Below are 115,343 nucleotides of genomic sequence, written 5' to 3' on the forward strand. Positions count from 1 at the left end.
ACCCAATAGCGGCCTGCCTCGCGCAGCGACGGCAGGATCGGACTCGCGCCGCTGAGCGCGCGCCAGCGCGGCGTGAGGTGATGTTGTAGCGCCGCGAGCGCTGCGGCGTCGCTGTCCGAGGCGAGCAGCGCGTCGAATAGCGCATGCCATGTGGGGCCCAGCAAGGCGCGCGCGTCGACGATCACGTCCTGAATCGCGCAAAGATCGACGCCGAACAAAGCCTGTGCGGCATCGGCTTCAAAACAGATCATGCCCACGCGGCCGCCGTTGCGCGCCCAGCATGTGCTGGGCTGGGAATGACTGCCTGAGAGCACGACAGCCGCGTTGAACGGCGTCCATAGGGGGCTTTCACCTTCCCCGCTCTGCTCGATGCGACCCGCATCGACGTCATGGAACCAGCTCAGACTCACCATCGGCGAAGCGGGGAAGTGCGTCAGACGTTGGGCGTCGCTCAACTCGAACCCGCGCGTATCGTGGCAAAGCACGGCAACCACCGCGCCTTGCAGGCCGGGCGGCGCGAGATGCAGGCGCGAGTACGGTTGCCGTTCGTCCTGCGATACCAGCGGCGCGCGCGCGAGCGGATCGGGGTAGCTCGAAAGGGTTGGCATCGGAGTCATGAGCGCGCAGTATAGGCAGGCTGAGTGAGGCTGTCGATGTCGTTTGCGTTCAAGAAAACGTGCGCTTGCCGGTCCAGAATCCGGTCCATGATCACCAGGACTCGTGAAGCCATGAATATGCCCTCTGAGCATCAATGCCCGTTTCATCGAAGCTCGCCGCCGGACGCCGCGCCGGCGGATTCCCGGCAAAGCTGGCCACCCGGTCCGAAGACGGGTCTTACCGGCTGGCGTCATTTGATCGCCATGTCGCGCGATTTACCCGGTACGCTTGCCGCGTGGCAACAGACCTATGGCGATATCGTGCATCTGCGTATCTGGCCCGAGCACGAGGTCGTGGTCGCCGATCCGCAACTCGCGCGCGAACTGCTCGTGACGCATCACGACGCATTGATACGCTGGGAGCGCGGCATCCGCGTATTCTCGCAGGTGCACGGGCATAGCGTGCTGACCGCCGAAGGCGAAGCCTGGCGCAGTCGCCGTCACGCACTGGTTCCGGGTTTTTCGCCCAAGGCCGTGCAAGGCTTTTCGCCGACGATCGTGACTGCCGCCACGCAGGCGTTCGCGCAGTGGCCTGGCGAAGACGCCAACTGGTCCATCGAAAGTGCGCTCACGATGCTGACTATGGACGTGATCCTCCAGATGGTCTTTTCGAGCCACATCGGCGAGGACGTGCGTGTGGCCGAGCAGGCCATCCGCGTGACGAGCGCGGCTGCCAACGCGGAATTCTACTGGCCGGCGAGCATGCCGGACTGGATGCCGTGGAAGCGAAAGAAGCGCAAGGCGCTAAGGACTCTGAAGGATTTGATCGAGCGGCATTTGCAGAACCGCCTGAAGCTGGCGCGCGAAGCATGGCCCGACGATCTGCTGACCCGGCTCCTGCAATCGCGCGATGATGGATCGGCTCTATCGATGCAGAACGTGCGCGACGAATGCATGACGATCTTCCTCGCAGGACACGAAACCACTGCGGCGACGCTGGTGTGGTGGACGTGGTGCATGGCGTCGAATCCCGATGCGCAACGCAGTGCGCGCGATGAGGTCCAGCGCGTGCTGCAAGGCCGGGCGCCGGGCGCCGAAACCCTGCCGGAACTGGTTTATCTGGCGCAGTCGATCAAGGAGACCTTGCGGCTCTATCCCGTGGCGCCGCTGCTCATTAGCCGCCGCGCCACGCGCGCGGTGCAACTGGGCGAGTGGACCTTGCCCGCGCGTACGCTTTTCATGATCCCCGTGCATCTGATGCATCACGATCCGCGGTGGTTTCCCGATCCCGAAGCGTTCCGGCCCGAGCGCTTCGCAAGTAATCCGGCCGGGATGCCCGATGTGCCACGAGGCGCGTATATCCCATTTGGCGCAGGACCGCGCGTGTGCCTGGGGCAGCATCTGGCGATGAACGAGATGACGGTGATTGCCGCCATGTTGCTGCAACGATTTACGCTGTCCGTGCCGGATGGTGCAGCGCCGCCGCGCCCGGTGCTCAATGTGACGCTACGGCCCGAACTGCCGATGCATCTGGCGATCGTGCAGCGACGATGATTGCGCCTTGGCTGTCCATACGCATTGCGCAACCATGATGGCCTACGCGGCAAACGCGCTGGCGTGGCGGCGATGGGGTGCATGGCCGATGAGGGGGAGCTGGGGAGGCTAGACGTAGGGTCTTCGCGCGAGCAATTCGCGGACCTATTAGCGCAGCGCGTTCTCGCTCGCACGCTACAATCGTCCGACGCCTGCACGAACCTTTGCAGACGCCAGCCGCCTCCACATCCTTTCAAAAAGCATGACCCGTTTCTCCCTCCACAATGCGAGATTGACTGCCGGACTTACCCGGTTCGCAACATGGGGCCCGGGATTGCTCGTCATGCTGGCGGATTGCGATGCCGGCAACGTCGTGACTGCCGCGCAGGCAGGCGCGCAAACGGGCCTGCGCCTGTTGCCGGTACTGCTGGCGCTTGTGCCGCTGCTTTACATGGTTCAGGAACTCACCGTGCGGCTGGGCATATTTACCGGTCGCGGTTTCGGTGAACTGGTGCGCGCGCGATTCGGGCCGCTATGTGCGGGCCTGGCCGCAGCCGGGTTGATCGTGGCCGTGCTCGGCTCGCTCGTGACCGAATTCACGGGCGTGGCCGGCGTCGGGGAAATGTTCGGTGTTTCGCGCGTCGTTTCGCTGCCGCTTGCGGTGGTGGCGCTGTTTGGCATCGTGCTGACGGGTTCGCATCGGCGCGTCGACCGTATCGCGATTGCCATCGGCGTTTTCGATCTCGCGTTCTTTGCCGTCGCGTGGAGCGCGCGCCCGCAATTCCATCTCATGGTGCGGGAAATGACGCATTTGCCGATTGGCGATCGAGAATTCGGCTATCTGGCGGCGGCGCTGATTGGCGCAACGTTCAATCCGTGGATGGTGTTCTATCAACAGGCGGCGGTGGCGGATACGGCGGGCGGGGCTGCGTCCGGCGCGAAGAATCTCGCATCGGCAAGAATTGAAACCGCAGTGGGCGCCGTGCTGACGCAATTGCTGACTGGCGCGGTGCTGCTCGCCGCTGCAGCGACGTTGTCGGCGCATGGGCAGCCGCGCTCGCTGGGCAGCATCGGCGAAATCGGCAATGCGCTGGTGGCTGAACTCGGCCCTTTCGCAGGGCGCCTTTTGTTTGGCGCGGGCGTGCTGGGTGCGGCGCTGGTGGCCGCCATCGTGAGCTCACTGGCGCTTGCCTGGGGGCTTGGCGAGGTATTCGGCTACAAGACCTCGCTCGAAGCGCGCCCAACGCGTGCGCCATGGTTTTACGCGGCCTATGCGCTGTCCGTTGCGGGGAGCGCCTGTTTCGTGTGGCTTTCGCCGGATCTGGTGTCGCTGAACGTGGCGGCGCAGGTGGTCAATGCGTTGATGTTGCCGTTCGTGGTGGTGATGCTGGTTGCGCTCAGCATGACGGTATTGCCGAAGGCGCATCGGCCGCAAGGGCTTTATTTGTGGCTCGTCATTGTCGTGGGCTCGATTGTGAGCGCGGCGGGCGTCTGGGGTGCGATTCGCGGATGGCGGCCCTTATAGATTGAGGGCCTAACGCTAGCACTTGTCTTTGGCATTCGAAATCGTCATGAAAGCGCGCGGCATTTTTTGAATGCCGCGCTTTGCCGGTTCATGCCAATAGGTCTTTTTGGCCTTTTTACACGGCGTGCTCCATCAATTGCCGAAATACGTCGGCTTCATTCCAGGCGCACCGGTGTGCGCGGGTTGCGCGGGCTGTACTGGGGCGCCGGACGCATCGGAACCCGACATCACGCCGCCGTATCCGCTGCTGGCCTGCGGCGTGTATTCGCCGCTAGTCACTTCGCGCACCTGTTCATGACCCACTCGCGCTTCGGCCGCCTGCACCTGGCGCGGATACGAGGCCTGATCGCCCACGGAAGTGTCGTAACCCGAATGCTCCAGGCGTGCCTGATCCTGTTTGACCTGCGCGCGCGTGAGCGCGTCGTTGCCCGCGAGACCGGGCTCGACAATTGGCGTCTGGGCCTGCGCAAGCGCGGCGAGCGGAACGGCAAAGAGTGCCGCGACCGCGGCAAGGTGCTTGATCGACTTCATCATCGTTCTCCCATGGAGTGGCGAAGGGTACGCTCACTAGCGCATGTGCTGTGCCACGAAGGCGACAATCGACAAAATCGACAAAATCGACGAAATGCACCGGCGCGAAGATTCGATGCGCGCGCTACGAAATAGGGACGCAATTGCTGGCGGAGACAGGCCAATCCACGGATCACCGGATTGATTGACACGATCCGCGTGCACCATAAAAAACGCCCGCAGCGCTGGAAGCGTTGCGGGCATCCTTTCACGTTGCGGCTGGATTAACCCGGTCGCACGTTCGAGGCTTCGCTTAGAAGCGGTGACGCAGGCCCAGGTTCACGAGGGTCTGCGAGCCCGTGCCGGCGTAGCCATACGAGCCGATCGATGCTTGCGCCGAGGTCACGAGGCCCGTGTCCGCGTCACGCGTCGTGCCGCTTGCGTGCTGGTAAGCCGCCGTCATGTAGACATCGGTACGCTTCGACAGGTTGTAGTCGCCGCCCAGCGAGAACTGGTGGTAGTTCGCCGAGGTGTCGCCGCTTGCGTGCGTGTAGCTGTAGCCAGCGCCAACCAGCAGGGCCGGGGTTGCCTGGTACGCGAGGAAACCTTGTGCCGTGTTGTACTTCTGCTTGCTGTCGAATGCAGAGTTCGCGTCCGCAGCGTATTGCGCGTTGCTGTAGCCAGCGCCGAGGATGAACGAGCCAACCGTGTACTGAGCGGCCACGCGTGCGATCTGCAGCGAGTGAGCCGTTGCGTAGCCGTTGTTGATCGGGCCGTCGAACGTGCCGTCCGAGGTGCTCGACCACGTGGTGCGGTCGCCTGCGCTGTTGGCAGCGTAGTAGTAGCCAGCAGCAACAGCCAGCGGGCCGTTGTTGTAGGCGAGTGCTGCCGAGTACGACTGCTTCGAACCCGTCGAGCCAGCCACGCCGCCGAACGAGTACATGACTTCAGCCTGCAGGCCGCGATAGATCGGCGATGCGTACTTGACTGCGTTGTTCACGCGGAAGCTGTTGTCGTAGTTGTCGACGTCGCCAGCCGTGGCGAACACCGAGCCGAAGTAGTTGTCGGCGGTGATGCCCTGGATCAGGTCGACCAGCGGGTCATATTGACGGCCCAGCGTGACCGTACCGAACTGGTCGCTGGCAAGACCGACGAACGACTGACGGCCGAACAGCGCGCCGCCTTGGCCCGATGCGCCCGTCGACGGGTTGAAGCCGCTTTCGAGCTGGAAGATTGCCTTCAGGCCGCCGCCCAGGTCTTCCGAACCCTTCACGCCCCAGCGCGAACCGGCCAGGTTGCCGTAGCTGCTGTTGCCCAGCGCCCAGAGGTTCTTGCTGCCGCTTGCGTGGCTGACGTAGGTGAGCGACGTATCGACAACACCGTAGAGCGTGACGCTCGATTGTGCATGGGCGACACCGGCGATGCCGAACGCGGCAAACGCTGCGAGAGTAAGGGCGCGTGATTTCATCTGTAACTCCGATTTGTTGTGGAACTGCTTTTGATTCAAGGCCCGAAGGCTATATTGCGTATTGGCATCTGTGCAAGACCCAATAAAAAATCCGTAGCAAAATTGTGACACCGCTGATAATCAAGATCGATTGACCTGATGATGTTGCGGGCGCAATTAGTTTTATCGAATCAATGACTTGAGCGTGGAAATTGTGCTCGCAGCGGCAAAATATTACGCGTTGGGAAGATTTAAGATCGACACGCAAGCATTGCGGAAGGCGAGAGCCAATTGGGTTGGCGCTTGCGGATGTGCAGAACTTGAACTGGCGGTGAAAAACGCCTGAAACGAGGGCAAAGTGCGACGAATGCGCGCAATGAAAAAAGCCCCGCTACAGGAGCGGGGCTATAAAGCGTGGATAACTGTCTGAAACAAAAACAGTTGGGCGCATTGTATGGCAAGCGAATCTGCGTATAAATTCACTTTCCGCAATAAGCTGGTGACAAAATTGCGGTGGCGCCCATTGGCGAATTGTGCGTGCCAGAGTGGAGCGTGAGCGTTCTGTCAATATGGTATGACATCGTCGCGTCATTCACTCGCTCTGTGCGTTTGCTAGAAAATGCGCTCAGGTTTGGTGGGTTTCACCGCTTCCAGCCAGGGCTTGCCCGTCGCAATTTCACTGCCGATCCGAACGATCACGGCGGGCACCGCAATGATTGCGTGAATCACCATGGCCAGCATCACATAAGCGCCAAACTCTACGCCGCGCAATAAGCCGGGTGCGTGTCCTTCCTTGTCGCCGAGAAAGTCGCCGCGCAATGACGCCAGGCTCGCCCATCTCGCGTTGTCGATGGCCTCGCGCGTCTGGCGGCTATAGAGATTGCGGCTTCGGCATCCCAGCGAAAATGCTCGCCACATTCTGCGCGGCTGCAATATCCATCCGGTAGAAAGCGCAATCAGATTCATGATGCCGAGCAGCGGTGAAGCCAGCATTGAGCCCGTACCCAGTTCCCACGCGCTGACTTCGCCTTCGCCGATCCGGCCCACACTAAAGCCGGTCATCATGTGATGCAGGTCGTGATACTTGAGGTAGCGGTGGCGGGTTTCGATGTTGGGCAAGGGCACGAGCAGGCAGCCCGTGAATACCGGCACGGTGCGCGGGTGAGGTCCCCTGGAGGGGGCAAAGCCACATCGGCTATAGAAATCGTTCAACTCGTCCTGTAGCGTCATGACTTGCCACTCCTAATCGTCGTGTTCTTATTCATTGTGAGTATGGCGCTTGCCGTAGCGGTTTTCTGGCGTGATTTGCGTCATTGTCATCGATCTGGATGGCAGTGTCGAACACGATAGAGGCAGCAAATGCGTTGCGGGTAACGGTTTAATATCGTCGCAGCTTTCGGCTATAGTGAGCCCGCCATAGGCGTTCAACGAACGCCGGTCGTGCGGAGGGCGATTGCGGAAGTTTCGCGCCGCCGCATAATGTCACTGCAGAACATTCACCCCTTCCACGTAGGCCCAAACCGTGTCGCGCGCAATTCACAAAGATCCTGCTGGGCCCGTATTCCACAAGCGGCGCCGCGCCTGGCCGAAGATCGTGCTGGTTGTCGTCATCGTCGTTTTGATGGCGGTCGTTCAGGCTGGCTGGCTGATATTGCGCGCCAGCCTGCCGGAACTGGACGGCACCCAGCCCGCACCGCTTTCCGCAACGGTGACAATTCAACGCGACGCGCTGGGCGTGCCGACGATCGAAGGCCTCACGCGCGATGACGTTGCCTATGCGAGCGGTTTTCTTCATGCGCAGGACCGCTTTTTCCAGATGGATCTGCTGCGGCGGGTGGCGGCCGGCGAGATGAGCGCGCTCATCGGCGCGGCGGCGCTCCCTCTGGATCGACGCGATCGGCCCTTGCGGTTTCGGGCGCATGCGCAGGCCGCGCTGGCTGCCTTGCCTGCGGATCAGCGGCAACTGATCGAACGCTACACGGCGGGCGTCAATGATGGCCTCCGATCCCTTCGCGCGCGGCCGTTCGAATACTGGCTGCTGCGCACGCAGCCGACGCCCTGGCGCGCCGAGGATACGCTGCTTGTCGTGTACGCGATGTACTTCGACCTGCAATACGAGCAGGTGAGGCGTGTGCTATCGCGCGCGGCATTGCGCGAGCGCGTGCCTGCCGATCTGCTCGCGTTTCTGTTGCCGCGGACCAGCCACTGGGATGCGCCACTCGACGGTCAGAGCGGTGACGGCGGCAGCGCCGCATCCGCCGCATCCGCTGTTACCGTGCCCCCATCGCCACCGTGGCTGCGCGTGGCGCAGTCCGCTGCGCAAGCCGAACCCGACGCCGCAGCGCAGGCTTCCACACTGCTGGCGGGCGTGCCAGGTTTCGTCGGCGCGGGCGCGGTGAGTTCGATGATCGGCAGCAACAGCTTTGCGGTCGACGGCGCGCACGGTACGCAAGGCGGTGCGCTGATCGCCAGCGACATGCATCTGGGCCTGTCGTTGCCGAACATCTGGTATAGGGTCTCGCTGGTTTATCCCGCGCCCGATGGCGGTACGCGGCGCATCACGGGCGTGAGCCTGCCTGGGGCGCCGCTCGTGGTGGCGGGCAGCAACGGGCATATCGCATGGGCGTTCACGAACAGCTATGGCCGTTTCGTCGATCTGGTCGATTTGCAGCGGGACCCCGCCAATCCGCAGCGCTACCGCGCGCCTGGCGGCGCGTGGGAGAGCGCTCAGGTGATCCACGAACGCCTCGATGTGAAGGGCGGTGCGAGCATCGATTTGCCGGTTATGCAGACGCGCTGGGGGCCGCAACTCGTAGTCGGCAAGCACGTGTATGCGCTGCATTGGGTCGCGCAGGACCCGCAGGCGGTCAATCTGAATCTCGTCAGTCTCGAAGGCATCGAGAACATGGCCGACGCCTTGCATGCCGCGTCAACCTTCGGAGTGCCGACGCAGAATTTCACGGTGGCCGACGCGCAAGGTCATATCGGCTGGACGCTGGCTGGGCCGCTGCCGCACTTTGTCGATTCCAATGCGAGTGCGGCGGCGTTCGATGGAATGCCATTTAGTTCGGATACCTATGCAGGGTGGCAGGGCTATCTGTCCGGCGACGCCTATCCCGTGCGTGTGAATCCGTCCATCGGCCGTCTCTGGACCGCTAACAACCGCACGCTGCCACTGTCCGAGGTGACGCGCATTGGCGATGCCGGCACTGACCTTGGCGCGCGTGCCACGCAGATCCGCAACGATCTGCTTGCGCTGCCGCACGCCAGCGAACGCGACATGCTGGCGGTGCAGACCGACGATCGCGCCTTCTGGATCGAATACTGGCGCCGGGTCGTGCTTGATGCGCTGGACACACACGCGCTGGATGGGCATCCGGAACGTGCGGAATTCCGGCGGCTGGTCGAAGCCTGGAATGGCCGCGCGGATGTCGACGCCGTGGGCTACCGGCTGGTGCGAGCGTTCTATTTTTCGCTTTACGAGGCATGGTTCGGCGCACTCGACAAGGATCTGGGTACGGTCGCGCCAGAACTCAGCTATCGCGCGGCCAACACGCGCAACGGCGCGACGATGGAAATACTCGCCGACCATCATGCGTGGATACCCGCCGGCTTTGCGGACTGGCGCGCTTTCATGCTCGATCGCATCGATCACGCAATCGCCCAGTTGCCGAAAGACACGAAGCTCGCGGATGCGCGCTGGGGCGAGCACAATCGATCGGCTATTGCGCATCCTTTCGCGCGCCTGCTGCCGACATGGCTGCCCTGGGTACGCGGCTGGCTCAGCACGCCGCCCGATCCGCTGCCCGGCGACATCAATATGCCGCGCGTGCAGTTGCCGGCGTTTGGTGCATCGGAGCGTTTCGTGGTGTCGCCGGGACGTGAGCGGGAGGGTATCTTCGAAATGCCGGGCGGGCAGTCGGGGCATCCCATGTCGCCATACTTCATCGCGGGACATGAAGCGTGGGTGCAGGGCAATGCCACGCCCTTCCTGCCCGGCCCGACGGTCCATACGCTGACGCTGCGCGCCGAATAAGCGCAATGCAGCGCTGAACCTGCCGGATCACATCACCCGAACGCCACAGTCGCCAACCAGCGCGACCGCCTGATCGACGGACAGTATCGTGCCTTTGAGATGCTGCAGCACGTCGGTCAGGCGCAAACCGCTTAGGTCTACCGAGCGTAGATCCGCGCCATCAAAACGGCTGTTGCGCAGCAGGGCATTTCGCAGGCTGCCGCCTTCGAAAACCGCATCGCGGAAGTCACAGTCGGACAGATCGGCATCGGAGAAATTCAATCCTTCGAGCGTCTGTTTGCGAAACGAAAGTCCCCTCAGATCGGCTCCGACCAGCAGCGAATCGTGAAAGATCAGCCCGAGCGTGCGGGTGTCGACAAAACGCGCGCCCGTGAGTTTCACGCCAGTAAAAGTCGCCGATGCGAGTTTCGCGCCGGTCCAGTCGGTATTGTTCAGATCGCTCTGGCAAAAGCGCGCGTCGCTCGCATTCGTATAGCGCAAGCGGGCTCCCGCGCCTTTGCACGCCAGCCAGCGGGTTCTCGATAGATCGCAATGTTCGAGGAGGGTTTGCGCGAAGCTGCAGCGCGTGAATCGCGCGCCCCGGAAGTCGAGCCTGGAGAGGTCTTCGCCGCTGAAATCGCATTGCTCGAAGGTCGGCGCGTCGCCGCATTCGCGAAGCAGGCGGGCGAGGCTGTCGCGCTCGAAGGTCAGTTCGGTGAACAGCTTTCCTTCTACGGCGGCCGGTTCTGTGGTGTTGCTGCGCATCGGTACAGACTCCTCATGGCGAGGGGTGCGCGGCGTCATATCCACAGCGCGTCCCCTCAACTTGGTCAAAGTAAGGTTGACGCCGCGGCGTAATAAGAACCCAGCAAGATCACTTGCAATTGGGCGCAGGAGATACCAACCTGCCACTCTATTTTCGGCGGAGAGGATTTTATCGTTATCGACTCGCGGGCGACAAGAGCGGAAGTCATTCCAATGCCGCCGCAAAAGGCTATGCTGCGGGTTGGCTCAGGAGAAAGAGATGGCAGAAAACTGGCAATTCCAGATCCGGATTACGGTCACGCCCGAACTGGCGGAAGCACTTCGTTCGAGCGCGGCAAGCACGCAGCGCGATGTCATCGGCGCTGTCCTGCGCGAAGGCAACGCGACGCTGAAGTGCCAGTACGATGCATTCGCCGATTATGTGGCCGAGGCGGAACACGCAGACCGTGAGCACTATCCACTCTATCAGTGGACCAAAGAGACGATCGAAAATCCGGAGAAAAAGGCCAGATATCTGAACTCGTTCACGGTGTATGTCGATGGTCACGAAGTCTACGACAAGGACAGCGCCGACTGGCTGCAGGTGCGGCTCTCTGCGCTCGCCGAGGAGGGCGCAGTGGGCATCGAAAGCGTCAGCCGCTACGACACGAACCCGGCCAATAATCCTCAACCGCCCGCCCGCAAGTGATGCAGGTAGCGGCGAATTCTGCTGCATCGCATCATTGCCACGGTCTCGCCGGCTTTCGATAGAATCGGTTTTCGTCGGCGCAAAACAGAAAGCATATCTGCAGGGTTGACGCCGTATCGATACGCGCGATACGGCGGCCCACAATGTTCATCCCATATCGGAGGCGAGCGTGCCAGGTTTACTTCCCAATGTCGATCGCGAGGGGCTCCTCGAATATTCAGTGGTCTACACCGACCGCTCGATCAATCATATGTCGCAGCTCTTTCAGGGCGTCATGCGCGACCTGTCCGCTTCACTGAAGAAAGTCTATAACGCAAAGGCCGTCGCCATTGTGCCGGGCAGCGGGACCTTCGGCATGGAAGCGGTAGCGCGGCAGTTTGCGACCAACAAGAAGTGTCTGGTCATCCGCAATGGCTGGTTCAGCTTCCGCTGGACGCAGATCTTCGAAATGGGCAGCATCCCGTCCGAATCGATCGTGCTGAAGGCGCGTCCCGTCGAAGCGGGCAGGCAGGCCGCCTATGCACCGCCGCCCATCGACGAAGTGGTCGCGGCCATCAAGGAAAACAAGCCGGATCTGGTGTTTGCGCCGCACGTCGAAACCGCATCCGGCATGCTGCTGCCCGACGCGTATCTGCGCGCGGTGGCCGATGCCGTGCACGCGGTTGGCGGCATGTTCGTACTCGATTGCATCGCCTCCGGCGCGATCTGGGTGGATATGGAAGCCACTGGCGTCGATATCCTGATCAGCGCGCCGCAGAAGGGCTGGAGTGCTTCGCCGTGCTGCGGGCTCGTGATGTTCAGCCCGCTCGCGCGCGAACGAATCGATTCGACCACGAGCACCAGTTTCGCCTGCGATCTGCGCAAATGGCTGCAGATCATGGAAGCCTACGAGGGCGGCGGCTTTGCCTATCACGCCACGATGCCCACGGACAGCCTCGCAACGCTGCGCGACGTGATGAAGGAAACCGAAGCCTACGGCTTCGAAAAGGTGCGAGCGGAGCAACTCGAACTTGGCAAGCGCATTCGTGCGCTGCTCACCGAAAAGGGCTTCAGAAGCGTGGCCGCGGACGGTTATCAGGCGCCTGGTGTGGTGGTCAGCTATACCGACGACGACGGCATCCGCTCCGGCAAGAAGTTCGCTGACGCAGGTTTGCAGATCGCGGCAGGCGTTCCCTTGCAATGCGATGAACCGGCGGACTTCAAGACCTTCCGCATTGGGCTTTTCGGGCTGGACAAACTGCACGACGTTGAAGGCGCAGTCGCGCGATTCGCCAAGGCCCTGAACAGTTTCGATTGAATCGATCAGGTCGCGGTATCCTGGCGCGTGCGGGTTAGCCGTCGAACGGCAACTCGCACTGCGTCGGCACTTTCGCGGGCGTCTCGCCCGTTGCCGGTTCGAGAGAACCGATGCGCACGCCGATAAGGCGAATACGCCGATCCAGCGCAACCCGCTTCAGACACTCTCCCACCGCGCGCCGGATAGACGCCGCATCCGCGACCGGCTCCGGTAGCGAAAGATCGCGCGTAACGATCTTGAAGTCCGCAAACTTGATTTTCAGGCCCACCGTGCGGCCACGATAACCCTTGCGCTGAAGGTCTTCGGTGACGCGTTCGCATAGCCGCGTGAGCGCCGGCGTGAGCGTCGCGCGGTCGCGGGTGACGTGCATATCGCGCTCGAAGGTGGTTTCGCGGCTCATCGATTTGGGTTCCGACGACACCACCACCTCACGCTCATCGAGCCCGCGCGCGACGCTGGCCAGCCACGCCGCGTAAGTGCGCCCGAAATGCTCCTGCAACAGCCCGAGGTCTGCCGCAGCCAGATCGCCGATGGTGCCGATGCCGATGCTCGCCAGCCGGTCGCTCGCACGCGGCCCAATGCCATTGACCTTTTTCGCGGCCAGCGGCCAGATTCGCGACTCCAGATCGGCCATTGAAAGAATTGTGAGCCCGTCTGGCTTGTCCAGTTCGGAACCGATCTTGGCAAGCAGTTTGTTGGGCGCAATCGCTATCGAGCAGGTCAGGCCGGTTGCTTCGCGCACCGCATTCTTGATGCGTTGGCCAAGCTCCTGCGATTCGCCTTCGACGTGAGTGAGATCGACGTAGATTTCGTCGATGCCGCGATCTTCGATCTGATCGGTGAAAGTGTGTACCGCGTCTTTGAAGAGGCGCGAATAGCGCCGGTACGAATCGAAGTCGGTCGGTAAAAGAATGGCATCTGGCGCGAGTTGGGCGGCTTTCATCATGCCCATCGCGGAGAACACGCCGAACGCTCGCGCTTCGTAGGTGGATGTCGTCACGACGCCGCGCCCGGCGTAGTCGCGCAGCCTGGCGAAGCGGCGCGTGCCGTCGGCCAGCAGTTCCGGCGCGGCATTGCGGCCCCCGCCGATCACGACGGGCTGGCCGCGCAGTTCAGGGTAGCGGAGCAGTTCTACGGAAGCGTAGAAAGCGTCCATGTCGACATGCGCGATGCGACGAGACGGTGGGGTGCTCACGTCGGCTGTCTGCCTGAAGTCATGACGAAGCAAGGTGCTGTATATTTATACAGTATCTTACTGACAGCGTGAGGATTACGCAAGGTGCGCGAAGGTGGCGGCTCCCGTGGGAGCCCGCCGTTTTGGCACGATTTAAGCGCTATTTCAACGCGCCTCGGTTGCCGTCAAATAACGGTCGCGAAAGCGTTCGTCGACTCGTTCTCCCATCAGCTTCGAAAACAGCAGCATGGCGTCAAGCGGACGATGATTGATAACCACGGAATCCGCCTCGCCCTGTTCGTTCAGATGCGCCACCACCACGGTTTCGATCGGCACGCCCTGAATCTGCGAGCGATAGGACTCCAGATACAGACCAGGGCTCACCACGCCTTTGTAGCTGTGCTGCTGGAATTCATAAAGCGAAATCGCGTGTTGGATCACCGCGAGAATATCGGCTTTGCCTTCGATCGGACGTTTGAGCACGGTGGCTTCCAGCGTCGCGTTGTCCGCCAGTTTCGCCAGCCAGAGCGGTGCGCCCGGCGTGGGCGCGAGCATGGGCGCGGTATCGTTGAATTTCATGGCAGCGCCTCCCGTTACGACTCGTTGATGGAAGCGAGCGCGGCTTCCAGCGTGATTCGCGCTTTCTCGCGGCGTCGGCGTGCAAGTCGCGCGGCGCCCGCATCGCGTTCGGCTTCGCCGGCCAGCAGCGCGTGAATATCGGGCAGGGTCCAGATGGCGCCGCGCGTGCCCCACGTGCCGTCCGGGATTTCGGTTGGGAAAACCCAGACGCGTGGCGCGACTTCATCGAAGGGCTTGTTTTCCGCGCGTGCTACTGCTTCCGTGACGTTTCGGACCAGCGCGCGGCGGGTTTCGTCGGTGTATTGGCCTTCCGGTGCGGATGGAATGATCCGGTAGCGCATCACCTCCGCGCGCTGGCCGCCGACAAAGATCGCGGCAGGGCGATGCAGATGAAAAACGGTCACGCGTTGCGCGACGGGATTGGCGGGATCATAGCCTTCGGCGGCGATCAGGATGTCGGTCAGTTCCTTGACGAGGCGCGCTTCCGCCTCGGGAGACAAAGCGTTTTCGGGCCACAGTGCGTCGATCATCGGCATGGTGTTTCTCCTGCATTCGGGTGATTGGGTCCGGCCATGATCGGGATTTACTCGCCCTGCTGGAAGTGGCAGTATCGCCATTGTTAGAGGAATTTCAGACGAAAAAGCAGGGGTGGAAACGATGGCTATCATCCGCATCTGGGTGTACGACGGGATACTTGCTTCGGGCGTTGCGGGACCGGTTGACGTATTTAATGCGGCCAATCATTTTCGTGCGCGCGCGGCGGCAGCGCAGAGTGGTTCGCTATCAGCGCCGCCTTTGTCCTGGCGCGTGGAATCGCTCGATGGCCAGCCGGTTACAGCGGCATCGGGGCAGACCATCAACGTCGACGGCAAGATCGATCCGCGCAAGCGCACGGATGCAGTGCTGCTCACCGCGCCATTCTTTTCCAATATCGACGAGTTCATTGGTCAACGTGAACAACTGAACGCGCTGTCGTCGGCGCTGCGGCGTCTGCGCAAGGCCGGGGCCGTGCTGGCGGCTTACTGTACGGCGAACTATCTGCTGGCCGAGGCGGGCTTGCTGGACAGCCGCGCCGCCACCACGCACTGGGCCAGAGCCGCTGATTTCGCCCGGCGTTACCCGCGCGTGGAACTGCGTTCGCGCGAGCTGCTGATCGCGCAGGAAGGCATCATCTCCGGCGGCTCCGTCACGTCGTATCTCAATCTTGCGGTGCAACTGGTCGAAACCTTCGCGGGCGAAGCGCTGGCGACAAAGACCGCAAAGTCGCTACTGATCGACATGAATCGCACTTCGCAGGCTTCGTATGCCACGCTGCTCGACGAACATGGGCATACGGATACGCTGGTGGCGCGCGCCCAGAAGCAGATGGAAGACAGCTTGCAGCAGGGCTTTCAGCTCGGCGAACTGGCGGCGTCGCTGGCGGTTAGCGAACGCACGCTCAATCGGCGTTTCAAGGAGGCGGTGGGCCTTGCGCCGTTGGCTTATTTGCAGAACCTGCGCATCGAGGTCGCAAAACGCTTGCTGGAAAGCCGGCCGATTGCACTTGAAGCGGTGAGCCAGCGGGTGGGCTATAACGATATCAGCACGTTCCGGCAGTTATTCCGGCGCAAAACGGGCATGTCGCCTGGTGAATATCGAACGCGTTTCGCACGAGCTTCCGCCGCAACCGAATCAGAGGGCTCCGCGCTCAGTCGCGCTATCGCCGACGATTGATAACAAGCGCGCGCGTCTCCCAACGCCCTTTTTGTATCCCACTGTATCTGTGACAGACGACGATACATGTGCATACGCACAGATGAATTCCGGAAACGATAGAGATACGTCCGTGCGCTCAAATGCGTCCGTCGCCCAACGCCTCGTCGTTATTCCCTGAAGGAGTCTGTCATGAAAGTCGTCAAAGCCGCCGCAGTCCAGATCAGTCCCGTTCTCTACAGCCGTGAAGGCACGGTCGCCAAGGTCGTGCAGAAGATCCACGAACTCGGCCAGAAGGGCGTGCAGTTCGCCACGTTCCCGGAAACCGTCGTACCGTATTACCCGTATTTTTCGGCGGTCCAGACCGGTATCGAACTGCTCTCGGGCATCGAACATCTGCGCCTGCTAGAACAGGCCGTGACGGTGCCGTCCGCGGCCACCGACGCCATCGGTGAAGCCGCGCGCAAGGCCGGCATGGTGGTGTCGATCGGCGTGAACGAGCGCGATGGCGGCACGCTGTACAACACGCAGTTGCTATTCGACGCAGACGGTACGTTGATCCAGCGCCGCCGCAAGATCACTCCCACGCATTTCGAACGCATGATCTGGGGGCAGGGCGACGGCTCGGGCCTGCGCGCCGTCGATAGCGCCGTGGGGCGAATCGGCCAGCTCGCGTGCTTCGAGCACAACAATCCGCTCGCACGTTACGCGATGATCGCCGATGGCGAGCAGATCCACTCGGCCATGTATCCGGGTTCTGCATTCGGAGAAGGCTTTGCGCAACGCATGGAAATCAATATTCGCCAGCACGCGCTGGAATCCGGCGCATTTGTTGTCAACGCAACGGCATGGCTGGATGCGGATCAGCAGGCGCAAATCATGAAGGATACCGGCTGCGGTATCGGCCCGATCTCGGGTGGCTGCTTCACCACCATCGTTTCGCCCGACGGCATGTTGATGGCCGAACCGCTTCGTTCGGGTGAAGGCGAGGTGATCGTCGATCTCGACTTCACGCAGATCGACCGCCGCAAGATGCTGATGGATTCGGCCGGTCACTATAACCGCCCTGAACTGCTCAGCCTGATGATCGACCGCACGCCCACCGCTCATGTGCATGAACGCGCTTCGCATCCGGTGAGCGTGAGTGCGCAGGGCGCGGATGAGCAGTCCACGCACGCAGCCCCGTCAGCGTAAGCCTCCGAACTTCGATTGACCTTCTATCGATGGAGGAATGGTTGTGAAAACATCGTTCAAGACCCGCGTGGCCGGCATCCTGCTCGCGGGGCTCACGGCGGCTGTCGCGTCCGGCTATGCGCAGGCAACGCAAACGCCTGATGCGGCGCACGCGCGCCCGCATGCGGGCGCGAGCATCGACGTCTCGGACGCCGCGCTGGTGAAGTCGCTGCCCGGTTTCAGGAATGGCTATGCGACCGTCAACGGCGTGCGCCTGCACTACGTGACGGGAGGCAAGGGAGAGCCGCTCGTGCTGCTGCCCGGCTGGCCCGAAACGTGGTGGACGTTCCATAAGATCATGCCGGCGCTTGCTGAGCACTACACCGTGATCGTGGTGGATCTGCGCGGCATGGGCACATCGTCGAAACCCGCCGACGGCTACGACAAGAAAACGATGGCGGCCGATATCCATGCACTGGTGCAATCGCTCGGCTACGACAAGGCGGCGATTGCTGGACACGATATCGGCTCGGCGGTGGCGTTTGCGTATGCGCAGAACTACCCGGACGCCACCGACAAGCTCGTGATGATGGAGTTTCCGCACCCGGACGACAGCCTGCAGACCTTGCCGCTTCTGCCCGCGCAAGCCTCATACGGCGACCGGCTGGGATCGGCGCGACCCAACTTGTGGTGGTTCGCCTTCAACCAGGTTCATGGGCTGCCGGAGCAGTTGCTGGCGGGTCGATTCCGCATCGAAGAGGACTGGCTCTTCCACTACTTTCTTGTGAACGAGGATGCGGTGGACGCACGCGACCGCGCCGTCTATGAGCATGCCTATAACCGTGCGGATGCGATTCGCGCAGGCAACGCGTGGTATCAGGCCTTCCCGCAGGACGTGATCGATAACCGCAGTTACGGCCAGTTGCAAATGCCGGTTCTCGTGATGGGCGGCCCGGCATTCAACTGGATGAAGAAAGTAGTGGGCCAGAAGGCCGCCAATCTGAGCGCGGTCGACATCGAGAACAGCGGGCATTTCATTCAGGAGGAACAGCCCGAGCGCGTCACGCAGACGATGCTCGGCTTTCTCCAGGGCGAACACGAGTAACGATCCAGTGTTGTTGTGCTAGTGACTGTATTCACACCAAACATTCAGCTTAACTAAGTGTATGTGCGGGTAAATAAATGGAGTTCCACACCATGTCCAACGAAATACCTCAATCCTCATCGCGCCGTAACTTTGTCGGTATGGCGGCTGCCGCGCTCGCGGCCGGGTCGCTGAGCCGCTTCGCTTTCGCCGATACGACATCAGCCGTCGGCCAGATCACTGAAGCCGCGAATGGCGACAAGACCGCGATACGCCCATTCCGCGTTCATGTGCAGGAGTCGCAGCTCGTCGATATGCGGCGTCGTATCAAGGCCACGCGCTGGCCGGACCGCGAGACGGTGCCCGACGAATCGCAGGGCATTCAGCTCGCGATGATTCAGGGCCTCGCGCAATACTGGGCAACCGGTTACGACTGGCGCAAGTGTGAAGCTCGGCTCAATGCGTATCCGCAATTCGTGACCGAAATCGACGGGCTCGATATTCACTTCATCCATGTGCGTTCGAAGCACGAAAACGCCATGCCCTTGATCGTGACGCACGGCTGGCCCGGCTCGGTCGTCGAGCAGTTCAAGATTATCGATCCGCTCGTGAATCCCACCGCGTATGGTGCGTCGGCGTCGGATGCATTCGATCTCGTGATTCCGTCATTGCCGGGCTATGGCTTCTCCGCGCGCCCGACGACGACGGGCTGGGGGCCGGAGCGCACGGCGCGCGCGTGGGTGACGTTGATGAAGCGTCTGGGCTATCAGCGCTTCGCTTCGCAAGGCGGCGATCTGGGCGGCATCATCACGAACATCATGGCGAAGCAGGCGCCGCCGGAATTGATCGGCATTCACGTTAATTTTCCGGCCAGCGTGCCGCCCGATATCCTGAAGTCGCTGACGGCGGGCGATCCGATGCCGGCGGGTCTATCGGATGAGGAGAAGCACGCGTATGAACAACTGAGCGCCAACTTCAAGAGGAAGCGCGGCTACGCTTTCGAAATGGGTACGCGTCCGCAGACCTTGTATGGGCTGGCCGATTCGCCCATCGCGCTGGCTTCGTGGATGCTCGATCACGGCGACGGTTATGGTCAGCCCGCCGCGGCGTTGAGCGCGGCCGTGCTTGGTCATCCGGTGAACGGGCATTCGTCGGGCGCGCTAACGCGAGACGACGTGCTCGACGACATCACGCTCTATTGGCTGACCAATACGGGTGTGTCGGCAGCGCGCTTCTACTGGGAATCGCACGCGAACTTCTTCCTCGCAGCGGACGTCAACGTGCCTGCCGCAATCAGCGCATTTCCGGGCGAGAACTATCAGGCGCCGAAGAGCTGGACGGAAAAGGCCTATCACAACCTGATTTTCTTCAACAAGCCCGAAACGGGCGGCCATTTCCCGGCATGGGAGGTGCCGACGATTCTGGCCAATGACGTGCGTGCGGGCCTGAGGTCGTTGCGTACCTGAGCGTCAGCCTGTAGCGGCGTATAGCACGCTACAGCACTTCGAAAATGCTATAGACCGGGCCATCCGGGAAACGATGGCCCGTGCCAATTGCGATCACCCGGTTAAGCCATTCGTACGCACCCGAAGGCGCTTCGAACACGGGGTTGATGCGAAAGTAGTAGCTGGCGGAATCGACGGGCTCGCCGCGGTCGAGGCGCTGGAGAATGCCGGCCTCGCCGTGGCGCACGCCGCGATAGGACATCAGCAGCCGGGTGCCGTCGTCGGTGCGCAAAAGCAGGCGGACATCGAGCGTCGTGCTGCCGTCGCTGCGCACGGTCTGCCAGTCGCTGCCGCCGTCGAGCACGACGCCATTCAGGCGCTCGCCAGCAAACGAACCCGAAGGCACGATGCCGACCCGGCGCAGCGCCCCCGCTGTCTGGCCGACGACTTCGATAGGCTTGACGTCCAGCCGCATGACGAACAGCGGGCGAAACTGCAGTTCTTTGAGAGCAGGCGGTAATGCATCGAAGCGCGGTGCGGACATGGAAGCTCCCTGGGTGGGTATTGGCACGTATGCAGCAGCATTCATGCGGCCGTGCGGCCGCCGTTCACGCGCAGGACTTCCCCCGTCATGAAACTCGCCTGATCGGAGCCGACGAAGCGGACCGCATCGGCGATTTCCTCGGGCGTACCCGCGCGCTTGAGCGGCACGCCCGCGAGCGAGGCCGCTTTGCGCCCGGGGTCGGGCATGAAGCGGTCCAGCATGGCGGTCTGAATCGGCCCCGGTGCGACCGCATTCACCCGCACGCCGAACGGCGCGGCTTCGAGCGCGGCGGATCGGGTGAGACCTTCCACGGCGTGTTTGGATGCCACGTAAAGCGAGGCGTTGGGCGCGCCGCGCGTGCCCATCGTCGATGAAATATTGACGATGCTGCCGCTGCCTTGCGCCGTCATCACGCGCAGTTCGTGCTTCATCGCGAGCAGCGTGCCAAGGACGTTCGCGTCGAACACGGCGGCGTAGCGTTCGGGCGTCACTTCGGTGACCGGGCCGCCTTCGCCTTCCGTGCCCGCGGCATTGACAGCGATGTCGAGGCGGCCAAAGCGGTCGATCGTGCGCTCGACCAGCGTGCGCACATCCTCCTCCTTGCTGACGTCGGCGTGCACGAACTCGGCCTGCGCGCCGAGTTCGCGCAATTCGTCCGCCAAAGCGCGACCGGCTTCGTCGCGTCGGCCAGAGATCACGACGCGCGCTTTTTCGTGTGCGTAGGCGAGGGCAATGGCACGGCCAATGCCGGTCAGCGCCCCCGTAATTAAAACGACAGGTTGATGACTCACGATGTCACTCCGGTGAATATTGGGCGAACGCGTGCAGATACGTTAGACCATAAGCGCTCAAACAGTCGGCAATCGGTCCAGTCTCACGCGCGCGAATGGGTTGAGTTCGGGATCCTCAGAGTTTTGATCCGCCGTCCACGCGCAGCGTGTCGCCAGTGATCCAGCGGGCGTCGTCGGAGGCGAGGAAGGCGACTGCATCGGCAATATCCTCGGCGCCAGCCACGCGTTTCAGCGCCTGCAGGCCGAGCGTGAAGTCGCGTCCCGCGTCGGTGCGCGCAAACGCCGACATGTCGGTCGCGACGACGCCCGGCGCCACGGCATTCACGCGGATGCCGCGCTCGCCCAGCGCCGCAGCGAAATGCAGCACAAGCGTATCGATTGCGCCTTTGGTGGCGGCGTAGGCGCTCAACTGTCCCACGGAAGCATGCGCGGCCAGCGAGGAGAGCAACACGACGCTGCTGCCCGCGCCCAGCACGGGAAGCAATTGCTGCACGAGGAAATAGGGCGCGCGAACGTTGACCGCGAAAAGCTCGTCGAAGTCGGCCACCGTGGTGTCCTGGATGCTCAGCTCCTTCGCGATACCCGCGTTGGCGACCAGTACGTCGAGCCGTTCGCCCACGATGTCCCGTACGCGCTCGGCGAGCGTATGCGGCCCGTCGGCGGCGGCCATGTCGGCCTGCACCTTGTCGGCGCGGCCACCGGCGGCGCGGATCGCATCGACGACTTCATCGGCGGCTGCCGCGCCGTGGTTGTAGTGCACCAGCACATGCGCGCCACGCTGCGCGAGTGAGAGCGCACTGGCGCGTCCAATGCCGCGCGAAGCGCCGGTGACGAGGGCGGTTTTGCCGGAAAGCTGTGACATGACGATTCTCCTGATCAATCGATAAGGCCATACCCGTGAGCGATGGCTTGCGGGTGCTGGCTGCCATGTGACGTACTCTAGAGTGCGCTTGCGCGGCGGAAAAAGACTTTGTAGGCTTGCCGGCATGCCTGCGAGGCATGGGCTGAAAGGATGGCGGGAGCGATCGATGGAACTACGGCATCTGCGATATTTCGTGGCGGTGGCGGAAACCGGCAGCCTGACGGTGGCGGCGGAGCAGCGGCTGTTTACTTCGCAGCCGTCGCTGAGCCGGCAGATCCGCGATCTGGAAGAACAGGTCGGCGTCGAACTCTTTAGCCGCAGTGCGCGCGGCGTGGCGTTGACCTCGGCCGGCAAGGCGTTTCTCGATCATGCGCGGCTGGCGCTCGCGCAGGTGGACGCCGCCGCAGAAGCCGCGCGGCGCGCGGCGCTGCCCGAACGCAAGATGTTCGCGCTGGGTTTCCTGACGGGCGAGGAGATGACCTGGTTGCCGCGCGCGATGTGCGTGTTGCGCGACGAATTGCCCAGCATCGACGTGACGGTGTCGAGCTACTACTCGCCGGATGTCGCCGATGCGCTCGCACGCGGCAAGCTCGATCTAGGCTTCCTGCGCGCCGAGCCGGGTTTCGACCTCGAATATCGCGTGGTGGACCGCGAACGGCTCGTCGTGCTGATGCCGGCCGATCACCGGCTTGCTGAACAACGCGCTATCGACCCGCAGGACATTGCAGGCGAGCCGTTCGTCATGGCCTCGAACAAGGCGCGCGTGCTGCATGAGGTGATCGCGGGCTATCTGCGCGCGCACGAAATTGAGGTGAGCACCGTGCATGGTGTGGACAACCTTGCGATGGCCATGTCGCTGGTGGCGTCCACGCGTGGCCTCGCGCTGATGCCGGAGTATGCAAACAACCTGCTGCCGGGCTCCGTCGTGAGCCGGCCGCTCAGGGGCGAGGCGCCTGCGATCGATCTGGTGGTGGGATACAACCGCGCGAATAACTCGGCTACCTTGCAGCTATTTCTTTCGCGGATCGGCCAGCTTGTGGTCCCGTCGACATAGGGCGGATCACAACATCGGCGAATGCAGATGATCGGGATGATCGAGCATATCCGCCACGAGATGCAGCGAGTCCTCCATCGCCAGCACATCGCCCGGGCCGCCCAGACAGATCCGCACGGCGTTGGGCGGATTGCCGTCGGTGCTGAACGCGGCGCCCGACACCACGCCAATCTGCTTGGTGCGCAGATGCGAAGCCAGTTCGGAAGCACTCCAGCCTGTTTCCGTCGGCACCGTCAGCCAGAGGTGGAAGCAATCCTTCGACGCCTCGATTTCGCGTCCGGCGAAGACTTGCGCGGCAATATGCTGGCGCACCGCACATTCGGCGCGAATGGCTTCCAGCATCTGTTGCGCAAAGCCGCTTTCGATCCAGCGCGCAGCGAGAAACGACATATACGGGCTCGCCATCACCGTGGTGGCGCGCAGCGCCCCTGACAACCGCTCCGCGTGGCGGGCGCTGGGCGCGACCACATAGGCGACGCGCAACCCTGCGCCAAAGCACTTCGACATGCCGGTCACGTAGTAGGTCAGCTCAGGCGCGAGGGTGGCGAGCGACACAGGCGGCGTTTCGCACAGCATGCCGTAGGCGTCGTCTTCGATGATCGGCACGTCGTAGCGCAAGGCGATATCGGCGATATGCTCGCGGCGGTTCTGCGAAAGCGTGCGTGTGGTGGGGTTTTGCAGCGTGGGGTTGCAGTAGAGCACACCTGGCTTGCGCGTCTTGCACAGCGCCTCGAAAGCATTGGCGTCAAGGCCTTCGTCGTCGCGCGGCAGCGGCGCGAGCGGCATGCCCAACTGGTTGGCGATCACCTTGAGCCCCGGATATGCCAGGCAGTCCACACAAATAACCGTGCCCGGCTTCACCAGGCGCAGCAGCAGCGCCACCAGCGCGTTATGAATGCCGGGGCAGACCAGCACGGCATCGGCGCGATGTGACGGCACGGTATGCCGCAACCACTGACTGGCGATGCCGCGCTCGAATTGCGAACCGCCAAAGTCCTGATAACGCAATAGCGACCACGCGTCGGCCGTGCCGATGATCTGACCTGCCGATTGCGCAAGCAGTTCGCTCATCTCCGGCGGCTCGGGCGGCATGTTCATGGTCATTTCCAGCGCCGTGCCCGCACTGAGCGGCAGGGCGGGCGGCCGCCCGCGCACATACGAGCCGCTGCCCGCGCGCGAATCGATCAGGCCGCGTTTGCGCGCTTCGGCGTAGCCGCGCGCGAGCGTGGTGTAGTTGATCTTGAGGGCGTCCGAAAGATCGCGCAGCGCGGGCAAGCGGTCACGCGGTCGTAGACGCCCGCTCGCCACGTCCTCTTCGATGAGATCGGGGATGGTCTGATAAACCGGCTTGTCGCTTTCCGAAAGCCGTTTGAGCCAATGCGCGGTGACGTTCGACATGAGATTGGACGGGTGAGTGTGCGTGAGACCGCGAGTAAGCAGGAGCGAGCGCCTTCAGATTCGCTCATTCATTCTAGTGAGCAAGCGCGCGAAAAAATAAATCAATTGATCGCGCCATATCGCATTGAATGATCCGATTTGATGCATGCGCGCACTGCATCGGTCAGGCCTTGCCCCACGACAGGGCGTACGCGAAAGCCGGTTTTGTCGCTCGCCTGGCGGTGCGCTCGACGTGACGGGCATCGCAGAAAAAATCATTGCGTGGATCATTCCCGCCACGCCGGATTGATTGGAACTTGATTGCATGCAGCGTGCCATTTGATGGCATGAGCGTTGCAAAAAGGAGGATGCCGGCCACCGGTCGGACACGGTCCCCAATCCCTCAACGGAGTCATGCAATGCCCGCCATCACCCTGCCTGCTCACAAGACCGGCGATTTCCTCGTCGATTACGAAGAAAAGGTGTTCGAGGACATCAAGGCGGAACCCGGCGAGAAAGCCCTCGTCACGTTCCATACGGTTGCGTTCGAAGGTTCCATCGGCTTCGTCAATATGCTTCAGGCCACGCGTTTGCAACGCAAGGGCTTCGAGACCTCGATCCTGCTCTACGGCCCGGGCGTGATGCTGGGCGTGCAGCGCGGCTTTCCGACGCTGGGCGCGGAAGCCTTTCCGGGGCATCTGAACTTCAACAACCAGCTGATGAAATTCATGGCCGAAGGCGGCAAAGTCTACGCGTGCCGCTTCGCGTTGCAGGCGCTTTACGGTCAGACCGAAGCGGCGCTGATCGAAGGCGTGCGCGCCATCAATCCGCTCGACGTGCTGGATCTCAAACTGCTGCATCGCAAGTCGAATGCGCTCGTGATCGACACCTGGACCGTCTGAGCGCGAGCGCCATGTCCACGTCATCCACTTCATCGGCTAAACGTATCGTGCGGGCGGCGGCGGTGCAGATTGCGCCCGATCTCGAATCGGGCATGGGCACGCTCGCGCGCGTGGGCGATGCGATCGTCGCCGCCGCGCGCGAGGGCGTGCAGCTAGCCGTGTTCCCCGAAACCTTTCTGCCGTACTACCCGTATTTTTCGTTCGTGCTGCCGCCTGTGCAATCGGGCGCGGCGCATCTGCGGCTCTACGAGGAAGCGGTGACGATACCGGGGCCCGTGACTGAAACGGTGGCCGCGCTCGCACGCGAATACGGCATGGTGATCGTGCTGGGCGTCAACGAGCGCGATCACGGCAGCCTGTACAACACGCAGCTGATTTTCGACGCCGATGGCCAGCTCAGGCTCAAGCGCCGCAAGATTACGCCCACCTTCCACGAACGCATGATCTGGGGGCAGGGCGACGCCGCTGGCCTCAAGGTCGTGCAGACGGCGGTGGGCCGCGTGGGCGCGCTGGCGTGCTGGGAGCATTACAACCCGCTGGCCCGCTATGCGCTGATGACCCAGCACGAAGAGATCCATTGCAGCCAGTTTCCCGGCTCGCTGGTGGGGCCAATCTTTGCCGAGCAGATCGAAGTGACGATCCGCCATCACGCGCTCGAATCGGGCTGTTTCGTTGTGAACGCAACGGGCTGGCTCAGCGACACGCAGATCGAATCCATCACCAGCGATCCGAAGTTGCAAAAAGCGCTGCGCGGCGGCTGCAACGCGGCCATCGTCTCGCCCGAGGGCCAGCATCTGGCCGCACCGTTGCGAGAGGGCGAGGGCATGGTGATCGCCGATCTCGACATGGCGTTGATCACCAAGCGCAAACGCATGATGGATTCGGTGGGGCACTATGCGCGGCCCGAACTGCTGAGTCTCGCCATCAACGAGCGCCCTGCCACGCCCGTATTTTCCTTCGACCAGGCGGGCACGGTCCCGTCATGGAGTGTGAACGATGAATGCCAGCGTCAACCTGCCGGAATCGAAACTGCAGCTTTTGACTGAGCTTCAGTCGAGCGGCCTGCGGCTTGCCGCGCCGCAAGCGGATGGGCTTTCCCGCCGCGGCGGCGCGGGTCCGTCCGATCACAAGGCGGTCGTGATCGACGGCGTCACGCTGATGGTGCCGGTGCATACGCACGGCGCGCATCAATCGGCGTTCGTCGCCAATGAGCCCGATGCGCAGGGCCTGAGCGTGCTCACGCGCGGCAGCATTCCAATCGCGCAGATCGCCTTTGCGAAGACGCCGCGCTTTTACAAGCTGCAAACGCTCGACGGCGTGCCGTACTCGCACATCGCCACGTTGCACGGCACCGATGTGCTCGCCACCACGGTCCTGCAAACCTGCATTCGCTACGAGAGCCGCAAAAAAGCCTGCAAGTTCTGCGCGATCGGCCAGTCGCTGGCCGCGGGGCGCACGGTCGCTCACAAGACGCCCGAGCAACTGGCCGAAGTCGCGCGCGCGGCCGTGCTGCTCGATCACGTCAAGCATATGGTATTGACGACCGGCACACCGCCCACGCCCGATCGCGGCGCCGCGGTGTTGATCGATAGCGCCCGCGCGATCCGCCGCGCGGTCGACCTGCCGATCCAGGCGCAATGCGAGCCGCCCGACGACGATGCCTGGTTCGCCCGCATGCGCGAGGCGGGCGTGGATACGCTGGGCATGCATCTGGAAGTGCTGGGCGAGGCCGAACGCGCGCAACTGATGCCGGGCAAGGCGACGGTGCCGGTGAGCCGCTACATGCAGGCGTTTGACGCGGCGGTGCGGGTATTCGGGCGCGGCCAGGTGAGCACCTATATTCTCGCGGGCCTGGGCGACCCACCGCAGCGCATTCTGGACACCGCGCGCCAGCTCGTGGAAATCGGCGTCTATCCCTTCGTCGTGCCGTTCGTGCCGATCTCGGGAACACCCCTCGAAGATCATGCGCCACCCACGCCCGAATTCATGCGTTCGATCCTCGCGCCGCTTGGTGCGATGGTGCGCGAAGCCGGTCTGCGCGCGACCGATATCAAGGCCGGTTGCGGCAAATGTGGCGCGTGTTCGTCCTTGCAGGCGTTCGAAAAGGTGGCGGCATGATGACCGGCGATACGCAGGACATCGTGGTGCGCTGGGCGCACGAGGCATGGGAGATCGAAGGTGCATTGGCGTTGCGGCGCAAGGTGTTCTGCGACGAGCAGGGCATTTTCGAGCACGACGATCGCGACGCCATCGACACGCATGCGCAATTGCTTGTTGCCGTCTGTGCGGAGAACGTGGTCGGCACCGTGCGCATCCATCGTCGCGATGCAGAAGATCATGGCGGCACCTGGTACGGCTCGCGGCTCGCTGTGAGCGCAGCGTACCGGCGGCATGGTGGGATCGGCGCGACGTTGATCCGCCTGGCGGTGAGCAGCGCGCACGCGCTGGGTTGCCAGGTGTTTCTCGCTCACGTACAGGCACAGAACGCGCCGCTGTTTCAACGGCTTCATTGGCGCACGCTCGAAGAGACGACGGTGTTCGGGCGGGCGCATCATCTGATGCAGGCGGATCTCGAACACTACCCGCCATGCGCGACGCCGTACCAGGGTTTCGTGGTCGACGCGCAGCGGAGGGCCGCATGACGCTTGATGAAATCGTGGCGAGCGTGCGTGCAAGCCGCGGCGTGGCGCACAAGACCGACATCGCGCCTTTGCTCGCGGCGCTTTCGCGTGACGACCCCACGCGCAGCGACGAAGCAGCGGTCATGGGCGCGGGCGACGATTGCGCCGCGCTGCCCGATGGCGACGGCTGGTTGCTGTTTGCAGCCGAGGGCATGGTGAGCGACCTGATCGAAGCGATGCCCTGGTTCGCGGGGTATTGCTCGGTGCTCGTGAACGTGAGCGATGTGTGCGCGATGGGAGGCCGCCCGCTCGCAGTCGTCGACGTCATCTGGAGCAAGGGCCTCGCGCCCGCCGCGCCGGTGCTGGAAGGCATGGCGGCTGCGGCGCGGCAACTCGGCGTACCGATTGTCGGCGGCCATAGCAATGCGCGCAGCGAGCGTACGCAGCTTGCGGTGGCTATCCTGGGCCGCGCCAAACGGCTGCTCTCCAGCTTCGCGGCGCGCCCCGGCGACCGGCTGATGATGGCCGTCGATCTGCGCGGCGCGTTCGTCGAACCCTATCCGTACTGGAACGCCGCCACCGAAGCGCCGGCTGAGCGTATTCGCGGCGATCTTGCTCTGCTGGCCCAGATCGCCGAGGAAGGGTTGTGCGAGTCCGCGAAGGACATCAGCATGGCCGGCATCGCGGGCACGGCGATGATGCTCGCGGAATGCTCGCGAGTGGGCGTGCGTATCGATCTCGAACGCGTGCCGCGTCCCGCTGACGTGGACCTGTCGCGCTGGATGCAGATCTTTCCGAGCTTCGGCTATCTGCTGAGCGTAGCGCCGCGCAACGTGGATGCGGTGCGCGCGCGCTTCGAAGTCCGGGGCATTGCATGCGACGAAATCGGTGAGATTCACGCGGAGCCGACCATCGACTTGAGCTTGAGCGGGGAGATTCGCACGGCCTGGCGGCTCGACGAGCAAGCGTTCATCGTGCCCGCGGATCGGCGGTCCACACGCGCGCTCGACGTGTCATCAACTTGAATTCATCAGGAGAACGATATGCCTGTCACGCATTTCGTCGTGCGCTGGCCGGACGGCGAGGAAGAGCGCTGCTATTCGCCTTCGTCGATTGTGCGCGAGTATCTGCGTCCCGGCGACTATCCGCTGGACGTCTTTCTCGATCGTACGCGCGATGCCCTGGCTGCTGCTTCGGAGCGTGTGCGTGAGAAGTTCGGTTATGCGTGCTCGTCGGCGCTCGATCAATGGGCGGCGATTGAGCGCCGCGCCGAGCCATTTCGGGCTAAAGGTGCGCAGGACGAGCAGGACGCACGAGTCACAGTCGTGCGTGTCGATTGAAATTCACAAGGAGAATCGCATGTCTGCTGGTCTGCATGAGGGTGCGCGCCAGGCGCAATCGTCCCGGTTGCCCGCCACCGATGAGCATTTCAGCGTCGTCATTGTAGGCGGGGGGCAAGCCGGGCTGTCGATGAGTTATTGCCTCAAACAGCGCGGCATCGACCACGTCGTGCTGGAAAAGCACACGGTGACGCATACCTGGCGTGAGCAGCGCTGGGACGCGTTTTGCCTCGTCACACCGAACTGGCAATGCGCGCTGCCCGATTACCCGTATCGCGGCGACGATCCGCACGGCTTTATGAAGAAGGACGAAATCATCGCGTGGCTGGACGGGTTTGTGCGCCACGTCGATGCCCCCGTGCGCGAGGGCGTGGCGGTCACGCGTCTGGCGCGGCATCCGCAGGGCGGCTTCGTGGTGCAGACGAACCAGGGGACGTTGAGCGCCGATCAGGTGGTGGTTGCTTCAGGCGGCTATCACACGCCCATCGTGCCGCGCATGGCCGAGCGCCTGCCCGCGTCCATCGCGCAGATACAGTCGTCCGAATATCGCAATGCTGCGGCTCTACCCGAAGGCGCGGTGCTGGTGGTGGGCTCGGGGCAGTCGGGAGCGCAGATCGCAGAGGATCTGCATCTGGCGGGCCGGAAGGTGATGCTCGCGGTGGGTGAAGCGCCGCGTTGCGCGCGCTTTTATCGTGGCCGCGATGTGGTCGACTGGCTCGCGGAGATGAAGTACTACGATATGCCGGTGGAGGAGCATCCCTTGCGCGAGGGCGTGCGCGACAACACCAACCACTATGTCACGGGCCGCGACGGCGGGCGCGATATCGATCTGCGCCGCTTTGCGTGCGAGGGGATGGAACTCTACGGTGCGCTTGAGGATTTCGTGGATGGTGCGCTGCGCTTCAAACCGAATCTGCGCGCCAACCTCGATAGCGCCGACGACACTTATAACCGGATCAACGCGTCAATCGACAAATTCATCGCGCAGAAGGGAATCGAAGCGCCTGCAGGGCAGGCGTATCAGCCGGTGTGGACGCCGCCGCATGAGCGCACTGCGCTCGATCTCGCTTCCAGCGGCATCGGCAGCATCCTATGGTGTATCGGCTTTCATCCCGACTTCAGCTGGATCGATCTGCCGATCTTCAATGGACGCGGCTATCCGGGGCACAAGCGCGGCGTCACCACGCAGGAAAACCTCTATTTTCTGGGCTTGCCGTGGCTGCACACCTGGGGATCGGGCCGTTTCTCGGGTGTTGCGCGCGACGCCGCCTATCTGGCCGATCGTATCGTTGCTAGCGCAACGGTCGATGCGCCCGCAGCGTGATTTGCTTATCCCACGCGAATCAGCAAGGTCATCACTACCGAAAGCGAAACGATCGCGCCCAGGGTCGAAAACAGGATCACGCGTGAAGTGATGCTTGCCTCGCGCCGGTAATACTCAGCCAACATGAACGGGCCCGTACCGGTCGGCAGCGCGGCGAGCAGGATCGTCACGTTGACGAGCGTGGTCGGCAGCGAGAATACGCGCGTTGCGAACCACCAGGCGATCAGCGGCTGCGCGATCAGCTTGATGAGCGTGAGCAATACCGCGTCGCGCAGCACCGCGCCGCCCACCTGTTCCTCAACCGGCTTTTTCTTCGCGAGAAACAGGCCAAGGCTCACCAGCGCGCACGGGCTTGCCGCGCCGCCCAGCAGCTTGAGGAAGGTCTCCACGCTTTCCGGCACCGTGATGTGCGCCGCCGAGGCCAGCGCGCCGACGATGGGCGCCACGATCAGCGGATTGCGTGCGAGCGCGAGTAGCACCTTGCCCGCGAGCTTGTGGGGCGCGCGTTCGACCTGCAGGCCGACCTCGATCAGCACGATCGCCACCGCGAAAAGCACACAGGCGACGAGGATGGTGGCGATGGTCGTCGGCGTGAGCGAGGACTGGCCGAACAGCAGCAGGCACAGCGGAAAGCCGATGTAACCGGTGTTGGGATACGAGGCGGCAATCGCATCAATGCTGGCGTCGGCGAGCTTGCGACGCGCCAGCAGACGGCCCGCGAGCGTCACCAGGAACGGCGCGGCGCTCGCAATCGAAAACACGGCGATAAAGCCCGGCTGGTCGAGCTGCTGCCAAGTCGAGTGCGACATGATGTTGAACAGCAGCGCGGGCAGGCCAAGCCAGACGACGAACTTGTTGAGTTCGGACGCGGCCGTCGGCCCCAGCACACCGCGCTTCGCACATACGAAGCCAGCCAGGATGAGCCCAAAAATGGGCAGAAGGATCGAGAACGTGGAAAGCATGGTAACGGGGCTGAATCGGAACCGCGCACTATAACGAAGGCGATCGATACAATCCAATGCTATTATCGGCGAGGAACAATACTTTTTTTGCATTGATTCATTTCGCCTCACCATGCTCGATATCAAGCCGTTGCGCTACTTCGTCGTGCTCGCGGAAACGCGGCATTTCGGTAAGGCCGCGCAGGCGCTGCATCTCTCGCAGCCACCTTTGAGCCGCCAGATCGCGGCGCTCGAAGAGTCGCTTGGCGTGCGCCTGTTCGAGCGCAGTTCGCGTCATGTGGAACTCACCGCCGCGGGCCGCCAGTTCTACGCCGACGCCAAGGCGCTGCTCGCTTCCACCAGCGCCGCTGCGCGTAACGCCGTGGCGGCGGGGCATGGCAGCATCGGCAAGCTCACGCTTGGGTTCACGATGTGCGCCGCATATGGCGTGGTGCCGCGCTTCGTCACCGCGTTCGGCAACGCGTTTCCCGAGGTGACGCTGTCACTGCGCGAAGTCGTTTCCGAGGATCTCGCCCCGCGAGTGCGCGCCGGAGAAATGGATGCGGCTATCCTGATCCCCGGCGCGGCGGAACTGGGCCTTGAACGCCGCACCGTGATTTCGGAGCCGCTGTGCGTCGCGCTGCATCGCAGCCACCCGCTCGCTCGCGCGCGCCGCATCGCCGTCAAGCGTCTGGCCGAGGAAGCCTTTGTCGTGGCGATTCCCGATGTCGCGCCGGCGCTGCGCAATGCCATCGTCGATCACTGCCTGGCTGCGGGCTTTTTCCCTTCGATCCGCTTTGAAGTGCAGCTTCAGCAAACGATCCTGAGTCTCGTCAACGAAGGCGCGGGCATTGCGCTCGTGCCGCTTTCGATGACGAAGGCGGCGTTCGACCAGGTGGTGTTCCGTCCGCTGGTGGACGCACCGCATATCGATCAGGTGCTGGTCTGGCGCGCAGGCAATCCGAATCCCTGCTTACGCCATTTTCTCGATCTGACGCTGAGCGCAGCGTAGTGCGTGGCGGCTAGGCCGCTGCGCGGGTTGCGCGGCGGATCACTTGCGGCGGCTGTCCGAATGCGCGCAAAAACGCGCGCCGCATACGGTCGGGATCGCCAAAGCCTACATCGCGCGCGATGGTCTCCATCGTGTGCCGCCCCGACTCCAGCATGATTCGCGCCGATTCCGTTCGCAGATGCTCGATGGCCTTGGCGGGCGTATGTCCGGTTTCCTCGTGAAAGGCGCGGCTGAATTGTCGCGGACTCAGATTCGCGGCATTCGCCAGGTCTTCGACAGAAAGACTCGTATGCAGATGTTGCTTCGCGTAGGTGAGCGCCTTCTGGATGCGATCCGAGCGAGGCAATATGTCAAGGAGTGCAGAGTGTTGTGTCTGACCGCCGGTGCGACGGTGGTAGACCACCAGCTTTTTGGCGACGAGCCGCGCAAGATCGGTGCTCACGTCCTGCTCCACGAAGGCTAGCGCCAGATCGATGCAGGCGGTTGCGCCTGCCGAGGTCCAGATCGCGCCGTCGTTGACGAAGATGCGATCCTCTTCGACATGCACTTCCGGGTAGTCCTTGCGCAGCTTCGATGCGAAGAACCAGTGCGTGGTTGCGCGCCTGCCATCCAGCAGACCTGCCTGCGCCAGATAGAACGCGCCCGTGCAGGTCGAGCACACCCGTCGCGAGCGCGTCGAGACGACTTGCAGGAATTCCACCAATGCCGGTGCGGGCACAAGCGCGTCGTTGTCGCCAACGATGATGACCGTGTCGAACCCTTCTTCCTGAAGGGTCGCGGTATTCACTTCGACGCCCGATGAAGAAGCGATCAGCCCGCCCGGTTCCGAGAGCAGCACGACTTCGTACAGCGGCGAACCATGACTGATATTGGCGAATTCGAATACCGAAACGACACCCAGATTGATCAGTGAAAAGCCCGGATAAAGTACGACGCCGATTCGCTGCATGCTGGCCCTCGATGGCTTAAAAGGACGGAAGTTCGACTCTCTGGAGTATGATTGTACGCCTAAAATTTGTCCCGTGCCCGGCGATCACGCCGGCTTTCTACGGAGATGAATATGAACAATGCAGTCACGCTGGGAACCGCCCTGATTACCGGGGCATCGTCGGGAATCGGCGCAATTTACGCGGACCGTCTTGCGCGTCGCGGCTACGATCTGGTGCTGGTCGCGCGTCACGAGGCGCGCCTCAATGAAGTGGCCACGCGTGTGCGTGAGCAAACCGGCCGCGAAGTGAAAACCGTGGTCGCCGATCTGCTGAACGCGGCTGATCTGCATCGCGTCGAGGCGCTGATCCGCAATGACGCCGGGCTGACGATGCTCGTGAACAACGCGGGCGTGGGCAGTGCGGCGCCGCTGCTTCAGGCCGATGTCGATGCGATGGAAGCGATGATCGATCTGAACGTGACGGCGCTCACGCGCCTGACTTACGCGATCGCGCCTGCATTCGTGGCGCGCGGTGCGGGCACGATCATCAATATCTCGTCGGGCGTGGCGATCGCACCGGAGTTTTTGAACGGCGTCTATGGCGCAACCAAGGCTTACGTGCTGGCGCTAAGCCAATCGCTAAAACATGAACTCGGCGACAAGGGCGTGCGCATTCAGGCTGTCTTGCCAGGCGCGACGCGTACGGAATTCTGGGACGTTGCCGGTGCGCCGGTCGACAATTTTCCGGCGGAAATGGTCATGAGCGTGGAGGATCTGGTCGACGCCGCGCTGGCCGGGCTGGATCAGGGCGAATTCGCGACGGTGCCGTCGCTGCCCACCGTCGATGGCTGGAACGCCTTCGAAGCGGCGCGCGGCGCGCTCGTGCCGCAGCTTTCGCTGAGCAAGCCCGGCGCGCGCTACAACGTCAATTGATCGCGCGATAGACGCGAGCCAGGTAACGAACTCCGATGCCCCGGGCGTTGAAACGCCCGGGGCATCGGCTTTTTCGGGCTAGCCGATCATTTGCTGTGTAGATACACACCATGCGGCGCAAGTCGTTCGCCGAAACGCGCGATGGTCTAGGCCGCGGAGGCTTGTGACTTTTTGGTGGGAAAGAGGGCGATCAACTCGGCTGACACGGAGTTGAGTATCTGGCGGGAAAGCTTGGGGTCCGCTACGGCGCGTGACAGACCGAGTGCGCCAACGTAAGCGCTATAGATCAGCATCGCCTTGGCGCGCCGGTTGCCTTCCGTGCCTTCGGGCATCTGGCTTTCGAGCAGGGCGAGACTGCTTTCCAGTCGCTCGGTATAGACCTCGCGTGCGCCTTCCGTGCTGCGCGCCGTGTCGTTGAGCAGAGCCGAGAGCGGACAACCGCCCGTGACATTGTCCCGGTGCTCTTCCGACAGATACGTCTGGATGCTCTTCTTCAAATTGGGCTGCGCGGTCAGGGCCGATTGATCCATTTCTTCGCACGCGGCCGCAATCGCCTCGACCACGAGATCGTCGCGCGAAGCAAAATGCTTGTAGAAACCGCCGACGGTCATGCCGGCTTCTTTCATGATGTCGGCGACGCTGATGCCTTCCAGACCGAGCTCACGAAAGCGTCGCGCCGCCACATCGACAATACGCTGATGCGATTCAGCTTTTTCTGCTTGGGAATATCCCATGTTGCCCTCCTGGCCAAAGATCGCTGAGGAGAGCCATGATAATCCACATGGCGGCTCCCCGCAGGTCCTTTGGCGTCGAGTGCGTCCGGACAGCGGCCGCGAGCGGTGAGGGCGATCGGCGGCGTTTGCGTCAGGCGGCCTTGGGGCGAGTTTTGCGCGGGTTCCCGACCGGCTGGAATGCATCGAGCAGCACGGCAACGCGCTTGCGCGTGAAGGCGGGATCGAGCGGCTGATTGTCGAACAGCATCCGGTACATGACGGGCGCAATCACGGTGTCCAGCACCTCGTGCATCGCCGGAACGGCCTCGCCGCGCGACTGTGCGCGCCCGAAGATCAACTGTACCTGCGCGCGCACGATATCCGCGCACTGGCACGCCGGCCCGCTGCCGTCGCTTTCCATGGCGGCAAGCACGTCGCGGATCATGGCGCGGCCCGGCGACGACGTCATCTCCTCCTGATAGCTTTGCGCCCACGCTTCCAGATCGCTTTTGAGCGATCCCGTGTCGGCGGGCATGCTGTCGGGATAGAACCGCTCGACCGCCACATCGGCGAGCAGGGTCGGCAGGTCGCCCCAACGCCGATAGATCGTCGAGGGCGTGACCTCCGCACGTGCGGCGATCATCGCGACGGTGATGTCCTCGCGGGACATTTCCGCGAGGAGCGATTTCACCGCGTTATGAACGGACTCCTGAACCCGCGCGCTACGCCCGCCGGGCCGCAGGCCTTCACGTATCACCATTGCTTGCACTCCTGCTCTTCGACGCAAATGTGGTCATCGTAATCAGTATGCCACTAAAGCTAAAAAGTTGCATTAACGAATCATCTGGGTCAGAATTCGCTAACGCAATTTTTTTGCATTAACAGCCGGAGAGCCAGATGTCCGCCGAACAGATCACCCAACCCACAGGATCGCGCATGTGGGGCGCACTGACGCTTTACGCGTTGACCGTCGCAACGTTCTTTGGCGCGTCCAGCGCGCCCACGCCGCTTTACCGGCTCTATCAGGAAGCGTGGGGCTTCTCGCCAGCCATGCTCACGTTGGTCTTCGCCAGTTACGCGTTCAGCCTGCTTGCGGCGCTGCTGACGACGGGCTCCTTGTCGGATCACATCGGCAGGCGGCCGGTGATCGTCGGCAGCATTGTGCTGGAGATGGCCGCGATGCTCGTCTTCGTCGAATCGCGCAACGTCTCCATGCTGATCGGGGCGCGGCTCGTGCAGGGCTTTGCGACGGGGGCGGCAACCAGCGCCCTGGGCGCGGCCATCCTCGATGAAAGCCGCGCGTCTGGCCCGTTGATCAACGCATTGGCCTCCTTGTTGGGCATGGGATGCGGCGCACTGGGCGCGAGCATGCTGGTCGCTTATGCGCCGCTGCCCAGGGAACTGATCTTTATTGTGCTGGGCGCAATCCTGTTGCTCGAAGCGGGCTTTACGGTCGCGCTGCCGGAAACGGTCAGCCGTGTTCCGGGTGCGATCGCCGCGCTAGTTCCGCGCGTGACGATTCCACGGGCGGCGCGTGGCGCAATGCTGCGCGTCGCGCCGGTCAATATCGCCGTCTGGGCGCTGGGAGGCTTTTATCTGTCGCTCGGTCCGTCACTCGCCCGTGCGGTGACTGGAGCAGGTGACGCAACGATTGGCGGGTGGGTGGTTTTCGCGTTGACCACGGGCGGTTTCGCCGCCATTCTGGCCTTGCGCAAGGTAAGCACTGTGCACGTGTTGCGATACGGCGCGACGGCCCTGGCGGTGGGATTGCTCATTACGCTGGCTGGCGTGCATGTGCAAAACGCAACCGTGTTTTTCGCGGGAACGGCCGTTGCCGGGACGGGATTTGGCGCTGCATTTCAAGGGGCGTTACGTTCCGTGATGCCGCTCGCACAGGCGCACGAACGCGCGGGACTCATGGCCGCCTTCTATATCCTGAGCTACCTCGCTTTCAGCATACCGGCGATTCTGGCCGGAACGCTGGCTCATATTGTCGGCCTTCGCACCACCACCGATGCGTATGGCGCAGTACTGGTCGCGCTCTCATTGACGACACTGCTCGCCAGTGGCACGAGCCGAAACGTCGGGCTAACTGAAGAAGGGAAGTAGGCTATTGACGAGGCGCGCAGGCGCTCAGGCGCCCAATTGCCCCGCAGGGCGAGAGCGCCTGGCGCTTACACCAAAGCGTCCTCTACGAGATTCACGATGGGCTCCTTCCATTGCTCCATTTTCTCGAACGTGCGATCCGAGCAGGTCTGGTTAAGTGAAGTCACGCCGCACATCAGCGGGCAATGATCGAATGTGGTGACGACCCAATCCACGAACGCGCGTACCTTGGGCGAAAGATGGCGGCTCTGCGGATAGACAACCGATATGGGCATTGGCAGAGGCTTCCATTCGGGCAGAACTTCAATCAATTGCCCGGCCTTCAGTTGCGCCAGGATCATGAAGCGCGGCGCCTGCATCAGCCCCAGGCCTTTCAGGCCGCACATGACGTAAGACTCGGCTTCGTTCACTGAAATCGCACCTTTCACCGGGACCTGCATTTCGCGGCCGCCGACCATGAAGGTCCAGTCCAGAATCCGGCCCGAGCGCGTCGAAAAATAGTTGATGCCGAGATGAGTCTTGAGGTCGTCGAGCGAGTGCGGAACACCATGCTTTGCAAGGTAGGAAGGCGACGCAACGGTCATGCAATCGAACAGGCCAATCCGCCTCGCGACAAGCGCGGGATTGTTCAGATCGCCTACGCGCACGGCGCAGTCAGCCTCCTTTTCCAGGCTATCCGCATGCCGGTCTGTCAAACCCAACTGAAGATCGATCTCGGGGAATTGCGTATGGAAGTCGCGTAGCCGGGGCAAGATGATCTGACGGGCGACGGCGCCCTGCATGCTGATGCGCAGTTTGCCACGCGGCCGCTTTTCCACCTTTTGAAACGCGGCTTCGGTGTCCTCCACGTCGGCGAGAATTCTGAGGCAGTGCTCATAATAGGCCGCGCCATCCGTCGTCAGGGAGAGACTGCGCGTCGTGCGATTCAGGAGCCGCGTACCCAGATGATCTTCCAGACTCTGGATCATCGTGGTGACCGTCGGCCGATTCATCCCGAGCGATGTGGCAGCGCGCGTAAAGCTGCTGAAATCGACGATGCGGGTGAATACCTGCATGGCTTGAATACGGTCCACGATGCTCCCTCCAATCAATCTGGCGCTCAAACGGCGCAATGCTCGCGTTGTGCGCAGGTCTTGCCGACAACCGCTGATTCATGGCACGGGATCTGGATTGCCGGTTTGCCGATCAAGGTTTCGATTTCCTCCTCGGCGCAGCGGATCAATGCAAACGACGATTCAAGCACTGTCTTTCCGTTTTCCGTAAGCCGAAATAACGCGCGTCGTTTGTTCAACGGATCGAGCATGGTTTGAACCAGCTCTGTTTTTATCAGCGGCTGCAGCGTGCGTTGCAATGACGAGCGTTCGACGATGAGTTTGTCCGCCAGATCCTGCAAAGAGATAGCAGCAGCCTGGGCAATCTGCTCAAGAATTCCGTGCTGGCTGGCGGTAAGCGGCACCTTGGCCAGGTGCCGGTTGTACACACGCGTTGCATAACGCGCCGCGCGCATGACCTGCAGACCATATCGGTCATGATCCATTGTGTTCTCCCACCGGGACCGTCGCCGGTGTTGCAAAGCCGGCTAGCGCGGGTGAGTGTGATCTGCGAGACAGTTCTCGTTGAAAACGCGCTCGGTGGATGCGGGGTATTTCGCGAGCTTGTCGGCAGGGCGGCGCGGACGCGCTACCAGTTCGCCGCCGCAGTTCGGACAGATTCCCTTGAGTACCGTGTCTGTGCAATCGCTGCAGAACGTGCATTCGAAGGTACAGATACGCGCGTCCGCTGAGTCCGGCGGCAGATCCTTGTTGCAGCACTCACATCCAGGTCGAAGTTGCAGCATAGTCTGGTTTCCTTATCATTTTTACATCGGCAATTGAAGCAGTTGACCTGACTTCACTTCGTGGGCAAACCCGCGAAAAGCGCCTGGATCTCCGAATACGGCATTGCCTTGTCGTAGAGGCCGTCCGACTTGCCGTCGTGGAGAAAAGCCTGCATCTGTTCCTTCGCCGTCTGTAGCACGATCTGCGAGATCGCACCGCCGGCGCTCAGCCTCCGTACGCCGAGCTGACCGAGAGTTGTCGCGTCTGGCAAGCCAGGCAGCGCCATCACGTTCAGGGGCAGCGTAATCGCGCTCACAACCGCTGCGATATCCGCAGGTTTGGCGAGTGCGGGCAGGAACAGGCCGTCTGCACCGGCGGCTGCATAGAGGTCGCCGCGCGCGATGGCTTCGTCCGGTTGCTTCGGTTTGTCGACCAGATTCGCGAGGAACACGTCGCTACGCGCGTTGATAAAGAGATCTGCACCGGCCTTTGCAACGGCTTCGCGGATCGCGCGAATTTTGGCGGCCAGCAGGGAGGGCGCATCGCGGCCGTCTTCGATATTGATGCCCGCCACGCCAAGCTCGACGAGTTGCATGACGTTGCTAGCGACCACCTGCGGGTCATCGGAGTAGCCGTTTTCGATGTCCACGGATAGCGGCACTTTCAGCACACGAACGATACGCCGAACAGAGGCCGCCACTTCGTCGAAGGGCAATTCGCGGCCGTCCTGATAGCCCAATGCCCACGCAAAGCCCGCACTGGTCGTCGCGATGGCACGCGCTCCCTGCGCTTCGGCAAGCCGTGCGCTGCCCGCGTCCCAGACGTTGGGCAGACGCAGCGGCGTCGAGTTATCGTGCAACTGGCGGAACGGTTTTGCAATGGACATGGTGCCTTCCTGGTTTCAATGAATGGGATGAGCGGCGATAGCCGCGGCGAAACACTGACTTTCGCCATGAAGTTTCTTGATGAAACTATAAGGAATGCCGTCGTGGTGAGCTACATGCGAAACCGGAGAACTGTTCCCCACAAACTGGGGAGCTCACGAAAACCAATGCGATGCCAGGACAGGTTTTTCATCATACAAAATGTAGAGTATGTCAATAATCTAGTATTTTCCCTGGACGCTGCGCATGTTCAGGCGAGGCGGTGTATCGTTAATCGAAGCAGGCCACTCATGGAGGTCAGACATGCGCAGAAACGCCGAGCTACTCAGAGCGATTCTTTCGTTTATGCAGGACGATGAGAAACCGACCCAGTGCTGCAAGGATATCGAAACCGGCGTAGGGCAAAAGGAAGGGCATAGCTGGCCGGAAGTGAGGCTGCATCTCGCGCTGCTCAAGGATATGGGTCTCGTGACCGAGTGCACGACTGCCGCGGAATATCGGCTTACCAGCGCGGGTTACGATGTGGTGGAGAGTGAAAACCCGATCGAACAAATGCGTGCGTGGACGAAAATGGGTAGCAGTCCGAACACGCCGATGACGCCGTCTTTTTCCACGTCGCGCCATCCGCTGCCGCCGGCCATTCATAGTCAACGTTTTACCTGATCAGTTCGTGACTGGCGCATTGAAGCCGATGCGCCAGTCACGATGCCGATATCGCGTCAGCCCTTTGACGCTGCAGTTTGCGCGGCCTGTTGCACTGCCTGTTGCACTGCCGGCTGCGGCGCATCCCACCCGCCGCCGAGCGCGCGGAACGTCCGCACCGCGGCTCTGGCAGCATCCGCTTTGGTTGCGTCCAGATCATCGCGTGCAACCAGAAGCTGCCGGTCTGCGTCCAGCACATCCGTCAACGTGATGGAACCGGCACGATACGCTTTCTCCGAAAGATCGCGTGCCCTGGTCAAGGCGGTGACTTCCTGCTGGATCTCCTGAGCGCGAATTTCCGATTGCGAGAGCGCCATGAAGGCGTTTTCGACGTCTTCGGTCGCCTTGAGCGCGGCCTCCTTGTATTGCGCCAGCGCTTCGGCATTGGCGCCGCGCGCCTGCTTCACTTCGGCGTCCACCTTGCCGAAATCGAACAGCCGCCACTGGAGCGCGCCCGTTCCGATCGGCTCGAAGGACTTTGCGCTGAACAGGTGATTGGTCGAAATGCTGTCGAAGCCCAATGCGCCGGACAGCGAGATCTTCGGATAGTAATCGGCAATGGCCACGCCGATGTTCTCGTTGGTGGCCGCCAGATGACGCTCCGCCGCAATGATGTCGGGGCGGCGACGCAGCACGTCGACGGGTTGATCGCCTGTGCCAATGGCGGGCACTTCGGGGATGATGGCGGCGTTGGTGTTGAGTTCCGCCGCATAGGTCCCGGGTTGCGCGCCCATCAGAACGTCGAGCCGATTCAATTGCGCTTCCAGCGCAATGCGCAGCGCGGGCAGGCTGGCGCGCGCCTGACGCAGCAGCGCCTCGGCCTGGGCGACTTCGCGTTCGTCGGCCGCGCCCGCCTGCTTGCGGGCCTGAACGAGCGTGAGCAGATGCGCGTCGGTGTCGATCTGGTCCTGCGTGACCGCCACTTGTGCCTGCAAGCCTCGCACCTGCAGATAGGCGTCAGCCGCGTCCGCGGCTACCGTGATGCGCGTGCCGAGCTGGCCAGCCTCCGCCGCCTGCTCTTCGTCGAGGGCCGAGGTGTGGGCGCGTCGCAGTCCGCCTGCAAGATCGATTTCCCAGCTGGCCGTTGCGCCCACAACGTATTGCTTCTGGTCGCGGCTGTAGTTGGGAAAGGCGCTCGCGAGCGTGCCAAGCGGGCTGGTCGTGCTCTGATGTTCGGCCGTTGCGGAGCCGCCCGCATCGACGGTCGGCAGCAGTTGTGCGCCTGCGGCTTGCGCCGCCGCGCGCGCCTGACTGACCCGCGCAATCGCAGCCTGGAGGCTGAGGTTCTGGTCGAGCGCGCGTTGTACGACCTTTTCCAGCATCGGATCGTTGAAGCCCGTCCACCAGTTGTCCAGCTTCGGCGCGGGAAGCGTCGTCTGCCGGTTGGCCACCGCTTCGGTGTTATGAAACGGCGCCATGTCGGTTTTGGGCGCAACGTAGTTCGGACCGACGGCGCATCCCACGAGACCAGCGCTCACGATCAGACTGCCGATGATCGCTTTTGCGGTTTTTGCCATGAACTGACTCATTTTGCTTCTCCACTGCTGAGCTTGCGGGGCAGCGCAGGTGCACGCTTGACGCCGAGCTTGCGAACAAAGGCATAAAACGCCGGGGTGAAGGCGAGGCCGAAGATCGTCACGCCGAGCATCCCGAAGAACACCGTGGTGCCCAGCGACTGACGCATTTCCGAACCCGCACCGCTGGCAATCGCAAGTGGCGCGACCCCGGCAATAAACGCCAGCGAGGTCATCAGGATCGGGCGCAGACGAACATGCGCTGCATGAGTGGCGGCGTCTTCCGCGCCCACACCGTCTTCGTCCTGACGTTGTTTCGCGAATTCCACGATCAGGATCGCGTTTTTCGCCGCCAGTCCAACCAGCACGACGAAGCCGATCTGCGCCAGGATGTCGATAGGCATGCCACGCATATTCAGACCGATTGCCGCTGCAAACAGACACATCGGCACGATCAGCACGATCGCCAGCGGCGTTTTCCAGCTTTCATACTGGGCCGCAAGCACGAGGAACACGAACAGCGCCGATGCCGCAAAGATCACGAGCGGCGACATCTTTTGCTCTTCCTGCTGGTGCGCGAGATCGGTCCATTCATACGAGACGCCGTTCGGAAGGACCTCGTTGGCCAGTTGCTCCATGCGTTTCATTGCGTCGCCCGACGACTCGCCCGGCGCTGCCGCGCCCATGATTTCCGCTGCGGGATAGAGGTTGTAACGCGGTACGCGGTATGGCGTGGTGTTGTCCTTGAACGTCGCCACCGTACCGATGGGCACCATCTCGCCCGACGCATTGCGCACTTTCAAGCGGCCCAGATCCTCTGGAGTCCTGCGGAATGCTTCATCGCCCTGAACGCGGACCTGATAGGTGCGGCCCAGATAGTTAAAGTCATTCACATACTGCGAACCGAGGTAAAGCTCCATCGTCGAAAACACATCAGTCGGCGTGAGCCCGACTTTTTCTGCCTTCAGGCGATCGACATCGGCATAGACGGACGGTGCGCCGGCGTTATAAAGCGTGAATACACCGCCAAAAGCCTTGTCCTTGTTCGCCGCCGCCACCAGCGAATTGGCTGCGGCTGCGAGCGCCTGCGGGCCAACCCCAGCGCGGTCTTCCAGCATCATCTTGAAGCCGCCCGCCGCGCCCAACCCCTGAACCGGCGGCGGATTCACGACGATCACAACGGCGTCCTTGACGCCTGCCAGACGTTGGCGCAGCGTCACCAGCATGGTTGCGGCGTTTACACCGGGGATGTGCTCGCCGTACAGCGACGGCAGGCCGGTAAAGATCGTGCCCACGTTTGGCGCAATCGTGCCAGTGGTCACGTCGAAGCCGGTCACCGGCGATGTGTGGTCGATGCCGCGGGTCTTGAGCGCGATATCGTTCACTTCGCGCACGACCTTGTCCGTGCGTTCTAGGCTGGAACCCGGCGGCAGCAGCACGATGATGGCCTGATAACCGATGTCCTGCTCGGGAATAAAGCCGGTAGGCATTCTGGCCATCTGAATGCCGGTTGCTGCGATCAGACCGGCGTAGACAATGAGCATGACCGTGGTGGCGCGAACGAAGCGTCCCGTGATCTTGCCGTAGCGTCCCGAAAGCCATTCGAACGATGCATTGAAGCGGCCAAAGACAGCATGATGTGCTCGGCCAAGCGCCGTCGAACCGCCGTGGGTCTTTTCCATGTTGTGCGGCTTGAGCAGCACTGCGCACAAGGCCGGGCTCAGCGTGAGCGAGACGAAGCACGAGATGACCGTGGAAGCCGCAATGGTGATGGCAAACTGCTTGAAAAACAGGCCTGAAATGCCGGACATCAGCGCAGCGGGGCCAAACACCGCGCAAAGCGTGAGTGCAATGGCGATAAGCGCCGTCGACACCTCGTTCATGGTTTGATGCGCGGCCTCGCGCGGCGTCATGCCGAGCGCCATATTCCGCTCGACGTTTTCGACCACGACGATGGCGTCGTCCACCACGATACCGACTGCGAGCACAATCCCGAACAACGACAGATTATTGATCGATGCGCCGAAGAGCGAAAGAATCGTGAACGTCCCCAGCAGCGAAACCGGGATCGCCACCACGGGAATAATCGTCGCGCGCCAGTTTTGCAGGAACAGATACACCACGCCCACCACCAGCAGAATCGCAATCGCAATAGTCTTGATCACTTCTTCGATCGACTGGCCGACAAACGTGGTCGGGTCATAGATCTTCATGTAGTCGACGCCCGGAGGAAACTGCTTTTTCAGCTCCGCCATCTTGTCCCACACGGCGTGTTCGACCTGCACCACGTTTGCATCGGGTGTGGCGACGACGAACCACGGCGCCGCTGCTGCGCGGTCGGCATAGGCCTTCGAACCATAATCGACCGAACCAAGTTCGACGTGGCCGATGTCGCGAATGCGCGTGACGCGGCCGTCTGCGTCGGATTTCACCACCACGTCGCCGAACTGCTCGGGCGTGGTCAGGCGGCCCAGCGCTTCAACATTGATCTGGTATGCGCCATTGCTCGTGATCGGCGGCTGATTGAGCACGCCCGCCGAAACCGGCGCATTTTGCGCGCGCAGGACGCCCAGCACGTCGCTTGCGCTGATGTTATAAGCCGCAGCTTTGTCCGGATCGATCCAGATACGCATCGCGTACTGACGCTCACCGAACAACTGGAAGTCCGACACACCTGGCAAACGCGCGATCTGGTCGCGTATCTTCAGCATGTAATTGGACAGATATTCGGGGCTGCGCGAGCCGTCCGGCGAATAGACGTGTACGCCCAGCAGCAGCGCATCGATAGTCTTCTTCACCTGCACGCCTTGCAACTGAACGTCGGGCGGCAGGCGCGTGAGCGTATCTTCTACGCGATTGCGCGTGAGCATCAGCGCAACGTTTGGATCGGTGCCCACCTTGAAGATCACCGTGATCTTCAACTGTCCGTTGCCGGTGGACTGGCTCGAAATATAGTCCATGTTTTCGACGCCGTTGACGGCCTGCTCCAGCGGCGTGGCCACCGTGCGGGCGATCGTGTCAGCCGAAGCGCCGGGATACGACGTGGTGATCTGAACGGTCGTCGGCACGATGTTCGGATACTGCGCGACGGGCAGCGAAAACATCGTCACCAGCCCGATCAGAACGGCGAAGATATTGAGCACTGCGGCAAAGCGCGGATGTTCAATAAAAAAGTGCGTGAGTTTCATGATTTAGCTCCGCCGTCGTCTTGCGACGACGTGAACTCGATAGTTCCGTCATGCGGGGACACCTTCGAACCCGGCCGGACTTTAGGCAGACCGTCGATGATGACCTTGTCGGTCGGTGCAAGACCCGCGCGAATCACGCGCAGCCCGCCGCGCAGATCGCCGATCTCGACCTTCCTGGGCGTGGCGACATCGTCGGGGCCAAGCACAAACACCATGTGATCGGTCTGATCGGCCAGCACCGCTGCATCGGGCACGAGCAGCGCGGGCTGCGGTGCGGACGTCGCCAGACGCACGCGCGCAAAGCCGCCAGGCGTGAGCGAAAGATCGGCATTGGGAATGGTTGCGCGGGCGTGAATCGTGCCGCTCGAACGGTCAAGGGCGTTGTCGATGAAATTGAGCGTGCCCTGGCGCGTGAAGCCGGTCGCGCCTGTGGGCGAGATCGTGACCTTGTCGGCGAGCGGGCCTTGCTGATTGGCACGCGATTGCTGGAACGCCGCATAGTCGTTTTCGCTCATGTCGAAATCCAGATAAACCGGATCGAGCGAGACGATGGTGGCGAGCAGCGTCGTGGGGCTGCTGCCTGCGCGGCTGCCGGATACCAGATTGCCGGTCGACACCAGGTGTGTACCCATGCGGCCCGTGAACGGCGCCTTGATCGCGCAGCGGTCCAGATCGAATTTCGCATCGCGCACGAGCGCATTGGCGTTATCGACTGCGGCCTGCGCCGCGTGTTGTTCGGCGACGCGTTGATCGACGTTTTCCACCGTGCCGGCTTCCGCTTGCTGCAGTTGCTGTGCACGCGCCAGTTCACGCGTGGCCAGCGCGAGGCGCGCATTGGCCGATTCGAGCTGTGCGGTCGCTTCGCTGAGCTTGATCTGATAGGGCTCGGGATCGACTTCGAACAGCAGATCGCCCTTGTGGACGATATCGCCGTCCTTGAAATTAATCTGGGTCAGCGTGCCGCCTACCTGGGCGCGAATCTCGACGCGATTGACTGCCGAGAATTGACCGAGGAAACCGAGGCGCGTTTCGATGTCGTGCTGCAGTGGTGCGCTGATAGCAACCGGCGGCGCAGGCGGCGCGGCCGCCGCTTCGGTGTGTGAGCTGCGCAGATGCCACGCCGTAGCAGCTACGGCAACAATGACGGCGAGAGCGATGGTCTTGCCAATCCAACGCGGGGAGCCGGAGTGTGCCGGGGTCCCGGGTACGACGACCCTTTCCTCGGCTTGATCAACGGGCTGATTCATAGTGATCCTAAGTAGGTGAACGTGTTGGGCGCCGGGTGATTGCGTACTTGACTCAGCCCAACTCCGCGTTAGATGACTGACCTTAACTATCTGGCGTCAAGATAATGCGTATAATCCAGAATGTCAAGGTTACGAACCAACGCTGCCAGTGCAGCGAGGAGTAAAGCCATGAAAAAGTCGAGAGTGGAAACGGCGCAAACGCGTAAGCGCATCGTTCAGGCTGCCGCGCAGGCGTTCAGGAGCAACGGAATTCATGCCACCGGCGTGGCGGAAATCATGTCGGCGGCCGGCTTGACGCACGGCGCGTTCTACCGCCATTTCGCCTCCAAGGAGCATCTGGTGGCGGAGGCGTGCGCGGCCGGCATGGCATCCACGCGCGACGCCATCGACGCCTCGGTCAAAAACGGGGAACAGGCATTTCTCGATCATTTCGAAGCCCACCTTCTGGATAAAAGCGCGGAAGCCTGTCTCGGCGAATGCCCCTTGATCGCCATGGGCAGCGAACTGGCCCGTGCGGATAAGGAGACCCGGCACGCCGCGACGCGCGGATACCGCGAACTGATCAAGACCATGGCGGCCAACGGTGCATCGGACGAAGGGGCAGCCATGTTCGTGTTCTCTGCGATCCTGGGGGCGGTCACGGTGTCCCGGATCGTCGATGACCCGGATCTGGCGGCGCGCATTCTTGCCGAAGCGAAGCAGCGCATCGCGACGTTGTGGTCAAACGCTTGCGAAAGAGATACGACAGTCCAGCAAGGCATTGCAGAGCTGGAAAATCACTAAGAATGACTAATTAATACGGATTCGTTATTCGGGAAAAAGACGGTTGAATGGCCTGTCCCGGCGCTTCGAACGACTGGTCGCCGGGCTTTTGTCTGCTTACGCTGCCGCCGTTGCAGTGGTCCTGGCGACTGAGGCAATGCGGCGGCTGGCCAGTTCGGAAACCCCCAGCGCTACGACCACCGCGATGCTGGAAAGAAAACCCAGGTGATGGGCGCCCACCATCGGGATCGCAGCCGCGCCAACCGCGCCGGCAATCGACACGCCAATATAGGTGCTAGACGTATTCAAACCGACCAGCACGGACGTCATCGGCGGATTCAGGTTGGCAAGGCGGAATTGCTGCGGATTGAGAAAGCCCCACGAACACGCGCCCCACACGAGAACGGCGGGTACGGCACTCCAGAGATGCGCGCTCGACCACGGAATCGTGAAAGTCACGATGGCGACTGCCGTGAGCATCAGCACCAGCACCTTGCGTGAGCCAATCTTGTCGAGAATACGGCCGGTCAGCAGATTCGTCGTCGTTCCGGCAAGTCCGAACAGCACCAGCAGCGCTCCCAGTACGGCCGGGTGATGGCCGGTGGCGCGGTCGAATACGACCGGGAAGTAGCAGAAAATCGTGAAGGTGCCGAGTTGCGCCAGCACCGTGGCGAACAACGTCAGGCCCACGCGTGAATCCGCAAGCGGGGCGAGGCGTCTGGAGAGCGAGATAGCCGGCGCAAGCGGCACTTCCGGCATGAGCGCCCAGATTCCCGCAAATGCGGCGCTGCCGAGGGTGGCGACGAACACCAGCGTCCAATGCCAGCTTGCCAGCCCGCCGATCACCGCCCCGAGCGGCGACCCCATGGCGGTCGCGCTGGTCAGCCCGGCCACGACGATCGACAGGGCGTAGCCGCGTCGCTCCGGCGGCACCAGCGCCGCAGCGGTGCCGCTGGCGGTGGGCGAGAACATGGCGGCGCCTAGACCGGCAAGTGCCCGCGTCGCCAGTGCGATGCCGATGTTCGGCGCGAAGAGGGTGCCCACATTGGCGAGCACGAACAGTCCGATGCCGCCGAGCAACATGCGCTTGCGTGCAACGTTCGCCGCGAGCGCGGCAATGGTTGGTCCAAGCAGCGCATAGCTCAGCGCATACACCGTAATCAGCTGGCCGGCTGCGCCAATGCTCACATGAAAGGAGTGTGCGATTTCGGGCAGGATGCCCGCGAAAACGAAGCTGTCGGTGCCTAGCGCGAACATGCCCAGCGCGAGGGTCAGAAGGCGGCGATCCATGTTGTTTCCTCAGTCGGTCTACGTCGTTGAGTTTCGTGGCGAAACTGTTGTGGCCGAACTATAGGGAACGCAGTTGCATCACGCTACTGTCCACGACGGGTAACTGTTCCCCACAAAATGGGGAAGTTGCATGACGAAACTTAAGGTACTATTCGCTTCACCATGTACCGAAAACGCCTTGACGGAATGAACTGTTCAATCGCCCGCGCGCTCGACGAAGTTGGCGAGTGGTGGACGTTATTGATCGTTCGCGAATGCACCCAGGGGAGCACGCGCTTCGACGAGTTTCAGAGCGCGCTGGGGATTGCGCGCAATGTGCTCACCGCGCGGCTCGAACGTATGATCGAGTTGGGTATCCTTGAGCGCTTCCCGCTGGCGGCGCGCGCGAACACGTTTGGCTACCGGCTCACCAGCAAGGGAGAAGAGCTATATCCAGTTCTGGTCGCGCTGATGCAATGGGGCGACAAATGGCTTGCGGTGAATGGCCGGCCGCCCGTGAAGCTGGTGGAGGACGCCAGCGGCGACCCCGTAGAGATCATGGGGCTCAGAGGGGCGGATGGGCGAACGCTGGGGTTTCAGGATGTTCGCTTTGCGCCGGGTCCTGGCGCGACCAAAACGACGCGCGCGGTGATTGAAAATCGCAATGCGCGCGTACTGGGCGAGTCCGACGAAGAAGGTTGAATCGCGCGTCAGCTTTTCTGCTGCTTGCCGAAGCCGGACAACGATTGTCGTAGCCTGGGCGCGGCAAAGTCGATGAAGTTGCGCAGCTTGATCGCCATAAGGTTTCTGGACACGTGCACCAGATGAACCGGCACAGGATCCACCTCGAATTGAGGAAGCAGGATCTGCAGTTGCCCGGCTTTGAGCGCGGCGTCGGCGTCGTGCTCGAAGACCAGTGTGATGCCCACGCCGTCCACGGCCGCACTCACTGCCGCATCGGGCGCGGTCACTTCGAGTCGCGCCTTGACTTCAAGCGTCAGCAGCTTGCCCGTCGATGGCAGGCGAAAGCGCCACGGAGACAGATAAGGGCTGTTGAACACCACGCACGAATATTTCGGCAGTTCGGCGGGATCGTGCGGAACGGAGTGTTGGCCGATGAAATCGGGGCTCGCGCAAAGAATCGGCCGCAGCGAGCCAACCCGCGTGGCGATCATATTGCTGTCGGCTAATTCGCCAATCCGCACGGCGAGATCGGCGTGCGAATCGATCAGGTCGATATTGCGGTCCGAGAGCAGCAGCCGCACGGTGATGTCCGGATACTGGGCCAGAAACTGGTTGATGACGGGCAGAACGTGAAGGCGGCCAAGCTGCACGGGCGCGGTGACCACCAGTTCCCCGCGCGCGCTGGTGAATTCACCGGTTGCCTCATGCTCCTGGTCGCGGACCATATCGAGAATGCGCCGCGCAGCGGCAACGTAGGCCGCGCCCGCGTCGGTCAGCGTGATCTTGCGCGTGGTGCGGATCAAGAGACGCGTGCCGAGCATTTCCTCGAGATCAGCGACCTTGCGGGTCAGCGTGGTGACGGGAATCTTCAACTCCCGTGCGGCGGCGGACAGGCTGCCCGCATCCACGGTGCCCAGCAGCAATTCCATGGCTTCCAGTCGGTCCAATGTGTACGTCCAGAGGGGATTGAGAAGACGGATATTGTATGAGACGCCCGGGCCGGGGATCCCGCACTATCGATCAGAACAACGCCTTCTGGGGCTTTGCGCCCCAGCTTGCCTCTTCGATCAGCAGCAGCCTTTCCTTGGCTGCGAGACCGCCCGCGAATCCCGTCAATTCGCCGGACGATCCAATCACACGGTGGCAGGGCGCAATGATCGAAACAGGATTGCGCCCGTTCGCTGCGCCAACGGCGCGTACCGCCCGGGGATTGCCAATCTGCGTGGCGATTTGCGCATAGGTGCGGGTCTGTCCAAAAGGGATGCTTAGCAGCGCGTTCCAGACTTTCTTCTGGAACTCCGTGCCGATGAAATTGATCTGGACATCGAAGGTATTTCGCTTGCCCGCAAAATACTCAAGCAACTGACGCTCTACTTCCAGCAGCGTGGGATCGTCATTGGCTTCCTGCAGCGTGCCCAGCCGTACGCGCCCAGGGCGCTCTTTCTCCCAGAGGATCGCCACCAGCGCGTTTTCGCGCGCGACGAGCGTGAGCTTGCCCACCGGAGAGGGCATGATCTTGTACAGGAAGAGCGTCTCGTTTTTCATGTTTGCCTCGCTTGCTTGCGCATCACGCTGCTGTGGAGCGCGTTCTCACGCCGTCCATACTCCCGAACTGCCGCGTCGATGGCTATCGATCAGGTGCGTATCCACGATCCCAGCCGCTTCCATGAGCGCGAACATCGTCGTGGGGCCGACGAATTTGAAGCCGCGCTTGCGCAGCGCCTTGCTCAGCGCAAGGGATTCCTCGGACGACGTGGGAATATCGGCGATCGTGAGCGGTGCGGGTGTGACGGCGGGTTTGAATGACCAGACGAATTCTACCAGGCCGCCATCCTCGCGCAGGGCAATGGCTGCGCGGGCGTTGTTGATCGTTGCATCGATTTTCGCCCGGTTCCGGATGATGCCGGCGTCTGCGAGCAGGCGCTCGACATCGCGTGCGCCAAACTTCGCGACGGTATCCGGTTCGAAATTGCGGAAGGCCTGGCGGAACGCTTCGCGCTTTTGCAGGACGATCAGCCAGGACAGGCCGGACTGAAACGCTTCGAGGCTGATGCGCTCGAACAATCCGCGCTCGTCGCGTACCGGCATGCCCCATTCGGAATCGTAGTACTCGCGCAGCAAGGTATTGCTGACCGCCCAGGGTGGGCGCTTCAAGCCATCATCGCAAACGACTGCCTTGCCGTTGATGGGTGTTTCGGCGACGGCGTCGCTCGTTGCCTTCTCTTTCAAATCTCGCCTCGTGACCGGTGAAAGCTGTCGATGTTCTGCCCGGCGCCGCGGTTCTTTTGCCGCGGATACACCGCATCGGATCATCGTACCATCGGGGCGAAACGGCGGCGCCACTCAGTCGAGGCGATATTCGACTGCCGACGCAAGAATCAACTGGCCGTCGTTGAAGGGCACCATATAGCGCCCGCTGGTCGGCCGATAGACCACATCGCCGGGCTGTATTTCAAGTCCCGTTGCCGCGCAAAGCGTGCGCGTGCGCGCGTGACACATCCGCCAGATCTGCTCGCCATAACAGCCTGAGCGCGAATCGCTCCAGCGAACCGCAATCGTGCGCGTGGTGAGTTGGCCGATTACCACGGCCGGAAAACCGGGTTTGCTGCTGGAGGCTTCAGCGCCCTCGTTGCGTTCCGACACACGCCGGCCCTTCGTGCGCCCCCGGTGAGCGGTACGCACTTCAGGCTTCACGACGGGCGGCTTTGGTGGAAGCAATAGATCCAGCAGGGCATGTTCGAATAGCTGTTGCTCGGTCGTCTGGTGCATGGCTGTTCTCTTTACAAAGCGCCGAAGAAGGCCGCCAGGGCCCGGCGGGACGCTTATTCGGCGCTTTGTGTGTGTGGCTGGCCTGTCGGCGAGGCGGCGCTACACGCCGCGACGCTCGCGGTGTCGAAGGCCGTTCGCTATGGTAGGCATTCCATGAAACGCGATAAACACGGAGATCCTGAATTCACTATTCAGATGCGGTCGACAATGACGATGGCGTGAATCGTTGTGCTCGCCACCGTTACGCAACACCAGGCGCGACGATTCCGGCCGATGTGCACTCCGGGAGGCTGGGTGTGGGGCGGACATTGCGTTCGTGAACTTGTGTCCAGACCATCCGGCCGCGCGTTTAAATCATAAGGATTGCTATGCGATCGTCGCGGGCATGGAACAGCTCTGCGTGGGCTCCGACCTTGGCAGTTGGCCCCAGACCGCGACCACCGGTTAATCTGGCACTATTTTTGTGTGTGGAGTGTTCGACCAAACTTGCGAATTTGCGAAATACTGTATAAATTAACAGTATGTGTATACGTACAGTACGGAGGATTACATGAAATCGCTCATCCGCATTGTGAATGACGAGGATCGTCAGACCGTGGAGTGGTTGCTCGCAAACGTAGGCGCGAAGCGAGTAGAGGCAGCAGTCGATCGCCTGACCAGCGGCGGGCGGCGGCCTTTCGTTTCCGCGCTGTGCCGCTATCTCGGTGCGTGGCCGCCGGTGCAGCGCCGGGCGGTAGCGGGCAAGTCGGCGCATACGGCGGTCGGCGACCTGCACCTCGCGCGTATCCGCCAGTTCCTTGCGCAGAGCAACGCCGCGAAGCTGCGGGCAGGCTGACGAAGTGAGGAAAGCGCCGTGCGTTATTTCTTCAGATTGATTGGCAGTACATAGCGAGACAGTCGGTGCTCAATTCACCGGCGCAGCAGCACTGCGCTGACGCCGGCCTTCGCAGATGCCCAGCGTAAAGAGGGCTAACGCCGCACTTGCGATGGCGAGTGGCCACATCAGCACGTCATCGCCAAACACCTTCATCGCGGCGCTCGCAACAAGCGGTCCAACTATCGAGCTGGCCGTGAATGTGAGGGAGACCAGCCGCATGTTGCGAATGAGGGCGGTTTTATCGCTGCATGCGGCGGCGTACATTCCTAGCGTGATGAAGGCGCTATTCATGCCTCCGGCCGCAAAGCCGCATGCTGGAAGCATCCATGTTGCAGGTTGCGCGAGCGCGAAGGCGGCCAGCGCCAGCGTACTGAGTATCGCGCACACGATCACGGTGAAACCTAGTCCGATGCGGTCAGCCATCCAGCCAACCGGATATTGCAGCGCCATGCCGCCCAGTCCCAGGCAGGAGAGGAGCACAGCAGCCTGCGTTGCACTCATCGAGCGTGCCGCCGCGTAAAGCGGGAAGAGGCCATAAAGCGCGCCGTCGCTGAAGCCGCCAACCGCGACCACGATCATGCCGAGATAGACGAGTGCGCTGACTGGAGCGCCACGGGCATCCTTCAGACCGGCTGCCTCAGTTGTGACCGGCAGGGCTGATTGCGTCGATGTCGTGAGCCAGAGCGGTATCGCCGCGGCGCATGTGAATGACACACCGGCCATCATTGTCATGGCCCCACTCGGTCCGCACCATGCCGCCAGTGCCGGGGCGATGACACCCGCGCTCGCAATCAGGGTTTCGTGCACGCCCACCACGCGCCCGCTCAGCCTTTCGGGTACGAGACTGTACAGCCACGATTCGTTAGCAATCCAACGCAATCCAATACCGAATCCGCTCAGCACGCCTGGTATGATCCAGAGCGGCCACCACAGCCAGTTCGCCGCCAGGAACGCTGCCACGCTGGCGGCAAGACCAAGCGTAACCGTTCGCTTCGCGCCAAACCGCGTGGCGAAAACAGGAGCCAGTACCAGACCGGCAAGCATGCCTGCCCATTGTGAAGCAGCGAAGATGCCGGCGCGTTGCGCGTCCAACCCTTGATGTGCAAGCCAGACTGGCAGCACGATAAAGCCCAAGCCGAACTGGCCGATCTGCGCAAAGGTCGATACACAGGTGAGCGCGGCGATGGCCGGCCAGCGCACCGGCGCTGCCGGTTTCACGGAGCGTCCCGGGATGGCATCGGCAACCCTTCTCCGCGGCATTCGATGGGGCAACCGGCGTTCAGGCACGGCCCCTCGTCGCAAAAGCGACATAACTGCATGGCGTGTGACGAATCGCGCGTCTCGTGCCAGAGCATCTTGATCAGCATGCCTTCCAGCGCCGCGCGATCTTTCGGATCCAGGTGTCCCACGATGCGCGTCAGCATGGCTTCCCGCGCACGTCGCAGGCGCTTGACCTCGCGTCGGCCAGCAGCACTCAGCGCGATGGATACGGAGCGTTTGTCGGCGCCCGCGAGCTTCTCGACCAGACCTGCTTCAACCAGACCCGCCACCGCGCGCACGGCTGCGGGATGTGAGAGCGCGACGGACTCGCGCAACACCTCGATAGACGCGCCCGGATATTGGTCGATTGCATTCAGCATGGCGCGTGCAGTGGCGCCGGCAAGAGCGGGGAGGGTATTGAGCGCGTACAACTCATCCGTTACAAGAACGGCGAGCGCGCCTAGGAGGTTTTCCGTACGCTGCGTCATGTGGCACCCAGATATATGCATTGCACACATATGCAGTCTGCACATGTTCTGATTGCATGGCAAGTTCAGAATATGGGTCGGAATGCGAAGTGATTTTTTGATAGTGATAGCGCGTTATCGCGAAATTGTCAGTGATTGGTATTTGCCCCGATAAGTGGTTTTTTAATGGCTTTTAATGCGGTTCGCATGCACCATTTTGTAGCGCTTTATGTGCGATGCACCAAATTGTTTAATAAAGCGGAATTGAATTGGTTTTGAAATTTTATAGCTTTCTATTTGTAAGACTGATGCGATGCTGCACCTAAAATAAAGACTGGTCAATGGCTGTAACCTCGTTCTGACAGGATTTCTGGCGTTTTAGAGGGGTTTTATAAACGTCGTATTCCCGCATCAAAAAAAGTTTGCTAGCGAGTTTTTTACTTGCTATCTTTCAGTCCACAAAACGGAATGTGCGCTTCGCCACACAATTGTCACTGTGCTATGCCGTGACACGAGAGAGCGGTGAGCGAGGCGCCAATCCTGCAAACAGTCCGCTGCTATCGCACGGATTGTCGTTGTCTTGATCCTGTCTGACGCACGACATTAGATTCGTACTGCCAATGAAGTGAATTGCCCGGTGTGATGGGCCGCGTCCGCTCGTCGGTACGGTCCGGCGCCGCAGAGAATGGGTGCATTGCGCCCAAGGGAGCGACGGTGGTGATGAAAGGGGAAGTCAGTTTGCAACAGGCGGGCGTCGCGCGGCCCGCCCGGCCGCGAGAGTTTGGCCGCAAGCAGCAGAATCCGGTGCGCCGCTTCGGCGGTATCGCGATTGTCCTGTTGCTCCATATTGTGTTGATCTATGCCTTGATCAATGGTCTGGCGACCAAGGTCGTGCAGGTGATCCAGCATCCGATCGAAACGAAGATCATCAAGCCGGTGACGCCGCCGCCTCCGCCGCCATTGCCCACCGTGCAATTGCCGCCGCCGAAGTTCGCGCCGCCACCGCCGCCGTTCGTGCCGCCGCCCGAGGTGCCGGTGCAGGCGCCGCCGCAGGCCACCATTACCCACGCGGCTACGCCGACGCCCAGCGCGCCTGTGACGGCTCCGCCCGCGCCGCCCGCACCCGCTGCGCCGGCCAAACCGGTCAGTCACGAGGTAGGCGTGGTGTGCCCGAACTCGGATCAGATCCGTTCGAGCATCAAATATCCGCAGCAGGCGCAGGAAAACAATGTAACCGGCGATGTGCTCGTCGAGTTCGTCGTCGATCCGCAAGGTCACGTCACGAACGAACGCATTGCGAAGTCCTCCGACGAGGAAAGCCTCGACCGGGCGGCCTTCAACGCAGTCAAGCAGTTCAATTGCATTTCGCAGGGGCAGCCGGTCCGCGTGCAGGTGCCGTTCTCCTTCAACCTCAACTGAGGCGCGCACGGCAGCATTCGGGTGGCGATTTATCAGTCACGATTCGTAAGTTGTACAAATGAACTGGAGCAGGCATGAAGAAGCGTTCTTTCGCCGCACTGGCGGCCAGCATGGTGATCGCCGCAGCCGCGGTTGACACTGTTGTCCTACCCACGCTTGCCCATGCGCAGGCAAGCGACACAAGCGCATCAAGCACGTCAGGCGCGCCCGCCGCAGCAGCCACGACGGATGCGGCCAGCAACGCGGCCACCCTTTCAGCGGCGCCCGCGCCCGCCTCGGCAGCGGATCAACCGCCGCCGGCGCCCGCTACGTCCGAGACCGTGAGCAACCCCTATGGACTCGGTGCGTTGTGGAAAAACGGCGACTTCGTTGCGCGCTTCGTGCTGCTGCTGCTCGTGATCATGTCGATGGGCAGCTGGTACATCATGGTCACCAAGTTCCTTGAGCAGGCCCGCGCGAATCGCCGCGCCAAATCGGCGGACGAGCAGATCTGGAGCGCGCCCACGCTGGCCGATGGCGCGAAGCAGCTTGAAGAGGCCTCGCCGTTCCGCTTTATCGCCGAATCGGCCATCGAAGCGGGCGAGCATCACGACGATGCGCTGCTTGAAGCGGTCGATCGCAATACGTGGATCGACGTGTCGGTCGAGCGCTCGATCACCAGCGTCTCCAATCGGCTGCAGGACGGCCTGGCGTTCCTCGGTACGGTGGGTTCCACTGCGCCGTTCGTCGGCCTGTTCGGCACGGTCTGGGGCATCTATCACGCGCTGACGGCAATTGGTATCGCCGGGCAGGCCTCGATCGACAAGGTCGCGGGCCCGGTGGGCGAGGCGCTGATCATGACGGCAATCGGTCTGGCGGTCGCCGTGCCGGCGGTGCTCGGCTACAACTTCCTCGTGCGCCGTAACAAGGCCGTGATGGAACGCGTGCGCGCCTTCGGCGCCCAGTTGCATGCGGTGCTGCTCGCAGGCGGCAAACGCAACGTCCGTTCCGCGTCGCGCAATGTCGCGATGGCCGAATAATCCAGCGAGCGAGATACGCCATGGCCATGAGCGTGGGACAGGAGGGCGGCGAGGACGAAGTCATCTCCGCCATCAATACGACGCCGCTCGTCGACGTGATGCTGGTTTTGCTGATCATTTTCCTGATCACGATTCCGGTGGTGACGCATACCGTGCCCGTGCAGTTGCCCAAGGAAACGGTGCAGCCGTTGCAGACGACGCCGAAAAGCGTCGAGATCGCCATCAACCGCGACGGCAACTTCTTCTGGAACGAGGCGTTGGTCGATGCGCCCACGATGCTCGCGCGGCTGAAGTCGGTCTCGCAGCAGACGCCGCAGCCGGAGGTGCATGTCCGTGGCGATCAGGGCACGCGCTACGAGTTCATCGGTCGCGTCCTCACCGCGTGCGAGCGCGCGGGCATCGCCAAGGTGTCGTTCATCACCGAGCCGCCGCCGCGGGGTGGTTGATCGAGCGGCTGAGCGGACGTTTGAGCGCGGCAGCACCCCATGCGGGTGCGCTTCACAGAGTCAATGCAGTAGCTAGATGCCCGTTTTGCGGGGCAGGGGGAAGTCATGGGTATGAACGTGTCTTCGGGCGGCGGTGGCGAGCCGGAGGTGATGGTGGACATCAACACTACGCCGCTCATCGACGTGATGCTGGTGCTGCTGATCATGCTGATCATCACCATTCCGATCCAGATGCATTCGATCAAGATGAATCTGCCGGTGGGCAATCCGCCGCCGCCGATCACGCAGCCGCAGATTGTGCAGATCGACATCGACTTCGACGGTACGACGACGTGGAACGGGCAGCCCGTGCCCACGCAGGCGGATCTGGAATCGCGGCTCTCGCAGGCGGCGGCGCAAGCCGACCAGCCTGAGATTCATCTACGGCCGAACCGGCTCGTGCCGTATCGCGACGTGGCTGCCGTGATGGCGGCGGCGCAGCGTGTGGGCGCGACGAAGATCGGTTTGATCGGCAATGAACAGTACATGCAGTGAGGAATGACGTGACGCGTATTGCACATCGATTCAGACTCGCAGTGTTGAGCGCGGCGCTTGGCGTGGCGCCATTCGCCGTCCACACGGCGCAGGCGCAGACGCTGCGTCCGGAAGTGGCGAAGCCGCTCAACGACGCCCAGACGCTCTACCGGGCGCATCGTTATTCGGAGGCGCTCGCGAAGATTTCGCAGGCCGCCGCCGTGCCCAATCGCACCGACTATGAAACCGTCACCATCGAGGAGATGCGCGGGGCAACGGCGGCTGCCGCTGGCGATAACGCCACCGCTGAGCACGCGTACGAAACGCTGCTGGCAAGCGGTCAGGTGAAGGGCGAAGACGGCCAGCGCACGGCGGCGGCGCTTGCCGGGCTGTATTTTCAGCAAAAGGAATACGCAAAGGCGATCAGCGCAGCACAGCGCTATCAGAAGCTGGGCGGCGGCGACCCGCAGATGCAGACCTTGCTGATCGAGTCGTACTACCTGTCGGGCGACAACGCGGGCGCACTTACGCTGCTCAAATCGAGCGTCGACGCGCAAACGCGCGCGGGCCACACGCCGGACGAAGCGCAACTGCAATTGCTGGGCACCGTCGCGCAGCGCGCCAACGATCCGGCCGCGTATCGCGGTGCGCTCGAAAGGCTGGTGGCCTTTCACCCAAAGCCTGAATACTGGACGGACCTGATTCACGCGATCCGCAGCAAGCCGGGCTATCTGTCCGCGCTCGACGTGGATGTCTATCGTCTGCGCCGCGCCGCCGGGTCGCTTGCGAGCGCGGACGACTACATGGAGATGACGCAGCTCGCAATCGTGTCCGGTTCGGTCGCCGAGGGCAAACAGATCGTCGATCAGGGCTTCTCCAGTGGTGTGCTGGGGCATGACGCGCAGGCCGATCGCGAGCGACGTTTGCAGGCGCTCGCCGCGAAGCGCGCAAGCGCGCCTGCCGATCCGCAGAATCCGGTCGCGCCGTTCGACGTCGGCTTCAATCAGGTGTTCGCGGGCCAGCAGCAGGCCGGCTTTGCCGCAATGGATGCCGCGCTGGCGAAGGGGGTGGATCATCCCGATATGGCGCGTTTGAGGCTGGGCGAGGCATATTACTTCGCTGGCCAGAAAGCGCGGGCGGTCGCGGCGTTCAAGTCCGTGAAGGGCACCGATGGCGCGGCGGATCTGGCGCAGCTCTGGTTGTTGATCGCAGCGAAATCCTGATTGCCAGGCGGTGGCGCATTCAAACGAATGGAAATGAAAGCGTGGCTTTTTTAAGTCGCCAGCGGGAGGTGCTGCGCTAATAAAAAGTTGTTCTATCTAATCAAACAATTTTTGATTGCTATTTTGTCTTGCTATGGTTTCATCACTGAACGACAAGGCATACGTTGCAGCCATTACCGGCCGCCGCATTCGCACCCTGCGCCAGCGGCTCAGACTCACTCTGGATGAAACCGCGGCACAGGCGGGTATTTCGAAGCCTTATCTCTCGCAGGTGGAACGCGGTCACGCCACGCCGTCGCTGCGTGCGTTGATTGGCATTGCGCGGGCGCTCGGTGTGGCCTTGCAGTACTTCATCGAGACGCCGGGCGAGGCGCAGATCGTACGACGCGCTGAGCGCATGACATTCAAGGGTTTCAGCGGTTCGCAGAATCAGTACGGTTATCTGACGAAACCGGACGGCAATCTCAGTCTGGAAGCGCAGCTCGTGAAAATCCCGGCGGGCGCGCAGCATTTCGAAGTCGCCGCGCAGTCGGCGGAAGAGTTCATGTACGTGCTGAGCGGCGAAGTGTCGTTGACGCTCGAGGACAACACCTTCGTCCTGCGAGCCGGCGATACGGCGCATTTCGAATCGGCCGCGCCGCATGGCTGGGCCAATCCAACGGATACGGAAAGCGTATTCGTGTGGGTGGGAACGCCAAAGCTGATCTAACAGTGGTTGTTGCAGTTGGAGCGGATAAACCGCCGCTTCATTGAAATAAAAACATTAGCAGTGCATAGGTTAAAGAGACTTCATCCGCGCGATTCAGGAAGGCAACAGGGCGACGCAACAGGGGCGTCGCGCGGAACGAAGGCGCCCGCAATGCTGTTCGAACCATCGATTGCATGGCGCATACGCTGTGGTAGCCGTTAGTAGTCCGATTTTAAAAGTGTAATTTGAGCGGATCGTCCTGACAGGCTTGACCGCGCAGTCAGGACGATTCACGCAATGGGGCGCGACGCGACAGCGTCGTCTATCGATGGCGAGGTTCATAAGACTTCGCTCCGCATGACGCAAGTGGGCGTGACTGACGAGTGAGAAGGGGAAAACGTGAAACAGAGGGTTTTGGCGCTAGCCATCAAAAGGATAATCTGGGCGGAACTCGCACTATCGGCGGCTATCGCGGCGCCCGTGTTTGCGCAAAGCCAGCCTGCCGCAGCGGGCGGCGCAACGGCGGCTGCACCGGTGGACGCCTCGGACGCCGCAGCAGCATCGTCCACGTCGGCCAAGGCAAATGGCCAGAACGTGGCGCAGCTCAAGAAGTTCGAAGTCACTGGGTCGCTGATTCGCCAGTCCGACAAGACCGGTTTCCAGCAGGTGCAGACGATCACGCCGCAGCAGATCCAGAACTCCGGCGCGACAAGCGTCTCGGACTATATGCGCACGATCTCGGCGAACTCGGCCAATAGCTGGGGCGAGTCGAACGACGACAGCTTCGCGGCGGGCGGCGCGGGCATCGCGCTGCGCGGCCTGAGCGAAAAATACACGCTGGTGCTGATCGATGGTCAGCGCGTCGCGCCATATGGCTTCGCCGTGAATGGCACCGACACCTTCTTCGACCTGAACGCCATTCCTCTGAACGCGGTCGAGCGCATCGAAGTGGTCAAGACCGGCGCGGTTTCGCAGTACGGCTCGGACGCCATTGCCGGCGTGGTTAACATCATCACGAAACACGATTTTCAGGGCCTGCAGCTGGACGGCAGCTACGGCGGCGCGACGCAAGGCGGCGCGGGCACGACCAAGTTCGGCATTCTTGGCGGCTTCGGCAATCTCACGAGCGACCGCTTCAACGTGACGGCCACGGCGAGCTACTACAAGTCGAATGGCTTCACGCTGGCGGATCGCGATACCACCGAAAACCAGGACTTCAGCAACAAGGGCTATGGCGGTTCGGTGATGTCGCCATCGTACTGGCTCAATCCGACCACCGGTCTCGCCCAGGCGCTGGGCCCCTGCCTGGGTACGGTCCAGCCGTTCAGCGGCAACGTCATTGCAACCAGCACGGGCGCGGCCTCGGGCGGCACCGTCTGCGGCCACAACACCGCGGAATCGGCCTCGATCGACCCGTGGACCGAGCGCTGGAACGCAAAGGTTCACGCCGACTTCAAGGTCAACGACAACACGACCGCATGGGCCGACCTCTGGGAAAGCAACATCAAGACGGTCACCAACAACTTCGCCTCCTATCTCGGCAACAAGACCGTCTACAACCCGGCGACTGGCACGCTTTCCGCGTGGCAGGCCATCGTGCCGGCCAGCAACCCGTATAACCCGTACGGCACCGATGCGACGCTGTTCACGTGGCTGCCCAACACGGTGTCCGACACCACCGAAGCGAACTTCTATCGCGCGGCGATGGGCATCAAGGGCAACTTCTCGCTCTCGAAGCAGGACTGGGACTGGGCGTTGTCGTATGGTCATTCTCAAAGCACGGTGACCAACACGACGACCGGGCAGCTCAGCGTTGCTGGCGTGGAGTCGATGCTGGCGAACGGCACCTATGACTTCGCGAATCCCGCCGCGACGCCGAATGGCCTCAATGGCGTATTCACCGACACGAACAACATCGCAGTGTCGAAGCTCGATGTCGTCGATGCCACGCTGTCCACACCGAATCTGTTCCACATTCCGACCGGCGACGTGGGCCTCGGTCTTGGCAGCCAGTTCACGCACCAGAGCGAACGCATTGCTCAGGGCGCGAATACGAACGACGGCTCGGTGCTCAATCCGACGCTGCAATCCGTCAACGGCGAGCGCAACGTCGCGGCGGTGTATTACCAGGTTGACATTCCGCTGTGGCAAAAGATGCTGACCTTCAGCCAGTCGGGCCGCTACGACCATTACAGCGATTTTGGCGGTGCTTTCTCGCCGCGCTTCGCGCTGCGCTTCCAGCCGATCCAGCAACTGACGATGTACGGGTCGTTCAATCGCGGTTTCCGCGCACCGACCTTCGTCGAGAATACCAACTCGACGAGTACCGGCATCTCGCCAGTGGGCCCCAACGGCGCGGACGAAACGGTTGTGACGACCGGCAACACCAGCTTGCAGCCTGAACGCACGAAGAACTACAACATCGGCTTCCAGCTTTCGCCGGCGCGCGGCACCGATATTGGCTTCGACTTCTACAAGATCCATGTGGATCACGCAATTGGCGCGGTGGTCGATACTGCCAAGACGGTCTACAACCCGGACGGTTCGATTGCCTACATGGTCGAACCGTATCAAAACCTCGGCTCGTTCGACACCTCGGGCTTCGAAACGACCTTCAGCCAGTCGGTCAACACGCAGATCGGCCGCTTCACGCTGTCGGCGGACTGGGCCTATGTGTGGCACTTCAAGATGGACGGCATCGGCTCCGAGACCGGTACGGTCGACGGCGCGGGCAACGACTCGACGCTCGCCCAGCCGTTTGGCGGTTCGTTCCCGCGCTGGAAGGGTACGACCGACCTGTCGTGGAACTGGCACAAGTGGAATGGCACGCTCGAATGGCAATATGTCGGGCCGTATTCGGATGCGCTTGGCCTGAACTATTCGACGGCCTCGTATAGCCAGTTCAACCTGAACGTCGCATACTCGGGCTTCAAGCACTGGACCATCTACGGCGGCATCAACAACATCTTCAACAAGGCGCCTCCGTACGATCCGCTCTGGCTGGGCGCAATCGACCAGACCGGTTACGACCAGTCGCTCTACAACTACATCGGCCGTTATATCCAGATCGGCGCGACGTACAAGTTCTAAAAGTAGCAGCAGACGTGGTAGCAGGGCAGTAGCGGGCCGGGCAACCGGCCCTGTCCTTACCAGGGACGCACCGAAGGCCGCGGCGCGAAGCTGTCCTCGCGTCGCGCGCCCCCAAACGCAAACCATGCGGACCGAAAGACCGAAGATGAGACTCACGAACTGTGCACGCGCCGTGACAGCGGCGTGCGCGTTTGCAGCGGCGTTCGTGCCCGCGCTGATACCGGCGGCGCAGGCGGCCACGGCGATCGCGCAGTACGATGCGCCGAAGTATCCGCCCGATTTCACCCATTTCGATTACGCCGATCCCGGTGCGCCCACCGACGGCAGCCTGAGCTTCCAGAATTTCAACGAGGCGCAGAGCTACGACTCGCTCAATCCGTTCCTCGTGCGCGGCGCGCCCGCGCCGGACATCCAGAGCCTGATGTTCGATACGCTGATGCAGCGCAGCTGGGACGAACTCGCCTCCGAATATCCGCTGATCGCGCAAAGCGTGGACGTCGCGCCCGATCTCAGCTCGGCGACCTTTCATATCGATCCGCGTGCGCGCTTTTCCAACGGCGATCCCATCACCGCAGCGGACGTCAAATATTCTTTCGATATCCTGACGAGTCCGCAGGCGTCACCGTTATTCAACGCGCAGTTTTCGGTGATCAAGCGCGCCGTGGTGGTCGACGCAAAAACCGTGCGCTTCGAATTCCGCCGCGCCGAACGCGACGCGCCGCTGATTGCGGGCGATTTGCCGATCTTCTCGCCAAAGTGGGCGAAGAGAGCCGACGGCACCACGATTCCCTTCGATCAGCTCTCGAATGTGCCGCCGATCGCGAGCGGCGCGTATCTGATCGAATCGCGCAAGAACGACAAGCAGATCGTCTACCGCCGCAACCCGCAATACTGGGCCGCGGATCTACCCACGCGGCGCGGCATGTTTCGCTTCCAGCGCATCGTCTTCAATCTGTACGTCGATCAATATACGATGCTCGAAGCCTTCAAGGCGGGCGACGCCGACGTGCGGGTCGAATACAGCGCGACGCAGTGGGCGCGCAAGTATGTGGGCAAGAATTTCAAGAACGGTATGCTGGAGAAGCGGGATTTCGCCATCAGTCCCGCGCAGTTCCAGGGCATGCTTATCAACACGCGTAAGGACCGCTTCACGGATGTGCGCGTGCGCCATGCGCTTTCGCTCGCGTTCGACTACGACTGGATGAACCGCATGATGTTCTACGGTCAGTACACGCGCCTGAAGAGTTATTTCGACGTGAGTCCGTTCGCGGCCAAGGGCATGCCTTCGCCGCCGGAGCTGGCGCTGCTCGAACCGTATCGCGCGAGCCTGCCGCCCGAGGTATTCGGCCCGATGATCCAGTTGCCGAATACGCTGCCGCCCAATTCGCTGCGCGGCAATCTGCGCGAAGCGCGCGATCTGCTTGCGCAGGCCGGCTGGCACTATCGCGACGGCGTATTGCGCAATGACGCTGGTGAAGCGTTCACCATCGAGATCATCGACGATCAGCCCGGCATGGACCGCCTGATCCTGCCGTACACGCAGGCGCTCGGCATGCTCGGCATCCAGGCGCATCTGCACGAGATCGACAGTGCGCTCTATCAGAAGCGGCTCGACAATTTCGATTACGACATGACTACCTATATTTACGCGCCCACCACGATCCCGGGCGCGGAACTGTTGCGTCGTTTCGGCAGTGCGGCGGCCAGCCAGGTGGGCTCGGAAAACTATCCAGGCGTGCGCATGCCAGCGGTCGACAAACTGGTAGACGCCGTGCAGAAAGCCGACACGCTAGCGGATCTCGAAACCGCTACACGTGCGCTCGATCGCGTGCTGATGAACGAGTATTTCCTCGTGCCCGAGTATTACGCGCCCAACGAGCGTATTGCCTTCAAGACCACGATCGGCCGCCCGAAGATCGACCCGGTGACCTACGTGCCCGAAGAGTGGGCGATCGATTACTGGTTCCGCAAGCCTGGTGCGCCCGATCCCGCGCGCAACGGTGCGCAAGACGCACACGCTACACAAGCGGCCGTGGCCGCACAGTAAGGAGCAACATGTACGCCTATATTCTCAGACGTCTTTTGCTGATGGTGCCGACGATCCTCGGCGTGGTGACCGTCACGTTCATCGTCACGCAATTCGTGCCGGGTGGTCCCGTCGAGCAGGTGCTCACGCAATTGCGCCACGGCACCGGCGCGCGCGGCGGCGAAGTGGGAGCGGGCGCGGGCGGCTATCACGGTAGTCAGGGTGTGGACCCGCAGCAGCTCGAACAGATCAAGAAGCAGTTTGGCTTCGACAAGCCGCCGCTGACGCGCTATTTCATGATGCTCAAGGATTACGCGAGCTTCGATCTGGGCCAGTCCTACTACCAGCACGCGAGTGTGTGGCAGGTGATCCGCGCCAAACTGCCGGTGTCGATCTCGCTGGGCTTATGGACCGTGATCCTCACGTATCTGATATCGGTGCCGCTGGGCATTGCGAAAGCGGTGCGCAACGGCTCGCGCTTCGATACCGTCACGAGCGTGCTGGTGCTCGCGGGCTACGCGATTCCGGGCTTCGTGCTGGGCGTGCTGCTGCTGATGCTGTTTGGCGGCGGCACCTTCTGGCAGGTGTTCCCGATGCGCGGCCTGACCTCCGATAACTTCGACGACCTGAGCGCCATCGGCAAGCTGTTCGATTATCTCTGGCACATCGTGCTGCCGGTCACGGCCTCCGTGGTGGGCAACTTCGCGATCGTCACCATCCTCACCAAGAACACCTTTCTGGAGGAAATCGGCCGCCAGTACGTGCTGACCGCACGCGCCAAGGGCGCGCCCGAACGCGACGTGCTGTGGAAGCACGTCCTGCGCAACGCGGCGATTCCGCTCGTCACCGGCTTGCCCGCCGCATTCGTGGGCGCGTTCCTGAACGGCAATCTCCTGATCGAAACGCTCTTTTCGCTCGACGGCATGGGGCAGCTTTCGTACGACTCGGTGATCCGCCGCGATTACCCCGTCGTGCTTGGCTCGCTCTTTCTTTTCACGCTGATCGCCCTCGTCACCAAACTCATTGCCGATGTCTGCTATGTCCTCGTCGACCCCCGCATCCAGTTCCACCGGCTGGACCGCTGATTCCGCAGCGATCGCGCACGCGAAGCCGGTTTCGCCGTGGCGCCGCACGTGGCTGCGCTTTCGCGCGCAGCGGCTCGGTTACTGGAGCCTCGTGATTTTCATGGTGCTGTTCGTCGTGAGCCTGTTTGGCGAAGTGCTCTCGAACGACCGGCCGCTCGTGGTGCGCTATGACGGGCACTACTATTTCCCGATCGTGAAGGACTACCCGGAAACGCTGTTTGGCGGCGATTTCCCGGCGCAGACCAATTATCTCGATCCATATATCCGTTCGCGGCTCACGACGCACGGCAATTTCGCGCTCTATCCGCCTAATCATTTCCGTTACGACACGATCGATTACTTCGCCGCGCGTCCGTATCCCGCGCCGCCCTCGGCGAGCAACTGGCTGGGCACGGATCAATTCGGCCGCGACGTGCTTTCGCGTCTGCTCTACGGCTTCCGTCTTTCGGTGCTGATGGCCTTCGCGCTCACCGTTTCGGGCGTGTTGCTGGGTGTGCTGACGGGCGCGGTGCAAGGCTTTTATGGCGGCCGCACCGACCTGATCGGCCAGCGGCTGATCGAAATCTGGAGTTCGATGCCCGATCTTTATTTGCTGATTATTTTTGCGTCGATCTTCGAGCCTTCACTGTGGCTGCTGTTTATTCTGCTGTCGATGTTCGGCTGGCTGGTGCTGTCCGATTACGTGCGCGCGGAATTTCTGCGCAACCGCTCTCTCGATTACGTGAAGGCGGCGCGCACGATGGGTCTATCGAACTGGCAGATCATGTGGCGCCACGTCTTGCCCAATAGCCTTACGCCGGTCATCACGTTCCTGCCGTTTCGCATGAGCGCGGCGATTCTCTCGCTTACCAGCCTCGATTTTCTCGGCCTGGGCGTGCCGCCGCCAATGCCGAGCCTCGGTGAACTGCTGCAGGAAGGCAAGAATAATCTCGACGCCTGGTGGATTTCGGTTTCGGCTTTCGCGGCATTGGTGATCACGTTGCTGCTGCTGACCTTCATGGGCGATGCGCTGCGCAATGCGCTTGATACGCGCACACGCGGCTCGGCTTTCGGCGGAGGCAAATGATGAGCGCACCGTTGCTGGATATTCAGGATTTTTCGGTGCGCTTCGGCGACAAGCTTGCCGTGCGCGATCTGAGCCTCGCGATCGGGCGCGGCGAGCGCGTGGCGCTGGTGGGCGAATCGGGTTCAGGCAAGAGTGTGACGGCGCTGTCGATTCTGGGCCTCGTCGCCCAGGCGCAGTTGAGTGGGCGCATGCTGCTTGATGGCGTCGATCTGCTGCAGCAGACGGAGCGGCAGATGCGCGGCATTCGCGGCGGCGACATCGCGATGGTGTTTCAGGAGCCGATGACAGCGCTCAATCCGCTCTTTACCATCGGCAAGCAGATTGCGGAAAGTCTGCGGCTGCACGAAGGTTTGCGGCCGAACGCGGCGCGTGCGCGCGGCATTGAACTGCTCAGGCGCACCGGCATTCCCGAGCCCGAACGCCGTATCGATAGTTTTCCGCACCAGCTTTCGGGCGGCCAGCGCCAGCGCGCGATGATCGCGATGGCGTTGGCCTGCCGTCCCCGTCTCCTGCTCGCCGACGAACCGACCACGGCGCTCGACGTCACGGTGCGCCAGCAGATCGTCGATCTGCTGCTGGAATTGCAGGAGCAGGAAGCGGCGGCGCGCGGCATGGCGGTCTTGCTCATCACGCACGACCTGAATCTGGTGCGCCGGTTCGCGCAGCGCGTGGCCGTGATGGAAAAAGGCGTGCTGGTGGAAACCAACACCACCGATGCGCTGTTTTCCAGCCCGCAGCATCCATACACGCGCCGGCTGCTCGACAGCGAGCCGTCGCGCGCGGTGCAGCCGGTCGCAACGGACGCGCCGGTGATTCTCGACGTCAAGGATCTGGCCGTCGATTACCGCACGGCGGGCAAGGGCTGGCGTTCGGTGTTCGGCAGTTCGGCGTTCCGCGCGGTGCATGAGGCCAATCTCACCCTGAGGCGTGGCGAAACGCTCGGTGTGGTCGGCGAATCGGGCTCGGGCAAATCCACGCTCGCGTCGGTGGTGCTAGGCTTGCAGGGCGCTGCGGCGGGTGAGGTGCGCATCGACGGCCAGCCGCTGGCCTCGCTGAAGAGCGCGCAGGCGCGTCAGGCGCTGTATCGGCGCATGCAGGTGGTGTTTCAGGACCCGTTTGGCTCGCTGTCGCCGCGTATGACGATCGAGCAGATCGTGGGCGAAGGACTCACGGTGCATCAGCCGTCGATGCAGGGGGACGCGAAGCGCCGCCGCATCGGCGGGCTGCTTGAAGAGGTGGGCCTGCCCGCCGATGCGATGATCCGCTATCCGCATGAGTTCTCGGGCGGCCAGCGCCAGCGCATTGCGATCGCGCGGGCGCTGGCGGTCGAACCCGAGATGATCGTGCTCGACGAACCCACCAGCGCGCTGGACGTGTCGATCCAGAAGCAGGTGCTGGCGTTGCTCACCGACCTGCAGAAGCGGTATCGTCTGAGTTATCTGTTCATTACGCACGATCTGGCGGTGATGCGCGCGATGGCGCACCGCGTGATCGTCATGAAAGGCGGGCGCATCGTCGAGCAGGGCGACACGCTGGCCGTGCTCGATGCGCCCGCCCATCCCTACACGCAATCGCTGCTCGCGGCTTCGCTGCTGCAGCGTCCGGTTGTACTCAAGGAGAACATTGCATGATGGAAGAACGCTGGACCCTGGCCGCGCGCGGATTGCGCAGCGCGGCCGACTTCTGGTCGGTGCGCTTCGTCGACGAACGCACCGACGACCATTGCGTGCGCAACGACGTGGCCTTGCCTGCGCGCCAGGTGCGCGAACGCGGCGCGATGGTCACGGCATGGGCCGGCGCGGGCGCCGGTTATGCCGCCACCGCCGATCTCTCGGCGGCCGGTCTGCAGCGCGCGCTGGAGATCGCCACCTCGCGCGCCCAGGCGAGCGCGTCGCACGCGCTGATCGACCATCGCCGGATCGAACGGCCCGCGCAAAGCGGCAGCTATGTGTCGCCAAATGCGCAAAGCGCGTTGCCCTCGCGGCGTGAATGGATTGAGCGTCTCGCGCACGAATGCGCGGCAGCCAATCTCGATGCGCGCATCGTCGAGCGCGTTGCGGGCATGCAGGTCACGCAAAGCGACCAGCTCTATCTGACTAGCGACGGCGTGCGCATCGAGCAGCAGTTCCGCTTCCTGATGCCGAGCCTTTCCGCCGTCGCACACGATGACGGCGATGGCGGCGACACCCAGGAGCGCACGCTCAACGGCCACTACGGCACGCTGGCGCAAGGCGGCATGGAGATTCTGGCGCGCTATGGTTTCGACGGTTCGGGCGCGCGCGTGGCCGACGAAGCGCTGCAACTGCTCGCCGCGCCCAACTGCCCGAGCGGGCGGCGCGACCTGCTGCTGATGCCCGACCAGATGATGCTGCAGATCCACGAGTCGATCGGCCATCCGCTCGAACTCGACCGCATTCTGGGCGATGAGCGCAATTTCGCGGGCTGGAGCTTCGTGAAACCGGAAATGTTCGGTCAATACCAGTATGGTTCGGCCTTGCTTAATGTCACCTTCGATCCTGACCTGCGCGAAGAAGCGGCCGCCTATGCCTTCGACGACGACGGCAGCGCGGCCAGCAAGCAATACCTGATTCGCGCGGGCGTGCTGGAGCGGCCGCTCGGCGGCGCGCTCTCGCAGCAGCGCGCGGGGCTGCCCGGTGTGGCGAATTCGCGCGCGGCCAACTGGAACCGGCCGCCCATCGACCGCATGGCCAACCTCAATATCGAACCGGGCGATCAGTCGCTCGACCAGATGATCGCGGGCATCGAGCACGGCATCCTGATGAAGACCAATACCTCGTGGTCGATCGACGACCATCGCAACAAATTCCAGTTCGGCTGCGAATTCGGTCAGTTGATCGAAAACGGCAAGCTCACGCAGGTCGTCAAGCGGCCCGGTTATCGCGGCATTTCCGCGAGCTTCTGGCGCGGTCTGTCCGCAGTCGGCAATGCGGCCACGCGTCAGGTTTTCGGCACGCCGATGTGCGGCAAGGGCGAACCCGCCCAGGTGATCCGCGTGGGCCATGCCTCGCCTGCCTGCGTGTTCTCCGATGTCGAAGTGTTTGGAGGGGCATGATGGCCGAATTGCTAAGCACGCGCGGTATCGAGGCAATCGACTGGCACGCGCATTTCACCATGCTCGCCGAAGCCATCGAGCGTATGTGCCGTCCCGGCGAAACCGTGTTGAGCGCATTCGCGGGCGAGCAGTCCGATTTCATCCGCTTCAATGCGGGCAAGGTGCGCCAGAGCGGCCAGGTCGAGCAGGGGCGTCTTACGTTGCGGCTGGTGCACGGCGCGCGTCAGGCGTATTCCACCTTCGATCTGGGCGGCGATGCGCATGCCGATGTCAGCGACGTCTCCGATGCGCTGGCGGCGCTGCGCGAAAGCCTGCTCGATGCGCCCGACGATCCGCACGTGCTGTTCGACACCAGCGCGTGGACGCGCAGCACGCGCCGCGACGGCCGGTTACCCGATCCGCAGACGCTCGTCGATCTGGTCGCGCAGGCGGCGCAAGGGCTGGATTTCGTGGGCTTCTATGCAGGCGGCACGCTGGCGCGCGGCTTCGCCTCGACCACCGGCAGCCGCGGCTGGTACGAAGTGGAGAATTTCAATTTCAGCTGGTCGCTTTATCAGCCCAATGGCCGCGCGATCAAGACGAGCTACGCGGGCGACGCGTGGGACGACGCGGTGTTCGTCGACAAGGTGCGCACGGCGGCGCAACGTCTGCCGGTGTTGCTGCGCGATCCGCGTGTGCTGACGCCGGGCGGCTATCGCGCCTGGCTTGCGCCCGCGGCGCTGGCGGAGCTGATGGAAGCGGCGGCCTGGAACGGGTTTTCGGCGCGTGCGCAGGCCTCGTCGACCAGTCCGCTTTACAAGCTCAATACCGGCGCGGCGGCTTTCAACGAACGCATTTCGCTGGCGGAATCGCTCGAACTCGGCATTGCGCCTGCGTTCAACGACGACGGCTATCTGCGCGCGAGTGTGCCGCTGATCGACGCGGGGCGCAGCGTGGGACGGCTGACGAGTGCGCGCTCGGCGCGAGAATATGGGCTTGAGCCCAACGGCGCGCTGCCGCAGGAAATGCCCACCTCGCTGTCGATGGCGGGTGGCGATCTCGCACAGGACGATGTGCTCGCGCGGCTGGGCACGGGCCTCTATATCGGCAACCTGTGGTACGTGAATTTTTCGGACCGCATGAATTGCCGCCTGACCGGCATGACGCGCTTCGCGACCTTCTGGGTGGAGGACGGCGAGATCGTCGCGCCCGTGGACGCCATGCGCTTTGACGACAATCTTTATGGCCTGCTCGGCGAGCGGCTCGAAGCGCTGGGCGCACAGCCCGAACTGCTGCTCTCCGATTCCACCTGGGGACAGCGCGCGACCGGCGGGCTGAAATTGCCGGGCGCGCTTGTGAAGTCGTTCGAGCTGGTGCTGTAGCGCGCGAGCGCGCGGCGCGGTTGGTGGAGACGTGGCGTAGTGGTGTAGAGCAGTGCAGCAAAACGAACAACAACAAGGATGCACCGATGTCGGACAACACACATACCGCGACCGCCGAGGCGATCGCGCTGCGCGGCATTCGCGTGAGCGATGCCGCGCAGTTGCATGAGCTGATCTACGCGCCGTCGATGGCGCGCGGCGACCCGCAGACGCCGTTCCGCACGCTGGAATCCACGCGCGAATGGATCGAAAAGCGCCCGCCGCAACTGATCCTGATCGGCGCCTTCGCGGGCGAGCGGCTGGTGGGCGAAGGCCAGATCGACGTCGGCAAGATGCGCCGCGCGCACGTGGCGGAAGTGGGCGTGGGCGTGCACGGTGACTGGCGGCGGCGCGGCGTGGCTTCGCGGCTCGTCAACGAAATGCTCGATCAGGCCGACAACTGGCTCGGCCTGCGCCGCCTCGAACTCAAGGTGTTCGTCGATAACGAGGCGGCCATTGCCCTCTATCGCAAGTGCGGCTTCGAGATCGAAGGGCGGCTGCGCGGCCATACCTTGCGCGATGGCGTTTATGTGGACGCGTACCTGATGGCGCGCCTGCGCGCGGCGCTCCCGTATGCATTGAACATGGATGCCATTTCGGGGAGCGACGCAGCATGAATGACCGTACCGATATGCTGAGCGCGCGCAGTGCGTTCGCGCGGACCGTGCGCTTGCGCGCGGCGGAGCTTGACGACAGCGCAGCGATAGCGGATTTGATGAATCTCCCCGGGGTGCGGTCCGGCACGCTCTCGAACGGCTATCGCAATGCAGAAGGCGTACGCGCCTGGCAGGAGAGCAATCAGGCCAGCGCGATGAGAATCGTCGCTGAATCTGAGGGGCGTTTTATCGGTCAGGCGGAACTGAAGCGGGAAGGCGGCCGGCGCTCACATTGCGCCGCACTGGGGATCGCCGTACACGACGAGTTTCAGGGCCGCGGCGTGGGCGCGCTGCTGCTCGGCGCGTTGGTTGACGCCGCCGATACGGCACTGGGGCTGCGTCGCATCGAACTCCAGGTCTTCGCCGACAACGCGCCCGCGATTGCGCTGTATCGCCGCTTTGGCTTTGAAGTGGAGGCGCGCGCTCGGGCCGATGCGATCCGCAACGGCGCGCTGCACGATACCCTTCACATGGCGCGTCTCGCGCCCGCGCCCGCCTTTGCCAGTGCGGCGGAGCATACGGGCGCTCCCATCGCCTTCTGAACCAGGACGCCAAGCGTGCCCTTCTTTTTTATCGACAGACCGGTGTTCGCGTGGGTGATCGCGCTGGCGGTCATGGTGGCGGGTGTGTTCGCCATCACGCAATTGCCGGTGGCGCAGTATCCGCGCCTTTCGCCGCCGCGCATCGTGGTGGTCGCGTCCTATCCGGGCGCGTCGGCGCAAACGGTGGACGACAACGTCGCCAGCATCATCGAGGAAAGCCTCGATGGCGCGGACGGTATGCTCTACTACGAGACCACCAGCGATGGTCTCGGCAATCTGGAGATCGACGTGACGTTCGCGCCGGCGACGAATCCGGATATCGCGCTCGTCGACGTGCAGAACCGCATCAAGCAGATCGAGGCGCGTCTGCCGCAAGCGGTGGTGCAGCAGGGCGTGAACGTGGTGAAAGCGTCCAACACCTTCCTGATGCTGGTGGCGCTCACCTCGACGGACGGCTCGCGCGACTCCGCCCAGCTTGCGGACTATCTCAACCGCTACGTGCTGCGCGAGCTCAAGCGCGCGCCCGGCGTGGGCGAGGCGGAACTGTGGGACTCCGACGAGGCGATGCGCATCTGGGTCGATCCGTGGCGGCTGCGCGAATACGGGCTTGCCGCGAGCGACGTGACGTCGGCGATCACAGCGCAGAACGCGCCCGTGACGGCGGGCACCATCGGCGACGCGCCGTTCGCGCCCGGACAGCAGACCAACGCCTCGGTCGACGTGACGGGGCAACTGGAAACGCCCGCGCAGTTCGGCGATATCGTACTCAAGGCGAAGCCCGATGGCTCGATCGTGCGTCTGCACGATATTGCGCGCGTGGAACTCGGCCGCAGCGACTATTCGTTCTTTTCGCGCTTGAACGGGCGGCCTGCCGCCACGGTGGGTATCCAGCTTGGGCCGCGCGGCAATGCGCTCGAAACCTCGGATGCGATCCGCGCGCGGCTGGCGGAATTGTCGAAACATCTGCCGCCAGGCGTCGCGGTGGAAATCCCGTTCGACAGCGCGCATTTCGTGCGCGTGGCGATCCGCGAGGTGGTGATCACGCTGCTGGAAGCCATCGTGCTGGTGTTCGGCGTGATGTGGCTGTTCCTGCGCGATCTGCGCGCGACGCTGGTGCCGACGGTCGTCATTCCCGTCACGCTGATGGGCGCGTTCCTCGCGCTCTACATGGGCGGCATGTCGATCAACGTGTTCACGCTGTTCGGGCTCGTGCTGGCGATCGGCATTCTCGTGGACGACGCCATCGTGGTGGTGGAGAGCGTGCATCGCGCGATGCACGAGGAAGGGCTCGCGCCCAGGGAGGCGACGCGGCGCGCCATGTCGCGCATCGGCGGGGCGATCGTCGGCGTGACGGCGGTGCTCACCGCCGTGTTCGTGCCGATGGCGTTCTTTACCGGCAATGTCGGCGGCATCTATCGACAGTTCGCGGTGGCGATGATTGCGTCGATGCTGGTGTCGTCATTCATGGCGCTTTCGCTCACACCTGCGCTATGTGCGAGCATGCTCAGGAAACCGAAGCATATTGAGGCGCATGGCACCTCGCGTGCTGCGCGGGTTTCGCGCGGCTATCGCGGCTTCGTGCTGAAGCTGTTGCGGCGCAGCCGCCGCGTGCTGGTCATCTACGCGCTGCTGATTGGCGCGATGGCGTGGCTTTACTGGCAGATGCCGCAAGGCTTCCTGCCCGCCGAAGACGAAGGCCAGCTTCAGGTCATGATCCAGTTGCCCGCAGGCGCGACACAGGCCCGCACGCTGGCGGTGGTGCAACGTGTGGAGCAGATCCTGCGCAATGAAAACGCGGTCGACAATGTCACCAGCGTGGTGGGCTGGAGCTTCGCGGGCAGCGGCCAGAACGTGGGCATGGCGTTCGTCGATCTGAAGGACTGGGATCACCGCTCGATGAGCGCGCAAACCTTGCGCGACCGGCTCAACGACAAGTTCGGCGCGATCCTTGACGGCGATGTGGAAGCCACGCTGCCGTCGCCCGTGCCCGGCATCGGGCATGCGGAGGGCTTCACGTTCCGGCTGGAGGATCGTGGTGGTGTCGGCATGGACGCGCTAAAGGCGGCGCGCGGCCAGTTGATCGACGTGGCCGCGAAAAGCGCCGTGCTGGCGGGTGTGCACTCCGAGGATCTGCCCGACGCGCCGCGCGTGGCGCTCGATGTCGACCGCGCGAAAGCCTATGCGTTCGGAGTGCCGTTTGGGCGCATCGCGGACTTGCTGAGCACCACCTTCGGCTCGACCTATGTGGACGACTTCCCGGCTGGCGGGCGCATGCGCCGCGTGATCGTTTCCGCCGATGCGGGCGCGCGTATGGCCGAGCACCAGTTGCTCGACCTGCCGGTGCAGACGGGTACGGGCTCGACGGTGGCGCTGTCGTCGCTGGCGTCCACGCGCTGGACGCGCGGCCCCGTGATGCTCACCCGTTACAACGGCTATCCGTCGCTCGACGTGAGCGGGCGCGAATCGAGCGGCCACAGTTCCGGCGAAGCGATGGCCGAAATGGAACGGCTGGCCGCCGATCTGCCTTCGGGCGTCGCCTATGAATGGACCGATACGGCGTTCGAACAGATCGAGGCCGCGCGCGATACGCCCTTGTTGCTGGGCCTCTCGGTGCTGGCGGTGTTCATGGTGCTGGCAGCCCTGTACGAAAGCTGGATCACGCCCGCCGCGGTGCTGCTGGTGGTGCCGCTGGGCACGCTCGGCGCGGTCGTGGCGATGTTGATGCGGGGCCTGCCCAACGACATCTACTTCAAGGTGGGGCTCGTGACGGTGGTCGGGCTGACGGCCAAGAACGCGATTCTGATCGTGCAGGCGGCGAACGCCAGGCGCTTGCGCGGTCTGCGCGCGGGGCCGGCCGTGGTGGCCGCGTGCGCGGAGCGGCTCAGGCCGATCGTGATGACGTCGGCGGCCTTCGTGCTGGGCGTCGTGCCGCTTGCGCTGTCGCACAGCGCGGGCGCGGAAAGCCGCCATTCGATCGGCACGGGCGTGCTTGGTGGCGTGCTGGCCGCGACGGCGCTTGGGCTCGTGTTTGCGCCAGTGCTGTATTGCGCGGTGGCCTCGCGGCCGCCGAAGCGCATCGCGGGCAGATCGGGCGGGCTGCGCGGCAGACGCAGATCCGCGCGAGGCGAGCCTGCGTTCGAGGAAAGTACGCAGTGAGCGCAGTTCGCGCCGCGCGTGGACTCAGAAAAGCCGTGGCGTGCCCACCCAGACCAGCACGGCTTCCTCGTCGCGCGGGTTCGTCCAGCTGTGCGGCACCGTCGATTCGTAATGCGCGCTATCGCCCGCGCCCAGCACGAACGACTTGCCTTCCAGGGTGATCGTCACTTCGCCGCTGAGCACGTGGACGAATTCTTCGCCCGCGTGCGTGGTGACCTCGCTGCGCTGCTGGCCCGGCGGCAAGCGCACGAGAATCGCTTCGAGCTGGCGTCCGCCCGACTGGTTGGAAAGACGCGCGAACAGATTGGTCGAATCGGCGAAAGCGAAGTACTGCAGATCCTTGTGGCGGCGCACGCAGCCTTCTTCAGTGGGCGTATCGACGAAATAGCTGACCGGCACGCCCAGCGCCTTGGCGATACTTACCAGCGAGGTGATCGACGGGCTGGCGTGGTCGCGTTCGACCTGCGAGAGAAAGGGTTTGGAAAGCTGGGAGAGGGTCGCGACGTCGTCGAGCGTGCGGCCCTGGCGCTGGCGCAGCGACCGGATCTTGCTGCCGACGGAGACGACGTTCTGGGTTTCGACGGTTTTCGATGCCATGGTTAAAGGCTGGTCTTTTGTATTGGAAGCGCGGGTTTCGCACCGGCATCGATCACTGCATGCGGAGCGAATTCATCTGATGAATGCCGGTATTCAACATTCATTTAAAGCCAGGTCTCCATTAGGCGCTTTTCCACCGATTCAGGCCATTCACGTGCGCGCTAATCCCCGTGCGGCGCGACGCGTTTGTTTCGGTGTCCAGGTTATCTGTTTTGTTAAAAGGCCACTGATAATAGCATTACCAATAAGTTCGCAGAAAAGTGCATGATCGGGCCGATGGCGTCAGGGGATTATCTGAATGCGTATCGAATGCAAGTGGAAATGGAAAATATTACGAAATATATCGGACAGCAGAATTCAGAAAGTTGAAGTCATAGTTTGAATGGTGGTCGCGCTGGCTAATTCGGTGCATTTATCGATCACCGTGAAGGCGCATCGCGAAGTGGGGTCGCCCTGATAGTCCGAACCGCACGGCGCGGTTATGCTTCGATACCGTCCAATTTTCGGAGCGTCCCATGCAGACAGTCCGTCGTTTCGCGTTCCTTGCGCTGGCAGCCGGTGTCATGAGCCTGTCCTTCACGTCGAACGCATCGGCGGATTCGTCCGCGTTGCCACAAGGCCGCTATCAGGTCGTTTCGTTCGGCGACAGTCTTTCGGACGTCGGCACGTACGCCTATGCCCGCCAGTTTGGCGGCGGCACCTACACCACCAATCCAGGCGCGATTTCCGTCGCACGCGTTGCTCAACACTTTGGATCGAGTCTCACGCCCGCGCTGACGGGCGGCTTCGGCCAGCCGAGCGTGGTTCAAGCAGACGGATTCGGCTATGCGCAAGGGGGCGCGCGCGTCGCCGCGCCGCCGAACCCCGGCGATGCGACCGGCGACACCGGAGAACTGCAGACGCCACTGACCTCGCAAGTTTCGGCCTATCTTCAGAGCCATACGCGTTTCAACGCCCAGCAACTCGTGTTGATGCAGGGCGGGGCGAACGACTTGCAGGATGCCTATGCGGCATGGGCGGGCATGGTGGCGAATGGCGGCGATCCCAACGCGTCCTTGCAGGCTGTTCTGCCGTCACTGAAGCAGGCGGCGCAGCAATTGGGGGAACTGGTGCACAACGTGCAACAGCACGGCGCGACCCATATCGTGGTGCAGAACGTGCCGGATATCAGCAAGGCGCCGATTGCCAACCTGCTCGATCAACAACTGCCGGGCTCCACCAAAGTGCTTCGGCGCATGGCTCAGGCGTTCAACGGCGCGCTGGACGACGCGCTGCCTGCGTCGCCGGCCGTGCTGCGCATCGACGCTTTCACGTTTATCGACGAGGTCGCGAAGAACTATCGGCAACTGGGCTTTCGCTTCGACGGCAGTGTCGGCGCCAACGTAGCCTGTGCGCCTGCCAGCCTGCCCACGGCATTTCAGGCCGACGACGCCAGCGCGCTTTTCTGTTCGCCCGCGACCTACGTCTCACCGCATGCCGACGATATCTATATGTTTGCCGACGCTTATCACCCGAGCACGCATCTTCAACAGGTCATCGCGGATTATGTGGTGGCCCAGATCGACGCGTGGTTGCGCAAATAGCCGGAAAATAGCGCGGAAGGACGGGGCGGGCCCGTTCTAGCCCGCTGTTAGAATGGCTCCCTTTTTTGTGGGAGAGGCAAATGTCCTGGTTCATTTACGAAGTGCCCGAATTCAACGAAGACGCGGCGCGCATCGAACCTTTCAGCGATTTGCGCAGCCGCGTCGTCAAGGTCAGCGGGCAGGCAATGGCCGACGAACTGGAGAGCGTGCGCGAGAACGCGGCAGCGACGGCGAACACGCCCGCACATGCGCTGCGCGGGGCGGAAAATCCGCACGTTTTCCCGATTCCGTATGCCGACTCGATGATTCTGGTCGGCTTCATTTTCGAACTGGCGCGAGAAGGGCGACAACTGGTGGTGTCGCCCGTGGAAATGCCCTGGCTCAAAGACGCCGTTTAAGCGGCGAGATTGTCTTCGCAATCTTTCCAGTAGCGCAGCGGATCCTGATGTTGCGGGTAGTGGGCGTCGAGCCACACGGACAGCTTGTGCCAGTCCGGATGATGCGTCCCCGTCTTTGCCGACCAGGTTGAGGATCGCTCCAGAATCCGGTTGTTTTCGCGGTCGCGCACGATGAGACTGCCCAGCCCGCTGGTGCTGTTCGCCTGCGCTTCGAGTTGGTATCGGGGCAGGATTCTGATTTCGGCGTCTTCGGCCCAGCCGTAGAGTGCGCGAACCACGCCAGCGGCATCGCGCAATTCGATCGGGCCGGTCTGCGGGCGAACCGCCGACCAGCCTTCCGGGAATTCGGCAACGATCTCATTGTTGCCTTCCCGCACCCACTTCATCCGCCACGCGCGCGCCATCGCCTCGCGCATTGCCGATACCGACTTGTAGCCAGCGGGCAGTTCGATCCCCACTGGGAGCGTGATGAGATTGTCTTTCCAGAGCCGGGATTCGTCGTCGGGGAGCGGGGGGCGTTTCACCTCTGCGAAAGGCGAGGCTTCGAACGGGTTCTCGGGCCGGCTCGACGTTTTTACGCTCGTAGCGGGTAGCCCTTCGAAGAGCCGTTCGGCATCCAGACGCGTGAGTTTCGGTTTTGTTTTCTTCATGTGTTCCTCTTCAGCCGCCGGCCCGCTTCACGCTATGGCCGGCTTTTTTGAGCGCGTCCATGACGCGCTCGCAATGGTCGCCCTGGACTTCGATCACGCCATCCTTGACCGTACCGCCCGATCCACAGGCCGTCCGTAATTGTTTGCCCAACACGGCCAGCGCGTCGGGATCGAGCGCCAGGCCTTTGACGATGGTGACGCTTTTGCCGCCCCGGCCCTTGGTCTCGCGAGAAACACGGGCGATGCCGTCGCCTGCCGGGCGCGCCCTGGCGATCGCCTTGCAGACGCATTCCGCGAGCGTGCGCCTGCATTCGGGGCACATGCGGCCGCCGTCCGTCGAATAGACGAGGCCGCTCTTTGAACTGCTATTCATGATTGGGTGACCTGGAGCTTTCAAAGCCGATAATCGGCGAGTTTAGCCGACGGCGCCTGTTATACCGCCATCGGGAGCCCGTGCAAGCGCCCGCTTCGCGTCCGCTTGCCAATCTCGTGCTTATTTTCGCTTCGGCTTGCTGCGTTCCGGACTGCGCGTGCGAAGTGGCTTCTGCAGCGCAGTTTGCGCTTCCTTCAAGAGTTCGAGCCAGTTTTCCTCGTAACGAACTCCGGCGCGCAAAACCAGATGGTGCAGGGCGGACTCACGATCCTGCGGCTCGGTGGGAAAGTCTTTCTGCTCGATTTCGCGGTAGAGCGCGAGTTTCGCTTCATGCAGGCCAATACGTCGGCGTATTTCTTCGTCCAGTCCGGTCGGCCCGACCGCGGCTTCGGCGCGCAGGCGAACCATGAACTCATCGCGCAGTGCGGCTGGCTCATCTTCCTGTGCGACCCAGCTCCTCAACTCATCGCGTCCGGCCGCCAGGATCCGGTATGCGCGTTTGCGCCCTCGGGTGGATTCCTCCGGGAGCGATTCGATCAGACCCGCTTCCTCCAGACGCGCCAGTTCCCGATAGATCTGCTGATGGGTAGCGTGCCAGAAATAGCCGATCGAGCGGTCGAAGCGGGCGGCCAGTTCCGATCCGGAGCAGGACCGTTCGACCAGCGCGGTGAGTAAGGCATGCGGAAGCGACATCGATGCAGATCAGTTGGCGAATCGGCCTGACAAGCAGGCCAGCAATGGACGAGTAGAGGAGGTTTTCGAAATTCTCGCATCCGCTTGACTCTCCATGCAACTGGTTGCATTATCGGTCGCATCTTCATGCAACCAGTTGCATAAACATGACAAATCCCTATCCCCACTTGTTGCGTCCGCTCGACCTGGGTTTCACGACCCTGAAAAACCGCGTGTTGATGGGCTCCATGCATGTCGGGCTCGAAGAAGCGCCGCATGGTTTCGAGCGCATGGCCGCGTTCTATGCCGAGCGCGCGCGCGGCGAAGCCGGGCTGATCGTGACGGGCGGCATCGCGCCGAACGAACGCGCGCGCCCCATGCACGGCGGCGCGATGTTGACGACGGAAGACGAGGCCGAGCGGCATCGCATCATCACGCGCGCCGTGCATGCCGAAGGCGGCAAGATCGCCATGCAGATCCTGCACTTCGGCCGTTACTCGTATCAGCCGATGCTGGTTGCGCCGAGTGCGCTGCAAGCTCCCATCAATCCGTTCACGCCCCACGCGTTGAGCGACGAAGAGGTCGAAGAGACCATCGACGACTTCGTGCGCTGCGCGGCGCTGGCGCAGCATGCGGGCTACGACGGCGTGGAAATCATGGGCTCGGAGGGTTACCTCATCAACGAGTTCATTGCGAGTCGCACCAATCATCGTACTGATCGCTGGGGCGGCAGCTACGAAAATCGCATGCGTTTTCCGGTGGAGATCGTGCGGCGCGTGCGGGAGCGCGTTGGCAGCCAGTTCATCATCATTTACCGGCTTTCGATGCTTGATCTGGTGGAAGGCGGCTCGACGCTGGAGGAAGTGATCCAGCTGGCCCAGGCCATCGAGCAGGCGGGCGCGACCATCATCAATACCGGCATTGGCTGGCACGAGGCGCGCATTCCGACCATCGCCACCAAGGTGCCGCGCGGCGCGTGGGCCTGGGTCACGCAGGAACTGATGGGCAAGGTGTCGGTGCCGCTGGTGGCCACCAACCGCATCAACACGCCCGAACTCGCTGAACAACTACTCGCCGATGGCGTGTGCGACATGGTGTCGATGGCGCGTCCGTTCCTCGCTGACGCCGATTTCGTGCGCAAGGCGCGCGAGGGCCGCGCCGACGAAATCAATACCTGCATCGGCTGCAATCAGGCCTGTCTCGACCATACTTTCGCGGGCAAGGTGACGTCGTGCCTCGTCAATCCGCGCGCGTGCCACGAGACCGAAATCGTCATCAATCCGGCCACGCAGACCCGGCGTGTCGCCGTCGTGGGCGCGGGGCCGGCCGGTCTCGCCTGTGCGGTGACGGCGGCAAGCCGCGGGCATAAGGTGACGCTCTTCGAAGCGGGCCACAAAATTGGCGGCCAGTTCAATATCGCCAAAAAGGTGCCGGGCAAGGAGGAGTTCAACGAAACGCTGCGCTACTTCCGCCGCCAGATCGAATTGACGGGCGTCGAGTTGCGGCTGGAAACGCGGGCGAGCGCCGAAGCGTTAATGCAGGAAGGCTTCGATGAAATCGTCATCGCGACTGGCGTGCTGCCGCGCGAACTGCACATCGATGGCGCGCAGCATGCCAAGGTGCTGGGCTATCTCGACGTATTGCGCGACGGCAGGGAGGTGGGTTCGAACGTTGCGATTGTGGGCGCGGGGGGCATTGGCTTCGACGTGGCCGAGTACCTTGTGCATGAGGGTAAATCAGCGAGTGTCGATCCGCAGAAGTTCTTCGCCGAGTGGGGCGTGGATACGCACTACACCGAACGCGGCGGCCTGCGCCGTGCTGCGGTAGGGCCTGCTGCGCGCAAAGTTCATCTGCTTCAGCGCCGCGCCTCCAAGGTTGGCGACAATCTCGGCAAGACGACGGGCTGGATTCACCGCACGGCATTGAAGGCGCGTGGCGTCGGCATGTCGTCTTCGGTGGAGTATCAGCGCATCGACGATGATGGTTTGCACGTCAGTATCGACGGCGTGCCGCAGACGCTCGCCGTGGATAACGTGGTGGTCTGCGCAGGCCAGGAGCCGCTGCGCGAGCTGGCCGATCAGCTGGAGGCCGCGGGCCGCAAGGTTCACGTGATCGGCGGTGCCGCGAGGGCTGCGGAACTCGACGCCAAACGCGCCATTCACGAGGGCACTACGCTGGCCGCTTCGCTATAAACGCGAAGTCATCCTCACATTCAATCCGGAGTCCGTATGAATGACGCAGCACTGAATCTGCCGCCCGCCGTGGCGCGCTCCCTCGCGATCTGGCATGAACTCGTGGCCAGCAAGGATCTGGGCAAGCTGGAGTCGATTGTTCACCCCGATGCTGTTTTTCGCTCGCCGATGGCATTCAAGCCGTACGGTCCCGCGCCCGCCTTGCTGATGGCGTTGCGCACGGTGATCACGATTTTCGAGGACTTTACCTATCACCGCCAGTTCAGCAGCGCCGATGGCCACGACATCGTGCTGGAATTTAGCGCGACGGTACAGGACAAGCAGCTCAAGGGCATCGACATGATCCGCTTCGACGAAACAGGGCGCATTGTCGAGTTCGAGGTGATGATTCGCCCGTTCAATGCGCTGCAGGTGCTGGGCGCGGAAATGGGCGCCCGCCTTGCGCAGTTTCTGCCGGCGTATAAGGTTTAAGCGAGGCCTTTAAAAGCAGCGTTACGCGTGCGGTTGCTGAAGCCACGCGCGCGCGTGCGTATCCGTGGTGGTGAAAGACCACTGCAGATCGAAGGGCGCATTCGCTACGCCGTATTGCTGCGTGAGCCGACCGGTTGCGTGGACCGTATAGGTCGTTTGCGGGCGCAATGGCGAGAACGGCGTGCAGACGGCCGTGTTGCGCCCGACATCGGCGGCGGTCAGCGGCGCGATCTGGCAGCGCACTTTTTTGCCGTGGCCGTCGCGCAGCTCGAAGGTGGCAAGTTCGATGTGTGCGTTGGTGCCGCCCGAGAGCGTGATGGGGTAGCCGAGCACCGCACCCCGATAGCGTGTGTCGGGGCCCATCGGGTCGGGCTGTTCGATATCCTGCCACGCGAGCGGCGCGTCCTTCTGCCCGTCATAGGGGTAGGCCACGAGTTCGGTCGCGCCGATGGCGGGCTGCGGGTCCGCGAAATCGACCACGATGATCTGGCTTTTGCCGGAAGCCACCGCTTCGCCAGCACGGGCCCAGTCGTACAGCATCGCGCCGCGATGGTAGGGCGAATCAAAAATCTCCGCCATCGGCAGTTGCGGCGCACGCTGTCCGCCGTAGACGGCGAACACTTCGCTGGCGCCCGCGGTCTGCGTATGCAAACGTACGCGCGCGGTCACGTCGGCGGCGGAAAAGCCCGGCAAGCCGGCGTTTTCCTCGTGGCCCGTCGCGCGATTCGTCTCCAGATAAGAAGCGTGGGCGGCCGCCGCCTTGGCGACCAGCGGATCCGCTGCGAGCGCCCCCAGACCGAGTTCCGCGCGCCGTGCGTTGAGGTAGGCGATCGCGGACGTTTCATCCTTGCTCGCCAGTTCGGCGATGGCCGCGTTGCCGGGCGCGGCGTGCAAGGTGATACGCGGCCCGGTGTACGGCGGCGCGGATGCCTGATGCACGGCGGGCTTGCTCGCACATCCGGCGAACTGCGCGAGGGCGAGGGAAATCAGGGCGGTGGAAAGCGGCAGGCGATACATCGATTCTTCAGATCATTTCGACGCTTTGGGCGTCCTTGACTACTTATCGGCACAAAAGCCCGCGATTGTAGGGCATGGCAAGCGGGTTGACTTGCCTCGCCGGCACGAACAGACTCTGCTCACCATCGATCTGCACGGGAGCGGACTTGGCCCACCCCGATCTTCTCGATCGCGCCCCGAAGGCCGCGCGCGTGATCGCCGCGCAGGCCAGCCCGTGCGACAAGCTCGTTATCCACGCGCAACCCACCAGCGTCGATCGCCCGTGCCGGCACAAGCGCCTCGCGCTCGCCGCGACCATCCTCGGGTCGAGCATGGCTTTTATCGACGGCTCCGTTGTCAATGTTGCGTTGCCGTCGATTCAGCGCGAACTGGGCGCGAGCGTCGCGGCAATGCAGTGGGTCGTCGATGCGTATCTGCTGTTTCTGGGCTCGCTGGTGCTGGTTGGCGGGTCGATGGGCGACCGGCTCGGGCGTCGTACCGTGTTTATTGCGGGCATCGCGCTCTTTACACTGGCGTCGGCCGCGTGCGGATTCGCGCCGGACGCGGCCGCGCTGATCGCCGCGCGCGCAGTGCAGGGCATCGGCGCGGCGCTGCTCGTGCCCAGCAGTCTCTCGATCATCGGCGCGGTATTCGACGATGCTTCGCGTGGCCGCGCGATTGGCACCTGGGCGGGCGTGGGCGCGATCACCTCGGCGGTGGGGCCGGTCGCGGGCGGCTGGCTCGTCGACGCGTTTTCGTGGCGCGCGATCTTTTTTCTGAACGTGCCGCTCGCCGCGCTGACGATCGTGCTGGCCTTGGCGTCGGTGCCCAACAGCCACAAGCTGGGCGCGCCGCGACAACTCGACTGGCCCGGCGCGATTACCGCCGCCGCCGGGCTGGCGTCGCTCACATTCGGGCTGACGGAGGCATCGGCGCGCGGCTTTGCACATCCGCTGGTGCTCGGCGCAATCGGTGCGGGCGTGCTCGTGCTTGCCGCTTTCGTGGCGATCGAATCGCGCAGCGCCAACCCCATGATGCCGCTCGACGTGTTTCACTCGCGCGATTTCACCGCCGCCAATCTCGTCACGCTGCTGCTTTACTTCGGGCTGGGCGGGGCATTCTTTTTCCTGCCGTTCGCGCTGATTCGCGCCCTGGGCTTTAGCGCGACCGATGCGGGCGCGGCGCTGCTGCCGGTGCCCGTCGCGATCGGTTTGCTATCGCGTTTCACAGGCGGCCTGACGAACCGTTTCGGTTCGCGTGCGTTGTTGACGGCCGGGCCTGGCATCGCGGGCATCGGCTTCGCGTTGCTGTCGTTGCCGTTCGTACGCGCAGGGTATTGGGCAGGATTTTTCCCCGCGCTCGTCGTGTTAGGGCTGGGCATGACGATCACGGTTGCGCCGCTGACGACGGTGGTGATGGGCGCGGTGTCGAGCGAGCGCACCGGCGTCGCCTCCGGTATCAACAATGCTGTGGCGCGTGTGGCGGGGCTGCTGGCGATTGCGGTGCTGGGCATCGTGTTCGTGTGGACGCTCGCGTCCCGCTCCGATGCTGACGCCATCCTCGCGGCGATGCGCGCGGTTGCGCTCGTCTGCGCCGCGTGTGCATTCGCCGCTGCCGCGATTGCGGCGTTCCTGATGCATCCGCAACACGCTTCCCGACAGTGATGCGTCAGACTGCTGTAGCCAAAACGAAAACTATCAGGCCAGCCGATGTTTGAAATCGCGAATTGCGAGTTTTCTTATGTGCCGCGCGTTTATACGATATTGAGTGCCGGCACAGCGTTCACGTAGCCAGCCCCGCGCAAGCGCATCTGGAGGAGCGATGGAACACAAGCCCCGCACGCAGAACGAGAAGCTCGAGGTCAAGACGACGACTTGCTATATGTGCGCCTGCCGGTGTGGCATCCGCGTGCATCTGCGCGATGGCGAAGTGCGCTATATCGACGGCAATCCTGAGCATCCGCTCAATCAAGGGGTGATCTGCGCCAAGGGCTCGTCGGGCATCATGAAGCAATATTCGCCCGCGCGCCTCACCCAGCCGTTGCTACGCAAAGCGGATGCATTACGCGGCACCGCGCAGTTCGAACCGATCTCCTGGGACGTCGCGTTCGACATGCTGGAAAAGCGTCTCGCCCATCTGCGCGCGACGGACCCCAAACAGTTCGCGTTATTTACAGGCCGCGACCAGATGCAGGCGCTTACCGGACTGTTTGCCAAACAGTTCGGTACTCCGAATTATGCGGCGCACGGCGGATTCTGTTCGGCGAATATGGCTGCGGGCATGATCTACACAATAGGCGGATCATTCTGGGAGTTCGGCGGTCCGGATCTCGACCGCGCGAGGCTGTTCTTCATGATCGGCACGGCGGAAGACCATCATTCGAATCCGCTCAAGATTGCGATTTCGAAGTTCAAGCGCGCGGGTGGCCGCTTTATCGCCATCAATCCGATCCGCACCGGCTACGCAGCCATCGCCGACGAATGGGTGCCGATTTGTCCCGGCACGGACGGCGCGCTGTTCATGGCGCTGATGCGCGAGTTGATCGAAGCGAATGCGTACGACCGCGAATTCGTCGAGCGTTATACGAATGCGGGCGAACTGATCGATCTGCGGGCTGATAGCGAGACGTACGGCCTGTTCGTGCAGGATAAAAACGCCGAAGCGCGCAATGCGCTGTTTCCACAGAATCATTTGTGGTGGGACGCAGCGAGCCAGCGCGAAGTGCTGCATCACGCAGCGGGCGTGCGTCCCGCACTGGAAGGGCGCTATATGCTCGCCGACGGCACGCCGGTGGCGCCATCGTTCCAGTTGCTGCGCGAGCAGGTCGCGCGTTGCACGCCGGAATGGGCGGCCCAGATCACCGGCATTGCAGCTGACACGATCCGCCGTCTGGCTCAGGAAATGGCCGACGTCGCACGCGATCAAAAAATCACGCTGCCGGTTCCCTGGACTGATGCCTGGGGCGAGTCGCACGAATCGGTAACCGGTGCGCCGATTGCCTTTCACGCCATGCGCGGACTGGCCGCGCATTCGAACGGCTTTCAGTCGATCCGTGCGCTCGCCGTGCTGATGTCCCTGCTTGGCACCATCGACCGGCCTGGCGGCTTCCGGCACAAATCGCCGTATCCGCGCGCCGTGCCGCCTTCGGCGAAACCGCCCAACAGTCCCGACGATGTGAAGCCGGATACGCCGCTCGCCAACGGCCCGCTGGGCTGGCCCGCCGCGCCGGAAGACCTGTTTGTCGACGCCCATGGCGGCCCGGTGCGCATCGACAAGGCCTTTTCGTGGGAATACCCGCTTGCCGTGCACGGTCTGATGCATAGCGTGATTACCAATGCGTGGCGCGGCGATCCCTATCCCATCGACACGCTGTTGATTTTCATGGCGAATATGGCGTGGAATTCGTCGATGAACACGGTCGAGGTTCGCAAGATGCTGGCGGACCGGCACGAGAGCGGCGAGTACAAGATTCCGTTCATTGTCGTGTGCGATGCGTTTCAGTCGGAGATGACTGCATTTGCCGATCTGATCCTGCCCGATACGACATATCTCGAACGCTACGATGCGATGTCGATGCTCGACCGGCCGATTTCCGAATTCGACGGACCGGTTGATTCGGTGCGCGTGCCCGTTGTGCCGCCAACCGGCGAATGCAAACCGTTCCAGGAAGTGCTGGTGGAACTGGCGAGCCGCCTGAAATTACCGGCATTCACCACGCCGGAGGGCGCACGCAAGTATCGCGACTATCCGGATTTCGTCATCCATCACCAGACGACACCGGGTTCTGGCGTGGGCTTTCTGATGGGCTGGCGCGGCAAGGATGGCGACAAGGCGCTGGTTGGTGAACCGAACCTGAAGCAGTGGGACGAATATGCGAAGCACAACTGCGTCTACCACTACACGCTGCCCGAATCGCTCCAGTACATGCGCAACGTCAATGGGCCTTATTTGCAGTTCGCGGTGGAAAAAGGCTTTCGCAAATTCAATGAGCCGATTGTCATCGCGCTTTATTCGGATGTGATGCAGAAGTTCCGGCTCGCAGCGCAAGGCAAAACGAAAGGGCGGCTACCGCCCGACCATTTGCGCGCGCGCATCGAACAGTATTTCGATCCCTTGCCGTTCTGGTATGCACCGCTCGAACACGACGCCACCGATCACGCGCGCTTTCCGCTGGCGGCGGTCACGCAGCGGCCGATGGCGATGTATCACTCGTGGGATTCGCAGAACGCCTGGCTGCGGCAGATTCATGGCGAAAACTATCTGTACATGAACCCGCGTACCGCGGCCGCGCAGAATATTGAGGACGGCGGCTGGATTTACGTCGAATCGCAATGGGGCAAGGTGCGCTGCATGGCGCGCTATAGCGAAGCGGTGGAACCCGGCACGGTGTGGACGTGGAACGCGATCGGCAAATCGGCGGGCGCATGGAATCTCGGGCCCGACGCCAACGAATCGCAGCGCGGCTTTCTGCTTAACCACCTGATCGCCGACGAGATTCCCGTCAAGTGCGCGGATTACGCACGTACCTCGAATTCCGATCCCGTCACCGGGCAAGCGGCCTGGTACGACGTGCGCGTGCGTATCTATCCGGCCGAGGCGCACGCCGATCACACGCTACCGCAATTCGCACCCATGCCTGCGCTGCCGGGCGCGGTTGGCGAAGGTGCAGGCGGTTTCATCCATCGCGTCGTGCAAACGTATTTCGCCGGGCGAGGAGAGTTTGCCGCGCGGCTTGCGAAAGCCACGCAACGTAAATAACGGGAGCGCACGCTATGACACAGATGGCGCTGGTGATCGATCTGAACGTCTGCGTGGGTTGCCACGCGTGTGTGACGAGTTGCAAAGAATGGAACACCTCGGGCGAGGCGGGCAGTCTGGCCGACTTTCGCCCTTACGACGCCGATCCTTCCGGCACGTTCTTCAATCGTGTGCAGACCTTCGAGGCCGGCGAATATCCGCTTGCCGACACCATTCATTTCCCCAAATCCTGTCTGCACTGCGAAGACCCGCCGTGCGTGCCGGTGTGTCCGACCGGAGCCAGCTACAAGCGCAAGGAAGACGGCCTCGTGCTGGTCGATTACGACCGCTGTATCGGCTGCAAATACTGCGCCTGGGCCTGCCCGTATGGCGCGCGCGAGATCGACGAAGCGCGCAAGGAAATGACCAAATGCACGCTGTGTTCCGACCGCATCTACAACGAAGCATTGCCCGAGCGTGACCGCAAGCCGGCCTGCGTGCTGGCGTGTCCGACCTCGGCGCGCCTGTTTGGCGATATCCACGACCCCGAGTCGATCGTGTCAAAGGCGATCCGCGAGCGCGGTGGCTATCAACTGATGCCGGAGTGGGAAACGCGACCGTCGAATCATTATCTGCCGCGCCGCAAAGTGACTTCGTGCAGTAGTGGCGGCGCGTGTTCGTGCAAATCTCTGGCTGACGAAGAACCCACGACGCTCGAAGGTCAGGCAGAACAGGGCGCACTCAATCTGGCGTCGATGGCGACGCGTGTTTGAAACGTCTTTTGCGTAGTGTGAACGAAATCGTACAAGAGGGACGCGATGAAACCGGCATTTTCCGTGGTGTTTCTCACGACGCTGAGTGGCGCGGGGCAGGGTTTGCTCATTGCGCTCGTGGGCGTAGAACTGGCGTTGCGGTTGGGATGGGGCGACGCCGCGGCGGTTCCGGCTACGTTTTATATCGTCGGTGCAGGGCTTTCTTGCGTACTCGGCATATTGGGCCTCGTTGCCTCGTTCTTTCATCTTGGCCATCCCGAGCGGGCGTGGCGCGCCATTGCGATGTGGCGAACCTCGTGGCTGTCGCGCGAATGTCTTTGTTTGCCCGCGTTTCTTGGCTGCACGTTTGCGTATGGCGTGGCCCATTTGTCGGGAGCTTCTTTTTCGCTCGCAATCGGGGGCGTGGCGGTGGTCGCCAGCGTGTTGCTGTTCGTGTGCACCGGCATGATCTACGCGTGCCTGCGCTTTCTGCAGGAATGGGCGACGCCGCTTACGCTGGTCAATTTCATGCTGCTCGGTTGCGCGTCCGGATTTACGCTGGCGAGCGCCTGCGCAGCGAAATTCGCACCGGTCATGACGGCCCCGCTCGCCATCTGCGCCTGTGTGCTGACGCTCGCCGGTTGCGCGTCGCGCACGGCTTCCTTGATCCGCAATGCGCGCCTGCGCCCGAAATCGACAGTGCAAAGCGCGACCGGCATACGTGCTGAGCGTGTCGAGCAGAAATCGCGCGGATTCACCGCCGGAGCCTTCAATCTGCGCGAGTTCTTTCACGGCAAGACGCCGCTTGCGCTACGGCGAATCAAGTGGACGTTCCTGATCACGGCGTTTCTTGCCCCTTTCTGTCTGGTGGCGATTGGCGGCGGGGTTCGCTCCGTCGGGCTGTCTTTTACCCTGCTGTGCACAGCAGCGGCTATCCAGTACGCCGGCCTCGTGGCGGAGCGCTGGTTTTTCTTTGCCGAGGCGCGGCACCCGCAGAATCTTTATTACCAGCGTTCGTAGGCGTTGCCTCGAGGCTTGCGGCCAGGGCGGCGACACCCAGAAAGGTCTGCACGATCCCGCGCTTGCGCTGACTGTGAAGGCAGACCACCGAATCGACATTGCATCCGCGTAGTTCATCGACGGGGATCGCCACGGTACGCTTGCTGTCGGGCACCTCGCGCTCAAGCACGAATCCGATACCGAGTCCCTGCCTGACCGCTTCAATCACCGCTTCACGGCTGCCCAGTTGCAGGGCCGTCGCAAGCTGAACCTTGGCACGCCGCGTGGCATCGTCGACGAGTCGCTGGGTATTGGAACCCGCTTCGCGTCGAATCACAGGATACGCGGCCAGATCGGCAAGTGATACGCTCGCCGACCTCGCGAGTGCGTGCCCCTTTGGTACGAGAACCCGCATATCCTGCCGCGCAACGGGAATCAACGCCACGCGCGCATCGCTTTTGGCATTGCCGATCACAGCTGCATCGACGCGATATTCGATCAGATCGTCCCAAACCTCGCGCTGGCTGCCGAAGGAGATGGAGATCTCGATCTCGGGATACTGCTCGCGAAATGCGGCTACCACCTGCAGCACGACCTGTGGCCCATCGGCGGCGAGTTTGAGGCTGCCGTGGCGGAACAGGGTCGCCTGGCTCACCATGTCCTCGATCTGCTCCTCAGTCGAAAACATTTGCCGGGTCAGGTCGAAGAGGGGCTTGGCGGCGTCGGTGAGATAGACGCCTTCATTCGTGCGCACGAACAGGGCCTGCTTGCAGTCCTCTTCGAGATTGCGGATCTGCGTCGTAATGGCGGGCTGCGTCAGCCCCAGCAGACTTGCGGCCCTGGTAAAACTGCCCTCGCGAGCGACCGCGTCGAACGCCCTGAGCTGGAAATAGCGCATGGCCATCGTGGGCCCTCATGATATCAATATGAATGTTGAAATATAGCATCCGTATTAATTTGACTGACAATGTCGCCACGCCCTAAGCTCATGATCGACTGGATGACACGTGAGATTCGTATGAGCAAAGTAATCGATTACCTCAACCCCGCCCTTCCCCGTGGCCTGCGTCGCGTGACGATGCCTGTGGTCGACGCGACCCCGGTAACGCTGGCGGGATACGGCAAGCTCGTTGAGCACCCGGAAGACTGCGAGGTCGAGATCGTGCAATGGCCGGCCATGGGATCGAGACCGATCGATCCGGGTACGGGCGACGAAGCCGGCACGACTGAAGGCGTGTTCGTCAGCGAATGGCGCGGCGACATTCTCTACGGCAGCAACGAAGCCGTTGGCGGTCACTACGTGCTTGCGTATGCGACTGAGCCGGAAGCGGCGCGCGAAGATGCAGCGCATTTGCCAGATCGCATGTTGCTTTGGCATGCGAACTATCATCCGGACGGCGGACAACTGTTCTTTCCGCTCGATCACAAGCCGTTCTATGTGCCGCTGGCGTTGCCGGGCGACGATATCACGCCGGAGAAGTTTGTTTGTTTTCGCTTTGATGGACAGCAAGGACTCTATATTCACCCGAACATCTGGCATGAAGGCGTCTTCACGCTGGAAGGAACGCAGCGATTCTTCGATAAACAAGGCGCGGTGCATGCGCGCGTGTCCGTTGAATTTGCGGCGGAGTTCGGGTGCCTGCTTGAGGCGCCGGTCGTCAACCGCCCAGCGCAATGATCGTCATTGTCAGGACGGCCCCGAGCAGCGTCATGGCGAAGCCCGCCTTCATCGCGCCCGCACCGGTATAGCGGCCGAGCGCAAAGCCGGCTGCGAACAGCATGGCCAGCGTCAGTATGCGTGAAATGACCAGCGCGGCGATGTGATCCTTTACGAGGATGAAGGGCAGCGCAACAGGAAAGGTCGAAGCGACGACTAGCAAAAAGATGCCGACCGCGCCAATCAAGTCGTCGCGATTCAAACGCGCGCGCGGCGGCAGTGTAGAGGCGGTCGCGAGGCGCGCACGAATCTGCTCAAGCTCCGCATCGTCGACGAGCGGTTCCAGCGCTTTTGGCAGGGCGTTACGCAAGGCCCGTACGGCTGCGGCGCGGTTGGGCTCGCGCTTCACGGTAAGGGCGAGCGTGAGGCGTTGGCCGCGATCCGCGAGTGTGCGCACGAGAAACATCACGGCGTCGGCGAGACCCCAGGCGAGATTGCAACCTAGCGCGGCAAAAAACAGTTTGCGGCCTGCATCTTCGCCCGCCGTCACGGCTTTGATCGCGCCGACGAAGGTTAATGCCATGAATAGGCCGAAGCATAGTTCGGTCACGCGATCGACCGTGTTGAGGACGGGTTCGCGCTTTTCCGGGATGGGGGGATGCGGGTTGGGGGATGTGGTCATGTGGCCTCGTACGCGGTATCCATTATCGGAACTTCCCCGCTTTTCTGAGCGTCGCGGAATAGATTCCCGATCGATACGAAATCGTGACAATTGACTCTGTCCGTGTATGCTCCTGGTCACTGATTGACGCACACCGAGATTCGGCTCAGCAAAGCGCCACTATGACACGTTACCCTGATTGGGCAAGAGTGCTGGTCACAATTGCGCTTTTCCTCGCGACCGCTGGCGCAAGAGCCACGGACGGTGGGCAGATCGACGCTGACAATCCAACGCAACAGCTCGAAATAGGTCGCTTGACGATCGATCAGAAGCCCACCGTTTCTCTGCGTTTTGTATTGGCCGACGGACATCGTATTGATGTATCGGATGCCGCGGGATTCTATTGGCCGCCAGTTGCCACCGATCAGCAAGGGCGTTTCTACATCGGCCGCGCCTCAGTGGATAGTCGAAGCGGGCGATTGTTTAGAGTCAACGGCGATAAGAAAGCAATCGTGCTGGGATCTCATTACACGGTATCAGCGGATGACGTCCATCGGGCTGTACAAATCTGGCGTGGCGCGCACGAATGTACGATCGGCATCGACAAATTCGGACTTGGTTCTTCCAATGGACGGGTCAGTGACTTCCTGCACGGAGTGATTCGCTTTGTCGATGCAGACGGCCCACTGGTTGCGCTGGTCACATTGGACGGAAGAGAGGCCGGTGACACGCACTATCTTGCAGTTAGCATTTTGCCCGATTCATGCGATGTCGAAGCGACGGATCTTGGCAATCCCGATTTACTGGTTGAAATTGGCTGGACGCCACGCGGTCATTGGTGGATAGCCGGCTCGAAGGAGGGGACGCTCATACGCTCTGAAGATGGCAGGCATTGGGTGACTACGCATTTGCCCGAGAACATCTCCGAGCTGACCAGTGCATATGTTGTCGCTCCAGGCAGTATCTGGCTCGCAGCTAACGATGCTGCACTGGGCATTGCCGATAATCCCGAACTGATCTATTCGGAGGACAACGGGAAATCGTGGATCCCATTGACCTGGAACAGTCAATGGATGCGGAACATCCCGCCGTACTGGCTTGAAGGACAAATGCGCGCTCGCGGCAAGTCTATACCGGATTTGAAGTAGTGCACGGATGATGTAGTCAATACGACAAGCAAAAAAGCGCGGACCGCGCAATCGACAATTGTATGAAAATTTTTCTTGATCAATCAATTTATAGATATTGAAGAAAAGAAATTTGTACCGACGTTCGTAGTAAATATCTAATTGGCATGGATTAAGTGGTGTGCGAGATATTTTGTGTAATGAATGACTATTTCATAGTCATCTCTTAAGTATAAAATCAACGCCGATCAAAAGAGGGCTTCAGCAAGCTTGTGGTCGCTATGCGGCTGGGTTAGAAATTCATTGCGCTGAAATAGTAGAAACTGAGAGACTCCGCGCACGCGGACGGTAGCAAAAGCAAAGACAACGGGGAAAATAGCTCGCGCTTGCCCCTGAAAAGGGAAGCATGGATATTCTGCGAGTTTTATTCGTCCTGCCGTTGCGTATTGTGCGCGGCTTGTTCAATTTGATCGTCAAGATCCTGCGGCCGGTTTTGGGCAGCATCTCATGGTCGGCCCCGGCATGGGTGCCGGCGGCCACCGCGGCGGTTCGCCAGCGCCCCCGGTATTTTGCCGTTCGTGCAATCGGCGCTCTCGCGCTGGCTGTTGCGGCATGGACGGGGTGGCACTGGTATGCGAACCGCCCGAAGCCAGCCGAACCACAGCGCATTACGTTTCAGGCGAAGGTGCCTGCCGTCACGGATTACGTGCAGGCGGACGGCACGCCGAAGATCACGATTCATCCGCTCGAAGTGGTGTTTTCCGGCTCAGCTGCGCCGATCGAACTGATCGGCAAGATCGTCAGCAAAGGCATCACCATGAAGCCGGCGCTCAAAGGCGAGTGGAGCTGGACCGACGATCACACGCTGCGCTTCGTGCCGGCGGCCGACTGGCCAGTCGGCGAGCACGTGGAACTGGACTTTGACATCAAGCAGGCCTTTGCACCGCACGTACTGATGGCCGACGACCACCTGACCTTCGATCTCGCTCCTTTCGTTGCCAGGGCGGGCAATGCCGAGTTCTATCAGGACCCGCAGAACGCAACGGCGAAGAAAACCATCATGCCGGTGAGCTTTAACTACCCGGTCGATACGGCGAAGTTCGAAAAGCGCATCTCGCTTGCGTTGGCGGGCAGCGACGGCAAGTTCAATACGCCGCTCAAGTTCACGGTGACGTACGACGCCTACAAGCTGAACGCATGGGTGCACTCACAGCCGCTCGATTTGCCGCGCGACGATGGGGCGGTGCAACTGAAACTCGATAGCGGCGTGCGCAGCTCGCGTGGCGGCGCGGGCACCCAGGAGCCGCTGACGTCGGTCGTACGCGTGCCGGGGCTGTATAGCCTTGCGGTGAAGAGCGTCAGCCCGACGCTGGTCGACAACGACCGGTATGAACCAGAACAGGTGCTCGTCACCGAAATCGGCGGCGCGGTGCGCGGCGCGGACCTGAACGGCCTGATCAAGGCGTGGGTGTTGCCAAAGCGCAGGGAAGGCGTCGACCAGAAGGACGACGATCCGCCCTACGAGTGGAGCAATGCGGACGTGAGCGAGAGTGTTCTGCGGCATTCACAACCGCTCGCGCTCGAGCTCGTGCCCACCGAAAACGATTATGCGGAACTGCAGAGTTTCAAATTCCACGCCGATCCTGGGCAGCGCGTCTACGTGCGTATTGCCTCCGGGCTGAAGTCCTTCGGCGGCTATATTCTCGGACAGCCATCGGTGCAGACCTTCACGGTGCCCGACTATCCGAAGCTGTTGCACTTCATGGCCGACGGCTCGCTGCTCTCGTTGAGCGGCAGCAAGCGGATCTCGGTGGTGTCGCGCAATCTGCCGGGCATGCAGCTGGAAATCGGCCGCGTGTTGCCAGATCAGTTGCAGCATCTGGTGAGTTTCAACCAGGGCAGCTATAAGCAGCCAGACCTTGGCTACAGCTTCAGCGAAGACCACATCGTCGAACGCTTCGAGCAGAAGCGGGTATTTCCGAAGACAGGCCCCGGACAGGCGCATTACGAAGGTGTGGACCTTGGCCAATATCTAAAGGACGGCAAGCGTGGCGTGTTCCTGCTGCATCTGTCTGCCTATGATCCGGTTGCGGAGAAAAAAAAGGCCGATAAGGCCGCGCAGGCAGCGGACCAGGGTTCAGGCAATGGAGACGGTGACAGTGGAGACGCAAGCAGCGACGGCAGCGATGGCAACAACGCCGACGATCCGTCACCAACTGACACCCGCATGATCGTGGTCACTGACCTGGGCATGCTGGTCAAGCGCGCGCTCGACGGTAGCCAGGACGTGTTCGTGCAGTCGATCCGCACAGGCCAGCCTGTAGGCGGCGCGACGGTGTCGGTGCTCGCGCTCAATGGCCAGACGCTGTACACCCAGGATACGACGGCCGACGGTGTGGTGCATTTCCCGACGTTCAAGGGGCTGGACCACGAGAAGAAGCCGATGCTGTACGTCGTGAAGAAGGGCGACGATCTGTCGTTCCTGCCTGTGGGCGGCCAGGATCGTCAGCTCGATTTTTCTCGTTTCGATGTGGGCGGCGAGCGCAACCCGACCAGCGAAGGCCAGTTGTCCGCCTACCTGTTCTCGGATCGCGGCATCTACCGTCCCGGCGATCTCTTCCATATCGGCGTGATCGTGCGCGCGGCGAACTGGGCGCGAAGCCCGTCCGGCGTGCCGCTGCAGGCCGAGGTCGTCGATCCGCGCGGCATGACGGTCAAACGCATGCCGCTTGCGGTCGACAATTCCGGCTTTAGCGAACTCTCGTACACGCCATCGGAGACCGCGCCGACGGGCACGTGGAGCGTGAATCTTTACATCGTGAAGAACGGCGAGACGGATGCGCCGATCGGCTCGACTACCGTGCAGGTCAAGGAGTTTCTGCCGGATCGCATGAAAGTGCAGGCGCGGCTCTCGCAGCAGGTGCCTGAAGGCTGGGTCAAGCCCGATCAACTGAAGGGTGTGGTCGACGCGCTGAACCTGTTTGGCACGCCGGCTGCTGACCGGCGCGTCGAGGCGTCCCTGACGCTGCGTCCGGTCTGGCCGGAATTCCGTAGTTGGCAGGACTATCACTTCTTCGACGTGCGGCGCGCCAAGGAGGGCTACACGACCAGCCTCCAGGACGGCAAGACCGACGAGAAGGGGCATACCGAATTCGATCTCGACCTCAAGAAATATGCAGACGCGACCTATCAACTGTATTTTCTGACTAAGGCGTACGAGGCCGAGGGCGGCCGCAGCGTAGCGGCCAACGCCCAGACGCTGGTTTCCAGCGACGACTGGCTGGTGGGCTACAAGTCGGTAGACGATCTCTCCTATGTCAAGCGCGGCAGTCCGCGCAGCGTGCGCCTGGTGGCAATCAATCCGCAGGCGAAATCGATCGAACTCAAGGACCTCAAGGCGCAACTGGTGGAACAGCGCTATGTATCGGTGCTGACCCGGCAGGATTCCGGAGTCTATAAATACGATTCGCGTTTGAAGGAAGTGCCGGTCAGCGAAAGCCCGTTGACGATTGCGGCTGCCGGTCTCGATTACAAACTCCCGACCGACAAGCCGGGCAACTACGCGCTCATCATTCGGAGTGCAGACAACACCGAAGTCAACCGTGTGGAGTATTCGGTAGCGGGCGACGCCAATGTGTCCCGTTCGCTGGATCGCAACGCAGAGTTGCAGATCAGCCTTAGCAAGCACGATTACGCTCAGGGCGAGCCGGTCGAGATTGCGATTCGTGCGCCGTATGCCGGCAGCGGCCTGATCACTATCGAGCGCGACAAGGTCTACGCTCACGCCTGGTTTCACGCCGATACCACCAGCTCCGTCCAGCACATCACGGTGCCGCCGGGTTTCGAGGGCAATGGCTATATCAACGTTCAGTACGTTCGCGATCCATCGTCGGACGAGATTTTCATGAGCCCGCTGAGCTATGGCGTCGTGCCGTTCTCGGTCAACATGGATGCTCGCCGCAATCGCCTGACGCTCGACGCGCCTGCGCTGGTCAAGCCGGGCCAGACAGTCACGTTCAAGCTGCATGCGGGACAACCCACGAAGGCCGTGGTGTTTGCGGTCGACGAAGGTATTTTGCAGGTTGGCCGCTACAAGCTTGGCGATCCGCTGAAATTCTTCTTCCGCAAACGCATGCTCGAAGTGGCGACGTCGCAGATTCTGGATCTGATCTTGCCGGACTTCGAGAAGCTGATGGCTATGGCGGCGCCCGGCGGCGACGCCGATGACGCCATCGGCAGCCAGCTCAATCCATTCAAACGTAAGCGAGACAAGCCCGTGGTGTACTGGTCCGGCATTGTCGACGTGAATGGCGAGAAGGACGTGAGCTATACCGTGCCCGACTACTTCAACGGCAAGCTGCGGGTCATGGCGGTGTCCGTGTCGCCTGATCTGGTGGGTACCGTCGAGTCGGCCACCACCGTGCGCGGCGACTTCGTACTGTCGCCGAACGTGCCGACCACACTCGCTCCCGGCGACGAAGCCGAGGTCAGCGTTGGCGTGGCCAACAATCTCACGGGCGTGGGCGACAAGCCGGTTCCGGTGACGGTGGCGCTCAAGACCGGTCCGCAGCTTCAGGTGCTGGGCAATGCTGCACAGAATCTGAATCTTGCGCCGATGCATGAGGGCGTGGCGATTTTCCGCGTCAAGGCAACCCAAACGCTCGGCTCGGGCAATCTGACGTTCAGCGCGCGTTACGGCGCAAAGTCCGCGGCGCAGAGTCTCGATCTTTCCGTGCGTCCGGCTGCTGAGTATCGCACCCAGGTAGACATTGCCCGCGTCGGTCCGAACAGCAAGGCGGATGTGTCCAGCTTGCGCTCGATGTACGAAGCGTATGCTTCCCGCGACGCCAGCATTTCGACCTTGCCGGTGGTGCTGACGCAAGGGCTGACGTCCTGGCTCGTGAACGTGCAGAACTATTGCAGCGAGCAGATCGTCAGTGCGGCTGTTCCGCGCCTGATCGCGTCGAAATGGCCGGCTGTGCCAGCGCTTACGCACGTTCTGCAAGCTGCTAACAGCGATCCGCAGCAGACTAGCGATCAGGCGCTGGCACAGACGCTGGACGTGCTGCGGTCACGGCAGAACAGCCAGGGCGGCTTCGGGCTGTGGTCCGCGACGCCGGATGCGGAGCCGTTTGTCTCGGCGTATACGATGCATTTCCTGCTGGAAGCGCGCGATCGGGGCGTTACGGTGCCCGCCGACATGCTCGATGCAGGCAATCAGTATCTGCACAAGCTCGCTGCCGATGACAGCCTGGATTCGCTCGATCTTTTGCGGCAACGCGCCTACGCGGTGTATCTGCTGACCCGCCAGGGCAACGTCACGACCAACGATCTGGCGGCGGTGCAAAAGCGCTTGCAGGAAGCCTTCCCGAACGACTGGAAAAACGATCTGGCCGCCGCCTGGCTAGCGGCTTCCTATGAATTGCTCAAGCAGGACAAGGAGGCCAATACGCTGATTGCCGGGCCGCAGCGTGAACTCGAGGGCAAGAGGGATATTTCGAGCTTCGACTACGGCTACTACACGGATCCGCTAACGCGCGATGCGAGCACGCTCTATCTGTTGTCGAAGTACTTCCCGAATCGGGCCAAGGCACTTTCGCCGCAGGTGATGGAAAACATTGCTGGGCCGCTGGCGCGCAACGATTTCAATACCTTGTCCGCGGCCATGACAGTGCTCGCGCTCGATGCTTACGCGAACATCAACGCAGGCGGGCTGGACAAGCTGGCCATCGACGAAATCCATGCTGACGGCAGCGTCAAGGCGATTTCCGCGCTGCAAGCCAATCTGTTGCAGGCGGGCAACTGGAGCGCGGCTGCAACACGGTTGCGCTTCGTCAACGGCAGCGCGATGTCGGCATGGCGCGTGACGAGTCAGAGCGGTTACGACCGTGGCGTGCCCGACAAGGCGATCAAGAATGGCATCGAGATTGTGCGCGACTACACCGACAGCAATGGCAAGCCGCTCGACAAGATCACGCTTGGCGAAGAAATCGAGGTCCACGTGAAGATCCGTGCTACCGAAGATGATGCGGTGGACAATGTGTCGATTGTCGATTTGCTGCCGGGCGGCTTCGAGCCGGTGATCGAGCCGCCGCCTGCTCCCGCGCAAACCGACGACAGCAATAGCGGTCAGAACGATCAAGGCCAGCAAGGCGATCAGAGTGGCGATGTCACGGATGGACAAGATGCGCAACCCGCTCGCTGGCGCTCACCGATCGGCCTCTCAAGTTCGACCTGGCAGCCCGAATACGCCGATATCCGCGAGGATCGTGTGGTGATCTATGGGACCGCGACGAAGGACGTCAAGGAGTTTGTCTATCGCATCAAAGCTGGCAACGCAGGCAAGTTCCTCGTGCCGCCTGCGTTTGCGGAGTCGATGTACGATCGCCGCGTTCAGGCTCGTTCCCCGGGTGGCGCCATGCTCACGGTGGTGCGCAAGCCCTGAGTCTCACGGCCACACGTCTGATGCTAAAGCCGACGACGTGTGGCCGCAGCGACAAAGTCATTCCTGTTTTCCCTGAATCTCCTCATTGTGTCCTCTCTTCGCTCCTTGCTGCCTGCTTGCGTTCGCTGGATCCAGCGCTGGCAGAACTGGCTGGTTGGTGCGCTGCTCGTCGTGGGTGTGCTGGCGGGTTGCCGCTTGTGGCCGCATCCATCGTTGCAGGGCTGGAAGCCCACTTCCACGGCGGTCTATGACGACCAGGGTCGTTTGCTGCGCCTCACGCTTGCAAGCGACGACCGTTTTCGCCTGTGGGTGCCGCTCAAGGATATGTCGCCGCAACTGGTGGACGGCGTGTTGCTGCACGAAGACCGCTGGTATCGCTGGCATCCGGGTTTCAATGCCTATGGTCTGGTGCGCGGCGCGTGGGTCACCTATGTGCGGCACGGCAACCGCCAGGGCGGCTCAACGATCACCATGCAACTGGCGCGCTCGCTCTGGCAGCTCAACACGCGCACGCCGTGGGGCAAGCTCAGGCAGGTAGGGCGGGCGATCCAGCTCGAACTGTTTTACTCGAAGGCGCAGATTCTTGAGGCGTATCTGAACGATGCGCCGTATGGCCGTAATGTCGAAGGAGCCGGGGCGGCCAGCATCGCGTATTTCAACAAGCCGGTGGGGGATTTGAGCCTGCCAGAGGCGTTGGCATTGGCCGTGATTCCGCAGGACCCCGTGCGCCGGCTACCGAGCGTGCCCGCACAGACAGCGGACGGCGCCGCTCAAGTGATCAACCATCAACTCACGAGCTCGCGCAACCGTCTCTATGCCCGCTGGCTGAAGGGGCACCCACAAGACGCGGCGCTCAAACCGCTGTTCGCCTTACCGCTGAATATCCGGCCGTTGTCGCGCCTGCCGTTTGAAGCGCCGCATGCGGTCGAGCAGGTGCTCGCGGCGCGTCGCATGGATAGCGACGACCAGGAATCGCGGGTGCGCACCACACTCGATCTCGATCTCCAGCATATTCTTGAACGGCAGATCACGCGCTATGTCGCGCGCAATAACGGCATCGGCATTCGCAATGCGTCGGCCATGCTGGTCGACACGCGCGATATGGGCATCAAGGCGTTGGTTGGCTCGGCGAACTTCTTCGACCGCTCGATCCAGGGGCAGGTCAACGGCACGCTGGCGCGTCGTTCGCCGGGGTCGGCGCTCAAGCCCTTCATTTATGCGCTGGGATTCGATCAGGGCGTGATGCACCCACAGACTGTGCTGCGCGACGTGCCGACCTCGTTCGGCCCCTACACACCGGAGAATTTCGACGGCCATTTTCTCGGCCCAATCACCGCTACCGACGCACTGAACCGCAGCCGCAATATTCCCGCGGTGTGGGTTGCTTCGCAATTGCATCAGCCCGATCTGTATCAGTTCCTGCAGCAAGCGGGCGTTGGCCACATGGCAAGCGAGCAGCATTACGGGCTTGCGCTGGTGCTGGGCGGTGGCGAGGTGACCATGCAGGAGCTGGCGGGCCTGTATGCGATGCTCGCCAATCGTGGTGAACTGAAGCCGTTGCGGCTGCGCGCCAGCGACCCTCAGGTGGCCGGCACGCGCATGCTGAGCGACGAGGCAAGCTTCATGGTGATGGACATGCTGCGCCAGCATTTGCGGCCCGATGAAACCACCGGGGCGCAGCCGTCCCATTTGCCGGTTTACTGGAAGACGGGCACATCGTGGGCGTTTCGTGATGCGTGGACGGCCGGCGTTTTCGGCCCTTATGTGCTGGTGGTGTGGGTCGGTAACTTCGATAGCACGGGCAACCCGGCTTTCGTTGGCGTGGATGCCGCTGCGCCGTTGTTTTTCCAGATCGTCGATGGACTCGAAGCCGAACGCCCGCAACTGGCGGAACCGGTGCGCCCGAGGCCAGGCAATCTCAAACGCGTGCAGATCTGTCTGGCGAGCGGAGACCTGCCGAACCAGTGGTGCCCGCAACGCGGCTGGACCTGGTTCATTCCGGGCAAATCGCCGATTCGCGTGAGCAACGTTCATCGTCCGGTCGTGATCGACGATGCAACCGGGTTGCCCGCCTGTCCGCCGTACACTGACAAGCACACGCATGAGGAAGTGTTCGAATTCTGGCCTTCTGACCTGCAGCAGGTATTTGCGCAAGCGGGTATTCCGCGCCGCAAGCCGCCGCAAAATCCGTTGTGTCGGGACGCGGGAACACCGGACGGAGCGCCGCCGCAGATTACCTCGCCCGTGCGCGGCAGCGTCTATGCGATGCGCCTGAAGCAGATCGGGCAGGAGCGCATCGCTTTCAACGCAATCGCAGACGCCGACGCACACACGATGTATTGGTTCGTCAACGACGCCTACGTGGGGCGTAGCGACCCCGGCGCTGCGCTGTACTGGCAGCCTCGCACGGCAGGCAGCTACACCGTGCGGGCAATCGACGATCATGGCCGTATCGATCAACGCATGCTGGAGGTGAGTCTGCTTGAGTAGGCGAGGCTCAAGCTCCGGGAAGTCAGCCGCAACAAACCGCGCGGGAAATCATTCTTTTCGGCCAAGGCGATTGCCGAAGCGCCCGCGAGTTTCGAGGCGAGCGCCAAACAGCGGCAGAATCAGAAAGCCAAGGCCGGAAGGTAGTCCCCACAGTGCATCGCCCCAGAGCGCGAAAAATGTGGCGGCGCGGGCGGTTGCCGCGGGTGCATTGGCATCGTACAGGACGGGCAAATCCGTGCCGGCTGGACGGCTCACGCCTCCATTCTGGACGAATTCGATACGCTGACCCCGTGCTGTCTCGAACCGGATGGTCGGGTGTCCCTCCGCGCTGACGATGACACCGGTCGCGTGCTGCGCGTGCGACAGGAACATCGCGGTCAGCCACGCCTGTCTGGTGCACCAGACCAGTATGCAGGCACCGATGATCATGCCGAAGAGGGTTCTGAAATTCCACTCAGGCTTCGCCGGCGATTCTGTTTCGGGAGCATTCATGTTACGCCTGGTTGAATTCATTCTTGTCTGGCTGGTAGCGGGGCTGTCCAGCTTCAATCTGGTCTGTGCAGACACGATCGCGACGTCGCACGATCTGGATGCCGCGCTGGAAGCCGCTGTTCAATGTCGGCCCGAAGCGTGGAACAGCCTTGTCGAAAGCAGCCTTGATTCAGGCTCTCAAACGTTCCGGTCACCTGGGATTGTTGAGCGCTCCACCGATACCGAGACAGCATACTTGTTGCCCACTGGAACGAAAGTATTCGGATACGTTGCGACCAGAGCGTGGCAGATCAATACGAGCATCGATGTATTCTATGTCGAATTAACCGGTGGGGCCGACGCAGTACGACATTTGAAAGATCGACTGAAACTTGTTGCGCCCAGCGCGGATTCTCCATACGGGTATATCGATTACTTGAAAGCGAGGTTTGTGAAAATCATCAGTCCGCGGACTCCCAACGGCAATGTGGATGATCGCGCAATCATTCTGGGCAACGGATACCGGGACAATCGGCGCTATGTCGCGATTGGCTGTTGGTTTTACTCGGGAGACCCTGGTTGAAATGGTATCGCCAGGAGGTCGTCAGTTGGATATCAACCTGCCGTTTGCAGATCAGGAAAGGAACCTCCACGCATTTGACGCACGGACCGGGCCGTATGCCTGCAATATTTCCCCTTGGTGTCGTGGTCGCGTGGGGCCTGTTGAGCGTCCTCGTCGTTGTTGCGCACCATCTGGGCGTGATTACCTGAGTGCATGATTGCCCGTGCAGTCGGACTCTGGAGTTATCCGATGCGCTGGTGTGGCGTGCCGAAAGAAGACGAGTTCACCGCAGGCGAGTTGTGACGACTTAAGAACGCCGATGCTGCTCCAGCAAGCGCGAGATAAGCTCCGTCGCGCGCGCCTGCTCAATCCTGGTTTGTTCCAGCGGGTTTGAGGATTGGGCAGGCCTGATGCGGTCGCCTATGTATGCAGCGTCGCCGCCACGTTAGCGAATCACGAATGCGAATATTGGTCCGGATGCTGGGAACGTCGAGTGGTACGGTGGTGATGGGGTTGTTTGTGAACAGTCTTGCTGGCGTGATGTGACTGGGGCGTGCTCTGACCTTCGCCGAAGTAATACGTTTGCGATGTTTGGGCGTAGCCGATTGCCGGCAACAGGAGAGCGATCAATAGCAGGGTTTTGGGCGACATCATGAATTAGCCTTTTTGAAGCACGGGCTGGATTGCGCAACGTGCACCTTCTGCAGCATACAGCGAGTGACGGTGGGGGGCTCGGCGAGGATGCTGAACATAGCCGTGTCCCGCCTGTGCGGCAACGGATTGCTTTTGCTCGTCAGGTTCGCACGGCAGAAAAATCCATTCGTGCGCGGAGTCGCGGTGCTTTCTTCGCCCGCCCGCAGATCGCTCACCCAGTTCGAAGTTTTCCAACAAATCCGATGCATTTTTTTGTGCAAGGTGTTTGCTTGCGGAGCGTCCGGTATATAGGTGCTTAATCTGCGGATTCAGACTTGATCAGAATGACATCGCCTCCGTGCTTAAGCAGGGTAAAGGTTGTTGTGCCGCCCCCGAATGCCAATTTAATGCCTAAACGTTCCTGGCCTGTCCAATGATAGTCGACGACTAGATTGTCCTCTGGTTTAGGGAAATTTCTGCGGACATCCTGCTTCGGCATGGTTGGCTCCAGATAGCGCTGTCCATCTTTATCTGTCCTGCGCAAATAGGCATAGGCTTGCTCCAGAGTCGTCTGAGGCAGCGTACATGGGTCGGTGGATTCCATGTCGGCATCGTGGTGCTGACAACGCACTCCGGAAGCATTACTCACTGCATTCGGGCGAGGAAGCACCGGCATTGCGTCTAGCTCGGCGATACGCGCCTGGTAGGCGCGCTTTAGCGAGTCCGCATCGATCTTGCCGCCGGATGTACGCAGTCTCAACCATTGGCGCTGCTCAGCCTTTAGCTGGTCGACGGAATCACCTTGTCTCTGCAGAGCGGTCCGATATGCTACGGCCAGTTCACTGTCAAGCGCGGACAGTTGCGCGTCGTTGCAAATTGCATGTTCGATCGCGCTGTGCGCTGCTCCGCAGTCGAAGCTCGCCGCGTGGGCGGATAGAGACAGCAACCCGGCGATGGAGAACGCCGCGCGGACGATGAAGGCGGAAATGAGACGATATGGCATGTGGTGTGTTCGTTCTTGCTTTGAATCGGTCTGTCTGGTCAGAATTACGAAGTGGCACCGTCGATTTTCGAGCATCTTCGCACCGCTGCCAACCGCCAGGAAGTGGCCAGAAGCGTCCGGCACTATAAGTACCGCGCGCATGGAAGAGGCTGGTCTGGACGGCGTGGAAGTGCTGGCGGGCGCGGGCTATCTGTTCTCGCAGTTCTTTTCGCCGGTGCTCAACCAGCGTACCGACGTCTACGGCGGCAGCTTCGAAAACCGCATCCGGGCGCTGCTCTAAACGCTTCGACCGCGTCGCAATACTCGTGCGCAGCTGAATGCGGTCAAAAACAGAAAAATGGGCTGGAAAATCAACGCAGCAGTATGCATCGGCATGCCATGCCGCTTGCTGCGCCGATGGCGACCAATTCGATCACGGGCACAAGCGGTATGTGGCTGATTGATGCGAGTGATAGAGGAGAGCACGTCGAAATGACGCAGTGGTATGCAAAAAGCACCAACCACCCCATCGAAGCGAAGCCGGTGCCAAGAGCGATGAAGGCCGCCCGGCGTTGGATCATCCTCTTCTGAATCGCAATGATGCACAAAGCATAGATCGGCGACAAGAGCGGTGCGAGCACGGCGAGGGAGACGATGCCTGCGACCAACAATGGAAAGAGGAATGTCGCTGCGAAAAGATGGTGATCGCGTGAGGGCGTGTAGCCGTTCTCAATCAACCATGTCACACAAGTCATTGTGGCGATCACCAGGCTTGCGGCAAGGAATGCGGCGACATACGCCACAGTTGCGCGCCATGGCGTGATGCGTGGATCGACGTGTTGTGACATACGGTTCGTCATCCTGAGCAGTCTCCTTTCACCGCCGCCTCTTTAGTGCGCTACATCCGTGAGTTCGAATTTTCTACCATATATTTGATGGTAAAGCGCCTGATAACGCGCGACGCCGTCTGCGTCGTTGATTTGCGCGAGTAGAGGAATCAGCCTGTCCAGCGCTCGGGCGTAGCCGTCGTCCACTGCACGTCGCAAGAAGAGCGAAGCCGTATAGAGACGTTCAGGCGAGTCGCTGTCGTCAAGGATGAAATTGCCATACAGAGCTTCGGCCAGCGGATAGTGCCTTCCTGCCGCGTACACAGCGTACTCGATGGAGAGTGCATGCGACATGTACCAAACCGGGTCAGGCTCGCCTGGCATACGCATGTGGGTTGCCGTCGCAATCGCCGTTTGCGCGAATAGATCGCCTCCCTCAGCCTGAGCATGGACCTTGTTGGCAAAGTTAGTGTCGGTCCAGATCAGCGGAAGCCATTTCAGCATCTGGTCAAGCTCCGAGTCCCAGCGCGTGCTCTCGGTGACGGGGTTGTCAGGCGGCGGACGCCTGCTCACGCTCCAGTTCATCGCGCCCGTGTCTGAGTCTGAATCGGAGGCCTGGCCACCACGAGCGAGAACGCCGGAAAGCACGGGCGGAAGTAGCGCGCGATCGGCTACCGGCGATGCGGCGTCAGCTAGCCGAAGCTCTCCGATCAAACCATCATTGAACCACGGGCGTTGCGTATCCGCGGTGGCCGCCGAAACCATGATCTGTGTGTGACGCAAGACAGTGAGGATTTCGCCCCCGCTGCGCAACTGCTGGCTCAGGTAGTAACTGAACGGACTGTGCTCGTAGTGCTTACCGCCAAGCCAGAATGTATCGAGCGCCGAGCCGCCCGGTTGTGTAGCAAAGGCAATCAGCTCGCCGCGGGCTGCATCGACGGATTTCAAGGTTTGCCTCGTGGCGCCGCGTACAGCCGCGGTGCGGCAGGTATCGAGAAACATGACGAGCGCGCGTGGCGCACTGCGGTTCGCGGCACTGCGGATATAGCGCAACGGCACGCCGTAGCGCGCGAGATCGCTTCTCGTCACGCTGCCTACCGGCACGGGCAGATCGACCGGGATCAGGTAATTCTCCCCACCGTTCTCGAAACCGTGGCCCGCGTAGTAAATCAATGCAATCGACGCGCTTTTAGCGCTGGCGCCAAAGCGATCGACGGCGTCGAGCATCTGCGCACGTGTCTGATCGGTTTCCAGATCGACTGTGAAGCCTGTCGCTCGCAGCGTGTCCGCGACGAGACGCGCATCCGCGACGGGCGAGCCAAGGCGATCGACCCCGCTGTAAAGCGCGTTGCCGATAACCAGCGCCACGCGGGGCGCTGCGAGGGGAAGCGCCGCGGTCGTGCCAGCGGACTGAGCATTCGCCAACGCGCTTGCGAGCAACATCAAACCCAGCGCGGCGAATCTGGGTGCACGACGGCCCCAGGCGGAAAAACTCGCTACTGGTCGTGTCAGCCTGCTGCTAGAACGCATATCTACCCCTGGCAAGATCGACAGCGCGACATCAATGCGAATCGTCGAGATCGATATGTACCGGCTTGCGGTTGGCGCTGTCCGCCGTGGAGATTTTCTGTGGTGCGCCAACCACCGTCGCGCCGGACAACGGGTGGTCGTCGCCTGAAATGCCGATGCCGGCTGGCGCCGCTCCGGAACTAGCGGTGCTGATGGCACTGTCGGTCTTGTGGCGCGGCGTCGTGCGATGCTGGCTGACTCCGGACGCGTGTGCCCTGGAGACGCCTCCTGATCGCACTTCGCGCACCTCCCGCACGGCAAGCACCGGAACGGTCGCAGGCACGATGCCGCTAACCACCGTCGTGTCCGTCATGCTCCAGTAGCGCGCATTGAGGGATTTTTGCTGAATGCCCAGCAAATGACCGTCCTCCATCGTGAAACTCACGGGTGTTCCGCAGTCGACCGGAAGATCGTAGTGATCGACTTCGTGCTGCTTGACGAGCAGGGTGCGATAGACGTATTGGCACGATGGGCGCGGAATACGTAACGTCACGTAGGTTTCGTTGTTGGCGCTCAGCACGCTATCGACCAGCACGCCGTCGGTGTGCGCCACGTCGAAAATGGCCTGTCGATCGTAAAGCTTGATCTGGTAGCGGCCATCGAGCGTGCGGCGTAGAACGGCGTTGCCGAAAGCCATCTGGAACGGAGAAACCTTTTTCGCGGTTAGCTCATCGGCGTCAAGGTACAAAGCGCCGTGTGAATCGACGGCGCAGCCCGTCAACGCCAACGTGCCGGCCAACAGCACAGGCGAAAACACAGCCGAGTACCACCCCGTGTGGCGAGTGCGCATCAATGCATTCATATCGGGTTCAATAGACCTCAGTGTTTCAAGGCCGGAAGCGGTCCGATTACTCCAGATTGCCGCTGCGGCATTTTCCCAGCGCGCATGCGCTTTCATCAGACGGGAGGATGTCCCTGCGCCACGGCACGAATGGCGCGCGCTTCGCCCTGTGCCGCGGCCTGTTTCCATAGACGCATGGCTTCTTCGCGATCCGCTTGCGGCATGCCATAGCCATACCAGTCCATCAGACCGAGGTTATACATATCCACCGCCTGCCCGGCGTTCGCGCTTAAGGCAAACCACTTGCGCGCTTCGCCGAGATTTTGTGGAACGGCGCGTCCGCTGCCATAAATCATCCCCAGCAGATGCATCGCATCCGTATTGCCGAGATTGGCGGCGCTGTTCAGCGCAGGCAGCCCGTTGCGCATATCCGGCTTGTGATGCCAGTCCGACGTCAACAGCTCGCCAGCGGCTTCGAGCGAGACCGGGTCGCCCGGGTTCGCCTGGACGCCGCGTTGTGCCCACTGCAACGCCTGCGCGCGAAGCTGCGGTGTTTCGTGGGCGAGCGAGTGATGATCGTCGTCGTACATCAACGAGACCGCGTAAGGACCGAACGCCTCAGTTTTGCCAGCTTCGGCCTGCTGGCGCAACATGGCGCGCGCCTGGGCGTTCTGGCCTTGCCGGCGCAATGCCATCGCCGCCGCGACCTCGGCGCTCTGCGCAGTCGTGGGCGCGGGGGGCACACCGGCCTGCATCGAAGTGGCCGGCGGCGTGAGCGCGTTTCCCCATAAGCCATGCAAGGGAAACAGCAGCAGCAATGCGGAGACAGCCGCCAGCGGAGCGCCTATCAAGGTTTGCGCGAAGCGATGTTTGCGGCCTTTCAATACGAGATTCAGCGCTCGCTCGCCCTGTTGTTCTCCGCCCAGTGTTTTCGCCAGCAGTGCACTGACACGGCGCTTGAAGACCAGCCCGGCGACGGGTATCGAAGCAAGCGCCGTCAGCGCGGCCCAGCCGCCGCCTGCCAGCACGCCAACGCCAATCCCGGGTGCCGCCACGATCAGCGGAATACGCCATGCCAGCCGTTTCGCTTCCCGCGTATAGATCTGCCGAAGCGCGGCGAGCATGGAGTCGTGCACCTGCGCGACGTATTCGGCCGAGGTCAGGACATGCAGCGTGTCCAGCGCTGCGCCTGCTAGCGTGGCTTCGACGATCTCGGTGTTGATCTCCGACTGGACCATCTGATGCAGCGGATTGGCGAGTGTCTGCACCGAGGTCGCAAAAATTCCCTCGCCGCTCGCAATCACCAGCGCATTGCGCAAGGCCTCAAGATCGGTGCGCAACAAGGTTTCGACCATATTGTCGAGATCGAGCCACTCGAGCGCCTGACCGTAAGCGACAAGGTGATAGTCGCGTTGATTGCAGACCGCATCCAGATGCGCGATCCGCAGAGTGGCGGCGTAATTTGCAGTGACCGCTCGCGGGTAGGCGTCGTGATCGAGGCCAATGCATGTCAGCGTTAGTCCGGCGGACTGTGCGGCCACACCATGCAGGCCCAGTTTCGCTTCGATTTCGGTGGCCCGAGGATCGATTTCGTCAGCGAACGACAGCCTGTATTCCTGTGAGCCGTGCACATCTGTCCACGCGCAGGTGCCTGTTTTTCCGGAGCCCTGGCAGGGGCCGCAGACGATATTGCCCGAGCCTTGACAGGGACCGCAGACGAGTCGGCCCGTCGCGCTGCAGGTCCTGCAGGATACGCGCGAGGTGCCGTTGCATTGGCCGCAGGTGACCTTGCCATAGAGGCAGCCGTAAGCCGTGCAGGGATGAGTTTCGTATCGTGTCTGGTAGCGGCTTTCACTGCGCGAGATGCCGTCCGGTCCCGTGACCGTGATGTAAGTCGTGTAGCCCACCTCACGCGAGACGGAACCGGAGCCGTTGCAGTTGGAGCAGGACTTTTTGCCGAAGAGGCAGCCCAACGAACTGCAGGCCGTCTCGCGCGTGCCGGAGCAGGTGTGGCAGGTGTTGTAGCCGTTGCCATAGCATCTTGAGCAACGATTCTTGCCGCGACCGAGGCAGCCCGTGCAGGTATTCAGGTTCCAGAACCGGCCAGCGTGCCCGAGATAGAGGCTGTCTTCGGACGCGAAGTCGTACGCCGTGCCTGAGCGCTTGAGCGCGGCGCCCAGCGATTCCTTCGCAAGACGCAGACGATCTGCGACTTGCGCGGCGGCGTGCTTGTACGGCTGATCGCTCTTCTGATCGTTACGGGACGAAGGCACGAAGTGCCCGGTGATGTCGATCGACTTCGTGCGCGCATTGAGCGTGTGACGGACCTCGACTGTAAGCGCCTGATCGACGGTGTGTTCCGCCACGCAGTCAACGTCCTCGGGCGTGAAGCGCGTGCTGGCGCTGATCAACGCGCGGATCTTGCCGCGCATCGTCCCCACTTCCTGTGCGCCTTGCGCAAGGGCGGGATCCATGGCGGCCTCGACGCCCTTAGTCTCCATCGCGACGGTATGGCCGTCCGTGGCGTCTCGCTGACCGTCCAATGTGCTCATCGACCTCTTCCCTGTTTATTTGTTTATTGATTGATCTGCGTTGCGCGGTCTCGCTTTGCCTGCCCCTGGTTCCCCGTCGAGGCAGGCTGGGCATCGTCAGCGGGCGTGCAGGGCGTTGTCGGTGTCGCCCGCGTGACTCAAGCCGCTGTCCGTGCCGACGAAGGACGCGGGTGGCGCCTGGTCGCCACGGATTGCGGCAAACGTCGCGCTCACGGGTGTTGTCGGTTTGAGCCGGTAATGCACGGCGACGCCCCGTGCGCGCAAGAGCGCTTCGAATTGAATCAGGGCTTTGCAGGCCGACAGATCGATTCGTCGCAATTCGCGCAGGTCGAATTCGATCGTCTTGCAATCCGCTTCGGTCACGACATGGGCGAGCAGGGGTTCGCAGATCCGGCGATCGACGACATGGCCGAGCAATGCGCCGCCGAGCACGACATCGATGCGCGAAGCGTGTGCGGTGATCCGCGCGTCGAGGCCGCGCGGCGCCCAGAGCAGCGGCACCAACCCCAGCACGCAGCCTGCGGCGAACCCGTCGCTGGGTTCGCCCGTCACGATGGTGATGAGCGCAACCGTCACGAAGAGCCACATCGCCGCCGCGATGACATGGCGCGGCTGCATGGCGGAAAAGGTCAGACGCGTGATGAGTTTCGACCAGTCGTCGAGCATGTCGAGCGCCATCGCGATCATGACGGCGGCTGCCGCGAGTTTGGGCACGCAGGCGAGCAGCCGTGCGCCGAAGAAGATCAGGGCGAGCGTTAGCAGGGCGTGCAGGATCGCGGTCCAGCGCGTGCGCGCACCGGCGGCGAGCGCCATGTTCGAGCGCGTGAGCGAGCCGACGACCGGCAGCAGACCCGCGCCCGCGCACAGCAGGTTGAGCAGGCCGTGTATCAGCAGGTCGCGGTTGGGCTTGGCGCGCGCATGCGTGGCGGATTCGAGGTTGGAAATCGCAATCAGCGTGTCGAGCGAGGCGAGCACGCCAATTAGTGCACCATAGACGCCGATCTGCGCGAGTAGCGCGCCGTCTAGCAGAGAGAACGTGTGCGTCCAGCGTTCCACGGCGCCTGCGCCGATCCCGCCTGGATCGAAGCCGCTGATGCCAAGCGTGCGGCAATCGGCTGCGGGCGGGGTGATGCCCACCACCGCGTAATAGGCGGCGCTGGCGGCCAGCAGCGTCCAGAACAGCGACAGGCCCTTGGGCAGGCGGTATCCGCGTCTTGCAGCGATGCCCACGCCAGCGGTCCACCCGAAGTGCGCCGCGAGGCCCGCTGCGATCACGATCAGCGTGGGCGGCCATTCGAGCGAGCAGTGCGTGATTGTCTGCACCTGACTTTCGATGGCGAGGGCGGCCGCGCCGAATAGCAGCCCGGAGAACACCGGTGCGGGCACCATGCGCGCGAGCGTGCCCGCCTTGAACGCGGCGAGCAGCAGCTGCGTGATGGCCGCAGTGGCCACCGCGAGCGCAGCGCAGCCGAGCAGGGCGGGCAAGCCGTGCGCAGCCAGCCGGGGTTGCACGACGAGCGTCGCGAGCAGATTGGAAAACAGTACCGTGGCGGCGACGCGCGGTCCTGAGATGAGCGGCTGGATCGAGCCGCCCAGCGCGATGCCGATCAGTCCCACCACGGCGCTCAGGACGCCCATCATCGCGCCGAGCGCAACGGCCTGGCTACCCGGCAGGCTGGAGGTCGCCTGGGTGCCGAGGCCGATGTATTCGGCGCATGAAGCGACGGTCAGCAGAATCGCCGCGAGCAGTTCTGGCACGATGCGCGAAGCCAGCGACGGCGCGCTGCGCGGCGAGGCGGTGGGCGTGCCCATTTAGTTCGTCCTGCACGCGGTCTGGGGCCGCACGTCGTCGATCACCGCCGATTCGCGCAGCGCGGCGGCGATCTGTGCGAGCGGCAGCGTGTCGGGCAGGCGCACGAGGTACGCGCTGTTTTCGTCCGGCCCGTATACGATGGTCGCGCCGTACTGGGTCAGCAACAGGGTGATATCGCGCTCCGTGGCCGTGCGCCTGAAGGTCAGCGCGAGCGTGCTGCACGCGCTCGCGCTGCCGACCCCGCGCGTCGCGGCGACGCCCGCTGTGGAAGCGTGCAGTTGCCCGACACCCTTGAGAAAACCGGCGAGCATGCCGGCTTCGAGCAGTATGAACACGAGAACGAAGGCGCTGCGCCGGCTCAGGTATTCGGACAGTTGGGTCAGCATGCGGGTCCTGGCGTGCTCGGGCGGGTTCAGGGAATAGAACGGTTCACAGCAGCATCAGCGGGATGAGCGCCGACGACCGCGGCGGTATGAACCGCATGGATCGGAATCTGGCCGAGCACCGCGTCGTGGGCGTTGGCGGCAAGCAGCCGGGGCAGGTTCCATTCACAGGTGGGAAACATGCCAAGCGGGCAGTTGCTGCACGGGTCGGCGGTGCGCCGGTTGCGCCATGCCAGCAGCAGCTTGAGCATCGCGCCGAACGCAAACAGCACCGCCGCCTTGAACAGCCAGAGCGGGGCGAAATAGCACACGCAGAACAGCCCGCTCGCCAGATAACTGCCACTCGCGAATCCCAGCAAGCTGCGCGCGAACATCTTGAAGCGTTTCGCCTGCCAGAGCGGCTGGAGTGCGGTCGGCACGAGCAGCAGCAGGTGAAAGACGATCCACTGCGCCATCGACCAGCTTTGCCAACTGATCGCACAGGCTGCGGCAATGCCGAGCGGCGCACCGAGTGCGACGCAGGTGCAGCCAAGGCACAGAGGCCTCCCGAACGGCCGTACCAGGTGATGATCGTGGCGCTCGCAATGCGGGTGATGCGCCCAGCGCAACATGCCGGAGCCGGGCGCGAGCCGCTTGATTTCACCGGGCGAAGGCATCGGCACGAAGTTCTCGCCCAGACCTCCGAGGCCGTTGTGAGGCTTACTCATTGCGACGGAACACCATCACGAGCACGCTTTTCGAGCCACCGCAGGTGGCCGTCGAAGACTGGTAGACCTGCACCAGCCAGTAGCCTTCGGCGGCCATGCGGTTGGCGTGGCGTTCGCAGGAAGCGGTGTCGTACGGCTTGCCGCAGGCGCCTTCGATGGTGATGAACTTGTACATGAGATTCTCTGGTGAGATGGATCAGTTGACGGCGCGTGTGGCGAGCATCGCGTAGGTGTGGGTGTCGGGATTGCTCGCGACGACCTGCAGATCGACCTTGCGTTCTGCGACCTGGACGCCGTTGACGTACAACGTCGACTTGACCGGGTAGGCGCCCTGCGGCACGCCTTGCGGCATCGGGATGGTGAAGCTGCTGCTGAACGCGCCCGCGCTGGCGGTCTGGTTGACCGGCTTGCGCACCGACTTGGCGATCGAGCCGTCGGGCTTGTAGATCGTGGCTTCTTCTTCGATGGTCGGGTCGGCGGCGTCGCGCTTGCCCTTCACGACCTCGATATAGGAATGCAGCGTCGCTTTCTCACCTGCCGAAATCGAAGCGGGCGTAAACGAGGTGTTGTACTTCACCACCGACGCCTGCTCGGGCAGGCGGCCGCCGTGTCCCGCCTGATAGTCGGCCTGGGCCTGCTGGGCCGTCTTGATCTGCTTCGCTTCGTAGTCCACCGCCGCGCAGATCAGTGCCGCAATGCCCGCGCCGATCGCCGCACCGGCAGCGCGATTGCCGCCGGCGACCAGCGCGCCGACGGCAGCGCCGCCCACGCCCGCGATCAGCGGATTGCAGGAAATACTGGCGAATTTCGCCTTCGCGTCGTTCATGTCGGCGCAACCGGCCAGCACGGCGGCGAGCGTGACGCCCGCGATCAGCCGCTTCGAAACATAGATCACTTCCATTGCTTCCTCGGAGTTTCGGTCAATCGGAATCGTTCAATCGGAAAAGATGGCGGGATGCCGCTTAGTGAACTTGCGTCCCGCAGTTGTCGCAAAAGCGCGAATCGGCTTCGAGCGCCTCGCCACATGCGCGGCACGCTGCGTTCGTGTGGGTGCCGTGCTGAGCGGCGCTCTGCCCGCCGAGCATGTCGCGCATCTGCGGCGACAACAAATGCTCGGTCTCGCCTTCGCCGACACGGTTGAGCGCATTGGCCATGGCGATCTTTTCGATATCGCGCTGCGATGTCGGCGCGATAACGATGGTTTGCTGCTGGGCGCACTGTTCGATGAGCTGGCGGATTTCGCGTGCCTCGTCGGGCAGGCCGCGCATACCGACGATCATGCGGCGGTGGTCGCGGCCAAAGGTCACCGAATCGATTTCGGCCACCCACACGCGCACCGACATGTCATGCACCGCGATCACGTCGCTTTCGGTGCGCACGCGGTCGCTGAACTGCGCGCCGAGGTTCATGCGCGAGCGCTGGAAATTGCCGTCGAACTGCACCCAGACGA

Annotated in this window: 102 protein-coding genes and 1 pseudogene (2 of these 103 running past the window's edge); 54 read left to right on the forward strand and 49 right to left on the reverse strand. The window is 62.3% G+C overall.

Going from position 1 to position 115,343, the window contains the following annotated elements:
• A protein-coding gene (locus F3J17_RS10305) for a helix-turn-helix domain-containing protein (protein ID WP_167057041.1) crosses the window boundary here: on the reverse strand, positions 1–617 show its 5' portion. 322 nt of this gene lie to the left of the window's left edge; the window shows 617 of its 939 coding nt (coding positions 1–617); it begins with the start codon at positions 615–617; its stop codon lies off the left edge, out of view.
• A gap of 111 nt (positions 618–728) precedes the next feature.
• On the opposite strand from F3J17_RS10305, the gene F3J17_RS10310 reads away from it, so the two are divergent.
• Together F3J17_RS10310 and F3J17_RS10315 are read left to right on the forward strand one after the other, a co-directional pair.
• Positions 729–2,150, forward strand: a complete 1,422-nt coding sequence (locus F3J17_RS10310) for a cytochrome P450 (RefSeq protein ID WP_167057044.1) — start codon at positions 729–731, stop codon at positions 2,148–2,150.
• A 322-nt stretch (positions 2,151–2,472) separates the two neighbouring features.
• Positions 2,473–3,654 (forward strand): divalent metal cation transporter, encoded by a 1,182-nt coding sequence (locus F3J17_RS10315; protein ID WP_240160892.1) that lies wholly within the window; start codon positions 2,473–2,475, stop codon positions 3,652–3,654.
• Between the two features lie 132 nt (positions 3,655–3,786).
• Here the strand turns inward: F3J17_RS10315 and F3J17_RS10320 are convergent, their stop codons facing one another.
• The 3 genes from F3J17_RS10320 to F3J17_RS10330 form a co-directional block, all read right to left on the reverse strand.
• Positions 3,787–4,188, reverse strand: coding sequence for a DUF4148 domain-containing protein (locus tag F3J17_RS10320; protein ID WP_240160893.1), 402 nt, complete (start codon positions 4,186–4,188; stop codon positions 3,787–3,789).
• A 289-nt stretch (positions 4,189–4,477) separates the two neighbouring features.
• Positions 4,478–5,632 (reverse strand): porin, encoded by a 1,155-nt coding sequence (locus tag F3J17_RS10325; protein WP_167057051.1) that lies wholly within the window; start codon positions 5,630–5,632, stop codon positions 4,478–4,480.
• A gap of 591 nt (positions 5,633–6,223) precedes the next feature.
• On the reverse strand, positions 6,224–6,841 hold the full coding sequence (locus F3J17_RS10330; protein WP_167057054.1) for a hypothetical protein: 618 nt from the start codon (positions 6,839–6,841) through the stop codon (positions 6,224–6,226).
• A 391-nt stretch (positions 6,842–7,232) separates the two neighbouring features.
• Between F3J17_RS10330 and F3J17_RS10335 the strand changes: the two genes are divergently transcribed.
• Positions 7,233–9,647 (forward strand): penicillin acylase family protein, encoded by a 2,415-nt coding sequence (locus tag F3J17_RS10335; protein WP_167057786.1) that lies wholly within the window; start codon positions 7,233–7,235, stop codon positions 9,645–9,647.
• Positions 9,648–9,674: 27 nt separating this feature from the next.
• On the opposite strand, the gene F3J17_RS10340 is transcribed toward F3J17_RS10335, so the two are convergent.
• A complete protein-coding gene (locus F3J17_RS10340) occupies positions 9,675–10,538 on the reverse strand; it encodes a pentapeptide repeat-containing protein (protein WP_345891163.1) in 864 nt (287 codons plus the stop codon).
• Positions 10,539–10,650: 112 nt separating this feature from the next.
• Here F3J17_RS10340 and F3J17_RS10345 point away from each other — a divergent pair, with 112 nt between their 5' ends.
• Positions 10,651–11,079, forward strand: coding sequence for a hypothetical protein (locus F3J17_RS10345; RefSeq protein ID WP_167057057.1), 429 nt, complete (start codon positions 10,651–10,653; stop codon positions 11,077–11,079).
• 169 nt (positions 11,080–11,248) lie between these two features.
• Entirely contained in the window at positions 11,249–12,376 is a 1,128-nt protein-coding gene (locus F3J17_RS10350) for an aminotransferase class V-fold PLP-dependent enzyme (RefSeq protein ID WP_167057060.1), read from the forward strand.
• Between the two features lie 34 nt (positions 12,377–12,410).
• On the opposite strand, the gene dinB is transcribed toward F3J17_RS10350, so the two are convergent.
• The 3 genes from dinB to F3J17_RS10365 form a co-directional block, all read right to left on the reverse strand.
• Entirely contained in the window at positions 12,411–13,571 is a 1,161-nt protein-coding gene (gene dinB / locus F3J17_RS10355; RefSeq protein ID WP_167057063.1) for a DNA polymerase IV, read from the reverse strand.
• A 144-nt stretch (positions 13,572–13,715) separates the two neighbouring features.
• A complete protein-coding gene (locus F3J17_RS10360) occupies positions 13,716–14,129 on the reverse strand; it encodes a hypothetical protein (protein ID WP_240160894.1) in 414 nt (137 codons plus the stop codon).
• Between the two features lie 14 nt (positions 14,130–14,143).
• A complete protein-coding gene (locus tag F3J17_RS10365; RefSeq protein WP_167057066.1) occupies positions 14,144–14,665 on the reverse strand; it encodes a tautomerase family protein in 522 nt (173 codons plus the stop codon).
• 121 nt (positions 14,666–14,786) lie between these two features.
• On the opposite strand from F3J17_RS10365, the gene F3J17_RS10370 reads away from it, so the two are divergent.
• From F3J17_RS10370 to F3J17_RS10385, 4 genes are all read left to right on the forward strand, one after another.
• A complete protein-coding gene (locus tag F3J17_RS10370; RefSeq protein WP_167057069.1) occupies positions 14,787–15,842 on the forward strand; it encodes a helix-turn-helix domain-containing protein in 1,056 nt (351 codons plus the stop codon).
• 171 nt (positions 15,843–16,013) lie between these two features.
• A complete protein-coding gene (locus F3J17_RS10375; RefSeq protein WP_167057072.1) occupies positions 16,014–17,015 on the forward strand; it encodes a carbon-nitrogen hydrolase family protein in 1,002 nt (333 codons plus the stop codon).
• Between the two features lie 43 nt (positions 17,016–17,058).
• On the forward strand, positions 17,059–18,099 hold the full coding sequence (locus tag F3J17_RS10380) for an alpha/beta hydrolase (RefSeq protein WP_205194723.1): 1,041 nt from the start codon (positions 17,059–17,061) through the stop codon (positions 18,097–18,099).
• A 92-nt stretch (positions 18,100–18,191) separates the two neighbouring features.
• Complete coding sequence (locus F3J17_RS10385; protein WP_167057077.1) at positions 18,192–19,544, forward strand: epoxide hydrolase; 1,353 nt, start codon at positions 18,192–18,194, stop codon at positions 19,542–19,544.
• Positions 19,545–19,572: 28 nt separating this feature from the next.
• On the opposite strand, the gene F3J17_RS10390 is transcribed toward F3J17_RS10385, so the two are convergent.
• The 3 genes from F3J17_RS10390 to F3J17_RS10400 all read right to left on the reverse strand — a co-directional run bounded on the left by F3J17_RS10390 (position 19,573) and on the right by F3J17_RS10400 (position 21,720).
• Positions 19,573–20,067 (reverse strand): DUF3237 domain-containing protein, encoded by a 495-nt coding sequence (locus F3J17_RS10390; RefSeq protein WP_167057080.1) that lies wholly within the window; start codon positions 20,065–20,067, stop codon positions 19,573–19,575.
• 41 nt (positions 20,068–20,108) lie between these two features.
• Complete coding sequence (locus F3J17_RS10395) at positions 20,109–20,858, reverse strand: glucose 1-dehydrogenase (protein ID WP_167057083.1); 750 nt, start codon at positions 20,856–20,858, stop codon at positions 20,109–20,111.
• Positions 20,859–20,973: 115 nt separating this feature from the next.
• Complete coding sequence (locus F3J17_RS10400; RefSeq protein WP_167057086.1) at positions 20,974–21,720, reverse strand: SDR family oxidoreductase; 747 nt, start codon at positions 21,718–21,720, stop codon at positions 20,974–20,976.
• 166 nt (positions 21,721–21,886) lie between these two features.
• Between F3J17_RS10400 and F3J17_RS10405 the strand changes: the two genes are divergently transcribed.
• Positions 21,887–22,774, forward strand: coding sequence for a LysR family transcriptional regulator (locus F3J17_RS10405; RefSeq protein ID WP_167057089.1), 888 nt, complete (start codon positions 21,887–21,889; stop codon positions 22,772–22,774).
• Positions 22,775–22,780: 6 nt separating this feature from the next.
• On the opposite strand, the gene F3J17_RS10410 is transcribed toward F3J17_RS10405, so the two are convergent.
• Positions 22,781–24,172, reverse strand: coding sequence for a PLP-dependent aminotransferase family protein (locus F3J17_RS10410; protein ID WP_167057092.1), 1,392 nt, complete (start codon positions 24,170–24,172; stop codon positions 22,781–22,783).
• Positions 24,173–24,570: 398 nt separating this feature from the next.
• Here F3J17_RS10410 and F3J17_RS10415 point away from each other — a divergent pair, with 398 nt between their 5' ends.
• The 7 genes from F3J17_RS10415 to F3J17_RS10445 are packed head-to-tail and all read left to right on the forward strand — an operon-like array spanning position 24,571 to position 30,338.
• On the forward strand, positions 24,571–25,053 hold the full coding sequence (locus F3J17_RS10415; protein WP_167057095.1) for an MSMEG_0572/Sll0783 family nitrogen starvation response protein: 483 nt from the start codon (positions 24,571–24,573) through the stop codon (positions 25,051–25,053).
• 11 nt (positions 25,054–25,064) lie between these two features.
• Entirely contained in the window at positions 25,065–26,099 is a 1,035-nt protein-coding gene (locus tag F3J17_RS10420; RefSeq protein WP_167057097.1) for a Nit6803 family nitrilase, read from the forward strand.
• Positions 26,050–27,171, forward strand: coding sequence for an MSMEG_0568 family radical SAM protein (locus tag F3J17_RS10425; protein ID WP_167057100.1), 1,122 nt, complete (start codon positions 26,050–26,052; stop codon positions 27,169–27,171). The genes F3J17_RS10420 and F3J17_RS10425 overlap by 50 nt, the downstream gene beginning before the upstream one ends.
• Positions 27,168–27,695, forward strand: a complete 528-nt coding sequence (locus tag F3J17_RS10430) for an MSMEG_0567/Sll0786 family nitrogen starvation N-acetyltransferase (protein ID WP_240160895.1) — start codon at positions 27,168–27,170, stop codon at positions 27,693–27,695. Before F3J17_RS10425 ends, F3J17_RS10430 begins: the two co-directional genes overlap by 4 nt.
• On the forward strand, positions 27,692–28,699 hold the full coding sequence (locus F3J17_RS10435; protein WP_167057106.1) for a sll0787 family AIR synthase-like protein: 1,008 nt from the start codon (positions 27,692–27,694) through the stop codon (positions 28,697–28,699). The genes F3J17_RS10430 and F3J17_RS10435 overlap by 4 nt, the downstream gene beginning before the upstream one ends.
• Before the next feature lie 18 nt (positions 28,700–28,717).
• On the forward strand, positions 28,718–29,014 hold the full coding sequence (locus tag F3J17_RS10440) for an MSMEG_0570 family nitrogen starvation response protein (RefSeq protein ID WP_167057109.1): 297 nt from the start codon (positions 28,718–28,720) through the stop codon (positions 29,012–29,014).
• 19 nt (positions 29,015–29,033) lie between these two features.
• Entirely contained in the window at positions 29,034–30,338 is a 1,305-nt protein-coding gene (locus F3J17_RS10445) for an MSMEG_0569 family flavin-dependent oxidoreductase (RefSeq protein ID WP_167057111.1), read from the forward strand.
• Between the two features lie 5 nt (positions 30,339–30,343).
• On the opposite strand, the gene F3J17_RS10450 is transcribed toward F3J17_RS10445, so the two are convergent.
• Positions 30,344–31,300: an AEC family transporter gene (locus F3J17_RS10450; protein WP_167057114.1), complete on the reverse strand. Its 957-nt coding sequence runs from the start codon at positions 31,298–31,300 to the stop codon at positions 30,344–30,346.
• A gap of 112 nt (positions 31,301–31,412) precedes the next feature.
• Here F3J17_RS10450 and F3J17_RS10455 point away from each other — a divergent pair, with 112 nt between their 5' ends.
• Entirely contained in the window at positions 31,413–32,291 is an 879-nt protein-coding gene (locus F3J17_RS10455; RefSeq protein WP_167057116.1) for a LysR family transcriptional regulator, read from the forward strand.
• Positions 32,292–32,301: 10 nt separating this feature from the next.
• On the opposite strand, the gene F3J17_RS10460 is transcribed toward F3J17_RS10455, so the two are convergent.
• Positions 32,302–33,240, reverse strand: coding sequence for a GlxA family transcriptional regulator (locus F3J17_RS10460; protein ID WP_167057119.1), 939 nt, complete (start codon positions 33,238–33,240; stop codon positions 32,302–32,304).
• 105 nt (positions 33,241–33,345) lie between these two features.
• On the opposite strand from F3J17_RS10460, the gene F3J17_RS10465 reads away from it, so the two are divergent.
• Positions 33,346–34,152 (forward strand): SDR family oxidoreductase, encoded by an 807-nt coding sequence (locus F3J17_RS10465; protein WP_167057122.1) that lies wholly within the window; start codon positions 33,346–33,348, stop codon positions 34,150–34,152.
• A gap of 146 nt (positions 34,153–34,298) precedes the next feature.
• On the opposite strand, the gene F3J17_RS10470 is transcribed toward F3J17_RS10465, so the two are convergent.
• Positions 34,299–34,886 carry a TetR/AcrR family transcriptional regulator gene (locus F3J17_RS10470; protein WP_167057126.1) on the reverse strand — a complete coding sequence of 196 codons (588 nt, stop codon included), beginning with the start codon at positions 34,884–34,886 and terminating at the stop codon, positions 34,299–34,301.
• Positions 34,887–35,016: 130 nt separating this feature from the next.
• Positions 35,017–35,625: a TetR-like C-terminal domain-containing protein gene (locus F3J17_RS10475; protein ID WP_167057129.1), complete on the reverse strand. Its 609-nt coding sequence runs from the start codon at positions 35,623–35,625 to the stop codon at positions 35,017–35,019.
• A gap of 137 nt (positions 35,626–35,762) precedes the next feature.
• Here F3J17_RS10475 and F3J17_RS10480 point away from each other — a divergent pair, with 137 nt between their 5' ends.
• On the forward strand, positions 35,763–36,974 hold the full coding sequence (locus F3J17_RS10480) for an MFS transporter (RefSeq protein ID WP_240160896.1): 1,212 nt from the start codon (positions 35,763–35,765) through the stop codon (positions 36,972–36,974).
• A gap of 65 nt (positions 36,975–37,039) precedes the next feature.
• Here the strand turns inward: F3J17_RS10480 and F3J17_RS10485 are convergent, their stop codons facing one another.
• From F3J17_RS10485 to F3J17_RS10500, 4 genes are read right to left on the reverse strand one after another with little or no spacing between them, the layout of a single operon-like run.
• A complete protein-coding gene (locus F3J17_RS10485) occupies positions 37,040–38,044 on the reverse strand; it encodes a LysR family transcriptional regulator (protein WP_167057132.1) in 1,005 nt (334 codons plus the stop codon).
• Between the two features lie 26 nt (positions 38,045–38,070).
• Positions 38,071–38,508: a winged helix DNA-binding protein gene (locus F3J17_RS10490; protein WP_167057135.1), complete on the reverse strand. Its 438-nt coding sequence runs from the start codon at positions 38,506–38,508 to the stop codon at positions 38,071–38,073.
• Positions 38,509–38,550: 42 nt separating this feature from the next.
• A complete protein-coding gene (locus F3J17_RS10495) occupies positions 38,551–38,808 on the reverse strand; it encodes a DUF1272 domain-containing protein (protein ID WP_167057138.1) in 258 nt (85 codons plus the stop codon).
• A 53-nt stretch (positions 38,809–38,861) separates the two neighbouring features.
• Positions 38,862–39,674 (reverse strand): isocitrate lyase/phosphoenolpyruvate mutase family protein, encoded by an 813-nt coding sequence (locus tag F3J17_RS10500; RefSeq protein WP_167057141.1) that lies wholly within the window; start codon positions 39,672–39,674, stop codon positions 38,862–38,864.
• A 301-nt stretch (positions 39,675–39,975) separates the two neighbouring features.
• Between F3J17_RS10500 and F3J17_RS10505 the strand changes: the two genes are divergently transcribed.
• The gene (locus F3J17_RS10505; RefSeq protein WP_240160897.1) at positions 39,976–40,335 is read left to right on the forward strand and encodes a hypothetical protein; all 360 of its coding nucleotides are present in this window, start codon (positions 39,976–39,978) and stop codon (positions 40,333–40,335) included.
• A 56-nt stretch (positions 40,336–40,391) separates the two neighbouring features.
• Here F3J17_RS10505 and F3J17_RS10510 read toward each other — a convergent pair whose 3' ends face one another.
• Genes F3J17_RS10510 through F3J17_RS10520 form a run of 3 tightly spaced genes read right to left on the reverse strand, consistent with a single transcriptional unit; the run spans position 40,392 to position 46,323 of the window.
• Positions 40,392–41,891 (reverse strand): efflux transporter outer membrane subunit, encoded by a 1,500-nt coding sequence (locus tag F3J17_RS10510; protein WP_240160898.1) that lies wholly within the window; start codon positions 41,889–41,891, stop codon positions 40,392–40,394.
• Between the two features lie 8 nt (positions 41,892–41,899).
• Positions 41,900–45,076, reverse strand: coding sequence for a multidrug efflux RND transporter permease subunit (locus F3J17_RS10515; protein ID WP_167057147.1), 3,177 nt, complete (start codon positions 45,074–45,076; stop codon positions 41,900–41,902).
• The gene (locus F3J17_RS10520; protein ID WP_167057150.1) at positions 45,073–46,323 is read right to left on the reverse strand and encodes an efflux RND transporter periplasmic adaptor subunit; all 1,251 of its coding nucleotides are present in this window, start codon (positions 46,321–46,323) and stop codon (positions 45,073–45,075) included. Before F3J17_RS10520 ends, F3J17_RS10515 begins: the two co-directional genes overlap by 4 nt.
• A gap of 168 nt (positions 46,324–46,491) precedes the next feature.
• On the opposite strand from F3J17_RS10520, the gene F3J17_RS10525 reads away from it, so the two are divergent.
• Positions 46,492–47,106 carry a TetR/AcrR family transcriptional regulator gene (locus F3J17_RS10525; RefSeq protein ID WP_167057153.1) on the forward strand — a complete coding sequence of 205 codons (615 nt, stop codon included), beginning with the start codon at positions 46,492–46,494 and terminating at the stop codon, positions 47,104–47,106.
• Positions 47,107–47,202: 96 nt separating this feature from the next.
• On the opposite strand, the gene F3J17_RS10530 is transcribed toward F3J17_RS10525, so the two are convergent.
• Positions 47,203–48,375 (reverse strand): MFS transporter, encoded by a 1,173-nt coding sequence (locus F3J17_RS10530; RefSeq protein WP_167057156.1) that lies wholly within the window; start codon positions 48,373–48,375, stop codon positions 47,203–47,205.
• A 162-nt stretch (positions 48,376–48,537) separates the two neighbouring features.
• On the opposite strand from F3J17_RS10530, the gene F3J17_RS10535 reads away from it, so the two are divergent.
• On the forward strand, positions 48,538–49,056 hold the full coding sequence (locus tag F3J17_RS10535) for a helix-turn-helix domain-containing protein (RefSeq protein ID WP_167057159.1): 519 nt from the start codon (positions 48,538–48,540) through the stop codon (positions 49,054–49,056).
• Between the two features lie 8 nt (positions 49,057–49,064).
• Here F3J17_RS10535 and F3J17_RS10540 read toward each other — a convergent pair whose 3' ends face one another.
• The 4 genes and pseudogenes from F3J17_RS10540 to F3J17_RS10555 all read right to left on the reverse strand — a co-directional run bounded on the left by F3J17_RS10540 (position 49,065) and on the right by F3J17_RS10555 (position 51,807).
• Positions 49,065–49,985 (reverse strand): LysR family transcriptional regulator, encoded by a 921-nt coding sequence (locus tag F3J17_RS10540; RefSeq protein ID WP_167057162.1) that lies wholly within the window; start codon positions 49,983–49,985, stop codon positions 49,065–49,067.
• A gap of 115 nt (positions 49,986–50,100) precedes the next feature.
• Positions 50,101–50,583, reverse strand: a pseudogene (locus F3J17_RS10545) (methylated-DNA--[protein]-cysteine S-methyltransferase); the annotation flags it as partial.
• 45 nt (positions 50,584–50,628) lie between these two features.
• Complete coding sequence (locus F3J17_RS10550; RefSeq protein ID WP_345891164.1) at positions 50,629–51,381, reverse strand: DNA-3-methyladenine glycosylase I; 753 nt, start codon at positions 51,379–51,381, stop codon at positions 50,629–50,631.
• Positions 51,382–51,807, reverse strand: coding sequence for a DUF3331 domain-containing protein (locus F3J17_RS10555; protein ID WP_167057168.1), 426 nt, complete (start codon positions 51,805–51,807; stop codon positions 51,382–51,384). It lies immediately after the preceding gene.
• A 550-nt stretch (positions 51,808–52,357) separates the two neighbouring features.
• Here F3J17_RS10555 and F3J17_RS10560 point away from each other — a divergent pair.
• On the forward strand, positions 52,358–52,642 hold the full coding sequence (locus tag F3J17_RS10560; RefSeq protein ID WP_167057171.1) for a hypothetical protein: 285 nt from the start codon (positions 52,358–52,360) through the stop codon (positions 52,640–52,642).
• A gap of 69 nt (positions 52,643–52,711) precedes the next feature.
• Here the strand turns inward: F3J17_RS10560 and F3J17_RS10565 are convergent, their stop codons facing one another.
• Both F3J17_RS10565 and F3J17_RS10570 read right to left on the reverse strand, forming a co-directional pair.
• Positions 52,712–53,995: an MFS transporter gene (locus F3J17_RS10565; RefSeq protein WP_240160899.1), complete on the reverse strand. Its 1,284-nt coding sequence runs from the start codon at positions 53,993–53,995 to the stop codon at positions 52,712–52,714.
• Positions 53,899–54,432, reverse strand: a complete 534-nt coding sequence (locus tag F3J17_RS10570; protein WP_167057174.1) for a MarR family winged helix-turn-helix transcriptional regulator — start codon at positions 54,430–54,432, stop codon at positions 53,899–53,901. Before F3J17_RS10570 ends, F3J17_RS10565 begins: the two co-directional genes overlap by 97 nt.
• Positions 54,433–55,131: 699 nt before the next feature.
• Here F3J17_RS10570 and F3J17_RS10575 point away from each other — a divergent pair.
• The 16 genes from F3J17_RS10575 to F3J17_RS10650 all read left to right on the forward strand — a co-directional run bounded on the left by F3J17_RS10575 (position 55,132) and on the right by F3J17_RS10650 (position 75,813).
• Complete coding sequence (locus tag F3J17_RS10575; protein ID WP_167057177.1) at positions 55,132–55,830, forward strand: energy transducer TonB; 699 nt, start codon at positions 55,132–55,134, stop codon at positions 55,828–55,830.
• Positions 55,831–55,904: 74 nt separating this feature from the next.
• Positions 55,905–56,849 (forward strand): MotA/TolQ/ExbB proton channel family protein, encoded by a 945-nt coding sequence (locus tag F3J17_RS10580; protein WP_167057180.1) that lies wholly within the window; start codon positions 55,905–55,907, stop codon positions 56,847–56,849.
• Between the two features lie 20 nt (positions 56,850–56,869).
• A complete protein-coding gene (locus F3J17_RS10585; protein ID WP_167057183.1) occupies positions 56,870–57,295 on the forward strand; it encodes a biopolymer transporter ExbD in 426 nt (141 codons plus the stop codon).
• Positions 57,296–57,400: 105 nt separating this feature from the next.
• Positions 57,401–57,829 carry a biopolymer transporter ExbD gene (locus F3J17_RS10590; RefSeq protein ID WP_167057186.1) on the forward strand — a complete coding sequence of 143 codons (429 nt, stop codon included), beginning with the start codon at positions 57,401–57,403 and terminating at the stop codon, positions 57,827–57,829.
• A gap of 17 nt (positions 57,830–57,846) precedes the next feature.
• The gene (locus tag F3J17_RS10595; RefSeq protein ID WP_167057804.1) at positions 57,847–59,031 is read left to right on the forward strand and encodes a tetratricopeptide repeat protein; all 1,185 of its coding nucleotides are present in this window, start codon (positions 57,847–57,849) and stop codon (positions 59,029–59,031) included.
• Positions 59,032–59,164: 133 nt separating this feature from the next.
• Entirely contained in the window at positions 59,165–59,740 is a 576-nt protein-coding gene (locus F3J17_RS10600; protein ID WP_167057188.1) for an XRE family transcriptional regulator, read from the forward strand.
• Positions 59,741–60,118: 378 nt separating this feature from the next.
• Complete coding sequence (locus F3J17_RS10605) at positions 60,119–62,809, forward strand: TonB-dependent receptor (RefSeq protein WP_167057191.1); 2,691 nt, start codon at positions 60,119–60,121, stop codon at positions 62,807–62,809.
• Between the two features lie 145 nt (positions 62,810–62,954).
• Positions 62,955–64,856 carry an extracellular solute-binding protein gene (locus tag F3J17_RS10610; RefSeq protein WP_167057194.1) on the forward strand — a complete coding sequence of 634 codons (1,902 nt, stop codon included), beginning with the start codon at positions 62,955–62,957 and terminating at the stop codon, positions 64,854–64,856.
• Between the two features lie 8 nt (positions 64,857–64,864).
• Complete coding sequence (locus F3J17_RS10615; protein WP_167057197.1) at positions 64,865–65,920, forward strand: ABC transporter permease subunit; 1,056 nt, start codon at positions 64,865–64,867, stop codon at positions 65,918–65,920.
• Complete coding sequence (locus F3J17_RS10620; protein WP_167057200.1) at positions 65,874–66,986, forward strand: ABC transporter permease; 1,113 nt, start codon at positions 65,874–65,876, stop codon at positions 66,984–66,986. Before F3J17_RS10615 ends, F3J17_RS10620 begins: the two co-directional genes overlap by 47 nt.
• Positions 66,986–68,617 carry a dipeptide ABC transporter ATP-binding protein gene (locus F3J17_RS10625; RefSeq protein ID WP_167057202.1) on the forward strand — a complete coding sequence of 544 codons (1,632 nt, stop codon included), beginning with the start codon at positions 66,986–66,988 and terminating at the stop codon, positions 68,615–68,617. Before F3J17_RS10620 ends, F3J17_RS10625 begins: the two co-directional genes overlap by 1 nt.
• Complete coding sequence (locus tag F3J17_RS10630; RefSeq protein ID WP_167057205.1) at positions 68,614–70,059, forward strand: TldD/PmbA family protein; 1,446 nt, start codon at positions 68,614–68,616, stop codon at positions 70,057–70,059. The genes F3J17_RS10625 and F3J17_RS10630 overlap by 4 nt, the downstream gene beginning before the upstream one ends.
• Positions 70,059–71,420 (forward strand): metallopeptidase TldD-related protein, encoded by a 1,362-nt coding sequence (locus F3J17_RS10635; protein WP_167057208.1) that lies wholly within the window; start codon positions 70,059–70,061, stop codon positions 71,418–71,420. Before F3J17_RS10630 ends, F3J17_RS10635 begins: the two co-directional genes overlap by 1 nt.
• Before the next feature lie 86 nt (positions 71,421–71,506).
• A complete protein-coding gene (locus F3J17_RS10640) occupies positions 71,507–72,076 on the forward strand; it encodes a GNAT family N-acetyltransferase (RefSeq protein WP_167057211.1) in 570 nt (189 codons plus the stop codon).
• A 14-nt stretch (positions 72,077–72,090) separates the two neighbouring features.
• Positions 72,091–72,657 carry a GNAT family N-acetyltransferase gene (locus tag F3J17_RS10645; RefSeq protein WP_240160900.1) on the forward strand — a complete coding sequence of 189 codons (567 nt, stop codon included), beginning with the start codon at positions 72,091–72,093 and terminating at the stop codon, positions 72,655–72,657.
• Positions 72,658–72,672: 15 nt separating this feature from the next.
• The gene (locus tag F3J17_RS10650; protein WP_167057216.1) at positions 72,673–75,813 is read left to right on the forward strand and encodes a multidrug efflux RND transporter permease subunit; all 3,141 of its coding nucleotides are present in this window, start codon (positions 72,673–72,675) and stop codon (positions 75,811–75,813) included.
• Positions 75,814–75,837: 24 nt separating this feature from the next.
• On the opposite strand, the gene F3J17_RS10655 is transcribed toward F3J17_RS10650, so the two are convergent.
• Positions 75,838–76,410, reverse strand: coding sequence for a cupin domain-containing protein (locus F3J17_RS10655; protein ID WP_167057219.1), 573 nt, complete (start codon positions 76,408–76,410; stop codon positions 75,838–75,840).
• A gap of 515 nt (positions 76,411–76,925) precedes the next feature.
• Here F3J17_RS10655 and F3J17_RS10660 point away from each other — a divergent pair.
• Both F3J17_RS10660 and F3J17_RS10665 read left to right on the forward strand, forming a co-directional pair.
• Positions 76,926–77,993, forward strand: coding sequence for an SGNH/GDSL hydrolase family protein (locus F3J17_RS10660; protein ID WP_167057221.1), 1,068 nt, complete (start codon positions 76,926–76,928; stop codon positions 77,991–77,993).
• An 80-nt stretch (positions 77,994–78,073) separates the two neighbouring features.
• Positions 78,074–78,391 (forward strand): helicase, encoded by a 318-nt coding sequence (locus tag F3J17_RS10665; RefSeq protein ID WP_167057224.1) that lies wholly within the window; start codon positions 78,074–78,076, stop codon positions 78,389–78,391.
• Here F3J17_RS10665 and F3J17_RS10670 read toward each other — a convergent pair.
• The 3 genes from F3J17_RS10670 to F3J17_RS10680 all read right to left on the reverse strand — a co-directional run bounded on the left by F3J17_RS10670 (position 78,388) and on the right by F3J17_RS10680 (position 80,107).
• Positions 78,388–79,041: a hypothetical protein gene (locus F3J17_RS10670; protein ID WP_167057227.1), complete on the reverse strand. Its 654-nt coding sequence runs from the start codon at positions 79,039–79,041 to the stop codon at positions 78,388–78,390. The genes F3J17_RS10665 and F3J17_RS10670 overlap by 4 nt on opposite strands.
• A 10-nt stretch (positions 79,042–79,051) precedes the next feature.
• Complete coding sequence (locus F3J17_RS10675) at positions 79,052–79,414, reverse strand: translation initiation factor Sui1 (RefSeq protein WP_167057230.1); 363 nt, start codon at positions 79,412–79,414, stop codon at positions 79,052–79,054.
• A gap of 120 nt (positions 79,415–79,534) precedes the next feature.
• Positions 79,535–80,107 (reverse strand): PadR family transcriptional regulator, encoded by a 573-nt coding sequence (locus F3J17_RS10680; protein WP_167057233.1) that lies wholly within the window; start codon positions 80,105–80,107, stop codon positions 79,535–79,537.
• 146 nt (positions 80,108–80,253) lie between these two features.
• Between F3J17_RS10680 and F3J17_RS10685 the strand changes: the two genes are divergently transcribed.
• Together F3J17_RS10685 and F3J17_RS10690 are read left to right on the forward strand one after the other, a co-directional pair.
• Positions 80,254–82,278: an NADPH-dependent 2,4-dienoyl-CoA reductase gene (locus tag F3J17_RS10685; protein ID WP_167057236.1), complete on the forward strand. Its 2,025-nt coding sequence runs from the start codon at positions 80,254–80,256 to the stop codon at positions 82,276–82,278.
• A 36-nt stretch (positions 82,279–82,314) separates the two neighbouring features.
• A complete protein-coding gene (locus F3J17_RS10690; protein ID WP_167057239.1) occupies positions 82,315–82,749 on the forward strand; it encodes a nuclear transport factor 2 family protein in 435 nt (144 codons plus the stop codon).
• 21 nt (positions 82,750–82,770) lie between these two features.
• Here the strand turns inward: F3J17_RS10690 and F3J17_RS10695 are convergent, their stop codons facing one another.
• On the reverse strand, positions 82,771–83,766 hold the full coding sequence (locus tag F3J17_RS10695) for an Ig-like domain-containing protein (RefSeq protein WP_240160901.1): 996 nt from the start codon (positions 83,764–83,766) through the stop codon (positions 82,771–82,773).
• A 146-nt stretch (positions 83,767–83,912) separates the two neighbouring features.
• Between F3J17_RS10695 and F3J17_RS10700 the strand changes: the two genes are divergently transcribed.
• The 4 genes from F3J17_RS10700 to F3J17_RS10715 all read left to right on the forward strand — a co-directional run bounded on the left by F3J17_RS10700 (position 83,913) and on the right by F3J17_RS10715 (position 90,254).
• Entirely contained in the window at positions 83,913–85,409 is a 1,497-nt protein-coding gene (locus F3J17_RS10700) for a DHA2 family efflux MFS transporter permease subunit (protein ID WP_240160902.1), read from the forward strand.
• 157 nt (positions 85,410–85,566) lie between these two features.
• Positions 85,567–88,503 (forward strand): molybdopterin oxidoreductase family protein, encoded by a 2,937-nt coding sequence (locus tag F3J17_RS10705; RefSeq protein WP_167057245.1) that lies wholly within the window; start codon positions 85,567–85,569, stop codon positions 88,501–88,503.
• 14 nt (positions 88,504–88,517) lie between these two features.
• Positions 88,518–89,255, forward strand: a complete 738-nt coding sequence (locus tag F3J17_RS10710; protein WP_167057248.1) for a 4Fe-4S dicluster domain-containing protein — start codon at positions 88,518–88,520, stop codon at positions 89,253–89,255.
• Between the two features lie 45 nt (positions 89,256–89,300).
• The gene (locus tag F3J17_RS10715) at positions 89,301–90,254 is read left to right on the forward strand and encodes a DmsC/YnfH family molybdoenzyme membrane anchor subunit (protein ID WP_167057251.1); all 954 of its coding nucleotides are present in this window, start codon (positions 89,301–89,303) and stop codon (positions 90,252–90,254) included.
• On the opposite strand, the gene F3J17_RS10720 is transcribed toward F3J17_RS10715, so the two are convergent.
• Positions 90,166–91,137 carry a LysR family transcriptional regulator gene (locus tag F3J17_RS10720; protein ID WP_167057254.1) on the reverse strand — a complete coding sequence of 324 codons (972 nt, stop codon included), beginning with the start codon at positions 91,135–91,137 and terminating at the stop codon, positions 90,166–90,168. The genes F3J17_RS10715 and F3J17_RS10720 overlap by 89 nt on opposite strands.
• Positions 91,138–91,251: 114 nt before the next feature.
• Between F3J17_RS10720 and F3J17_RS10725 the strand changes: the two genes are divergently transcribed.
• On the forward strand, positions 91,252–91,911 hold the full coding sequence (locus tag F3J17_RS10725; protein ID WP_167057810.1) for an ureidoglycolate lyase: 660 nt from the start codon (positions 91,252–91,254) through the stop codon (positions 91,909–91,911).
• Here F3J17_RS10725 and F3J17_RS10730 read toward each other — a convergent pair.
• Entirely contained in the window at positions 91,892–92,572 is a 681-nt protein-coding gene (locus tag F3J17_RS10730) for a VIT1/CCC1 transporter family protein (RefSeq protein ID WP_167057813.1), read from the reverse strand. The two genes, F3J17_RS10725 and F3J17_RS10730, sit on opposite strands and share 20 nt — an antisense overlap.
• 161 nt (positions 92,573–92,733) lie before the next feature.
• Between F3J17_RS10730 and F3J17_RS10735 the strand changes: the two genes are divergently transcribed.
• The 3 genes from F3J17_RS10735 (at position 92,734) to pbpC (ending at position 102,613) form a co-directional block, all read left to right on the forward strand.
• Positions 92,734–93,699 (forward strand): hypothetical protein, encoded by a 966-nt coding sequence (locus F3J17_RS10735; protein WP_167057257.1) that lies wholly within the window; start codon positions 92,734–92,736, stop codon positions 93,697–93,699.
• A 385-nt stretch (positions 93,700–94,084) separates the two neighbouring features.
• Entirely contained in the window at positions 94,085–100,123 is a 6,039-nt protein-coding gene (locus F3J17_RS10740; RefSeq protein ID WP_167057260.1) for an MG2 domain-containing protein, read from the forward strand.
• A gap of 87 nt (positions 100,124–100,210) precedes the next feature.
• Positions 100,211–102,613: a penicillin-binding protein 1C gene (pbpC, locus tag F3J17_RS10745; protein WP_345891165.1), complete on the forward strand. Its 2,403-nt coding sequence runs from the start codon at positions 100,211–100,213 to the stop codon at positions 102,611–102,613.
• 48 nt (positions 102,614–102,661) lie between these two features.
• Here the strand turns inward: pbpC and F3J17_RS10750 are convergent, their stop codons facing one another.
• Positions 102,662–103,105 carry a DUF3592 domain-containing protein gene (locus tag F3J17_RS10750; RefSeq protein WP_167057263.1) on the reverse strand — a complete coding sequence of 148 codons (444 nt, stop codon included), beginning with the start codon at positions 103,103–103,105 and terminating at the stop codon, positions 102,662–102,664.
• On the opposite strand from F3J17_RS10750, the gene F3J17_RS10755 reads away from it, so the two are divergent.
• A complete protein-coding gene (locus F3J17_RS10755; RefSeq protein WP_167057266.1) occupies positions 103,104–103,667 on the forward strand; it encodes a hypothetical protein in 564 nt (187 codons plus the stop codon). The genes F3J17_RS10750 and F3J17_RS10755 overlap by 2 nt on opposite strands.
• 928 nt (positions 103,668–104,595) lie before the next feature.
• On the opposite strand, the gene F3J17_RS10760 is transcribed toward F3J17_RS10755, so the two are convergent.
• A complete protein-coding gene (locus F3J17_RS10760) occupies positions 104,596–105,282 on the reverse strand; it encodes a lysozyme inhibitor LprI family protein (RefSeq protein ID WP_167057269.1) in 687 nt (228 codons plus the stop codon).
• 139 nt (positions 105,283–105,421) lie between these two features.
• Between F3J17_RS10760 and F3J17_RS36215 the strand changes: the two genes are divergently transcribed.
• Positions 105,422–105,562, forward strand: a complete 141-nt coding sequence (locus F3J17_RS36215; RefSeq protein ID WP_240160904.1) for a hypothetical protein — start codon at positions 105,422–105,424, stop codon at positions 105,560–105,562.
• 70 nt (positions 105,563–105,632) lie between these two features.
• Here the strand turns inward: F3J17_RS36215 and F3J17_RS10770 are convergent, their stop codons facing one another.
• From F3J17_RS10770 to F3J17_RS10815, 10 genes are all read right to left on the reverse strand, one after another.
• A complete protein-coding gene (locus F3J17_RS10770; protein WP_167057271.1) occupies positions 105,633–106,121 on the reverse strand; it encodes a hypothetical protein in 489 nt (162 codons plus the stop codon).
• A 30-nt stretch (positions 106,122–106,151) separates the two neighbouring features.
• Complete coding sequence (locus F3J17_RS10775) at positions 106,152–107,456, reverse strand: caspase family protein (protein ID WP_167057274.1); 1,305 nt, start codon at positions 107,454–107,456, stop codon at positions 106,152–106,154.
• A gap of 193 nt (positions 107,457–107,649) precedes the next feature.
• Positions 107,650–108,459 (reverse strand): hypothetical protein, encoded by an 810-nt coding sequence (locus F3J17_RS10780; RefSeq protein ID WP_167057277.1) that lies wholly within the window; start codon positions 108,457–108,459, stop codon positions 107,650–107,652.
• Between the two features lie 95 nt (positions 108,460–108,554).
• Positions 108,555–110,990: a tetratricopeptide repeat protein gene (locus F3J17_RS10785; RefSeq protein WP_167057281.1), complete on the reverse strand. Its 2,436-nt coding sequence runs from the start codon at positions 110,988–110,990 to the stop codon at positions 108,555–108,557.
• 96 nt (positions 110,991–111,086) lie between these two features.
• Positions 111,087–112,802: a SulP family inorganic anion transporter gene (locus F3J17_RS10790; RefSeq protein ID WP_167057284.1), complete on the reverse strand. Its 1,716-nt coding sequence runs from the start codon at positions 112,800–112,802 to the stop codon at positions 111,087–111,089.
• On the reverse strand, positions 112,803–113,189 hold the full coding sequence (locus tag F3J17_RS10795) for a hypothetical protein (protein ID WP_167057289.1): 387 nt from the start codon (positions 113,187–113,189) through the stop codon (positions 112,803–112,805).
• Between the two features lie 26 nt (positions 113,190–113,215).
• Positions 113,216–113,893: a hypothetical protein gene (locus tag F3J17_RS10800; protein WP_167057293.1), complete on the reverse strand. Its 678-nt coding sequence runs from the start codon at positions 113,891–113,893 to the stop codon at positions 113,216–113,218.
• Positions 113,886–114,068, reverse strand: coding sequence for a hypothetical protein (locus F3J17_RS10805; RefSeq protein ID WP_103704897.1), 183 nt, complete (start codon positions 114,066–114,068; stop codon positions 113,886–113,888). The genes F3J17_RS10800 and F3J17_RS10805 overlap by 8 nt, the downstream gene beginning before the upstream one ends.
• Positions 114,069–114,089: 21 nt before the next feature.
• On the reverse strand, positions 114,090–114,794 hold the full coding sequence (locus F3J17_RS10810) for a hypothetical protein (protein ID WP_167057297.1): 705 nt from the start codon (positions 114,792–114,794) through the stop codon (positions 114,090–114,092).
• Positions 114,795–114,855: 61 nt separating this feature from the next.
• Positions 114,856–115,343: the 3' portion of a zinc ribbon domain-containing protein gene (locus F3J17_RS10815; protein WP_167057302.1), read on the reverse strand. 1,294 nt of this gene lie beyond the right edge of the window; only the last 488 of its 1,782 coding nucleotides appear in the window; its start codon lies off the right edge, out of view; its stop codon occupies positions 114,856–114,858.

The organism is Burkholderia sp. Ax-1719 (assembly GCF_011753055.1).
Lineage (GTDB): Bacteria > Pseudomonadota > Gammaproteobacteria > Burkholderiales > Burkholderiaceae > Paraburkholderia.

Coding starts and splice junctions, on each gene's coding strand:
- F3J17_RS10320 (WP_240160893.1), bottom strand. CDS start 4,188: ATGATGAAGTCGATCAAGCACCTTGCCGCGGTCGCGGCACTCTTTGCC.
- F3J17_RS10415 (WP_167057095.1), top strand. CDS start 24,571: ATGCCCGCCATCACCCTGCCTGCTCACAAGACCGGCGATTTCCTCGTC.
- F3J17_RS10560 (WP_167057171.1), top strand. CDS start 52,358: ATGAAATCGCTCATCCGCATTGTGAATGACGAGGATCGTCAGACCGTG.
- F3J17_RS10450 (WP_167057114.1), bottom strand. CDS start 31,300: ATGCTTTCCACGTTCTCGATCCTTCTGCCCATTTTTGGGCTCATCCTG.
- F3J17_RS10465 (WP_167057122.1), top strand. CDS start 33,346: ATGAATATGAACAATGCAGTCACGCTGGGAACCGCCCTGATTACCGGG.
- F3J17_RS10440 (WP_167057109.1), top strand. CDS start 28,718: ATGCCTGTCACGCATTTCGTCGTGCGCTGGCCGGACGGCGAGGAAGAG.
- F3J17_RS10770 (WP_167057271.1), bottom strand. CDS start 106,121: ATGACGAACCGTATGTCACAACACGTCGATCCACGCATCACGCCATGG.
- F3J17_RS10435 (WP_167057106.1), top strand. CDS start 27,692: ATGACGCTTGATGAAATCGTGGCGAGCGTGCGTGCAAGCCGCGGCGTG.
- F3J17_RS10625 (WP_167057202.1), top strand. CDS start 66,986: ATGAGCGCACCGTTGCTGGATATTCAGGATTTTTCGGTGCGCTTCGGC.
- F3J17_RS10360 (WP_240160894.1), bottom strand. CDS start 14,129: ATGAAATTCAACGATACCGCGCCCATGCTCGCGCCCACGCCGGGCGCA.
- F3J17_RS10710 (WP_167057248.1), top strand. CDS start 88,518: ATGACACAGATGGCGCTGGTGATCGATCTGAACGTCTGCGTGGGTTGC.
- F3J17_RS10730 (WP_167057813.1), bottom strand. CDS start 92,572: ATGACCACATCCCCCAACCCGCATCCCCCCATCCCGGAAAAGCGCGAA.
- F3J17_RS10370 (WP_167057069.1), top strand. CDS start 14,787: ATGGCTATCATCCGCATCTGGGTGTACGACGGGATACTTGCTTCGGGC.
- F3J17_RS10425 (WP_167057100.1), top strand. CDS start 26,050: ATGAATGCCAGCGTCAACCTGCCGGAATCGAAACTGCAGCTTTTGACT.
- F3J17_RS10755 (WP_167057266.1), top strand. CDS start 103,104: ATGTTACGCCTGGTTGAATTCATTCTTGTCTGGCTGGTAGCGGGGCTG.
- F3J17_RS10325 (WP_167057051.1), bottom strand. CDS start 5,632: ATGAAATCACGCGCCCTTACTCTCGCAGCGTTTGCCGCGTTCGGCATC.
- F3J17_RS10525 (WP_167057153.1), top strand. CDS start 46,492: ATGAAAAAGTCGAGAGTGGAAACGGCGCAAACGCGTAAGCGCATCGTT.
- F3J17_RS10490 (WP_167057135.1), bottom strand. CDS start 38,508: ATGGATCATGACCGATATGGTCTGCAGGTCATGCGCGCGGCGCGTTAT.
- F3J17_RS10335 (WP_167057786.1), top strand. CDS start 7,233: ATGGCGGTCGTTCAGGCTGGCTGGCTGATATTGCGCGCCAGCCTGCCG.
- F3J17_RS10790 (WP_167057284.1), bottom strand. CDS start 112,802: ATGGGCACGCCCACCGCCTCGCCGCGCAGCGCGCCGTCGCTGGCTTCG.
- F3J17_RS10805 (WP_103704897.1), bottom strand. CDS start 114,068: ATGTACAAGTTCATCACCATCGAAGGCGCCTGCGGCAAGCCGTACGAC.
- F3J17_RS10580 (WP_167057180.1), top strand. CDS start 55,905: ATGAAGAAGCGTTCTTTCGCCGCACTGGCGGCCAGCATGGTGATCGCC.
- F3J17_RS10535 (WP_167057159.1), top strand. CDS start 48,538: ATGTACCGAAAACGCCTTGACGGAATGAACTGTTCAATCGCCCGCGCG.
- F3J17_RS10630 (WP_167057205.1), top strand. CDS start 68,614: ATGATGGAAGAACGCTGGACCCTGGCCGCGCGCGGATTGCGCAGCGCG.
- F3J17_RS10365 (WP_167057066.1), bottom strand. CDS start 14,665: ATGCCGATGATCGACGCACTGTGGCCCGAAAACGCTTTGTCTCCCGAG.
- F3J17_RS10510 (WP_240160898.1), bottom strand. CDS start 41,891: ATGGCAAAAACCGCAAAAGCGATCATCGGCAGTCTGATCGTGAGCGCT.
- F3J17_RS10785 (WP_167057281.1), bottom strand. CDS start 110,990: ATGAGCACATTGGACGGTCAGCGAGACGCCACGGACGGCCATACCGTC.
- F3J17_RS10315 (WP_240160892.1), top strand. CDS start 2,473: ATGCTGGCGGATTGCGATGCCGGCAACGTCGTGACTGCCGCGCAGGCA.
- F3J17_RS10475 (WP_167057129.1), bottom strand. CDS start 35,625: ATGGTGATACGTGAAGGCCTGCGGCCCGGCGGGCGTAGCGCGCGGGTT.
- F3J17_RS10635 (WP_167057208.1), top strand. CDS start 70,059: ATGGCCGAATTGCTAAGCACGCGCGGTATCGAGGCAATCGACTGGCAC.
- F3J17_RS10310 (WP_167057044.1), top strand. CDS start 729: ATGAATATGCCCTCTGAGCATCAATGCCCGTTTCATCGAAGCTCGCCG.
- F3J17_RS10810 (WP_167057297.1), bottom strand. CDS start 114,794: ATGGAAGTGATCTATGTTTCGAAGCGGCTGATCGCGGGCGTCACGCTC.
- F3J17_RS10520 (WP_167057150.1), bottom strand. CDS start 46,323: ATGAATCAGCCCGTTGATCAAGCCGAGGAAAGGGTCGTCGTACCCGGG.
- F3J17_RS10725 (WP_167057810.1), top strand. CDS start 91,252: ATGAGCAAAGTAATCGATTACCTCAACCCCGCCCTTCCCCGTGGCCTG.
- F3J17_RS10680 (WP_167057233.1), bottom strand. CDS start 80,107: ATGTCGCTTCCGCATGCCTTACTCACCGCGCTGGTCGAACGGTCCTGC.
- F3J17_RS10420 (WP_167057097.1), top strand. CDS start 25,065: ATGTCCACGTCATCCACTTCATCGGCTAAACGTATCGTGCGGGCGGCG.
- F3J17_RS10750 (WP_167057263.1), bottom strand. CDS start 103,105: ATGAATGCTCCCGAAACAGAATCGCCGGCGAAGCCTGAGTGGAATTTC.
- F3J17_RS10610 (WP_167057194.1), top strand. CDS start 62,955: ATGAGACTCACGAACTGTGCACGCGCCGTGACAGCGGCGTGCGCGTTT.
- F3J17_RS10615 (WP_167057197.1), top strand. CDS start 64,865: ATGTACGCCTATATTCTCAGACGTCTTTTGCTGATGGTGCCGACGATC.
- F3J17_RS10460 (WP_167057119.1), bottom strand. CDS start 33,240: ATGCAGCGAATCGGCGTCGTACTTTATCCGGGCTTTTCACTGATCAAT.
- F3J17_RS10330 (WP_167057054.1), bottom strand. CDS start 6,841: ATGACGCTACAGGACGAGTTGAACGATTTCTATAGCCGATGTGGCTTT.
- F3J17_RS10800 (WP_167057293.1), bottom strand. CDS start 113,893: ATGAGTAAGCCTCACAACGGCCTCGGAGGTCTGGGCGAGAACTTCGTG.
- F3J17_RS10390 (WP_167057080.1), bottom strand. CDS start 20,067: ATGTCCGCACCGCGCTTCGATGCATTACCGCCTGCTCTCAAAGAACTG.
- F3J17_RS10695 (WP_240160901.1), bottom strand. CDS start 83,766: ATGTATCGCCTGCCGCTTTCCACCGCCCTGATTTCCCTCGCCCTCGCG.
- F3J17_RS10375 (WP_167057072.1), top strand. CDS start 16,014: ATGAAAGTCGTCAAAGCCGCCGCAGTCCAGATCAGTCCCGTTCTCTAC.
- F3J17_RS10660 (WP_167057221.1), top strand. CDS start 76,926: ATGCAGACAGTCCGTCGTTTCGCGTTCCTTGCGCTGGCAGCCGGTGTC.
- F3J17_RS10795 (WP_167057289.1), bottom strand. CDS start 113,189: ATGCTGACCCAACTGTCCGAATACCTGAGCCGGCGCAGCGCCTTCGTT.
- F3J17_RS10655 (WP_167057219.1), bottom strand. CDS start 76,410: ATGGCATCGAAAACCGTCGAAACCCAGAACGTCGTCTCCGTCGGCAGC.
- F3J17_RS10590 (WP_167057186.1), top strand. CDS start 57,401: ATGGGTATGAACGTGTCTTCGGGCGGCGGTGGCGAGCCGGAGGTGATG.
- F3J17_RS10640 (WP_167057211.1), top strand. CDS start 71,507: ATGTCGGACAACACACATACCGCGACCGCCGAGGCGATCGCGCTGCGC.
- F3J17_RS10430 (WP_240160895.1), top strand. CDS start 27,168: ATGATGACCGGCGATACGCAGGACATCGTGGTGCGCTGGGCGCACGAG.
- F3J17_RS10720 (WP_167057254.1), bottom strand. CDS start 91,137: ATGGCCATGCGCTATTTCCAGCTCAGGGCGTTCGACGCGGTCGCTCGC.
- F3J17_RS10585 (WP_167057183.1), top strand. CDS start 56,870: ATGGCCATGAGCGTGGGACAGGAGGGCGGCGAGGACGAAGTCATCTCC.
- F3J17_RS10400 (WP_167057086.1), bottom strand. CDS start 21,720: ATGTCACAGCTTTCCGGCAAAACCGCCCTCGTCACCGGCGCTTCGCGC.
- F3J17_RS10735 (WP_167057257.1), top strand. CDS start 92,734: ATGACACGTTACCCTGATTGGGCAAGAGTGCTGGTCACAATTGCGCTT.
- F3J17_RS10495 (WP_167057138.1), bottom strand. CDS start 38,808: ATGCTGCAACTTCGACCTGGATGTGAGTGCTGCAACAAGGATCTGCCG.
- F3J17_RS10555 (WP_167057168.1), bottom strand. CDS start 51,807: ATGCACCAGACGACCGAGCAACAGCTATTCGAACATGCCCTGCTGGAT.
- F3J17_RS10665 (WP_167057224.1), top strand. CDS start 78,074: ATGTCCTGGTTCATTTACGAAGTGCCCGAATTCAACGAAGACGCGGCG.
- F3J17_RS10530 (WP_167057156.1), bottom strand. CDS start 48,375: ATGGATCGCCGCCTTCTGACCCTCGCGCTGGGCATGTTCGCGCTAGGC.
- F3J17_RS10445 (WP_167057111.1), top strand. CDS start 29,034: ATGTCTGCTGGTCTGCATGAGGGTGCGCGCCAGGCGCAATCGTCCCGG.
- F3J17_RS10515 (WP_167057147.1), bottom strand. CDS start 45,076: ATGAAACTCACGCACTTTTTTATTGAACATCCGCGCTTTGCCGCAGTG.
- F3J17_RS10685 (WP_167057236.1), top strand. CDS start 80,254: ATGACAAATCCCTATCCCCACTTGTTGCGTCCGCTCGACCTGGGTTTC.
- F3J17_RS10505 (WP_240160897.1), top strand. CDS start 39,976: ATGCGCAGAAACGCCGAGCTACTCAGAGCGATTCTTTCGTTTATGCAG.
- F3J17_RS10470 (WP_167057126.1), bottom strand. CDS start 34,886: ATGGGATATTCCCAAGCAGAAAAAGCTGAATCGCATCAGCGTATTGTC.
- F3J17_RS10675 (WP_167057230.1), bottom strand. CDS start 79,414: ATGAATAGCAGTTCAAAGAGCGGCCTCGTCTATTCGACGGACGGCGGC.
- F3J17_RS10480 (WP_240160896.1), top strand. CDS start 35,763: ATGTCCGCCGAACAGATCACCCAACCCACAGGATCGCGCATGTGGGGC.
- F3J17_RS10620 (WP_167057200.1), top strand. CDS start 65,874: ATGTCCTCGTCGACCCCCGCATCCAGTTCCACCGGCTGGACCGCTGAT.
- F3J17_RS10570 (WP_167057174.1), bottom strand. CDS start 54,432: ATGACGCAGCGTACGGAAAACCTCCTAGGCGCGCTCGCCGTTCTTGTA.
- F3J17_RS10780 (WP_167057277.1), bottom strand. CDS start 108,459: ATGAATGCATTGATGCGCACTCGCCACACGGGGTGGTACTCGGCTGTG.
- F3J17_RS10405 (WP_167057089.1), top strand. CDS start 21,887: ATGGAACTACGGCATCTGCGATATTTCGTGGCGGTGGCGGAAACCGGC.
- F3J17_RS10410 (WP_167057092.1), bottom strand. CDS start 24,172: ATGTCGAACGTCACCGCGCATTGGCTCAAACGGCTTTCGGAAAGCGAC.
- F3J17_RS10575 (WP_167057177.1), top strand. CDS start 55,132: ATGAAAGGGGAAGTCAGTTTGCAACAGGCGGGCGTCGCGCGGCCCGCC.
- F3J17_RS10345 (WP_167057057.1), top strand. CDS start 10,651: ATGGCAGAAAACTGGCAATTCCAGATCCGGATTACGGTCACGCCCGAA.
- F3J17_RS10455 (WP_167057116.1), top strand. CDS start 31,413: ATGCTCGATATCAAGCCGTTGCGCTACTTCGTCGTGCTCGCGGAAACG.
- F3J17_RS10385 (WP_167057077.1), top strand. CDS start 18,192: ATGTCCAACGAAATACCTCAATCCTCATCGCGCCGTAACTTTGTCGGT.
- F3J17_RS10600 (WP_167057188.1), top strand. CDS start 59,165: ATGGTTTCATCACTGAACGACAAGGCATACGTTGCAGCCATTACCGGC.
- F3J17_RS10645 (WP_240160900.1), top strand. CDS start 72,091: ATGCTGAGCGCGCGCAGTGCGTTCGCGCGGACCGTGCGCTTGCGCGCG.
- F3J17_RS10670 (WP_167057227.1), bottom strand. CDS start 79,041: ATGAAGAAAACAAAACCGAAACTCACGCGTCTGGATGCCGAACGGCTC.
- F3J17_RS10690 (WP_167057239.1), top strand. CDS start 82,315: ATGAATGACGCAGCACTGAATCTGCCGCCCGCCGTGGCGCGCTCCCTC.
- F3J17_RS10705 (WP_167057245.1), top strand. CDS start 85,567: ATGGAACACAAGCCCCGCACGCAGAACGAGAAGCTCGAGGTCAAGACG.
- F3J17_RS10500 (WP_167057141.1), bottom strand. CDS start 39,674: ATGTCCATTGCAAAACCGTTCCGCCAGTTGCACGATAACTCGACGCCG.
- F3J17_RS10715 (WP_167057251.1), top strand. CDS start 89,301: ATGAAACCGGCATTTTCCGTGGTGTTTCTCACGACGCTGAGTGGCGCG.
- F3J17_RS10740 (WP_167057260.1), top strand. CDS start 94,085: ATGGATATTCTGCGAGTTTTATTCGTCCTGCCGTTGCGTATTGTGCGC.
- F3J17_RS10760 (WP_167057269.1), bottom strand. CDS start 105,282: ATGCCATATCGTCTCATTTCCGCCTTCATCGTCCGCGCGGCGTTCTCC.
- F3J17_RS36215 (WP_240160904.1), top strand. CDS start 105,422: ATGGAAGAGGCTGGTCTGGACGGCGTGGAAGTGCTGGCGGGCGCGGGC.
- F3J17_RS10565 (WP_240160899.1), bottom strand. CDS start 53,995: ATGTCGCTTTTGCGACGAGGGGCCGTGCCTGAACGCCGGTTGCCCCAT.